Origin of the sequence: Streptomyces corallincola (assembly GCF_019104725.1) — a bacterium.
In the GTDB taxonomy this organism is placed as follows: Bacteria; Actinomycetota; Actinomycetes; order Streptomycetales; family Streptomycetaceae; genus Streptomyces; species Streptomyces corallincola.
The window spans coordinates 1-113,869 of the sequence record NZ_JAHRXF010000001.1; the positions used below are offsets into that span (position 1 = coordinate 1).

Genomic DNA, 113,869 nt, shown 5'->3' on the forward strand with positions numbered 1-113,869 from the left:
GCGTCGGCTCCGGGGCGGCGTACGCCCTCCCCGCGCCCCGCCGGTACGGCGGCGGCCTCCTGCGCGGGAGTCCGCCGCCGTAGCCGTCTGCTCGTGTCCCGGGCCGTGCCCGGGCCGCCGTCGCGCGCGCCGGGGCGCCCCACCGACGCCCCGTGCGTCGCCCGGCCCGGCCGCCCGCGGGCGTCAGCCGACCCGGCCGTACCAGACGCTCTTCGTCCAGATCTTCTGGAGCCGCACCACGTCCCCGGTCTTCGGGGCGTGCCAGATCTTGTCCTTGCCCGCGTAGATACCGACGTGGTAGACGCTGGAACCCGAGTGGAAGAACACCAGGTCGCCCACCTTGCGCCCGCTCGCGGAGACGTGGTGCGTCTTGTTGTACTGCTGGGCGGCCGTGCGCGGCAGTGACTTGCCCGCCTTCTTGAACGAGTAGAGCGTCAGCCCCGAGCAGTCGAAGCGGCGCGGTCCGGTCGCCCCGTAGTGGTACGGAGCGCCCTTCTTGGAGGCCGCGACCTGGAGTGCCTTCGACGCGATCGTCGCGGCGGAGGCTTCGGTGGCCAGCCCCGGCAGCGCGATGGAGCCGCCGACGGCGGCGAGGGTGAGGGCCGAGGCCGTACCGGCTCGGGCCATGAGCGACGGGACACGATTGAGCGCAGTCATGCGCAACCCTTCGTCAGCCGCCTGTGAAGGATGACCTGTCGGATTCGGGCTGGCGAAGTTGCCCGGCCGTGTCACCACGGCTTCACCCCAAGGACCGCTCGGCCCGTCCGCCCGTCGTGCGACGCGCGTCCGTTCCGGCGACCCGTCTTGCCTGGGTCCTCCACTCCTGCCGATCCACTCCTTCGACCGGTCATCCGGGCGGCGGCAGGACTCGGCGTCCGCCCGGATCGCCCCGCCGCTGTGGCGGGGTCTTGTCGTCAGTCAGGGATCTTCACGTACAACAGTCGGAAAATCCCAACGGAACCGGTACTTTGTGGCGTTACTCACGACTCACCCGTTTGGGTGGACGCTACGACATTGGAGTGAACGTCAGTTCCCTTGCGTGGCCCCGGACCTGGGAAGACAGCGGGTGGGGCAGGGGTGGGCCGAGTGTCTCCGGCAACTCGTGGAGCCCGGAGAAAGTCACGGCGTTGAGCCGGGCGGGGGTCCTTCGTTCGGGTCGTTTGAGTCGCGGACGCGGCCGAAGGTGATCTTGGGAATCCGGGCACGGGCGACCTCGCGGAGGTGTGGCGGGACGGCCGCGCGAATCCGGGCGGAGCGATCCTGTCCGGCTCAGTCGGACACCTCCCCCTGCCGGGGCAGCGCCACCCGGCCCGTCCTCCGCTCCCCGTCCAGAACGCGCAGCGCGCGCCCCAGGGTCTCGCCGTGCAGTTCCGCCTCGCCCCGGCCGTGCATCACGGTGACCGCGTCGCGCAGGGCACCGGCCACGCCCACCAGGGCCTGGGCGGCACGCAGCACGCGGTACGTGTCGCCGGACGCGGCCGGATTGATCCGGCCCAGCAGATCCACGGCCTCCAGATAACGGTCGATCAGCTCGCCCTCGGCCCGTGTCAGGGCGGGCAGCGGCGGCAGCTCCGGCAGCATCCCCGGCTCACCCCGCGTCCCGGCCGCCGCCGAGGGTGTCCCGGCGGTTCGGGACCACGCCGTCCACCAGGCCGTACGCCACGGCGCCCGGCGCGTCGAGGACGAGGTCGCGCTCCAGGTCCCGGTGGACCTGCTCCGGCGTGCGCCCGGTGTGCCGGACCAGCATCTCCTCCAGTACCGCGCGGGTGCGGACCAGCTCGTCGGCCTGGACCGCGAGGTCGCTCGGCTGTCCCCGGACGGGCTCCACCAGCGCGGGCTGCTCCAGCACCACCCGCGCACCGGGCAGCGCGAACCGCTTGCCCGGCGTACCGGCCGCGAGCAGGACGGCGCCCACGGACACGGCCTGCCCCAGACAGTAGGTCGCCACGTCGCAGCCGACGTAGCGCATCGTGTCGTAGACCGCCGTCAGTGCGGAGAAGGAGCCGCCGGGACAGTTGACGTACAGCGTGACGTCCTGGTCCGGGGCCGCGTGCTCCAGGTGCATAAGCTGGGTGATCACATCGGTCGCCGCCGTGTCGTCGAGCGGGCTGCCGAGGAAGACGACCCGGTTCTCGAACAGCTTGGAGTACGGGTCGAGCGTGCGCGTCCACCCGGCGCCGGTGCGCTCGGTGAACTCGGGCAGGACGTGACGGGCGGTCGGTCGGCGCATGGGCGTACCCCTCCTCATGACGGGACCACCGGCGATCCCGCATCTGTAAAAAATGTACAGGACGTACTTGACGTTATGATGGGGGTATGGCCTACGAGATTCCGGTGACCCAAGCCAGGGCCGAGCTGGCGGATCTGATCAACCGGGTGGTGTACGGCGGTGAGCGCGTCGTCGTCACCCGGCACGGCAAGCCGCTCGTCGCGCTGGTCTCGGCGGCCGACCTGGAGCGGCTGGCCGCGCTGGACGAGCAGGGCGCGCGGGAGCAGGACGTCCACGGGCAGGGGGAGGAGCCGGTCGCGCGCTCCGTGTCGGTGATCCGGGACGCGGGTCGGGCGGCCCCCGAGCGGCACCGGTTCGGCATCGCGGCGGAGCACCGGCGCCCGGACGCGCCGTAGCCCCCGCCGCCGCGCGCGCTCCGTATACCGGCTCCGCCCGGTCACGCGGGCGGCGAGCGCCGGTTAACGTCCCGGAAACTCCGGCGAACTAGCGTTCCCGATCACGCCATCAGGGGATTCTCCACCCGCGTCGATCGCGCTCGGGCGGGTTTTTCCACGTGCTACATGTGTCCCGTCGTGGTGGCCGCGGCAACCGGACCCCGCACGGTCCGGAGCGAGGACTGTGAGGTGGGACGTGCAACTGACCCCGCACGAACAAGAGAGGCTGCTGATCCATGTGGCGGCCGACGTGGCGGAGAAGCGCCGGGCCAGGGGACTAAAGCTGAACCATCCCGAGGCGGTCGCCCTGATCACCTCGCACGTCCTGGAGGGCGCGCGGGACGGCCGGACCGTCGCGGAGCTGATGGCCTCTGGGCGGGCCGTCCTCGGCCGGGACGACGTGATGGACGGCATCGCGGAGATGATCCACGACGTACAGGTCGAGGCCACCTTCCCGGACGGCACCAAACTCGTCACCGTGCACGAGCCGATCGTCTGAGGGGGCCGCGATGATTCCCGGAGAGGTGCTGTTCGCGGACGGCCCGATCGTCGTTAACGAGGGCCGCGAGGTCACCCGGCTCACCGTGCTCAACGCCGCCGACCGGCCCGTCCAGGTCGGCTCCCACTACCACTTCGCCGAGGCCAACCCCGGCCTGGAGTTCGACCGGGCCGCCGCGCGCGGCAAGCGGCTGAACGTGCCCGCGGGCACCGCCGTGCGCTTCGAGCCCGGCATCCCGGTCGCCGTCGAACTCGTACCGCTCGCCGGTGCCCGGATCGTGCCGGGGCTGCGCGGCGAGACCGGAGGCCCGCTCGATGCCTGAGATCTCCCGCGCCGCCTACGCCGACCTGTTCGGCCCCACCACCGGGGACCGCATCCGGCTCGCGGACACCGATCTGCTGATCGAGATCGAGGAGGACCGCTCCGGCGGGCCCGGACACGCGGGCGACGAGGCGGTGTTCGGCGGCGGCAAGGTCATCCGTGAGTCGATGGGCCAGTCCCGCGCCACCCGCGCCGAGGGCACCCCGGACACGGTGATCACCGGGGCCGTCGTCGTCGATCACTGGGGCGTCGTCAAGGCCGACATCGGCATCCGCGACGGCCGGATCACCGGCATCGGCAAGGCGGGCAACCCCGACACGATGGACGGCGTCCACCCCGACCTCGTCATCGGCCCCGAGACCGAGGTCATCGCGGGCAACGGGCGCATCCTCACGGCCGGTGCCATCGACGCGCACGTCCACTTCATCTGCCCGCAGATCGCGGACGAGGCCCTCGCGTCCGGTGTCACCACCCTCGTCGGCGGCGGTACCGGGCCCGCCGAGGGCTCCAAGGCGACCACCGTCACCCCCGGACCCTGGCACCTCGCCCGGATGCTGGAGGCGATGGAGGGACACCCGCTCAACATCGGGCTGCTCGGCAAGGGCAACACCGTCTCGCACGAGGCGATGCTGTCCCAGATCCGGGGCGGCGCCCTCGGTCTGAAGCTCCACGAGGACTGGGGGTCCACCCCGGCCGTCATCGACGCGGCCCTCACCGTCGCGGACCGGACCGGCATCCAGGTCGCCATCCACACCGACACGCTCAACGAGGCCGGGTTCGTCGGTGACACCCTCGCCGCGATCGGAGGCCGGGGCATCCACGCGTACCACACCGAGGGCGCGGGCGGCGGGCACGCACCGGACATCATCACCGTGGTCTCCGAGCCCCACGTACTGCCCAGTTCCACCAACCCGACCCGCCCGTACACCGTCAACACCGCCGAGGAACACCTCGACATGCTGATGGTGTGCCACCACCTCAACGCGGCGGTGCCGGAGGACCTGGCGTTCGCGGAGTCCCGTATCCGGCCCTCCACCATCGGAGCGGAGGACGTGCTGCACGACCTCGGCGCCATCTCGATCATCTCCTCCGACTCCCAGGCGATGGGCCGCGTCGGGGAGGTGGTGCTGCGCACCTGGCAGACCGCGCACGTGATGAAGCGGCGACGCGGCGCACTGCCCGGCGACGGCCGCGCGGACAACCGGCGAGTGCGTCGCTATGTCGCCAAATACACCATCAACCCCGCGCTCGCCCAGGGACTCTCCCGTGAGATCGGCTCGGTGGAGACCGGCAAGCTCGCGGACCTCGTCCTCTGGGACCCCGCGTTCTTCGGCGTGAAACCGCTGCTCGTCCTCAAGGGCGGCCAGATCGCCTACGCGCAGATGGGCGACGCCAACGCCTCGATCCCCACCCCGCAGCCGATCCTGCCGCGCCCGATGTTCGGTGCCATCGGCCGGGCGCCCGCCGCGAACTCGGTCAACTTCGTGGCACCGCTCGCCGTCGAGGACGGGCTCCCGGAGCGGCTCGGGCTCGGCAAACGGTTCGTCGCCATCGACTCCACGCGCGCGGTGACCAAGGCCGACATGCGGGAGAACGACGCGCGGCCCCGGGTCACCGTCGATCCCGACAGCTTCGCCGTGCACATCGACGGCGAGCTGGTGGAGGCGACACCCGCCGCCGAACTGCCCATGACCCAGCGGTACTTCCTCTTCTGACGGGGTCGGTGACGCACGGATGCCGATGGTCTGTGACGGACCGACACCGCTCGCCGGTGACGGACGGACACCGATGGTCCGCGCCGCCGGGGCGCCGATGAGCCGGGCCGCGCTGCTCGTACTGGCCGACGGCCGCTTCCCCGCCGGAGGGCACGCCCACTCCGGCGGGGCGGAGGCCGCGGTCAAGGCCGGGCGGGTCACCTCCGCCGCCACTCTGGAGGAGTTCTGCCGGGGACGGCTGCACACCGTCGGACGGGTCGCGGCGGCCCTCGCCGCGGCCGCCGCGCTCGGCATCGACCCCGCCGAACTCGACGCGGCCGCCGACGCCCGCACTCCTTCGCCCGCCCTGCGCGCCACCGCCCGCAGACTCGGCCGACAGCTTCTGCGCGCCGCCCGCGCCTGCTGGCCCTCACCCGAACTCGACGCGCTGGCTGCCGCGTTCCCCAAGGGCGCGCATCAGCCGGTGGTGCTCGGCCTCACCGCCCGGTCCGCCGGACTCGGCCCCGAAGACGCCGCCCACTGCGCCGCCTACGAGAGCGTCGGCGGTCCGACGACCGCCACCGTACGGCTGCTCTCCCTCGACCCCTTCGAGGCGACCGCCGTTCTCGCGCGGCTGGCCCCGGAACTGGACGCCGTCGTGGAAGCGGCCGTGGCGGCGGCGCGCCGTGCCGTACTGGACGGCACCGACGCGCTTCCCGCCGCCTCCGGACCGCTGCTGGAGATTGGCGCCGAAGGACACGCCGCCTGGCCGGTCCGCCTGTTCGCCTCATGAACCACCCACAGGAGCCGCACATGCACCTCGACCACACCCACACCGGTCCCGGAGCCGTCAGCGCCGACGCCCACCGCCCCGACGGCACCCGGCGCGCGCTGCGCATCGGTCTCGGCGGCCCCGTGGGCTCCGGCAAGACCGCGACCGTCGCCGCGCTCTGCCGTGCCCTGCGCACCGAACTCTCGCTGGCCGTCGTCACCAACGACATCTACACCCGCGAGGACGCCGACTTCCTGCTCCGCGAGGCCGTGCTGCCGCCCGAGCGGATCGCCGCCGTCGAGACCGGCGCCTGTCCGCACACCGCGATCCGCGACGACATCTCCGCCAACCTCGAAGCCGTGGAGGACCTGGAGGACGCTGTCGGGCCGCTCGACCTGATCCTCGTGGAGTCGGGCGGCGACAACCTCACCGCCACCTTCTCCAAGGGCCTGGTGGACGCCCAGATCTTCGTCATCGACGTCGCGGGCGGCGACGACATCCCCCGCAAGGGCGGCCCCGGCGTCACCACCGCCGACCTCCTCGTCGTCAACAAGACCGACCTCGCGCCCCACGTCGGCTCCGACCTCGCCCGGATGGCCGCCGACGCGAAGGCGCAACGCGCCGAACTTCCCGTCGTGTTCCAGTCGTTGCGCGGCGAGGCCGGGGTCACCGAGGTGGCCGCGTGGGTGCGGGGGAAGCTGGGCGCGTGGCGGGCGTGAGGGTGGCGACCGGGGGAGCGGCGGGCGTGCGAGCGGGGGACGGGGGCGCTGAGGCGGAGGGCACGGACGCTGGCGTCGCGCAGGCCGAGGGGGCGGCGGGCATCACCGACACCGGCACCCCCTCAGTCCCGACCACCGTGTCCGACCGTCCGGCCTCCCCAGCCACCGTGCCCGACCGTCCGGCGTCCTCGGCCACCGCGTCCGGCCGTCAGGCACCCCACGCCACCGCCCCCACCGGCGCCCCCGCCCCCACCGGCGTACGTGCCCGCGCCCGTCTGCACGCCCGCCCCGACGGCCGGGGCGGCACCGCGCTGCCCGTGCTGGAGGGTGAGGGCCCGCTCGCGCCCCGCCGGACGCGGGGGAGCGGGGACGCGGCACGGGTGATGCTCGTCGGCGCCATGAGCGGGCCGCTCGGCGGCGACCGCTTCGGCGTGGAGGTACACGTCGCCGGGGGTGCGCGGCTGCACGTCGGCTCGGTTGCCGCCACCCTCGCGCTGCCCGGGCAGTCGGGCGGCGAGGCGCACTACGACGTACGCCTCGACGTGGCCGACGGTGGCGAACTGCGCTGGCTGCCCGAGCAGTTGATCTCGGTATGCGGCAGCGACCTGCGGGTCGCCACACGGGTCGAGGTGGCCCCCGGTGGCCGCCTGGTGCTGCGTGAGGAGCAGGTGCTCGGCCGGACCGGCGAGAGTCCCGGACGGCTCAGCAGCCGTCTCACCGTCCGCGTCGGCGGACGCCCGCTGCTGGACCAGGAGTTGGCCTGCGGCCCCGGTGCTCCGGGCGGCTGGGACGGGCCCGCCGTGCTCGCCGGACACCGTGCCGTGGGGCAACTCCTCCTTGTGCGACCGGAGTTCGCGGAGCATCCGGCCACCGCCCGGATGCTCGGGGAGTGTGCCGCGCTGATGCCGCTCGCCGGGCCCGCCGTGCTGGTCAGCGCCGTGGCCACCGACGCGCTGCGGCTCCGCGAGGTCCTGGACGAGGCGCTGGCGCTGCTCGGCTGACCGGCGGCGACCGCACCGGCGGACCGGCGCCCGACCCCCGTACCGGTCCTCCTGTCCTGCTCTCCGCCGCCCGTAAGCCGCTCAGCGGGACCCGACCATCCGTTTATCGGATTGGTAAAGAAAACCCCAACCCCCCTGTTCTCAGGCGGCTCACAGCCGGGAGGATCCCCGCTTGACGCACTCGCAGCCATGAATTCGGGGAGGGGCCCCACTTGAGGGACAACAGACCGAAGAGCCGCCTGCTGGCGCTGGGTTCGGCCGGAGCGCTCGTCACCGCGACGCTGATCGCCGGTACCGTCTCGGCGCCCGTCGCCGGTGCCGCGACCAGCCACGGACGCGACGCCGAGGCGCTCGGCGCCGACCTGGCCGCCGCCCGCGCCGCGCGTGCCGGAATCGACTGGCGCGACTGCCCCGCCGACTGGGGCTTCGCCAAGCCGGTCCAGTGCGGCTGGGTCACCGTGCCGGTGGACTACGCCAAGCCCAACGGCAAGAAGATCAAGCTCGCCGTGGACCGGGTCACCAGCACCGGCACCAGGAAGGAGCGCCAGGGCGCCCTCGTCTACAACCCCGGCGGCCCCGGCGGTTCGGGCATGCGCTTCCCGCTCCGCATCGTCAACAAGGCCCCGCTGTGGGTCAACACCGCCAAGGCGTACGACTTCGTGGGCTTCGACCCGCGCGGTGTCGGCCACTCGGCGCCCATCTCCTGCATCGACCCGCAGGAGTTCGTCAAGGCCCCCAAGGCCGACCCGGTGCCGAGCAGCGAGGCCGACAAGCGCGCGCAGCGCAAGCTCGCCGCCGAGTACGCGGACGGCTGCGCCGAGCGCAGCGGCGACATGCTGCCGCACATGACCACCCCCAACACCGCGCGCGACCTCGACGTCATCCGCGCCGCACTGGGCGAGCGCAAGCTCAACTACCTGGGCGTCTCCTACGGCACCTACCTCGGCGCCGTCTACGGCACGCTCTTCCCGGACCACGTCCGCCGGATGATCGTGGACAGCGTCGTCGGCCCGTCGCGCGAGAACATCTGGTACCAGGCCAACCTCAACCAGGACATCGCCTTCGAGCGCCGCTGGGAGGACTGGCAGTACTGGGTCGCCGCCAACGACGCCACCTTCCACCTCGGCACCACGCGCGGCGCCGTCCAGGACAAGTGGCTCAAGCTGCGCGACACCGCCGCCAAGCACCCGCTGGGCGGTGTGGTCGGCCCGGCCGAGCTGATCTCGTTCTTCCAGAGCGCTCCGTACTACGACTCCTCGTGGGTGCCGGTCGCCACGGCGTTCAGCAAGTACGTCGCCGGTGACAGCCAGGCCCTCGTGGACGCCGCCGCCCCGGACATGTCCGACACCGCCGGGAACATCTCCGCGGAGAACGGCAACGCCGTCTACACCGCCGTCGAGTGCGCCGACGCCAAGTGGCCCACCGACTGGCGCACCTGGGACCGGGACAACACCAGGCTCGACAAGCAGTACCCGTTCCTGACCTGGGCCAACGCCTGGATGAACCTGCCGTGCGCCACCTGGCCCGCCAAGCAGCACACCCCGGTCGAGGTCAAGTCCCACCGTGACCTGCCGCCGGTGCTCATCGTGCAGTCCACGCGGGACGCCGCCACGCCGTACGAGGGCGCGGTGGACCTGCACAAGCGCTTCAGGAACTCCCGCATGATCACCGAGGAGGGCGCCGGTTCGCACGGCGTCACCAACCTGGTGAACCCCTGCGTGAACGAGCGGGTGGACACCTACCTGCTCACCGGCAGGCTGGACCGCTCCGACGTGTCCTGCGCGCCGCACGCCACGCCCAAGCCGTAACGGCACGGGCACACGGTGAGAAGGAGGGGGCGGCCGGTCACCGGCCGCCCCCTCCGTCGTACGCCCATCGTCCCGTCGTACGCCGACCGTCGCGTCGTACGCCCGCCGCGTCCCGTACGTCCTACGCCCACCGCCCCCCGTGCGTCCTACGCGTCGTGCTCCGCCAGCCACGCGTCCTCGGCGGCGTAGTCCAGCAGGTCCGGGTAGGCGCCGGCCAGCGTCGGGAAGCACTCCCGCCAGTCCCGGCCGCGTGCCGTGGCGGCCAGCCACTCCACGGTCTCGGCCACGCCCTCCGCGTACGAAGCGAGCGGCCGGTAGCCCAGCTCCCGTTCGGCGGCGGACATGTCGAGCACCGTCGGCAGCGGCACCGACCACGGAGTTCCGCCCACCGATCCGGCGGGCGGCCCGTCGAGCAGCACCGTCTCGGTCTCCACGCCCATCACGGCGTCCACCGCCACACCGATCTCCGCGACCGTCGGCGCGTCCGGATCGACCGCGTTCAGCACCCGCGACCCCGGCCGGGCCGCCGCCAGCCGGACCAGCTCCGCGATGTTCCGCGCGCCCGCCGGATGGAACCGGGAGTCACCCCGGTACGACAGCACCCGGCGCCGACGCCCGTCCAGGTTCCGGCCCACGAACCAGAACTCGCGCGGCAGCGGGCTGTGCGGACCGTGCACGGCACCCGCCCGCAGCAGCGTCGTCGGCAACCGGTCCCCGGCGGCGAGGAGTTCACGCTCCAGCCCCGCCTTGCCCGTGGCGTACGACGCGTCGCCCGGGGCCACCGTCGGCTGGGTCTCCGCCATCGGCACCGGGTAGTGCGGGAAACCGTCCGGCTGCTCCTGGGTGTCGAAACCGCGCCCCGCGTCGTCCTCGTACACCGCCACCGTGGAGATCACCACGGCCGAGCCGACGCGGTCCGCCAGCGCGGTCAGCTGCCGTCCGTGCGCCGCCGTGAAGGCGACCACGTCCACCACCAGATCGCAGCCGTCGCCCACCAGGGCCGCGAGCCCCGCCTCGTCGGACCGGTCCAGTCGCGCGGTCCGCACCCCCTCGCCCCAGGACGCGTCCCGTCCGCCGCCCCGCGAGGCGGCCGTCACCTCCCAGCCGTCCCGCTCCAGAGCCCGCACCGCGGGCCGCCCGATCTGTCCGTTCGCTCCGATCACCACCGCTGTCCTCATGCCGGGAGCGTAGGAGGCACCCGGGACGGGGAAGGAGAGTGTTCCGCTCGGAGCTGAGCCGATCAGCCGAGAGCGGACAACACGCCCGGAGATCAGCCGAGTCGGGCCCTCCTGTGGCCCTGCTCCTTGCGTTCGGCTGCCGCGGCCTCCTTCACCACGGCCGCGTACTCGTCCACGTACTCCTGTTCCGACAGAGAGAGGATCGCGTACATGATCTCGTCGGTGACCGCCCGCAGGATCGCCTTCTCGTTCTCCATGCCCGCGTAGCGCGAGAAGTCCAGGGGGGCGCCGAAGCGGATGTCGATACGGCGCGCACGCGGCAGTTTCCGGCCGGGCGGCTGCGCCTCGAACGTGCCGATCATCGCGCACGGCACCACCGGCACGCCCGCCCGCAGTGCCATCACCGCGACCCCCACCTTGCCCTTGTACAGCCGCCCGTCGTGCGAACGGGTGCCCTCCGGGTAGATGCCCAGCAGCTCGCCCCGGTCCAGTACCCCGAGCCCTTCCCGGATCGCCGCCTGCCCGGCCTCCTTGCCCGAGCGGTCCACCGGGATCTGCCCGGCGTTGCGGAAGAAGAACGCGGTCAACCGGCCCTTGACGCCCGGTCCGGTGAAGTACTCCGCCTTGGCGAGGAACGTGATGCGCCGCTTGAGGATCGCGGGCATCAGGAAGTGGTCCGAGAAGGACAGATGGTTGCCCGCGACGATGGCCGCGCCGGACTCGGGCACATGGTCGAGCCCCTCGATACGCGGCCGGAACACCAGCCGCAGCAGCGGCCCCAGCAGCACGTACTTGAGCAGGTGATAGAACACGGCACCCTCCGTGGGCGGCTCGGGACCGGCGGCTCCGGCCGGGCACATCGTCGTGCCCCTGCCATCATCGATTGCCGCGATCGGCCGGGCTAGTCCCCGGCATCCGGCACCGCCACAGACAAGACCCGGCACCACCACACACAGGACAACGCCACAGCGGGGCCGGTCCGGGCACAAGGGTGGGGCACGGCCACTGACGGCCGTGCCCCACCCCCACCCCCGTTCCCGCAGCCTCACTCCGCCGCGCGCAGCACCTTCTCCAACGAACCCAGCGCGCCCCGCAGTTCGTCCGCCGTGATGGTCAGCGGCGGTGCGATCCGGATCGTGGAGCCGTGTGTGTCCTTGACCAGGACACCTTCGCGCATCAGCAGCTCGCTGATCTCGCGGCCGGTGCCGAGCGCCGGGTCCACGTCCACCCCGGCCCACAGTCCGCGCGCCCGGAACCCGGTCACGCCCCGGCCGACCAGCCCGGTCAGACCGTCGCGCAGCACCTCGCCGAGGTCGGCCGCCCGGCGCTGGAACTCACCGGTCTCCAGCAGTTCCACCACCGCCGTGCCGACGGCCGCCGCGAGCGGGTTGCCGCCGAACGTGGAACCGTGCTCGCCGGGGTGCAGCACCCCCATCACCTCGCGCCGGGCGACCACCGCCGACACCGGCACGATGCCGCCGCCCAGCGCCTTGCCCAGCAGCACCACGTCGGGGACGACCCCCTCGTGGTCCACGGCGAGGGTGCGCCCGGTGCGGCCCAGCCCCGACTGGATCTCGTCCGCGACGAACAGGCACCCGGCCCGCCGGGTCAGCTCCCGCACCCCGGTCAGATAACCGTCGTCGGGGATGACGACCCCGGCCTCGCCCTGGATCGGCTCGATCAGCACGGCCGCCGTCGTCTCGTCCACGGCCGCCTCCAGCGCGGCCAGGTCGTTGTACGGCACGACCTTGAAACCGGGTGTGAACGGGCCGAAGCCCGCCCGCGCCGACTCGTCGGTGGAGAAGCTGACGATCGTGGTCGTCCGCCCGTGGAAGTTGTCCGCCGCGACGACGATCGTGGCCCGGTCGGCGGGGACGCCCTTCACGTCGTACGCCCACTTGCGGGCCAGCTTGATGCCGCTCTCCACCGCCTCGGCGCCGGTGTTCATCGGCAGCACCATGTCGAGGCCGATCAGCGCGGCCAGCCGCTCCGCGAACCCGGCCAGCCGGTCGTTGTGGAAGGCGCGGGAGGTCAGGGTGAGCCGGTCCAGCTGGCGGTGCGCCGCCTCGACCAGCGCGGGGTGGCGGTGGCCGAAGTTGAGCGCCGAGTAACCGGCCAGCAGGTCGAGATAGCGGCGGCCCTCCACGTCCTCGACCCAGGCGCCCTCCGCCTCAGCGACGACTACGGGCAGCGGATGGTAGTTGTGCGCGAGGACCGGCTCCTCGGCCTTGATCAGGTCCTCGGACGTGGCGGGGCGCGCGGGTGCGGTCATCAGCGGATCTCCTGGGTGCAGCACTTGATGCCGCCGCCTGCCTTGTGGAACTCCGACAGATCGACGGGGACGGGGTCGTAACCGTGCTCGGCCAGGCGCTCGGCGAGCACCTCGGCCTGGGGTGCGATGAAGACGTTCCGGCCGTCGGACACCGAGTTCAGGCCGAACGCCATCGCGTCGTCGCGGGTGGCCAGCACCGCGTCCGGGTAGAGCCGCCGCAGCACCTCCCGGCTGCCCGCCGAGAACGCCTCCGGGTAGTACACGATGTTGTCGTCGTCCAGCACGAACAGGGCCGTGTCCAGGTGGTAGAAGTACGGGTCCACCAGGGTCAGCCCGATCACCGGGTGGCCCAGGACCTCCTGGACCTCGCGGTGCGCGTCCCTGGTGGTGCGGAACCCGGTGCCCGCCAGGACGTACCGGCCGGTCCACACCAGGTCGCCCTCGCCCTCGGCGACCGCCAGCGGGCGGTGCACCTCGTATCCGGCCGACGTGAACCACAGGGCGTAGTGCTCGGACTCGGGGCGCCGCTCCTGGGCGTGGAACAGGGAGCCGAACACCCGGCCGCCGACCACGAAGGCGGCGTTCGCGGCGAAGACCATGTCGGGCAGACCGGGCACCGGCTCCACGGTCTCGACACGGTGGCCGTGCTCGCGGTAGGCACGGACGAGCCCCTGCCACTGCTCCCCGGCGAGCCCGGTGTCCACCGGAGATTCGGGACGCATCCACGGATTGATGGCGTACTGCACCGCGAAGTGGCGGGGTTCGCAGACCAGGAAGCGCCGGAGGCGCGGCACACGGGTGGTGGGCACAGAGGGTTTCCTCCGCTTTCCAGTGCGTCACTGAGGTGTGTCACCACGGTAGAAAGCGCGGGGGAGGCTCCACAAGCGCGGAATCTTGCGTGTCGGCGCAGGATCGCTGCGTCCTGAGCAGCCGAAACGCAACAGAAATGCGCCGCTCGGGGTTTACGGCGCGCTCATTCGGGTGCGGCCTGAGTGGCACCGGCCTCGGGGCTGTCGGGGAGCAGATGGGAGAGCACCATGACGCTGACCGTCTTGCGGATGAACGGCTCGGCGCGGAACCGCTCCAGCACCTCCTCGAAGTGCTCCACGTCCCGCGCCCGCACGTGCAGCAGGGCGTCCGCGCCACCGGTGACCGTCATCGCGGCCGTGATCTCCGGATGGTTGCGGACCACCTCCGCGAGCCGCCGGGGCGGGGCGGCGCCCTCGCAGTAGACCTCGACGTACGCCTCGGTGCGCCAGCCCAGCGCGGAGGGCTGCACGGTCGCCGTGAACCCGGTGATCACCCCGGTCTCCCGCAGCCGGTCCACCCGCCGTTTCACCGCGGTCGCCGACAGCCCGACCACGGCGCCGATCTCGGCGAAGCTGGTCCGGGCGTTCGCCATCAGCGCGGTGATGATCTTGCGGTCGAGGTCGTCGAAGGACGCGGCCCTGCTGTTCATGCGGGCACTGTAATCAGCGCCGGGCCGGGTCGGCGCCCGGCCCGCGCGGGAACGTGCCGGAAGGGCCCGCGGACACGGCCTACGGCTTGGTGAGGATCATGGCGACGGTCAGCAGCCCCAGTACGACCCAGCCGAACCACAGCCAGCCGTTGCTGCCGAGCGCGACCGTGTACGCGGAGACGACGACGAGCCCGCCGATGGTCAGCGCGCCCATCGCCTTGGTGGAACCGTTCGTGGAACCGGGCATCGCGGCACCCTCCTCGTCATCGGTCCACCTGCGTGTCCACCTTCATGGTGCCCCGATTCCGGCCCGGAAGGCAGCCCGCACGGGACACGTCGGCCGGTTCCGGCGTCCGGTGGGTCAGCTCCGGCGGCCGTTGAGGGAGGCCAGATACGCGTTGTACGCCTCCAGCTCCTTGTCGCCGTCCCGGTCGGCCGCCCGGTCGGTGCGGCGGGCATGCCGCTGCTCGGAGCGGTACCACTGGAACAGCAGCGCGATCAGCACCAGCACCGACGGGATCTCGCTGAACGCCCAGGCGATACCGCCCGCCGCGTTCTGGTCCGCGAGGGCGTCGATGCCGAGCGAGGCGGACGGATGCTCGAACGTGCGGACCATCGGCGCGGACGCCATCATCAGCGCGATGCCGAAGAACGCGTGGAACGGCATGCCCGCGAACAGCTCCAGCATCCGCATCAGATAACCCGGTCGGTGCGGGCCGGGGTCCACGCCGATGATCGGCCAGAAGAACACCACGCCGACCGCGAGGAAGTGCACCATCATGGCGATGTGCCCGGTGCGCGACCCCATCAGGAAGTCGAAGATCGGCGTGAAGTACAGGGCGTAGAGGCTGGCGATGAACAGCGGGATCGTGAACGCCGGATGCGTGACGATCCGCATGTACCGGCTGTGCAGCAGCGCCAGCAGCAGTTCGCGCGGCCCCTTGCGGCCCCGGCCCGCCACCGGCAGCGCGCGCAGCGCCAGGGTCATCGGGGCGCCGAGCAGCACCAGGATCGGCGACAGCATGCTGATCACCATGTGCTGCACCATGTGCACGCTGAACATGACCATGCCGTAGTCGTTCAGCCGGGTGCACATCATCAGCCCGATGGTCAGCACCCCGAGGGTGAACGACACCGTGCGGCCCACCGGCCACGCGTCGCCGCGCCGGTGGAGCTTCAGCACGCCCCAGCCGTAGAGGCCGAGCCCGAGCAGACAGGCGATCAGGAAGAACGGGTCGGCCGACCAGGCGAGCCCCCGTCCCAGCGTGAACGGCGGCAGATCCATCGTCATGCCGTGCCCGCTGTGATCCATCCGCCGGCTCCTGATTCGTGGGGGTTGTGCGTGTCTGTCCGGCCCCCACACTAGAGGCGCCCCCGGTCACGACCGTGACCGGGGGCGCCTTCGCGTCACCAGGGGTGCTACAGCACGCACTCCGCCTCGGCGTACCGCTCGGCGGGCACCGTCTTCAGGGTCTCCACGGCCTCCGCGAGCGGCACCATCCGGATCTCGGTGCCTTGCAGCGCCGTCATCTTCCCGAACTCGCCCCGGTGCACGGCCTCCACCGCGTGCCAGCCGAACCGGGTGGCCAGCACCCTGTCGTACGGCGTCGGCGTTCCGCCACGCTGCACATGGCCGAGGATGACCGGCCGGGCCTCCTTGCCGAGCCGCTGCTCCAGCTCGACGGAGAGCTGGCGCGCTATGCCCGCGAACCGCTCGTGGCCGTACACGTCCCGGCCGCCCTCGTCGAACTCCATCGACCCCGCACGCGGCTTGGCGCCCTCGGCGGCCACCACGATCGCGGACCGCTTGCCCGCCGCGAACCGGGCGCCGACCCGCTCGGCCAGCTCCTCGATGTCGAAGGGCCGTTCCGGGACGACCACGGCGTGCGCACCGGCGGCCGTGCCGGAGTGCAGCGCGATCCAGCCGGTGTGCCGCCCCATGACCTCGACGATCAGCACCCGCTGGTGCGACTCGGCGGTGGTCTTCAGCCGGTCCAGGGCCTCGGTGGCGACCCCGACCGCGGTGTCGAAACCGAAGGTGACGTCGGTGACCGCGATGTCGTTGTCGATGGTCTTGGGGACGCCCACTATCGGCAGCCCGTTGTCCGACAGCAGCCGGGCCGCCTTGAGCGTGCCCTCACCGCCGATCGGGATGATCGCGTCCAGGCCCAGTTCCTCGACGTGCCCGCGCGCGCGGGCCACTCCGTCCCGCAACTGCTCAGGGCGGACCCGCGACGAACCCAGGATGGTGCCGCCGCGCGCCAGGATGCCGCTGACGGCGTCCAGGTCGAGCTTGGTGTAGTCGCATTCCAGGAGGCCCTTCCAGCCGTCCAGGAAACCGATGACCTCGTCGCCGTGGTCGGCGACGGCACGGTGCACGACGGACCGGATGACGGCGTTCAGACCGGGGCAGTCGCCACCGGAGGTGAGGACACCAATACGCATAGCCCGAATACCTTCTCAACGTGGGCCGGGTGTGACCGGACCACGTCGTCCGGCGGGTTCCCGGCCACCCTACCGGCGGGAGGGGGTGGCTCCACAGCGGGAGTCCGCCTGATGGACGCACCCGCACATGTGAGCGGAGGAGCCGTCAGGCGAACCCTCTGTGCAGGGTGCCCTTCCACGCTGAGACGGTGTTGATACGGCGCTGAGGCGCCGCTTACGCCGAATGCCGCGCGGCAGGTCACGGGGACCGTCACGCGGCATTCGGCATTCGGCATTCGGCGTCCGGCGGACGCGCGGACGTACGGGGTGCGCTCAGGCAGGCTGCTCCTGCGCCGCCGCGATCCGCTCGTCGCGCAGCGCCTCGTACCAGCGGTCGTCGATGGGCGGCAGCGCGTTCACGTCGAGGGCCAGCTTCAGCAGCAGGTCCGCGATCTGCGGGTTGCGGGCCAGCACCGGGCCGTGCATGTAGGTGCCGAACACCGTGCCGTTGTACGCGCCCTCGGTGCCGTCGCCGGTGCCGTTGCCCTTGCCCATGCGGACCTTGGCGAACGGGCGGGCGGTGGCGCCGAGGTGGGTGACGCCCTGGTGGTTCTCGAACCCGGTCAGCGGGGGCAGCCCGAGCCGGGCGTCGATGTCCCCGAGCACGTCACCGACGCACCGCTCGCCCTCGCCGCGCACCGACACCACGTCGAGCAGACCGAGGCCCGGCTCGCGCTGGCCGAGGTCGTTGATGAACTCGTGGCCGAGGATCTGGTACCCGGCGCAGACCGAGAAGACGATCGCGCCGTTCTCCACCGCCCGCTGGAGATGCCCGTCACGGCGCAGCCGCTCGGCCGCCAGCCGCTGCGGCCGGTCCTCGCCGCCGCCGATCAGGTAGATGTCGCCGGAGGTCGGGATCGGCTGGTCGCTGCGCACGTCGAGCCGCGCCACGTCCAGGCCCCGCTGGCGTGCCCGGCGCTCCACGACCAGGGCGTTGCCCTGGTCGCCGTAGGTGCTCAGCAGGTCCGGGTAGATCCACACCAGCCGCAGTTGGTTGTCGCTCATGAGGTGATCGTCCTTCCGATCAGTTGCCGACGCGGCGGCGCAGGTCCTGGAACGCGGTGTAGTTCGCGATGACCTCGATGCGGCCGGGCGGTGCGGCCTGGACGGCCTCGTCGAGGTTCTCGCACACCTGGAAGTGCTGGTTGGCGACCTCCAGGCGGACCGCGAGGTCGAGCTTGCGGTCACCGACGACGAAGATCGGGTGGCCGGTCAGCCGGGTGTAGTCCACGTCCCACAGCCAGGAGGTGTCGGTGCCGTCCGCGCCGCGCGCGTTCACCGACAGCACCACCGGGGTGGGCGGGGGGTCGATCAGGGAGAAGGTCTCCAGCCAGCCCGCCGGGTTCTTCGCCAGCAGCAGTCTGAGGTCGCGGCCCTGGAACTGGACCACGTCGTAGCGGCCCGCGACGGCCTGCACCTGGTACATCCGCTCCAGCGCGACCTGCGGCGGCACCCCGAACACGGCGGCGACGGCGGCCGAGCTGGCCGCGTTGGCCTTGTTGGCGCGGCCCGGCAGCTGGAGGTGGATCGGCCAGGCCGAGCCGTGCGGGTCCAGGACGTGGTCGCCGGAGAGGACCCAGGACGGGGTCGGGCGGCGGAACCCGCACTCGCCGCAGAACCAGTCGTCACCGGGGCGCTGCATCACACCGCCGCAGGACGGGCAGGACCAGGCGTCGTCCTTCCACATCTGCCCGGCGGCGACCCAGACGACGTTGGGGGAGGAGGAGGCGGCCCACACCACCAGCGGGTCGTCGCAGTTGGCGACGACGACCGCCTTCGAACCGGCCAGCCCCTCGCGCCAGTTCTCCGCGAGCATGCGGGTCTCCGCCGCGCGGTCGAGCTGGTCGCGGGAGAGGTTCAGCAGGGCGATGCACTTGGGGCTGGTGTCGCGCGCGACCCCGGCCAGGTACTTCTCGTCCACCTCGATGACGCCGAACTTCGACTCCGAGCCGCCCGCGAGCGCCGAGGTGATACCGGCGGGCATGTTGGCGCCGAGCGCGTTGGAGACGACCGGGCCCGCGGCACGCAGCGCCTCCGCGATGAGCCGGGTGGTGGTGGTCTTGCCGTTGGTCGCCGACACGAGGACGACGTCCAGGTGCTGGGCGAGCCGGGCGAGCAGGTCGGGGTCGAGCCGCAGTGCGACCTTGCCGCCGATCACCGACCCGCTGCCGCGCCCCGCGGCACGGGACGCCGCTGCGACCGCCTTGCCCGCGGTCACGGCCAGCTTGGCCCGCGGCGTGAGCGGGTCCGAGTTGCCTGCCATCAGTTCTCGATCCTCCTTGGTACGCGCCGCGCCTCGCCTGAGCCATCCGGCAACGTGGTGTGGACCTCAGCCTATCGAGATCCATACGCGTGCCCGAATCCCGGCCCCATGCCTCGCGGCGGGCACGGGCCGAACGAACCGTACCCTTGCCGCCATGCGACACGGCTCGATCGCGGGCGCCCACGGGCGCGTCCGGCCCCTCACCCTGCTCCATTCGCCCGTACTGCACCGCCCCTGCGCGGAGGTCACCGACTTCGGTCCGGAACTCGCGGAGCTGGTGGAGGACTTGTTCGCCAGCATGTACGCGGCCCGTGGCGTGGGCCTGGCGGCGAACCAGATCGGGGTGCCGCTGCGGGTCTTCGTGTACGACTGCCCGGACGACGAGGACGTCCGTCACCTCGGGCACATCGTCAATCCGCGCCTGGTGGCGACGGAGGGCGTGGTGCTGCGCGGCCCGGAGGGCTGCCTCTCCCTGCCCGGCCTGGAGGCGGGCACCGAGCGGTACGACGAGGCGGTGGTCGAGGGCTTCACCAGGACCGGCGAACCGGTCACCGTGCGCGGCACGGGCTTCTTCGCCCGCTGTCTCCAGCACGAGTACGACCACCTGGAGGGGACGGTGTACGCCGACCGTCTCGCGGGACGGCGTCGGCGCAAGCTGGAGCGGCGGATCGCCAAGGCACCCTGGCACCGGCCGGTGGGGGAGAACCGGGGAGAGGATCGCGGCGAGAACTGAACGACCGCGTGGCCCGTGTGGTCCGCGTGGCGCTCCGGGCGGGCCGGGTCAGAAGCCGGGGCCGCCCACGCGGTCGCCCGCCGCCGCCAGCCTGCCCCACAGCAGGTCCGCGAGCGAGCGGACCAACTCCGCGCGGGAGCACGGCCGTTCGCCCAGCCACCAGTCCCCGGCCGCGTGCATCATGCCGACGATCCCGTGGCCCCACACCCGCGCCAACTGCCCGCCCGCCGGGCCGAGGTCCACGCGCTCCTCGATGACCTGAGCCAGTTCCTCGCCCATCCGCCGCAGCAGGGGGACGCTGTGCTTGCCGGTGTCGAAGCCGGGGTCCGTGCCCGTGCCGCCCTCGGCGGGGTGCATCAGGAACCGGTACACCTGCGGGCGGGCCTCGATCGCCGCGAGGTAGGTGTCGAGGGTGGCCTCCACCCGCTCGCGCCGGGCGGCCGGGGCGTCCAGCGCGGCCCGCAGGGAGGCGAGCAGGGCGTCGGTGTGGCGCTTGGCGAGGGCCGCGTACAGCCCGCCCTTGTCGCCGAAGTGGCGGTAGAGGATGGGTTTGGTGATCCCGGCCTCGGCGGCGATGGCGTTCATGGAGGCTCCGGGGCCGTCGCGCAGCACCACCCGGTCGGCCGCCTCCAGCAGTTCGCGTCGGCGGCGGTCGGCGGAGCTCTGCTGCTCGGTCCGCTGTGTGGTGTCCATGTACTCTCCCCACCCGTGCTGATTCGGTGACGCCTTCGCAAACTAACACTGCCGATGTTCTCGCAGGTGAACGGGGCGAAGCGGGTCCCGAGCGGAGTTGACTTCCACTACCGGCCAGTAACATACTTTCGTTACCGCTAGTAACTGTGCTTGTTACGCCGCTCTGGAGGGGTCATGGCCGAGTTCATCATGGAGCTCAACGACGAGCAGAAAGAGGTGCGCGACTGGGTCCACGGGTTCGCCGCCGACGTGATCCGTCCGGCCGCCGCCGAGTGGGACGAGCGCGAGGAGACCCCCTGGCCGGTCATCCAGGAGGCCGCCAAGGTCGGCATCTACTCCCTCGACTTCTACGCCCAGCAGTACTTCGACCCCACCGGACTCGGTCTGCCGATGGCGATGGAGGAACTCTTCTGGGGCGACGCGGGCATCGGCCTGTCCATCGTCGGCACCGGCCTCGCCGCCGTCGGCGTCCTCGCCAACGGCACCGAGGAGCAGATCGGCACCTGGATTCCCCAGATGTACGGCGACGCCAACGATGTGAAGGTCGCCGCGTTCTGCTCCTCCGAGCCCGACGCCGGTTCCGACGTCGCCTCCATACGCACCCGCGCGGTCTACGACGAGGCCAAGGACGAGTGGGTGATCAACGGCACCAAGACCTGGGCGACCAACGGCGGCATCGCCAACGTCCATGTCGTGGTCGCCGCCGTCGATCCGGAACTGGGCTCCAAGGGCCACGCCTCCTTCATCGTCCCGCCCGGCACCCCCGGCCTCTCCCAGGGCCAGAAGTTCAAGAAGCACGGCATCCGCGCCTCGCACACCGCCGAGGTCGTCCTCGACGGCGTGCGTGTCCCCGGTTCCTGCCTGCTCGGCGGCAAGGAGAAGCTGGACGAGCGGCTCGCCCGCGCCCGCGAGCGGGCCCGTACCGGCGGCGAGCGCGTGAAGAACGCGGCGATGGCCACCTTCGAGGCGTCCCGCCCGGCCGTCGGCGCGATGGCCGTCGGCACCGCCCGCGCCGCCTACGACTACGCCCTCGACTACGCCAAGAGCCGCGAGCAGTTCGGCCGCCCGATCATCGACAACCAGGGCATCGCCTTCCAGCTCGCCGACATGCGCACCCAGATCGACGCCGCCCGGCTGCTGGTCTGGCGCGCCTCCTGGATGGCCGTCAACGGCAGGCCCTTCACCGCCGCCGAGGGCTCCATGTCCAAGCTGTTCGCCAGCGAGACCGCCAAGAAGGTCACCGCCCAGGCCATCCAGATCCTCGGCGGCAACGGCTACACCCGTGAGTACCCGGTGGAACGCATGCACCGGGACGCTGCCATCTACACGATCTTCGAGGGCACCAGCGAGATCCAGCGCCTCGTCATCGCCCGCACCCTCGCGGGCATGCCGATCCGCTAGGAGTCGCCCACGTCGTCCCTCCGGTGCGGGCCCGCTCGTACTGGTCGCGCAGTTCCCCGCGCCCCTCAGGAGTGGTTGCGGTTGTTCGTTTTGCGCTGGCCTGTGGGGGCGTTCGCGCAGTTCCCCGCGCCCCTGGGTGGGGACCGCCTGCGTTCGTCGGATTGCCGACGCCACACAGCTGACGCGGGCCGCGACTCCCCAGGGGCGCGGGGAACTGCGCGACGAGCCACGACAGGCCCGCACGGGACGGACGGCCGCAGACCCCGAACCGCCGCGCGGCCGACCGGAAGGAGACAGGTCGGCCGCGCGGGGCGCACGCCGCGTCGGTTCAACCGTGCCGCAGCGGCGTCAGCTGCTCGATGTCGTACCGCTTGCGCAGCGCCTCGATGGCGGCGTGGTCCGGGGGACCCCCCGCGGAGAGGATCTCCAGCAGCTCCTCGAAGTAGCGCTCGTGGTCCGGCGGGGGAGACGCCTGGAAGAACATCTTCGCGGGCGTGTCCGTCGGATTGGCGAACGCGTGCGGGCAGCCGGGCGGTACGACGATGACGGTGCCCGGAGTGGCACGCACCACCCTGCTGCCCGAACTCGACTCCCACTTCTGCCAGTTGTCCGGGGTCCGGATGCGCGGCTCGAAGGCGAGTACGTCCAGCTCGCCCTCCAGCACGTAGAACAGCTCCTCGCTGCGCGTGTGGACGTGGGCGCCCACGTCGAACCCCGGCGGGACCTCCACCTCGAAGGCGGAGGCCATCCGCGAGTGGTCGCCGGTGACCTTGAACGTCACCCGCTGGGCCGGGGCGGCGACCACACGGCCGTCACCCGGCGGTACCAGCAGTCCCTCGGTCGCGGTCATCGGCCGCTCACCACGTCACCGGAAGGGCCTCGGGCCCCCGGATCAACGCGCCCTTGCGGAACGGCACCTCGGCGGCCGGAACCGCCAGCCGCAGCCCCGGCACCCGGTCCAGCAGCGCGTCCACCAGCAGCTCCGACTCCAGCTTGGCGAGCTGGCCGCCGGGGCAGTAGTGCGGCCCGAAACCGAACGACACATGCGGGTTGGGGCTGCGCGAGAAGTCGATCCGCTCCGGGTCCGGGAAGACGTCCGGGTCGCGGTTGGCGGCCAGGTAGGACACGTAGACCGGGTCGCCCGCACGGATGCGCGTGCCCCTGATCTCCACGTCCTCCAGCGCGATCCGGGACAGGCCCACCGCGTTGCGGTGCGGGATGTACCGCAGCAGCTCGTCGATGGCCTTCGGCCTGATCTCCGGCTCGGCGCGCAGCCGTTCGCACAGGTCGGGGCGGGTCAGCAGCAGATAGAACATCTGCCCGCTGTTGTTGGTGACCGCCTCGCCGCCGATCTGGAGGAGCACGGCGAGTCCGACCGCCTCCTCCATCGTGATCTCCGCCCGGCCCACGGCGGCGCCGAGCAGCGAGGTCACGTCCTCGGCGGTGCTGTCCGCGCGGCGGCCGATCAGGTCGGAGAAGTAGGCGCTCATCTCGCGCTTGGCCTTCTCGCTGACCTCCTTGCCGTGCGAGGACGACAGGATGAGCTGCGTCCAGGAGTGCATCCCCTGCCGGTCGGCGGCGGGCACCCCCATCAGCTCGCAGATCACCGCGATCGGGAAGGGGCTCAGCACCGCGTCCGTCAGATCGGCCGGGGGGCCCGCCGCGAGGAGTCCCGCCACCAGCTCGTCCAGCATGCCGCGCGCCTTCTCCCGTACGCGCTCCACGCCCTTGGCGGTGAACGCGGCGGCCACCGAGCGGCGCAGCCGGTTGTGGTCGGGCGGGTCGAGGAAGCCGACCGCGCCCCGGTCCGGGATGAAGTGCGGCGCCAGCCGGGTCACCGGCTGGTCCATGACCGCCTCCCGGCCGAACCGGGGGTCGTTGGCCACCATCCGCACGTCGTCGAACCGGGTGACCAGCCACGCCCAGCCCTCGCCGTTGGGCAGTTGGATCCGGGTGACCGGACCCTCGCGCATCAGCTCGGTCAGCACCGGGTCGAAGTCGGTGCCGGTCAGATCGAGGGCCGGCCACTGCCGTACCGGGGGAAGTGTGGGGGTGAGTGTCTCTTCGCTCATCAGTCGCTCTCGCCGTTCTGGACCCAGCGGCCCACGGTCATCTCGGCGGTGATGCCGGGTCCGAACCCGGCGAGCAGCCCGCGGTCACCAGGCCTGGCACCGCCCTCGTCGAACAGTCGGCGCAGCGCGTCCAGGACGACGGCGCTGGCGATGTTGCCGTACTCGGTGAGCGTCGAGCGGCTGAAGCGGAACGCGCCCGGCTCGACCACCAGGAACTTGCTGAGGTCGTCGAGTATTCGGGGACCGCCCGCGTGGATGACGTAGAAGTCCAGCTCGGACGCGTTCCAGCCGTGGTTGCCCGCGAGGTCGTGGAGCGCCGGGGCGAGCGGCTCCATCGTGGTCGGCACCCGCTTGTCCAGCAGGAAGTGGAAGCCGGTCGCCCGGACGTCGTACGCGATCCAGTCCTCGGTCTTGGGGATCAGGTAAGAGCCGTTGCGCTCCAGCTTGACGCCCGTGCCGCCCTGGCCGCGGACCACGGCGGCGGCGATGCCGTCACCGAACAGGCCGTTGGAGAGCAGCGAACCGATGCCGAGGTCGGTGGGCTGGTAGCACAGCGAGCAGAACTCGCAGGCCACGATGAGGGCGTTGGCCTCCGGGTACGCGGTGCAGAAGTCGTGCGCCCGGTTGATGGCCGCCCCGCCCGCCGCGCAGCCGAGCTGGGCGATGGGGAGCTGACGGGTGTTGCTGGGGAAGTCCATCTCGTTGATCAGCCACGCGGTCAGCGACGGCATCATGAAGCCGGTGCACGACACGTAGATGATGACATCGATGTCCGAGGTGAGGAGTTCGGCGTCGTCCAGCGCCCGCTGGATCACCGCCGGGACGCGGGACTTCGCCTCCCGCTCGTACAGCTTGTTGCGGTCCTCGAAACCCGGGTGCTTCAGGGTCTCTTCGATGGGCTGCACGATGTGCCGGGTGCGGACGCCCGTGTTCTCGATCAGCCGGAGGGCCAGGGGGAGCTGCGGGTGGCCCGCGTGGTGCTCGCGCGCCAGCTCCAGCGTCTCCTCCATCGTGATCACGTGTTCGGGTACGGACACCGAGGGTCTGCACAAAGTCGCCATGAGCCGTCCCTGCTTTCGCCGTCCGGCAGGCCGGTGCCCGCCGGTCAGAAGGTGGTCCACCCAGGTTCACCCGTGGGGGCGACGATCTCGCGTCGGATTACTCCGAACCGGGGACGGCGCGACAGAGAACAGCACGTCAGAGGCTTGCCGCCCGGACGGCCGCACCCACTCGGCCCAGCGGGCGGGGGTGCGCGTCCGGCGCGTGCCGGGCGGCCCGGCGGGCACGGTCAACCACCGTGCGGGGAAGGGGAGTTGACGATCGGAGGGTCACGGCGCGCCGCTGCTGTGCGCGATGCAGGCGACGTCGATGCGGTCCGCCAGCTTCGCCAGCTCGATGGTCAGCGCGGCGACCGTGTCCTCGTCGAGCCGCTGCTCCCCGGCCTCGACCAGATGCAGCCACCGCCCGCCCACGGTCCGCAACAACTTACTCACGTCGGCCGCGGCCACCTGCAAGGTACCGCGGTCATCGACGATCAGAGGCAGGGTCACTTCGCGGTTCACAGACGGGATGGTATCCGTGCGCTCCTCACGCACCCTGCCAAACCGTGGTGATGTTGCAGAACTCGCGGATTCCGTGCCCGGACAGCTCACGCCCGTACCCGGACCGCTTCACCCCGCCGAACGGGAACGCCGGGTGCGACGCGGTCATCCCGTTCACGAACACCCCGCCCGCCTCCAGGTCGCGGGCGAACCGCTCCACCTCGGCGTCGTCGCGGGTCCACACGTTCGAACTCAGTCCGAACGGCGAGTCGTTGGCGATGAGGACCGCCTCGTCCAGGTCACCGGCCCGGTACAGCGTGGCGACCGGTCCGAACGTCTCCTCGCGGTGCACACGCATCTCGCGGGTGATCCCGGCCAGCACGGTCGGCGGGTAGTACCAGCCCGGCCCGTCCGGGCGCTCGCCGCCGCACAGCACCTCGGCGCCGGACCGCTTCGCGTCGTCCACCAGCTCCTCCAGATCGGCCCGCCCCTGCTCGGTGGCGAGCGGCCCGACCTCGGTGTCCTCCGCCAGCGGATCGCCCGTCCTCAGCGCCCGCATGGCCGCCGCGAAGCGCTCCGCGAACGCGTCGTAGACATCCGTGTGCACGATGAACCGCTTGGCGGCGATGCAGGACTGGCCGTTGTTCTGCACCCGCGCCGTCACCGCCACCTCCACCGCCCGGTCCAGATCGGCCGAGGGCATCACGATGTACGGATCGCTGCCGCCCAGCTCCAGCACCGTTTTCTTGATCATCTCCCCGGCGGTCGCGGCCACCGCCCGCCCGGCCGGTTCGCTGCCGGTCAGCGTCGCCGCCTTCACCCGGTCGTCGCGCAGGATCTCGTCCACCGCGCCCGACCCGATCAGCAGCGTCTGGAAACAGCCCTCCGGGAAGCCCGCCCGGTGGAACAGGTCCTCCAGATACAGCGCGGTCTGCGGCACGTTGGAGGCGTGCTTCAGCAGCCCGGTGTTGCCCGCCATCAGGGCGGGCGCCGCGAACCGGATCACCTGCCACAGCGGGAAGTTCCACGGCATCACCGCCAGCACCGGACCCAGCGGGCGATACCGCACCACCGCCCGCGAACCCCCGGAGTCCCGCACGTCCGCCTCGTCCGGCTCCTCGTCCGCGAGCAGCGCCTCGGCCCGCTCGGCGTACCAGCGCATCGCCTTCGCGCACTTCGCGGCCTCGGCCCGGGCCTGCTTGACGGGCTTGCCCATCTCGGTGGTCATCACGCGGGCGATCTCGTCGCCGTCCTCGTCCAGCAGATCGGCGGCCCGGTTCATCAGACGGGCGCGCTCGGCGTACGAGGTCGTGCGATAGGTGCGGAACGTCGCCTCGGCGAGCTGGAGCCGCCGTTCCACCTCCTCCTCGCCCAGCGCCTCGAACGTCTTGAGCGTCTCGCCGTTCGCCGGGTTCACCGTCTCGATGGGCATGGCTGACCTCCGTGGGAGCGGGCTTGCTTCGACCTTCGCGCGCGCACCTACCGGCCGCAACGCGTGAGCCGCTGTTCAGAGCGGGTGCTCGGCCAGCCGGTCGAGAAACGCGCCCTGCGCCGGAATGATCACCGCGCGGGCCGCGTCGAGACCCAGCCACGCCACCCGGTCCAGCTCCGGGAACTCCTGGACCCGGCCCGAACCACGCGGCCACTCCATCGTGAAGGTGCCCGGCACGACGGACTCCGGGTCGAGGTCCGCCTCGATCGCCCACGCGGTGACGATCTTGCCGTTCGCCTGCGTGACCTCGCCCAGCGGCAGCGCCTCGCCGTCCGGGGGCGCGAGCCCCAGCTCCTCCTCGAACTCCCGGCGGGCCGCGTCCCACGGCGCCTCGTCGGGTTCGTACTCGCCCTTCGGCACGCCCCAGGCGCCCGCGTCCTTGTGCGCGTAGAAGGGGCCGCCCATGTGCCCCAGCAGCACCTGGAGTTCCCCGCCGGTGCGGCGGAACAGCAGCAGTCCGGCACTTCGTTTCGTCCGTGCGCTCACGCCCCGACCTCCGGGTGGGCCGCCAACAGGGTCTCCACCGTATCGGCCTGCTCCGCCGTCTTGTCCTCGCGGTAGCGGATCACGCGCGCGAACCGCAGGGTGACCCCGGCCGGATAGCGGGTGGAGCGCTGGAGTCCGTCGTAGGCGATCTCCACGACGAGTTCGGGCCGTACGGTGACACCCCAGGGGTGCTCCTCGACCGTGAGCGCGGCCAGCCGGTCGGTCTGCCAGGCGAGCAGCGCGTCCGTCAGGCCCTTGAACGTCTTGCCCAGCATGGCGAACCCGCCGTCCGCGGTACGGGCGCCCAGGTGCAGGTTGGAGAGCCGGCCCGTGCGCCGCCCGTGCCCCCACTCGGCGGCCAGCACCACCAGGTCCAGGGTGTGCACCGGCTTGACCTTCAGCCAGGATGCGCCCCGGCGGCCCGCGCTGTACGGCGCGTCCAGTGCCTTCACCACCACACCCTCGTGCCCGCGTGCCAGCGCGTCCGCGAGGAACGCCTCCGCGGCCCCCGCGTCCGGCGGCCCCGCCACCAGGGTCCGGCGCACCCGCATCGGCTCCGGCACCAGCCGGGCCAGCTCGGCGTGGCGCGCCGCGAACGGCAGGTCCAGCAGATCGGTGCCGTCCACCGACAGGGCGTCGAAGAACACGGGCGAGACCGGGACCTCACCGGCGACCCGTGCCACGTCCGTGCGCGACCCGACCCGCCCGGCCGTCTCCTGGAACGACCGGGGCCGCCCGTCCGCGCCGAACGAGATCACCTCGCCGTCCAGGATGAACCGCTCGCCCGCCAGCCCCAGCGCGGCGGCCCGCACCTCCGGCAGCCGGTCGGTGATGTCGTCCAGCGTCCGCGTGTGCACCCGTACGGTGTCGCCGTCCCGGTGCACCTGTACGCGGATGCCGTCGAGCTTCTCCTCCACCGCGCAGGCGCCCAGCTTCTCCACCGCCTCCGCGACCGACGACGCGCTGTGCGCCAGCATCGGCTGCACCGGGCGGCCCACGGTGAGCCGGAACCGCTCCAGCGCCGCCGGGCCGTCCGCGAGCAGCGCCTCGGCCACCGCCCGGAGCGAGCCCGCGAGCATCACCGCCCGCCGTACGTCACCGGACCCGGCCCCGGTCGCGCGGGCCAGCCCCTCCACGGCGACCGCGTCCAGCGCGCCCTGCCGGACCTCACCGGTGAGCAGCCCGAGCAGAAACCGCTGCTCGCCCTCCGTGGCCGCGCCCATCAGCTCCCCGACCAGACGGCTCCGCTCGGCCTGCGAACCCGGACCCGACACCCCGGCCAGCGCGGTGAGGCGGGCGTCCACCTCGCGCACGGTCAGCGCGGGCTCCCGCGCCGGGGGCACCGGGTGGCCGAGCACCTTCCAGCCGACCCCGATCCGCCCCTGCGGGAGCCGCCCGGCCAGATAGGGGATGACCACCGGCACGTCGTCCGGTTCCGCCTCCCGGAACAGCTCCGCGAGCAACTCGGTCTTCCGGGACCTGGCCGCCGTGGCGGCGACCTCCCGCGACACCTCGGCGAGCCGGGACAGCAGCATGCAGTCATGGTGCACCGGAGGGAGGGTGTCCACACCTGGGGTGGTCCGGGGGTGCGGCGGCGGGGTGTCGGCCGTGGGGCACGGCCTGCGGGTGTGGGCTTCGGGGGCCCGCGCCCGTCGCGCGTCCGGCTGCCGGATTGACAAACGGGCTTGCCGAAACTGCAATGCCCGCATGAGTGACGACAGCTCCACGCCCCACGACGACACCGGCACCGGCACCGACGGCACCGACGAGGTCCTGGCCGGGGTCGGGCCCCGGCTGCGCCGGATGCGGAAGGACCGGGACGTGACGCTCGCGGCCCTGTCCGAAGCCACCGGGATCTCCGTCAGCACGCTGTCCCGGCTGGAGTCCGGGCTGCGCAGGCCCAGCCTGGAACTGCTGCTGCCGATCGCGCGCGCCCACCGGGTGCCGCTGGACGAACTGGTCGGCGCCCCGCCGGTGGACGATCCGCGGGTGCGGGCCCGCCCGGTGGAGCGGCACGGCCGCACCTTCTGGCCGCTGACCCGGCAGCCCGGCGGACTCCAGGCGTTCAAGGTGCTCGAACCCGTGCGCCGCCAGGAACCGGACCCGCGCAGCCACGAGGGGTACGAATGGCTGTACGTCCTCTCCGGGCGGCTCCGGGTCGTCCTCGGGGAGCACGACGTGGTGCTGGGGCCGGGCGAGGTCGCCGAGTTCGACACCCGTGTCCCGCACTGGTTCGGCTCCGCGGGGGAGGGCCCGGCGGAGTTCCTGAGCCTGTTCGGGCCGCAGGGGGAGCGGATGCATGTGCGGGCGCGGCCGAAGGGGCGGTGAGGGGCTCCGTACGGGCCGGGCCGCTCGGGGCGGGCGTGCTCCCGCGGCGCCCCGGACCGACTGTTCCCTCTCGGCAAGCGACCGCTTAGTATGCGAGCGGAACCCGGTCGGACGACACAGCCCGTGGAGGCCCCGCATGCAGGCATGGCAGGTGCACGAGAACGGCGAGCCGAGCGAGGTGATGCGGCTCGCGGAGGTCGAGCCGCCCACGCCGGGCGAGGGCCAGGTGCTGCTGCGGGTCCGGGCCGCCAATGTCAACTTCCCGGACGCGCTGCTCTGCCGGGGGCAGTACCAGATACGGCCGCCGCTGCCGTTCACACCCGGTGTCGAGATCTGCGCCGAGACCGAGGACGGCCGCCGTGTCATCGGCAGTCCCGCGCTGCCGTACGGCGGTTTCGCGGAGTACGCCGTCGCCGACGCCCGCGCGCTGCTGCCCGCACCGGACTCCCTGGACGACGCCGAGGCCGCCGCGCTGCACATCGGCTACCAGACCGGCTGGTTCGGCCTGCACCGCCGGGCCCGGCTGGAGGCGGGCGAGACGCTGCTCGTGCACGCGGCGGCGGGCGGGGTCGGCAGCGCGGCCGTCCAGCTCGGCAAGGCGGCCGGGGCCACCGTCATCGGCGTGGTCGGCGGCGCCGAGAAGGCCGCCGTCGCGCGTGCCCTCGGCTGCGACGTGGTCGTGGACCGCCGCGCCGAGGACGTCGTCGCCCGCGTCAAGGAGGCCACCGGCGGCCGGGGCGCCGATGTGATCTACGACCCGGTGGGCGGCGACGCCTACGCCCAGTCCGCCAAGCTCGTCGCCTTCGAGGGCCGGATCGTCGTCGTCGGCTTCACCAGCGGCACCATCCCGAGCCCCGCGCTCAACCACGCCCTGGTGAAGAACTACTCGATCCTCGGCCTGCACTGGGGCCTCTACCGCACCAAGAACCCCGAGCTGGTCCCGCACTGCCACGAGCGGCTCACCGAGCTGGCCGCGCGCGGCGCGATCAGGCCGCTGGTCAGCGAACGGGTCCCGCTCGGCGGCGCCGCCGACGCCGTGCGACGCGTCGCGGACGGCCGCACCACCGGCCGGATCGCCGTACTGCCCCAGGAAGGAGCAGCCGCATGACCGACGCCGACGAACTGCGCCGCCGCACACAGGAGTTGCTGGCGGACCACCCGCCCGCCGACACCGCGCCGCCGGACTTCCTGCGGGCCCGCTTCGACGCCGGGCTCGCCTGGGTGCACTACCCGCCCGGCCTCGGCGGTCTCGGCACCCCGCGCTCCCTCCAGGCCGTCGTGGACGCCGAACTGGAGGCGGCCGGTGCCCCCGACAACGACCCGCGCCGCATCGGCATCGGGCTCGGCATGGCCGCGCCGACCGTTCTGCGGTACGGCACCGACGAGCAGAAGGCACGCTTCCTGCGCCCCCTGTGGACCGGGGAGGAGGTCTGGTGCCAGCTGTTCAGCGAGCCCGGCGCCGGGTCCGACCTCGCCGCGCTCGGCACCCGCGCCGTCCGGGAGGAGACGTCCGGGGACTGGATCGTGGACGGGCAGAAGGTGTGGACCTCCAGCGCCCACCTCGCCCGCTGGGCCATCCTCATCGCCCGCACCGACCCGGACGTGCCCAAGCACGCGGGCATCACCTACTTCGTCTGCGACATGACCGACCCAGGTGTCGAGGTGCGCCCGCTGCGCCAGATCACCGGCGAGGCCGAGTTCAACGAGGTGTTCCTCACCGGTGTCCGCATCCCCGACGCCCACCGGCTCGGTGAGGTCGGGGACGGCTGGCGGGTCGCGCAGACCACGCTCATGAACGAGCGCGTCTCCATCGGCGGCATGCGGCTGCCCCGCGAGGGCGGCATGATCGGTCCCGCCGCCCGCACCTGGCGCGAACGCCCCGAACTGCGCACCCACGACCTGCATCAGCGGCTGCTCACCCTGTGGGTGGAGGCCGAGGTGTCCCGGCTCGCCGCCGAACGCCTCCGGCAGCAGCTCGCCGCCGGACACCCCGGCCACGAGGGCTCCGCCATGAAGCTCGGCTTCGCCCGGCTCAACCAGGAGATCAGCGGCCTGGAGGTCGAACTGCGGGGTGAGGAAGGGCTGTTGTTCGACGACTGGACCATGCGGCGGCCCGAACTCGTGGACTTCACCGGGCGGGACGCCGGATACCGCTACCTCCGCTCCAAGGGCAACAGCATCGAGGGCGGCACCAGCGAGGTGCTGCTCAACATCGTCGCCGAACGCGTCCTCGGACTGCCCGCCGAGCCGCGCACCGACAAGGACGTCGCCTGGAAGGACCTCGCCCGATGACGGATCTGCTGTACTCCGAGGAGGAGGAGGCGCTCCGCGCGGCCGTCCGCGACCTGCTCTCCGACCACTGCGCCGCCACCGACGTGCTCGCCCGCGTCGAGCGTCCCACCCCCTACGAACCCGCCCTCTGGAAGTCCCTCGCCGAGGACATGGGGCTCGCCGGACTCCTGATCCCCGAGGACCTCGGCGGCCAGGGCGCCTCGCACCGCGAAGCCGCCGTCGTCCTGGAGGAACTGGGACGCGCCGTCGCCCCCGTCCCCTACCTGACCAGCGCCGTCGTCGCCACGGAAGCGGTGCTCGCCTGCGGCGACCCGGATCTGCTCGGGCGGCTCGCGTCCGGACGCGAGCTCGCCGCGCTCGCGGTCGGGCTGCACGTGGCGCCCGGTACGGGGCCGGGGAATGTCGTCGTACGGGACGGTGTGCTGCACGGCGAGGTCTCGGGGGTCGCGGACGCGGTGGGTGTCGGCGTGCTGCTCGTGCCGGGGGACGACGGGGTGCTGTACGAGGTCGAGGCCTCCGGCGCGGGGGTCTCCGTCGTGCCGCAGACCTCGCTCGATCCGACCCGGCCGCTCGGGCGCGTGGTGCTCGACGGGGCGGCCGGGCGTGCCCTCGGGTCCGCCGGTCCCGCCGTCGAGCGCGCGCTGCTCGCCGGGGCGGGGTTGCTCGCCTCCGAGCAACTCGGGCTCTCGGAATGGGCGTTGACCGAGACGGTTCGGTACCTGAAGGAACGGCGGCAGTTCAACCGTCCGGTGGGCGGGTTCCAGGCACTCAAGCACCGGCTCGCCCACCTGTGGCTTCAGGTGGTGAATCTGCGGGCCGCCGCGCGGTCCGCAGCGGGGGCGCTGGCCTCCGGGGAGGACCTGGGCGTCTCCGTCTCCGTCGCGCAGGCGTACGCGGGTGGCGTCGCCGTCCATGTCACCGAGGAGGCGCTTCAACTGCACGGAGGGCTCGGGATGACCTGGGAACACCCTGTGCATCTGTACGTGAAGCGCGCCAAGTCCGACTCCCTCTCCTACGGCACGGCTGGGACGCACCGGGCGCTTCTCTCGGCCCTCGTGGACCTGCCCGCTCCGTGAGGGCGCCGCAGCCACGCACACCGGCCCGCTGAGGTGCCCTGCGCCTCGCGGGGTGCCCTCCCGGTCCCCGTACACCACTCGTTTGGAGGACATGTCACCCCGCTGTCCCCGGAGCGGGCTGCGCCACACTTGCGGCCGGTGACGGCGGCTGTGGTGGAGGAGGGTGTCATGGCGATTTCCATTTCTGTGGTGCTGTTGCTGCTGATCATGGCGGTGATGTTCATGAGGAACGGCAAGCTGAAGGTGAGTCACGCGCTGGTGTGCGTGGTGCTGGGGTTCTATCTGGCGAGCAGCAGCATGGCGCCGACGATCCACAGCGGTCTCACGGCCACGGCCGACCTGGTGGGCAGTCTGCGGCCGTGAGACAGGGCGCCGGGGGTCAGGAGGAGAAGACACCGATGCCGTTGGGGACGGGGCGTTCGGCGCCGTCGCTGGGGTGGTTGCGCACCGAGACGGCAGCGGCGCCCGGCGCACGGGCAACCAACTCCGAGGAGCCGCCCCCGTCGAGGTTGAACGCGTCGTAGGCACCCAGCCCGCGCAGCGTGGCCGCCTCCTCGGCGACGGTCAGCCCGCGCCGGTAGTCCGCACCGCCGTCCAGCGCCAGGAGCAGCAGGCGCCGCCCGTCCGCGCTGAACCCCACCGCCGTACGCACGGCGGACACCGTGTCGTCGAGACCGGCGAGCGGGGTGCCGTCCCGCAGCACGGGGTAGCCGCCCAGGGCGAAGACGTAGGGCACGCGGGCGGCGGCGGCCCGCAGGGTCCCGCGGACTCGGACCCGCTCGCCCGGCGTCAGCTCGCGCAGCCGCCGTGCCCCCTCCTCCCGGCCGACCAGCACGGTCGTACCGGAGGGGATCGGTCCGGCACCCGGAGTCGAGGACACCGACACCACCCGGCCGCCGCGCAGCGTCACCTCGTAGCTGTCCGTCGTGCAGCCCGCCGCGCGGTCGGTGTCCGTGCCGCAGACGGACCGCAGCCGGGACGCGTCACCCCAGCGGGCGTCGTACGCCCCGACCGAACCCTCGGGCAGGGCGTACTGGTTGAGGCCGCCCAGCGGGACGCGCCCGTGGGCGGAGGAGACGGAGCCGGCCAGGGTGAGCCGGTCCAGGCGGGCCCGCCGGTCGAGGCCGACGCCCAGCACCTCCCGCGTGTCGGTGCCGGGCGGCAGCGACGGGCCGAACCGCTGCCCGGTCGGCACCGCCGATTTGAGCACCCGGCCGTGCGCGATCGAGGGGCCCACGTTGGCGCCGGTCGCGGGGACGCCCGGATGCTGGGTCTCGGAGATGTCGAAGAAGTCCCCGTTGATCCCGGCGACCGCGCCCGTCGAGTCGGCCAGCGAGGACACGGTCGCGCGGGCGGCCACCGCGCCGGGGTGCAGCAGGTCCAGCCGTACCCGCGGATCGCGCAGATCGACCGTGAGCAGATGCGCGTGCGCGGTCCCGGCCGCCGCCGCGATGTCGAACTGCCGGTAGCCGACGCCCGGCGCGATCCGCTGGTCCCCGGACACGGCCCTGGCCGGTGCCGCCCCCGTGGTGAGGGCCGCACCGGCCAGGACACCGCACACGGTGAGGACCGTGAGAACCGATCCGCCGGGCCGTCCGCCCGCTCTCTTCTTCCGCTGTACACGCGCCACCCGCGCCCCCTGACGTCTCGTCAACGCTGTACGGACTCAGGGGGAAGTGGACCAGACGCGGGTGGTACGCGAGGTGGCTAGGCGTCCACGAGACGCGAACGGATCAGAAAACGCACTCCCTCGGGCGCTTCGAGGGAGAAGCCGCTGCCCCGTCCGGGTACCACGTCCACGATCAGCCGCGTGTGGCTCCAGACCTCGAACTGGCTCCTGGACATCCAGAACCCGACCGGCTCCTCGACGCCCCGCACCACCAGCTCGGCCAGCAGGACGTCCGAGCCGCCGGTGCGGAACTCGCCCGCCGGATAGCACATGGGTGCGCTGCCGTCGCAGCAGCCGCCGGACTGGTGGAACATCAGCGGTCCGTGTGCGGCCCGCAGCCTGCGCACCAACTCGGCTGCCTCGTCGGTGAGTTCGACACGCGGGACTGTCCTGTCCGCTACCTCGTCCATGACAACCGTCCTTCCGGGCCGGGGTCGTCGGAACGGCTCCAGTCTCGTGCGTCGCGCGGAACCCGTCCAGCGGGCGGGGGCGCCGGGCGACACGGTTCAGCGCCCCGGCTTCGCCGCCTTCCCAGCCGGTCCCGCCGCGGCCACCGACGACTTCAGCACGTCCACGTCACTGGCCCGCACGTACGCCAGCCGGTGCCCGAGCTGGATCTCGTAGTACGCCTCGTTGCCCTTGACGATCTCGGACGGGCTGCTGTCGGAGGAGGCGGGCTCCATGAAGGAACCGAGGACGCGTGACTGGGTGACGTACCGCTGGCCCTCGCGGAGCGTGTAGGGGAGCGGCGACTCGGTCTGCTCGTCCACGCCCTCCGGGTAGGCGGACTCCTCGGGCATGGCGCGGCCGTACACCGGGATCTCCCGCGAGCCCGGCTTCGGGGTGATCATGCGGCCCTTGGCGCCGACCGCGGCCGGGTGCGCGGCGGGGTTGCGGAACCAGCCCCTGCGGCCCTGGTACCAGATCGCCGTCCACTCGCCGCTGCGCCCGGCGACCGCGAAGGTCTGCCCCGCCGACACCCGCGAACCGATGTCGTCGATGTCGTCCGAGGTGTCCTCGCCGTCCGGGTGGCGGCCGGGGTCCTGGATGAAGGGGGCGTCGTCGCGGGGTTCGGTGCGCAGCAGCACCGAACTGGAGCCGTGCGGCGCGCAAGCCACGCCACCGCGCGCACAGCCGGTGAAGGCGGGCTTGTACGACTTGTAGTCCGGCAGGATCATCAGCATGTCGCTGTCCGGTCCGGCGGTGGCCTTCAGCGGGGCGCCGAGCAGGTCGAAGTAGTGGCGCCAGTCCCAGAACGGCCCCGGATCGTCGTGCATGTCCGCGATGGTGTCCTCGGTGGGCGACGGCACGTTGTCGTGCCCGAAGATGTGCTGCCGGTCCAGCGGCACCCGGTACTTGTCGGCCAGGTAGCGCACCAGCCGGGCGGAGGAACGGTACATCTCCTCGGTGAACCAGGCGTCCGGCTGACGCAGGAACCCCTCGTGCTCGATGCCGATGGAGCGGGCGTTGACGAACTGGCTGCCCGAGTGCCAGGCCGCGTCCTTGACCGGGATGTGCTGGGTGATGTGCCCGTCGCTGGAGCGCAGCGAGTAGTGCCAGGAGGCTTCCTCGGGGTCCTGGATCGTCATCAGCATCGAGGCGAGCGGTGCCTCGGTGTCGTGGATGACGATGTAGTCGATGCCCTGGTCGCGGGGCCGGTCGGCGAGCTGGTGGTTGCCGTACTCCTCCTCGTCGATCTGCACCAGCGGCGCGCTCAGCCAGGAGCAGGCCACCTCGGGCGGGCACTCGACCTGCTTGGGGCGGCCGGGGTCCACGGCCACGCTGCGCGGACGGACCGCCGGGTTCGCGGCGAGGGTGACGCGCTGGCCCGCGTCGGTGGTCCGCCGCACCCCCCGGTGGATCAGCTCGAACACGTCGTTGGCGTACGCCGTCGCGGAGGCGCGGTCGCCGGAGCCGGGGAAGCGGGCCACGGCGTCCCACCAGTCCTGCGGGTTCGCGCTGAGCGGCTTGCCGAGCTGCCGCTGGGTCGCCGCGAGCAGGGCCGCTCCGCCGCGCAGGTTCGCCGCGTTGTCCGTGCGCAGCCGCTCGACGGGCAGTCCGGTGAGGCTCGCCGCCCGGTGCAGGTCGGCGGGGAGCCCGGCGGTCGGCGCGGGCTGACCGGCCGTCACCGCGACGGGAGCGTTCCCGCCGGGCCGCTCCGGCGCGGTCTTCGGGGTGCCGCCGTCCACCAGGTGCATCGGCCCGTAGCCGCCGACCACGCTGGGGGAGCCCTGGTGGGAGTCCCACCGCGACTGGAGGTACGACACGCCCAGCAGGATGCTGCGGGGCACGTGGTACTCGTCGGCCGCCGCCGCGTACTCGTCCTGCAGCGGCAGGTCCGTGGGGCCGCCGCCGTCCCCGGTGGCGTCGATGAGCAGCGGCGCCAGGAGGGCCGCCGAAGCGGTCACACAGATGATCCCCCGGTGCCCGCGCAGGGCACCGGGGACGCGGGGGGTGACGCGCTTTTTCATGGAGGAGCCTCCGATGAGGTTCAGCGTGGCCAGGTCGGACGCGGACCGGGCCGGGGGCCCGTCCGGGGGTGGCCCCGCGCGTCACCCCCCGTACGTTTCCGTGCCTCGCGCGCCACGTCGCGCCGAGCGTCACCGTCCTGGACCAGCCTCCGGACACAGGCCACCCGGTCGGCGGCACCGCGGCCCCGGCCGGGCGCTCACTCCTCGACGGGGGCCGTCCGCCAGTCGGGACGCCCCGGCATGGGCGGGGTGTGTGCCCCGTACAGCCACTGCCGGAAGAACGGCGCGAGGTCGCGTCCGGCCAGGTCGGAGGCGAGTCGGACGAAGTCGGCAGTGCCCGCGACACGGCCCCGGTACGTCGTCACCCAGGACCGTTCGATTCGGTCGAACACGGCCTGGCCGACCTCCTCGCGGAGCGCGTAGAGAACCAGCGCGGAGCCGTCGTAGCGCATCTGCCGGAACAGGGTCCCGGCGCGTGGCTCGGCGGGGGCGCCGTCGTCGTGCCGCCACTGGTCGTGCTGTGCGTAGGCGTCCCGCAGGGCGTCCTCCATGTCCGGTCCGCCGTGCTCGTCGGTGTAGAGGCGTTCGTAGTACCGGGCGTGCCCCTCGCTGAGCCACAGGTCCGACCAGCGGGCCAGGGCGACGCTGTCCCCGGTCCAGTGGTGGGCGAGTTCGTGCACGAGGTTCCGCTCGGCGGACACCCGGTCGCCCAGCAGATCCGCGCCCGGTACGACCGACAGCGACTGCGTCTCCAGCGCGACCGGCAGGTCCGGGTCGCCGACCAGCACCCCGTAGCGCCGGAACGGGTACGGCCCGAGCCGCTTCTCCAGCCAGGCCAGATGGTCGGCCGTCAGCGCGCGGTACTCCGCCGTGCCGTCCACCAGCGCGTCCGGCACCACGTCCCGCACCGGCAGCCCGCCCGGCCCCGCGGCGTCCACCAGCGTGAACCGGCCGACCGCGAGCTGCACCAACTGCGCGGCGAGCGGCTGCTCGGAGTCGTAGGTCCACCGGGTCCGCCCGCCGGGCACGGACGTCCGGGCGACCAGCCGCCCGTTGGCGACGGCGGTCAGACCGGGCGGGGTGGTGACGTGGAAGGTGTACGGCGCCCGCACACTGGGGTGGTCGTCGGCCGGGAACACCATCCGCGCCCCGTTCGGCTGGAGCGCGAGCACGGTGCCGTCGGCGGTGGGCATCCAGCCGTAGTCCTGGATGGCGTCGTCGCGGTGCCGGTGCTGGGTGGGGTCGGCCGTGTAGGAGACCCGGACGGTGAAGGTCCGGCCGCGCGGGAGGGGGCGGCCGGGGGTGACGACGAGTTCGTCCCCGTCGCGGACCGCCTTCGCCGGGCGGCCGTCCACGGTGACGGTGTGCAGGGTGTTGCCCGCGAAGTCCAGGTCGAAGCGGGACAGCGCCTGCGTGGCGGTGGCCTTCAGGGTGGCCGTGGCGGGGAACGGGGTGCCCGGCGCCCGCCAGTCGAAGTCCAGCGTGCAGTGGCGCAGGGTGTAGCCGCCGTTGCCGTCCAGCGGCATCAGCGGGTCGCCGAGTCCCGGCGCGCCGGGGGAGGGGCGCTCGGCGGCGGACGTGCGGGGGGAGGCGCCCGGCGCGGGGCGGGACGCGGTGGCCGAGGGCGGCCCGTCGGTCAGGGCGAGGGCCAGGACGGCGGCTCCGGTGAGACCGGCCGCCCCCGTGAGGGCCAGGGCCGCGCGCCGGGTCCGGAAACCGGCAGTCGGAGGATTCATGGCGGCACTATGACAAGCGGGACATCGCATTTGCCGCATTTGACTTCGAGTGCGCTTCAATCCGTAGCGTCTCCCGCATGAGCACTCCACAGCACACCATCGGATCGGGATTCGGCGCCGAGAGCACCGCCGACGAGGTCCTGCGGGGCATCGACCTCACCGGGAAACTCGCCGTCGTCACGGGCGGCTACTCCGGGCTCGGCCTGGAGACCACCCGCGCGCTGAGCGCGGCCGGAGCCCATGTCGTCGTCCCCGCCCGCCGCCCGGACACCGCGCGCGAGGCCCTCGCCGGTATCGGGCGCACCGAGGTGGACGCACTCGACCTCGGAGACCTGGAGAGCGTCCGAGCCTTCGCGGAACGGTTCCTGGCCTCCGGCCGCACCATCGACATCATGATCGACAACGCGGGCATCATGGCCTGCCCGGAGACCCGCGTCGGGCCCGGCTGGGAAGCCCAGTTCGCCACCAACCACCTCGGCCACTTCGCCCTGGTCAACCGGCTCTGGCCGGCCCTCGCCCCCGGCGGCGCCCGCGTGGTCTCCGTCTCCTCGCGCGGCCACCACATCTCCGGCATGCGCTGGGACGACGTGGACTGGACCCGGGACTACGACAAGTGGGCCGCCTACGGCCAGGCCAAGACCGCCAACGCCCTGTTCGCCGTGCACCTGGACCGGCTCGGCAAGGACCAGGGTGTACGGGCCTTCTCGCTGCACCCCGGCGGCATCATGACCCCGCTCCAGCGCCACCTGCCCAAGGAGGAGATGGTCGAGCGCGGCTGGATCGACGAGGACGGCAAGCCGCTCAACCCCGAGGGCTTCAAGTCGCCCGAACAGGGCGCCGCCACCCAGGTCTGGGCCGCCACCTCCCCCCAGCTCGACGGCATGGGCGGGGTCTACCTGGAGGACTGCGACATCGCCGAGCCCGCGCCCGAGGAGGGCGAGCGCACCGGCGTCCGCGCTTGGGCCACCGACCCCGAGCAGGCCGCCCGGCTGTGGGAGCTGTCGGCGGAGCGCACCGGTGTGAACGCCTTCTCCGCGTAACCGTCGTAACGCGGAAACGGCACCGGCGGCACCCCTGTGAAGGGGCGCCGCCGGTGCCGTGACTGCCGGTCAGCCGCTGGGCCGACGGTCCGGTTCGGGGGGTGCGGACTCCCCGCCCGGCGGTGTCGGGGCCATCTGCCCCGTGCCGTCGAGGTCGAGGATCTGCTCCCCGTACAGATCGGTCAGCCAGTTGGTCTGGTAGATCGTGTCGAGGTACCGCTCACCGAGGTCGGGCGCGATGGCGACCGCCGTCATGCCCCGGCTGTCGTGGCGCGCCAGCCAGTCCTTCGCACCGCTGACCACCGTGCCCGTGGAGCCGCCGAACAGGAAGCCGCGCCGGGCCATCCGGTGACAGGTGCGGATGGTGTCCGCCTCCTCGACCCGGATCACCTCGTCCACCAGGGACTCGTCGAGCAGCGGGGGCCGCATGCTCATCCCGAGGCCGGGGATCATCCGGCGGCCGGGAGGGCCGCCGAACGCGACCGAGCCGACACTGTCCACGGCGACGATCCGCACCGGGCGGTGCCACTGCCGGAAGTACCGGGCGCAGCCCATCAGCGTTCCGGCCGTTCCGGTGCCGACGAACAGCACGTCCAGCTCCGGGAAGTGCTCGGCGATCTCCGGGCCGGTGGTCCGGTAGTGCGACCGCCAGTTGCCGGAGTTCGTGTACTGGCTGAGCCACACGTACCGGTCGTCGGACGCGCACAGCGACCGCACGTACTCGATCCGCGTACCGAGGAATCCGCCGTTCGCGTCCAGGTCCGCCACCACGTGCACCTGGCTGCCGAGCGACTCCATCATCAGCCTGGTGGACAGGTTGCAGCGGGAGTCGGTCACGCACAGGAACTGGTAGCCCTTGCTGGCGGCGATCATGCTGAGCGCCACACCGAGGTTGCCGGACGAGGACTCGACGATGACGGAACCCGGCTTGAGGACCCCCTCCCGCTCGGCGCTCTCCACCATCTCGTTCGCGGCCTTCAGCTTGATGGAGCCGGCGAAGTTGAACCCCTCGCACTTCAGATAGAGGGGGCAGTCGAAGATCGATTCCAGATCGACGAAGAGACGGCCTTCGTTGAAGTCATGGGGTGTGGAAACTACGGGCACGGTTGACCTCCTGGTGCCTGGGCTTGCGGGCCGTACCGGCGCAGGTCGTGTCTCAGCCGTACCGGCGCAGGTCGTGGAAGAAGTCGTCGATGACGCGGAGGTCGCCCGACGCGGTCGCCTGGTCGTAGACGTACTTGCCGACGGCGAGGTCGAGGACGCCGAGACCGAACGGCGAGAAGATCACCGGGCGGTCGGTGGGCGGGGTGGAGCGCCGCAGCATCACGTCGTTCAGCGTCCCGTTCAGGAAGTCCCGGTTGCCGGTGCGCTGTTCGACCAGATGCGGCGAGGTGTCCGCCTTGAGGCAGTGCTCGACGTCGTCCACGTAGTTCGCGGACGCCATCAGCACCTCGGGGGAGAGGTCCCGCAGCGACACGTGCAGGACCAGCGGGTTGTGCGCGAACCACGCCGGGTCGGTGACGTGCGGCTCGCCCGCCACGGTGGCGAAGACGACGAGGTCGCTCTCGCGGACCAGGTCCTCCGCCCGCTCGTGCACGGTGATCCGCCCGGCCGCGCCGGACTGCTCCAGGTAGCCGCGGAAGCCCGCGCTGCTCTCCGGGGACAGGTCGTGCACGCCGACCTGGTCAAACGTCCAGCCGCTGCCCGCCAGGAACGTGTGGATGTACCGGGCGATCAGACCGGTGCCGAAGAAGCCGACCCGGGTGGGGCGGGTCCGGTTCCGGCTCAGCCAGTCCGCGGCCAGCGCCGCCGAGGCCGCCGTACGCGCCGCGCTGATGATGGAGCTCTCCAGGCACGCGAACGGGTAGCCCGTCTCCGGGTCGTTGAGGACCAGCACCGCCGACGCGCGGGGCAGCCCGGTGCGCACGTTGTCCGGGAAGCTGGAGATCCACTTCATCCCGTCCACGTGCACCGAGCCGCCCACCGACGCGGGCAGCGCGATGATCCGCGACTTCGGGCGGTCCGGGAAGCGCAGGAAGTACGAGGGGGGGTTGACCGTCTCACCGGCGCCGTGCAGCCGGTACGTCGCCTCCACCAGGTCCACGATCTGCTGCTCGCGCCCGGCCAGCGCGTGCTGGACCTGGGCACCGGAGAGCACCGCGAACGTCGGCACCGGCGCCGGATCGTCCGGGACACCGCTCCGGGTTTCGGGGGAAAGGATCATGTCGGTCATCGCCGGCTCGCTTCCGGGGTCGGGCAGGAATCGGTCAGGCTGCGGGGATCGGCCATGCCGACCACCACCTGCCGCTCGCCGTCGAACGGCTCCCTGCTGTGCGCGGTACGGATGTTGTCGATGAGCATCAGGTCGCCCGCCTGCCACGGCTCGCGCCGGGTGTGCTGCTCATAGGTGGCGTTGAGGAGCTGTACGACGTCCTCCCCGATCGGGGAGCCGTCGCCGTAACGGGTGTTGAACGGCAGGCCGTCCTCCCCGTACACGTCGGTCAGGTACTCGCGGACCTCGGGGGCGAGGGTCCACTCGTTGAGGAACGCGATCTGGTTGAACCAGCAGCGCCGCCCGGTCACCGGGTGCCGCACCACGGCGGCCCGGCGCTGACGGGTGCGCAGCGAACCGTCCGGCTGCCACGCGAACTCGATGGCGTTCTCCCGGCAGTACCGCTCGATCCCGGCGCGGTCCTCGGTGCCGAACGACTCGGCCAGGGACGCCCCGATCTCGTCGTTGTACGACCGGGTGAGCAGCCAGCCCTCGTGCTCGAACCGCTCCGCCAGCGCGGTCGGCAGCGCCTGGAGCACCTGCTCGGCGTCGGCCGTTGCCGTGGCGCCGCCCGAGGCGGGGGCGGTCAGGCAGGCGAACAGCATCAGGCCGGGCACCTGGAGCGCGTAGCTCAGCTCGTGGTGCATGCACATCGGCTGGTTCGCGGGCCACGCCGTCGAGGAGTACACCCCGCCGCCGAGCGTCTCGCGCGGCGCGAACGCCTCGCGCTCCGTCATCAGGGGGCCCGCGAGCCCGGTGAACGCGGCGCCCGCCTGAGCGGGTTCGCGCAGGCCCAGCCCGCGTACCAGCAGCACGCCGTGCTCGGCGACCTGCGCGCGCAGCGCCTCGCGGTGCCGCGCGGCCCACTCGCCAGGATCGGCGGGCGGGTCCACGCGCAGGACCGGAGGTCCGTCCGGCCGCCGCTCGACGTCGAGTGCTGGTGCCAGAGGTGAGGACGACATCTCGGTTTCCCTTCGGTTGCCCGTCGTGCCGTTCTGCGAGGCTTCGGCGGGGCGGTCAGGAGACTTCTGCCGGTCGGTCCGTGGGGTCCGTGGGACGGTCCATCGGTCCATCGGTCCATCGGTCCATCGGTCGCGCGGTGGCCTGGTGCCGTGGCCGGGACCCGGCCCTGGGGCCTTCCGGCCTTCCGGGGTTCAGGGGGAGGTCACGGGTGCCACGGCGGCGACCACCGCGCGGGCCGCCTCGGCCGGGCGGGTGCGGGTGAAGTAGTGCCCGCCGTCGGCCAGTTCGCGCAGGTCCACCCGGTCGGAGACCCGCAGCCAGCCTTGGTGCCCGTCCGGGTCCTGGGCGGTGTGCGGATCGTCGGCGGCGAGCACCACCGACACCGGCGCCGCAAGCTTCACCGCCGGACCCGACTCCAGCGCGGCGAGGAACCAGCGGTGGGCGCCCGCGCAGTCGTGCCGGTAGGCGGCCCCGACCTGTTCGGCGTGCCCGGCGTCGAGTTCGGACAGCTCGGCATACCCGCCGTCGGCGGTGAGCCGGGCCGCGATCCCCGCGTCGCTCAGGTTCTCCAGCTCCGCCAGCCCCGCCTTCCGCCCGGCGGCCGTACCCGGCACCTGCGCGCCGACGAAGACCCGCTCCACGGCCACCCCGCGCTCCTGGAGACGGCGCGCGGTCTCCACGGCGAGCACCGAACCGGAGGACTGGCCCCACAGCATCACCCGCGTCAGACCGTGCGCGCCGATCTCGGCCACGACCCGGTCGGCCACCTCGCCGACGGACGCGAACGGCTCCCGCCGCACCGCCAGATCGTGGCCCGGCAGATCCACCGCGAGCACCCGCACCCCGTGCCCGGCCAGCTCGCTCGCCATCGGCTGGAAGTTCACCGCGTTGCCGCCCGCGTACGGGAAGCAGACCAGCACCCGGTCATCCGCCCCGCCCGCGGGGGTGAGCGGCTGGAGCAGCTCCGGGCGCTGCCGCCCGGTGCCGTCCAGCAGCCCCGCCAGATCGGCCAGCACCGGATGCCGGGTGATGTCCTTCAGGGACACCGCCCGCTCCAGCGCGATCGTCAGCTTCACCGCCGTCAGCGAGGTGCCGCCGCAGTCGAAGAAGTGGTCCCGCCGCCCGATCCGCTCCTCCGGCACCCCCAGCACACCGGCCCAGGCCGCCGCCAGCCGCCGCTCGGTCGGGGTCAGCGGCGCCGCGTCGTCGGCTGCGTTTCCGGCCGGTTCCGGCTCCGCCTCCGCGAGCGCGGTGAGCGCCTTGCGGTCGATCTTCCCGTTCGCGGTCAGCGGCAGCGCGTCCTGCCAGTGCACCGCCGACGGCACCATGTACGCGGGCAGTACGGCGCCCAGCGCGGCCCGCACGTCCTCCACGGGCACCTGCCGTCCCGAGCAGAACGCGATCAGATGCTTGCTGTGCCCGGCACGCTCCGCGACGACCACCGCGCCGTCCCGTACGCCGTCCACACCCAGCAGCGCGTTCTCGATCTCCCCGATCTCGATGCGGAAGCCCCGGATCTTCACCTGGCTGTCCCGGCGCCCCAGGAACTCCAGCTTCCCGCCGGGATGCCAGCGTCCCCAGTCACCGCCCAGGTACAGCCGTTCCTCCGGTGCGAACGGGCTGGTCAGATAGGCCTCACGGGTGCGCTCCGGGTCGTTGACGTACCCCCGGCCGACACAGACACCGGCGAACGCGATCAGACCGGGCGCGCCCAGCGGCACCAGCGCCAGGTCCTCGTCCACCACGTGCACCCGCACGTTGTTCACCGCCCGGCCCAGCAGCACCCGCTCGGGGACGGCGTCCATCACCTCGTGGTTGGTGTCGTCGGACGTCTCGGTCAGCCCGTAGGCGTTCACCAGCTTCACGCCCGGCCGCACCGCGAACCAGCGCTGCACCAGCTCCCGCTTCAGCGCCTCACCGGTCACCGACACACAGCGCAGGTCCGGGAGTTCACGCGGCTGCTGCTCCAGGTAGGAGACCACGACCTCCAGATACGACGGCACCAGCTGCGCCACCGCCACCCGGCCCTCGGCCAGCGTGTCCACGAACCGCTCCACGTCCGTGATCACGTCCTGCGGCACCAGCAGCGTCCGCCCGCCCACCAGCAGCGCCGCGATCATCTGCCACAGGGAGATGTCGAAGCACTGCGGAGCGGTCTGCGCCACCACCGCGCCCTCGCCGATCCCCAGGTCGTCGATCTTGGCGAAGAGATGGTTCAGCATGCCCGCGTGCTCGCACATCGCGCCCTTCGGCGCCCCCGTCGAACCCGACGTGAAGTAGATGTACGCCAGCTGCCCCGGCTCCACCGCCGTACCGAGATCGCCGTCGGCGTGGTCCTCGGCGTACGCCTCCCCGATCAGCAGGCGGGTCGCGCCCGCCACCGACTCCAGCGCACGGTCCAGCGTCGCCGTGCTGTCCGACTCGGTCAGCACCAGGCGGCACTCGGCACGTGACAACGTTGCCGCTATCCGGTCCGCGGGGAAGTGCGGCTCGATGGGAAGATAGACCCCGCCCGCCTTGAACACGGCCAGCGTCGCCGCCATCCAGTCCAGGTTCCGCTCCGTCACCACCGCGACGACGTCCTCGCGGCCCAGACCCCGGGCCCGCAGCGCCCGCGCCAGCCGGTTGGCCCGCGCGTTCAACTCGCCGTACGTCCACCGCTGTTCGCCGCAGACCGCCGCCACCTCGTCGGGGTGGGCGCGCGCCCGCTCCTCGAACAGCTCGTGCGCCCGCGCGTCCGGCAGCGCACGCTCCGGCCCCGCCAGCCCGTCGAGCTGGTCGCGGACCTCCTCGGGGGAGAGCAGGCTCTGCCGGGCGTGCGCGGCGTCGGGGTCGGCGGTCATCAGGGCCAGCGCCGCCAGGTGGTAGCCGCCGACGCGGGCCGCGCTCCCGGCGTCCAGCACCTGCGTGTCGTACCGCAGCCGCAGCACCATGAGGCCGTCCCGCTCGGCGCACTCCACGTGCAGGGCGGTGCCGGGTGCCAGGGAGTCGCCGGACGGGAGCGGCCCGAACGCGGCCTCGGCCGAGGGCTCGTCGGCGGCCAGTTCGCGCCGCAGACCGGCCACCGGGAAGGCACGGTGCGCGAGCACGTCCGCGTCGGCGCGCCGCGCCACCGCGACCAGGTCGCGCCACGACCGCGCGCCGCAGCCCAGACGGCAGGGGAGCGGCTCGCCCCGCACGCCCACCGCACGTCCGGTGACCACCTCGCGCTCACCCGACAGCGCGGCCAGCACCCTGGCGTGCGCGGCCAGCGCGAGCACCTCCACCGGCGCCCCGAGCGACTCCGCCAGCTCGCGGACCGCCCGCGCCGTACCGTCCGGAACCCGGACCTCGCACCCGGCCGTACCCGGCACCGGCCGCGCGGTCCAGCGGGGCAGCGGGGTGCCGCCACCCGCGCCGAGCACCCGGCTCCAGAACTCCCGGTCCTCTTCCACCAGCACTCCCATCGGATCGGCCTCTCAACTCACGGTCGCCGCAGGGGCGTCGGACGCGGACAGGGACGGGGCGCGCACCGCGCCGGGGGAGGGGGCGGCGGCATCGGGCAGGTCCACCGCCGGGTTGCCGCCCCACCGGGTGTGCGCGGAGACCTCCTCGCCCTTCATCAGGAAGGAGTCCGGGGCCAGCACCGCGCCGTCGCCCATCGTCACGCCGTAGTGCACGTGGGACGCGACGCCGAGGGTGCAGCCCGCGCCGAGCACGGTCCCGTCGGACTTGAAGGTGCCGTCCTCCTGCGAGTGGCACTGAATCTTGCTGCCCAGGTTGAGCGTGCACTCGTCGCCGATCGTGGCCAGCGTCCGCTCGGTCAGGTAGCAGCCGTCGTCGAAGACCCGGCGCCCGATCGGTACCCCCAGCAGCCGCCAGACCAGACTCTTGAACGGCGTGCCGTTGAAGATGTTCAGATACTCGGACGGGATCTTCCACAGCCGCTCGTGCCACCAGAACACCGGGTCGTAGATCGAGCACAACTGCGGCGTGAGCGGCCGGAACCTGCGCAGCAGCTGCTCGGCGGCGACGTAGTACAGGGTCGAGAGCGTCAGCGTCAGCGCCAGGTACAGCGCGATCACCACGTGCCCGACCACCCCGTACAGATCCACCGAGGCCAGCGCCAGCAGCGTCAGCCCGAAGGTGTGCGCCCAGCGCACGAACAGCATCAGCACCATCGAGCGCAGGTTGTACCGGTTCTTCGCGGCCAGGCGGCGGCGCAGCGTCTCGCCGGTGCGCAGGTCGTCGAACCGGCTGTCCCGCTCCACCGACCGGGGGATCTCGAAGCAGGGCGAGCCGAGCAGCCCGACCCCTTCCCGGATCTCGCCGTCCAGCGGCACCATCACCTTCGTGGCCAGCAGGCAGTTGTCGCCGGTCCGGCCGCCCGCCGGGTACGCGATGTTGTTGCCGAGGAAGTTGCGCGGCCCGATCTCGGCCCGCGACAGCTTGAACGACGTACTGGAGAAGTCCGCGTTCAGCACGGACAGTCCGTCCGCCACCATCGTGCCGCTACCGACCTTCACCAGCAGCGGACTCTCGTGCTGCACCTCGGTCCCGAAGTTCGACCCGGTCTGCTCCACCCGCGACAGGTCGTACCCGATGCTCTTCAGGTACGGGACGATGTACGAGCTGTCGCCGCACAGCCAGGAGAAGAACTTGATGTTCGTCAGCCGGGACGACGTGCGGTGCAGCGCGTACCGGAATCCGTAGAGCGGGTAGACCCGGTCCGGCTTCAGCGCCAGGCCGAACAGCCGGGGGAGCGTCACCAGGGCGGCGGCGCCGATCACCAGGAACCCGGCGAACAGCACGGCGGACAGGATCAGCGCGTCGTACAGCAGCTCCGAGCGGGACAGCGCGGCCGTCTGCGGATCGAGCCGCTTGCCGATCGCCGGGACCTCGGTGAACACCATGTACAGACCGCCGACGCCCACCGGCACGTACAGCAGGAACAGCTGGGCGAGCGTCATCAGGCCGTAGCGGAAGCGGCGTCCGGTCCCGCAGGGGGCCGGGGCCACCCGCAGGTAGTCCACCTGCGCGGGCTCGGCAGGGCAGCCGTGCCAGCGCGCGCCGTCCGGTACCGCCTGGCCCCGGTGCAGCGCGGAGGAGTGTCCGAGCTGGGCACCGTCGCCCATCGCGGTGTCGATGTCCAGCGCGGTCTTCTCCCCGATGAACACGTCCCGGCCGAGCGTGATCCGCCCGGTCTGGATACGTCCCGCGTGCGCCCGGTAGCCGAGGAGATACGCCTCCTTGCGGACGACGGTACCCTCCCCGATCGTCAGCAGGTCCGTGCAGACCGGGACGGTGCGGGACAGGATCGTCACGTTCTTCCCGATCCGCGCGCCGAGCGCCCGCAGGTACAGCACGTACAGCGGGTTGCCGACCATGAGGGCCATCGGGTTCGCGTGCAGCAGCACCTTCACGACCCAGAAGCGCAGGTACGTCGCGCCCCACACCGGGAACTCGCGCGGCTTCCAGCGCCCGATCAGCAGCCACTTGACGAGCACCGGCACGGCGCAGAGCGTCAGGAAGGCACCGCCGCCGAAGAGGAGGGAGCGCGTGTAGACGGTCAGCAGGCCCTTGCTGCTGGCGATCCACTCGTATCCCCGCGCGGCGACGAAACCGGCGACGAAGGAGTAGGCCAGGAAGAAGAGGGCCTGGAAGGTGCCGCAGAGGAAGTGCGTCAGGGGGCGCACGGGGAGCGGCGCCACGAGATCCGGGGTGCTGAGGGGGGCCTCGACGGCACTGGTGGCGGCCGGAGTTGTGCGGGGCGTGCCGTGCGGCGGAGGCATCACCGCTGCGGATGCGGGGGGTTGGGGCTGGAGCGGGTGGGCTTCGGCGGTGAGGTGGGAGTGGGACTGGGCCTCGGCTGCCTGTGCCTGTGCCTCTGTCTGTGCTTGGGCATCTGCCTGGGCCTGGGCTTGTGCCTCGGCCGTCCGCGCCCGCTCCTGTTCCGCGAAGGCCACCGTGAGGGAGCGGATCGTCGGATTCTTGTAGATGTCCTTCATGGACGGCGACGGCAGGTCCGGCCGCTTGCGCACCCGTGCGCAGAACTGCGCCATGACCAGGGAGTTGGCGCCGAGGTCGGTGAAGAAGTGGGCCTCGGGCAGAACGCTCTCGGTGCCCATCACGTCCGCGAGGGCGGCGGCGAGCTCGCGCTCGGTGCCGTCGGCCGGGGGGCCGGTCTCGGCGGGAGGTTCGGGGGTGACGGCGGCGGGCTCGGGGCCTGTCGCGGGTACCGGGGCGGTGGTGCTGCCACCTGTGCCGCCTGCGTCGGCGGTCGTGTCGGCCGTGCCGTTCGGCCGTATCTCTTCGGCCGTCCGCTGCACCGGCTCGCCGGTCGTCTGTATTCGCTCGGCGGCCGGGGCGGTCGCTTCCGCCGTCCGCTCGGGTCGGGTCATCCACTCGGTCCGGGGATCGCACCCCCTGCCGGGTTCCGCCGCCACCGTGGTACGGCGTCCGGTGAGTGCGCCTGCGTCCGGTCCGGATATGGCGCCATCGTCCGGCCCGGATATATGGATCTTGGAGGACTGCTCCACCATTCGATCTCCTGGAGGACGTCTCGGTCGCCGGTGACCGCCGGTGGCGGGCCCCGGTGCTCGTGGTCCGTCGGGCGGACCGGCGAGCCATCGGAAGCTCACAGCGCGTGCTCTGTTTCTGATCACGAACCGACGAGATCAGTCTCAGTCGGGCACCGATGGGGTGCCACTTCGCGTGGATCACCGATTTCCCCCGGAAACCCCCGTACAGCCCGGCGTTGTGCGGCCGGTCGGACGGCCGGGACCCCTAAGGGATCACTCGAATGGCGGCCGGGGGACACCGTCGGCACGCCGTCGGCGGGGGTCGGCGGAGCGGGTGGACGACTGGTCGGGGAGGGGGCGTGGTGATCACTTACGGTGATCGTCCAGGGGTGCGTCAGGGTGCGTCACGGGGTGCCTCGGGGCGGCCCCAGGTGGGTTTCGGAGCCGGTTCCGGGGTCGGCTTCGGGGCCGGTTCCGGGGTCGGCTCTGGGGTTCGCCCCAGGGTCGGCCCCAGGATTGGCCCCGAGCCTGTCTCAGGGGCGCGCGACGGACCGGCGTGCGGCACACCGCACTCCAACTCGTCTGCTTTCGCGCCTGGTTCACCCTTTCCGGCTAATGAGCCGACCGGCCCGCATATGCGCCGGTCACGGGGACAGCCTCCCTGCGGCCGGGCACCGCCCGGCAGGACGGAGCGGTGGCGGCGGTGTCCGCACGGCCGCTCCGGGCACCAGCAGCGAGAAAGGTGACGGAGTTATGCGCGCAGAGGCCACCCAGCGGGTCGCGCTCGTGTTTTCCCTGTTCGACGCGAACGGCAACGGCGTGCTCGACGCCGAGGACTTCACGCTGATGGGAGACCGTGTCGTCGCCGTGGCGTCCGAGTCCGACCAGGCGGCCAAGGACGCCATGCGGGCGGCCTTCCACCGCTACTGGACGACCCTGCTCACCGAGCTCGACGCGGACGGCGACGGCACGATCAGCTTCGACGAGTTCGCGGCCTGCGTGCTCTCGCCAGAGCGCTTCGACGACACCGTCGCGGAGTTCGCCGTGTCCCTCGCCGCGCTCGGCGATCCGGACGGCGACGGCCGTATCGAACGCCCGCTGTTCGTGGCCCTGATGACCGCCATCGGCTTCGCGCGCGACAACATCGACGACCTCTTCGACGCGTTCGGGCCCGACGTCACCGATCAGGTCCTGGTGACGACCTGGGTGGAGGCCATCAAGGACTACTACGCCCCGCACAAGGCGGGCATCGCCGCCGACCTCCTCGTCCCCGGCCTGGCGACTTCCGCCTGACCCTGCCCGACTTCCGCCTGACGGTCCCGGCCCACCGCGTTGGGGGCGTGCCGCGATGCAGAGGGGGCATCACGGCACACCCCCGGCCCGGCCCGCCTCGGCCCGCCTCGGCCCGCCCCGGTCGGGTCCGAACCGCCCCGGTCCGCTCCGTACCGTCCGGGCCTGCCCCGGCCGGACGTTGCCGCAACTGCGCCGTTCGTGTGAGTCCGTCACGCGTATGGCGGCGTGTCGGCGGTTGCGGCTCCCGCCCCCGCGCGGCACCCCGCGAGGATGGGCGGGATTGCACTGAGCAGGGCGCGTTAGCGGAAGACGGGCGACTTGTGAGTATTGTCAATGAACCTCAGGATGCCGACGCGGCCTCCGAGGAAGCGTACGAGAACGAGCTGATCGTCCGGGGGCGCAAACCCGGCAGTGTGGTGGTCAAGTGGCTGACGACCACCGACCACAAGACGATCGGCACGCTGTATCTGTCCACGTCGTTCGGCTTCTTCCTGCTCGGCGGCATCATGGCGCTGCTGATGCGGGCGGAGCTCGCGCGACCCGGTCTGCAGATCGTCTCGGCCGAGCAGTACAACCAGGCGTTCACGATGCACGGCACCGTGATGCTGCTGATGTTCGCCACCCCGCTGTTCGCGGGCTTCACCAACTGGATCATGCCGCTCCAGATCGGCGCGCCCGACGTGGCGTTCCCCCGGCTGAACATGTTCGCCTACTGGCTCTACCTGTTCGGCTCGCTGATCGCGGTGAGCGCGTTCATCACCCCGCAGGGCGCCGCCGACTTCGGCTGGTTCGCGTACGCGCCGCTGTCCGACGCGATCCGCAGTCCCGGTGTCGGCTCCGACCTCTGGATCATGGGCCTGGCCTTCTCCGGATTCGGCACCATCCTCGGCGCGGTCAACTTCATCACCACGATCATCTGCCTGCGCGCCCCCGGTATGACGATGTTCCGCATGCCGATCTTCGTGTGGAACGTGCTGCTGACCTCGGTCCTGGTCCTGTTCGCGTTCCCGGTGCTCGCCGCCGCGCTGTTCGCGCTGGAGGCCGACCGCAAGTTCGGCGCCCATGTCTACGACGCCGCCAACGGCGGGCCGCTGCTGTGGCAGCACCTCTTCTGGTTCTTCGGGCATCCAGAGGTCTACATCATCGCGCTGCCGTTCTTCGGCATCGTGACCGAGATCATCCCGGTCTTCTCCCGTAAGCCGATCTTCGGTTACATGGGCCTGGTCGCCGCCACCATCGCCATCGCCGGTCTCTCGGTGACGGTGTGGGCGCACCACATGTACGTCACCGGCGCGGTGCTGCTGCCGTACTTCGCCTTCATGACATTCCTCATCGCGGTGCCGACCGGCGTGAAATTCTTCAACTGGATCGGGACGATGTGGAAAGGCTCGGTGTCGTTCGAGACACCGATGCTCTGGGTCACCGGCTTCCTCGTCACGTTCCTCTTCGGCGGTCTCACCGGTGTCATCCTGGCCTCGCCGCCGATGGACTTCCACGTCTCCGACTCGTACTTCGTCGTCGCCCACTTCCACTACGTGGTGTTCGGCACCGTCGTGTTCGCCATGTTCGCGGGCTTCTACTTCTGGTGGCCCAAGTGGACCGGCAAGATGCTCGACGAGCGGCTCGGCAAGCTCAACTTCTGGACGCTGTTCATCGGCTTCCACCTCACCTTCCTCGTCCAGCACTGGCTGGGCACCGAGGGCATGCCGCGCCGGTACGCGGACTACCTGGCGGCCGACGGGTTCACCGGGCTGAACACGCTGTCGTCCATCGGGTCGTTCCTGCTCGGCCTGTCGGTGCTGCCGTTCCTCTACAACGTGTGGAAGACGGCCAAGTACGGCAAGCCGGTCGGCGTGGACGACCCGTGGGGCTACGGCCGTTCGCTGGAGTGGGCGACCTCCTGCCCGCCCCCGCGCCACAACTTCCTGACCCTGCCCCGTATCCGCAGCGAATCCCCGGCGTTCGACCTGCACCACCCCGAGGTGGCCCGGATGGAACACGAGGGCAACCTCGGCAAGCGTGACCTGGCCGAACCCGATGGTGGCCGGCGGTGACCTCGCCGCACCGGCCCGACGGCCCGCTCGTCGGACAGGACGCCGCCCGCCTCGCCAACGAGGCGGAGGGCTTCCTCCTGCTGCACGCCGAGCGCGAGCAGGCCCGGCGGGAGGCGGTGCACCTCTGCGACCGCCTGCCCTGGCTGACCGGAGGACAGGCCGAGGACCTCACCGCCCGCTACTGCGAGCAGCGGCTCGGCCTCACCCGGCAGGCACTCCAGGCCACCGCCGACCGGGCCAAGCGGCTCCGCGGCGAGTACGAGACCCGCTACCGTGATCTGCGCCGGTCCCTGCTGTGCCGTCATGTGGCTCTCGCCTGCGTGTGGCTGGTCGGCTCCACGGTGACGAGCGCGATGGTCTGCCTCACCGCACGCTGAACCGCACGACAGGCGCCCGCCTTCTCCGGCAGTACACCGGAGGCGGGCGCCTGTCGCATGGGCGAGAACCAGCCGTACAAGAGGACATACCACCCGTTCCATCTGATTCTGGAATACGATGGCGTACCAATCGGACGTGTCAAATCTGGGAGGCATGGGGACGGTGGTCTTCGAACTGCGCGACTGGCACACTCCGTTGCCCCCGATGATGCTGGCCATGACCGTATCGACCGGGCTGGTGGACTCCTTCAGTTTCCTCGTCCTCGGCCATGTCTTCGTCGCCAACATGACGGGCAACGTGGTCTTCTCCAGCTTCGCGCTCGCCGGTGCCCCCGGATTCACCCCCGGCGCATCGCTCGCCGCCCTCGCCGCGTTCGTGACGGGCGCGTTCGTCGGGGGAGTCATCGCGCACCGCTCCGGGGCCCAGCGGGGTGTGATTCTGCGCCGTGCGCTCTTCCTGGAGACGATCCTGGTGTTCGCCGCCTATCTGGTCGCCGCGAACACCGACCCGGCACACCAGGACGCCGCCAAGTACGCCCTGATCGCGGTGCTCGGCATCGCGCTCGGCGGGCAGAACGCCACCGCCCGGACCGTGGCCGTACCCGACCTGACGACCACCGTCCTCACCCTCACCATCACCGGCATCGTCTCGGACAGCAGGGCGGCAGGTGGTCACGACCCCCGGCTGCCGCGCCGCCTGCTGGCGACCGCCGCACTGTTCATCGGCGGCCTGGCCGGTGCGTTCTCCATCCTCAACGGCATCCCGTCGCTGCCCCTGCTCCTCGCCACGCTCCTCCTCGCCGGTGTCACCGTCGCCTCCTTCCGCCTCACGAAGTCCGGAGAGGAGTGGGCCCGCCCGGTGTGACGAGCGGCGGGTGTGACGAGCGCCGGGCGCCCGGCCGCTAGTCCTCCCAGTCCCACACGTCGAAGTACGCGGCCACCCCGGTCCGGCGGGCCTCCGCCACAGCACCGAGCCGGGCGAAGTCGCGGGGCGGCATCAGCGCCTCCCACTCCTTGAGCGGCAGTACACGCACCCCGTCGTGCTCGTGCGGATCGAGAACGATGCCCCTGATCCGCTCGGCCGACAGCCGCCCGCCGTCGAACACCAGGCCCACCGTGCTGTACGGCCACGCGGCGCCCGGCAGCCCGAACACCGTGGCCAGCAGACGCGGCGGCCCGGACACCGTGATCCCGGTCTCCTCCACACACTCCCGCACCGCCGTCTCCCACGGCCGCTCACCGGGGTCCATCGTGCCGCCCACCAACTGCCAAGGATGCGAGGGCGAGTACGTCGAGCGAAGCTGGAGCGGCCGATCCTCCTCGTCCGTGAAGTAGACGCAGGCGAAGGCGGTCGCCTTGAGAACGGTCTCGGCATACTGCTCGGGCGGAAGCCAGACCCGTCCGCCGCCAGCGGCGGACGCCCCTTCCTCGCTCGTGCCGGTCACCCGTCCACCGCTCGGGCTGGCCGACCGCCCCGGCGCCCGGCGGTCGAGCGCGTGACGGCGGATCAGGTCGCGCAGGTCGGGGCTCATGCGCAGCCGGTCCAGTGTGTCGGGCGCGAACCACCGCAGCAGCACGCCCTTCCGCAGTTCGACGGAGTCCGGGTCACCGTGCCAGCGGCCCTCGTAGACCTGGATCGGCACCATGAGCCCGTGCGCACCCGGTTCCATCCGCACGCCGTACGGCACCAGTCCGGCGGGCTCCAGACCGGGAGCCTCCTCGGCCAGTTCACGCAGGACCGTGGCCTCCAGCGAGGCGTCACCCGGTTCCCGGCCGCAGCCGAGCAGCGCGAACGCCCCCGGCTGCCGGATGCCCTCGACGTCGTCCCGCAGATGGAGCAGGTAGCGCCCGGTTCCGTCGTGGATCAGGGCGGACGCTTCCCCGGGCTCGGTCCGGCCGTCGATGCCCGAGCCCAGGAGTTCGTCGCGCAGGGGCGCGGCGACCCATGCGGTCGGCTGCCACTCGGCGCCACCCGCCCGGTCCGGCAGCTTCAGCGCCGGGTGGTGGTCGTGGGCGAGATGGAAGGCGAAGTGGAAGTCGTAGTGCCGGTGAGCGGGTTCTCCGGCGGCCGGGTCGGCGGGAACGTCGTACACCTCGATATTGAGGGGCGTGTCGAGAAGCCGCGGGGTAAGACACAGTTCGCTCGCCGTGACACCCGTCCGCTCGCGCAGTTCCCGCAGCGCCGCGCCCAACAGGGTGCGGTCCTCCGCGCGCGCGTGACCGCCCGGTGTACGGAACGTCCCGCCCGCCTCGGGCGCGAGGTGCAGCACGCGGCGGTCGCGGTCCACGACGACCGCCGAGCAGCTGATGTGACCGGGCAGCGTCCTCGGATCGCACGGATCGGTCACACCGTCGAGCGTGGCGAGCAGACCGGCGAGCGTGTCCCGTTCCTCCGGGTGGCGGGTCAGATACGCCTCGGTGGCGCTGCGGATGTCGGAGTGGTGGGGCGGCATGACGTCACCTCGGTCGGCGGGACGGGGAGTCGGCGGGGCATGGGATCTGCGGAGACGTGAGGTCTGCGGGGCATGGGAGGTCTGCCGGGCATCGAAGGTCTGCGGGGGTTGGGGTCGCGGGGCGGGCGGACACGGTTGTCGGGCGGCGCCGGGCAGTCCCCGCATGGGTGCGAGCCGTCGTACCGTTCACGCCGTCTCCTCCGGTACGGCCGGACGCCGGGCCCGAGGTACCAGCCCCGTGCCCGGCGGCTCGGTGACTCCGAACTGGGCCGCCTGGGCGAGGAACATGCCCCGGTACAAGCCGTCCGCGTCGGCCATCAGCTCGGTGTGCGTGCCCTCTTCGACCAGGCGGCCACCGTCGAGGACGTAGATCCGGTCCGCGTTCGCGGTGGCCGCCAGCCGGTGGGTGACGAGGACCACCGCATGGCCCTTTCCGGCCAGCGACCAGAGCCCCTCGAACGCGGCGATCTCCGCGTGCGGGTCGAGGGCCGACGTCGGCTCGTCCACCAGGAGGAACGGCGCGTCGCGGTACAGGCTCCGGGCCGTGCCCAGCTTCTGCCACTGGCCGCCGGAGAGCTGCACACCCCGCTCGTAGCCCTTGAACACGATCGAGTCCCAGCCGTGCGGGAGCCCCTCGACCAGGGACAGCACATCGGCCGCGCGAGCCGCGTCCTCGACCCGTGGCATGTCCCGCGTCCGGTCGCCGACGCCGATGGACACGTTCGCGGCGGCCGTCATCTCCCAGTGCGGGAAGTCCTGTGCCAACACGCCCACCTGCGCGAACACGTCCTGCCGGGCAGCGTCACGCAGTTCGGTCCGCCGACCCGTGCCGTCCTCCCACCACACGCACCCCTCGCTGGGCAGCAGCAGTCCGGCCAGCACCTTGGTGAGCGTCGTCTTGCCCGAGCCGTTGGCGCCCACGAGTGCCGTCACCTCGCCACGTCTCACCGTCACGCTCACCCCGCTCAGCGCGGGGGAGCGGGCACCGGGATACGTGAACGACAGCTCCTCCACGCGGACCCGGTCCACGGCGGCGGGCAGCGCCGTACCGGTGGACGGGATGGCGTTCTCACCGGCCACCCTGATCGCCGTCTCGGTGTCGGTGAGTAGGAGCAACTGCTCGTAGAGCTGGTTCACCTGCTGCACCAGCGAGGTCAGGCGGGCGGTCGAGGTACGGATGGCGATGACCGCCGTACCGCCCACGGCCAGCGGCAGGGAGCCGCTGGCCAGCAGCCACCACAGCATCGCGTAGCAGCCGAGCGAGGCGAGCCCGGCGAACGTCCCCGCGACGAGGTCGGTGGTGGCCTGGGCGCGGGCCAGCCGCCGCTGCTCGGCCTCCGACTGGCGGGACATCTCCTCGTAGCCGGACAGCAGCCTCGCACCGGCCGCGTGGACGCGGATCTCACCCGCCGCGTGCGGCCGGGTCAGACTCGACAGCAGGGAGGCGATGGCGCGGCGGTGATCTAGCCAGGTCTGGCGCGAGGCGTATTCGCGGCGTGCGGAGCGGACCGCGCCCCAGCCCTTGGGCAGCGCGATGGCCAGCAGCATGGGCAGCAACACCCAGTGCAGCGACACCAGTACGACGGCCGCCGCGACCATTCCGATGAGCACGTTTCCCACGCCCACCGACAACTGGAGCATGCGCCGGGCCGAGTCCGTGCCGAACTTCCCTGCCTCCAGGACGCGTTGTACCTCGGGCTGCTCGGTCGCGGCCACCTCGACCCGCGTGACCGCCGTGTAGTACCGCGCCGACACCGCCCGTTCCACCTGCGGCTGCAGCCGACCCGACATCGCCGTGGACCACGCCCACAGCAGGGCGGTGATCACCGACGCGGCACCGAGCACGGCCAGTGAGGGCAGGCTCTCCCGCAGCTTGTGCGCCGTGGGCCCCTCCGCGAACAACTCGGTCAGCACGTTGTTCACCGCGAAGAGTCCCCAGGCCGCCGCCGCGCCCTGCCCCAGCTGGGCGACCACCACACCGGTCAGCGCCCGTGGGTCGGCCGCGCGTCCGGTGCGGAACACCATCGCCACCATGCGGGGCAGCGCGGCGGCCATGCGCCCGAAGGACATCCTGCTCAGCGGGCGTTCATGCCGCAGGTACATCTGGTCGTACCGCAGCCGTCCGCCGTACAGCTCGCGTTCCGCGTCCGAGATGGGGCCGCCGGAGTCGCCGGACTCGCCGGAGTCGTCGGGGCCGCCGGAGTCGTCGGGGTCGGCCGCGTCCGTTCCCGGCTCTGGACGTCCGTCCCGCAGTTGGAGCCCGTCCTGCCGCTCGATCCCGTCGTCGTTCGGTTCCGGTGGACCGCCGACCGGTTTTTTCGTGACCAACGCTGTTTCCCCCCGTCGCGTTGTGCTGCCGTCACGAGGTACAACGAGGGAGTTTCCCTATCGAACACATGTTTTTCGGCCGCGTTGGGCTGGCGGCGCCTCACGGTGCCGGGCCCCCTCGGCAGGGAACCGTCCTTGTCCCACAAGGCGGCCGGGCGCCCGGCGAATGGCTGAAATGTGTGGGTGGGTCGCATGTGCCGGGTGAGTGGCCGGTGAGCCGGGCCGGACCCCGTTCGTGATCAAGAGCGGCCATACTGACCGCCCAGAGCGCCGCACCCCCCCCCGAACCGCAGAGAGGCCCGAGCCCCGATGAACACGTACACCTAGCGTCTTCCGCTGCGCTGGGCCGACGCCGACGCGTACGGGCACGTCAACAACGCCGTCTTCCTGAGGTACATGGAGGAGGCACGGACCCGGATGTTCCACGCGATGCTGCCCACCGATGAGGCCGAGCGCCGACGGCGCGCGTTCGTCGTCGGCCGCTCCGTGGTGGACTACCGCGCGCCCCTCCTCTACCGCGAGGAATCCGTGGACGTGGACGTCCGGGTGGTCCGCTGCCGGGGCGCCCGGCTCGAACTCGGCTACGAGATCCGCGACACCGACCGGGTCTACGCCGAAGCCCTCATCACGATGGCCGCGTACGACCTGGAGACGGGCCGCCCGCGCCGTATCTCGCAGCCGGAACTGGACTTTCTGGCGCGGTACATGACGGACTGAACGGCGGTGTGCGGTGCGGGGCCGTGTGGCGCGGTGCGGTGCGCGGTGCGCAGTGCGGACCGCGCAGCCTGGACGGGATGGCGCGAACGGGGTGGCGCGGACCGGACGGGGGTGAGTTCGCGTGCGGTTGCTCGTGGCTCCGTCACCCCATCACCCCATCCACAGGCTCGATGGTTCGCGTCGAGGCTTGTGTGCGACTGTCAGGTTCCCGCCAGGGCCTGTCCACGGCACACGGCACACGGCACACGGAACCGCGAGGGCTACCAGTGGGCGGGGCGCTCCACCGAGGCCGGGAGTCTGGTCGCCGCGTCGCCTCTGGCCGCGTTCACCTGCGACTGGGTGACGAACAGGGCGTCGGTGAGGTCGGCGCCGCGCAGGTCGGTGTCCCGCAGATCCGCCCCGATCATGTCCGCGCCGCGCAGGTCCGCCCCGCCGAGGTCAGCCGCGATGAGCAGGGCGCCGCGCAGGCTCGCCCCGCGCAGATCGGCGCCGGAGAGCCGCGCGCCGACGAGGTCCGCTCCACGGTGGTTCTTCCTGCGGCCGGGGAAGAGGGCCCGCGCGAGGTCGGAGGCCCGGAGCAGCAGTTCGTTGACCTCACCGCGCAGCGCGTTCACGTCCAGTGCCGTCAGTGCCTCGGCGTCGGTGCGTGTCAGCTTGTCGATACGGTCCAGCGCGCGCCGAAGTTCCTTATGCACGGGGCGCGCGGGGGCGAGTTCGAGCGCCTCGGTGACGTACCAGAGCAGTTCGTGCAGCTGGCGCATCACCGGGAAGACCTCGAACATGACGCGCGCCGTACCGGGCTCCGTACGCCAGTCGGTGCCGCCGAAGGTCAGCCGCGAGACCTTCTGTCCGGCGCCGAAGCAGTCGAACGTGGTGCAGCCCCGGTAGCCCTTCTCACGCAGGTCGGCGTGGATACCGCAGCGGAAGTCGGTCCGCAGGTTCGCACAGGGTGTTCCGGCGGCCTTGTCCGCGGCGAAGTCGGCGGACCGGGCGAAGGGGAGGGCCGCGCAGCACAGGCCGAAGCAGTCCGCGCAGTCGGCGCGCAGGTCGGAGCGGGTGGGGCTGGGGTGGGCGCCGGGGGAGCCCCCTGGACCTGCGGACTCGTGGTGCGGGGAGGGTGGGACGGCCGGGTCGGGCACCGTACGGGCTCCTGTCGGGTGGTGAACGCCACGCTGCGCGACGCTGCGGGAACGCTCCATTTTCCCAGATGGCGGGGGTTTGGTTCGCGCGAGCTGTGGGGGAGGGGCAATTGGCGCGGCGTTCGTCGTCCGCCTGGTGCCAAGGCGCCTGGACAAGGGCTCGGGTGAAGGGGAGGGGGCGACAGGGTTACGTGCGGGGTGCATGTGTCATGGCTTGGCCAAGTGCATGCCGTGCGTTGTGCGCGAGTTCATCGTCCACCCCCTGATGGCGTCCGCCGCCCCGCTGGAGAGTGGCTCGCGGTCCACTACGCGAGCACGCTCAAGAAGGGGAATCAATGGCCGAGTTGACTCGTCGCAGGCTTCTGGGTTCGGCGGCCGGGGCGCTGGGAGGCGCGGCGGCGCTCTCCCTCCTCCCGCCCAGTGTGCAGAAGGCCGTGGCCGCCGAACCGCCGAGACACCGCTCGCTGCGGGACATCGAGCACGTGGTCCTGCTGATGCAGGAAAACCGCTCCTTCGACCACTACTTCGGCACCCTCTCCGGAGTACGCGGCTTCGCCGATCCGCGCGCGCTGAAACTCGACAACGGGCGCAACGTCTTCTACCAGCCGGACTCCGCCAACCCCAAGGGCTATCTGCTCCCCTTCCACCTGGACACCCACACGTCCAGCGCGCAGGCGATCCCGTCCACCAGCCACGCCTGGTCCGTCCAGCACGAGGCGTGGAACGGCGGCAAGATGGACCAGTGGCTGCCGGCCCACCGCAAGGCGGACGGCGTGAACGGCCCATACGTCATGGGCTATTACACGCGCGATGACATCCCGTTCCAGTTCGCCCTCGCGGAGACCTTCACCATCTGCGACAACTACTTCTGCTCGGTCTTTGGGCCCACCTGGCCCAACCGCCTGATGTGGATGACCGGTTCCATCGATCCGGGCGGCACCCTCGGCGGCCCGGTCATCAGCAACAAGGCGCCGAGTCCGTACCGCTGGACCACGTACGCCGAGCGCCTCCAGGACGCGGGCGTCAGCTGGAAGGTCTACCAGCAGGACGACGACTACGGCTGCAACATGCTGGAGCAGTTCGCCGCGTTCAAGGACGCCGCCCCCGGCTCCGACCTCTACGAGCGCGGAGTGCGCCCCCAGCCCGAGGGCACCTTTGAGGACGACGCGCGCAACGACCGCCTCCCCGCGGTCAGCTGGATCATGCCGACCAGCTTCCAGTCGGAGCACCCCGACTACCTCCCCGCCGCCGGTGCGGACTTCGTGGCGTCGAAGATCGAGGCCATCGCGTCCAACCCGAAGGTCTGGCAGAAGACGGCCTTCATCCTCAACTACGACGAGAATGACGGCCTCTTCGACCACGTCGCCCCGCCGACCCCGCCCGCGGGCACCCCCGGTGAGTTCATCGGCGGCCTCCCCATCGGTGGCGGGTTCCGGGTACCCGCGATCATCGTCTCCCCGTGGACCGTCGGGGGCTGGGTCGCCACCGAGGCCTTCGACCACACCTCCGCCCTCCAGTTCCTGGAGCGCTTCACCGGCGTCGAGGCGCCCAACGTCACCGACTGGCGCCGCGACACCTTCGGCGACCTCACCAGCGCCTTCCGCTTCCCCCACGCCCGCCCCCACCCGCCGCGCCTGCCCCACGACACCGCGCAACAGCTCGAAAAGGCCAAGCAAGAGGTGGCCACCCTCCCCAAGCCCATCCTCCCCGGCGCCGACCAGTCCTTCCCCCACCAGGAACCCGGCCACCGCCCCCACCGCTGACCACGGCATGCGGCGCCGGACACCGGGGGCGAACGGTGCCGTGAGCGATGCGTGCGTGCGCGGGCGGGCGGTTCCAGTGTCCTGACCGCTGGGCCGCGTGCGCACATGGTTGATCCAGCTACCGTGCGTCCGCCCGGCAGGCCAGGTGCACTGATGACCTGCCGGGCGAAGGCCGTCACCCGCCGCTTCTCACCTGCACCCGCACCGTGTCGATGATCCAGACATCGCGGCGCCGGTCGATCAGGAAGGCCGAGAGCGCGAGGAGGAGCGCCCCTGCGGCAACGGCGAGGGCGACCAGGAGAGCGCCCTCCAGGCCGTGCCTCTCGGCCAGGCTGCCCGACACGGCCTGCCCCGCAGCAGCGCCGAGGGGCCCGCCCGCGCAGAGGCCACCGATCTCGTTGGCTTAGATGGTGGCGGGTGCGAGCGGGCTGAGCGAGGCGAGCAGCCCGACAAGTGCGGGGCCGACGACGAAACTCAGTTCGTCCACGGACGCCTCGTAGGACAGGGCCGCGGGCAACTGGTTGTCCTGGCCGTGGGACAGCAAACGCGACCAGTGCACTCGTACGAGTGGGCCGACCTGCGGCTGGGTTAGCCCGACGAGCACCGCTGCGGCGAGCATGCTCCCCCGGCTGCCGTGACTGGTGATCAGCAGCAGCGCCCAGGCCGCGATGTTGGCACCCCCAGCCACGATTCCGGTCGTCCGGTGACCGTGGCGGTCGGCGAGGGCACCGACCAATGGGCCGCCGACGGCGATGGCAATGCTCTGGGCCGCGCAGGCGAGACCGGCGAAGCCGTAACTGTGTGTCGATGCCTGGAGGAGAAGGAGACTGGACAGGGCCGAGGCCGCGTACGGCAGGCGGGCGAGGAATCCCAGGGGGAAGAAACCGATGCCTGCGGTACGCAGCAGGGAGCGGTGGGGCACGAGTGTCTCCAGCGGGTGCGTCGAGGAGACGCGCCACCCAGCCACCAACGCGTTGACGAGCCCGATTCTCGGCCCAACGCAGCGGAGGTGGCTGACGGCTGTACAGATTCCTCGGCCTGCCGCACCCGTACACCGGAAATCCAGTGATCACCCACGACCGGGAGTCGCTCGCGCTTCGGTCCCGGTCCCTCTCGCTCAGCTGCAGGTGAGCAACCCCTCGCGCTGCTTCGCCGCCAGGACGCGGTGGACGCTCTGGTCCACCTGGCTGCGGAAGGTGGCGCTCTGAGTCATGCGGGTCTGGACGGCCTTGGTCATGGCGGGGATGAGGTTCGGCTCGACGGTGAGGGCGAGGTCTCCGCCCGCGGCGATGAAGTTGACGGCACGGGTGCCGGGGGCTATGGACTTGACGGCTACGGCGTTGCCCAGGTCGTCGGAGATCACCACGCCCTTGAAGCCCAGGTCCTTGCGGAGCAGTTGCTGGATGACCGTGGAGGAGAAGACGGCCTGGTGCTTGGAGTCGATCTTGCTGTAGGTGGCCAGGGAGATCATCACGAAGGGCGCCCCCGCCTTGATCCCGGAACTGAACGGGGTCAGGCTCGAACTCTTCGTCGTCGTCACCGAATCCACCACGTTGGCGGTCGTGTCGGTGTTGCCGCGCACGTTGCCCAATCCGGGGAAGTGCTTCAGCGTGGCGAGGACGCCCGCCTGCGCGAACCCGGCGGCGAAGGCGTCACTGTGCGGGGTCACGGCGGCGGCCGTGTGTCCGTACTCCCGGTCGTAGCGCCCGATCGGCGCGTTGTTGCGGCCCAGGCTCGCCGGGACGACATCGGCGACCGGTGCGAGGTTGAGATTCACACCGGCGGACTTGAGCTGCTTGGCCCACGCGGTGGCCTCGTCACGCAGCTTCGAGGCCGACCAGGTGCCCTGCGTCACCGCGCTCGGCATGGTCGAGAAACCGGGCCCGGAGAGCACCTGGACCTGGCCGCCCTCCTGGTCGGTGGAGACCAGCAGGCCCACGCGGTGCTTCGACACGGTGTCGGCCTTCGCCTGGAGGCCGTCCACCAGGCTCTTGGTCGCCTTCGTACCTGCCGAGCTGCGCCCGGCCAGGAACACCGAGCCGACGTGGTACTGACGCAGAACATCTATGCGCTTCTGGTCCGGCTTGGACGCGTTCACGCCACCCATGAATAGCTGCCCGACCCGCTGCGCGCTCGACATCGAGCCGTAGACCTTGTCCACGCAGGCCGTCGCCGCGCTCCTGGCCGCCGCTCCCGACGCCGGGGCGCCGGACGCGAACATGGCGGGTTCGGCGTGCGAGGTGTATGCGCCGTGCAGGCCCGCACCGGCGAGCGAGAGCGCCAGCACCGGGACGGGCCAGAGAAGTGCCCGCTTCCCCCTGAACACACGGGACGACGCGTGCTTCGATGCCATGAAAGACCCCTTCGGTTACCCCTGCCGCGAGCCCGATGCCCCATACGGCTCCCTGCGGCGGCCACGCGGCCAACACGGATCAACGTACATCCGTTCGGCGTAATTCTCTCGCCCTGTCCCGAGCCCCCGCAATCGCGTGGAGTGCCCCGCCGGTCACGAGGCGCAGAGGTCCGGCCACGCGGACCGGATGCCGGGCCCGGGGTTCAGGGAGCCAGCACCGCGAGCATCTCCCGCACGGTGACCGCCACGGCCTCGCGGGCCGGGCCGAGATACTTGCGCGGATCCGTCAGCGCGGGCTTCCCGTCCAGCACCTCACGGACGGTACGCGTCAGCGCCACATTCAGCGCCGTCCCTATGTTGATCTTGGCCATGCCCGCGAGCACGGCCGCACGGAGGTCCGTGTCGGGCACGCCGGACGAGCCGTGCAGCACCAACGGCACCGGGACGGCCTCCCGGAGTCGCGCGATCAGCGCGTGGTCCAGGGACGCCGACCGTTCCGTCATGGCGTGACTGCTGCCCACCGCGACCGCGAGCGCGTCCACCCCGGTGTCCGCCACATAGGCCGAGGCTTCCGCCGGATCGGTGCGCACTCCGTCGGCGTGCGCACTCGCGGGGGAGTCCGGCTTGCCTCCGACGTAGCCGAGTTCCGCCTCGATCCAGAGTCCCGCCCCGTGCGCCCAGCGCGCCGCCGAGGCGGTGGCCGCGAGGTTGTCGGCGTGCGACAGCGCACCGGCGTCGAACATCACCGAGGAGAACCCGGCGTCGGCCGCCTGGTGCAGCAGCCCGGTGTCGGTGACGTGGTCGAGGTGCAGGGCCACCTCGACCGCCGCCGACCCGGCCATCGAGGACGCCGCGAGGGCGAGCGGTGCGAGCCGCCCGCCGTGGTAGCGCACGGCGTTCTCGCTGATCTGCAGAATCACCGGCCGCCCGGCCGCCTCGGCGCCCGTCACGATGCCCTCGGCGTGCTCCAGGGTGATGACGTTGAACGCCGCGACACAGCCGCGCTCGGCGGCGGCCCGGCCGACAAGGTCACCGGTGGGGACCAAGGACATGCGTACTCCTCGTACGGGGGAGGCCCGACTTCTGTGCGGGTGGGGGGAGTCTGGTCCCGGCGTGCCCCGGCACCCGGGTCCGGATGGCCGCGCCGGGCAACCGGACCGGGGGCGAGGGCGGGACCTGCGGCGGCCCCGGTCACCGGGAAGCGCGGTTCACGAACCGACGGGTGACGGCTCCGGAGTCTCGGGAGCGTCCTCGCGCTTCTCGTCCGCGTAGACCATCAGCGTCGAACCGCCCAGGGCGAGCACGATGCCGATGGTCGCCCATATCGTCGGCAGCGTCCGGTATACGGCGAGGGACAGCACGATCGTGAGGACCGGCGCCAGCGCGTTGGTGACCGGCGCGACCACACTGGCCTTGCCGCGGCTGAGCGCCATCACCAGGAACAGCGCTCCCACGGCGTTGAGGATCTGCGTGGCGGCGGTGAGCGCCGGAGCCTGCCAGGGGGCGCTCGGCAGGCCGCCCATCATGAAGATGGCGACAGGGACGAGGAGCAGCCCGCTGATCGTCATCCAGCCGAACGTCGTGCCGTCGTTGACGCCCGCCAGCGCGGCCTTGCGCATGAAGAACGCCTGCGCTCCCCAGGCCACGCAGACCAGCACGGCCAGCAGAAGCCAGGTACCGGTGCTCGCGGAGCCGTCGGTGCCGGCGGGGATGCTGAGCAGCACGATGGAGATCAGAGCGGCGATCACCCCGATGACCGCCAGTTTCCCGATCCGCTCCCGGAGCAGGGCCACCGCCATCAGCACGGTGATCACCGGGGAGAGGGAGACCACGGGGAAGATCAGGTACGCCGGGCCGCCGGACAGCGCCTGGAACAGCAGCAGTTGGCCGCCCGCGCCGGTGAGTCCGGCCGCCAGCCCGTATCCCGCGGCGATCGGGCGCCGGTCGAACCGGTCCTTGCGCAGCGCGACAGCGGCCGGGACGAGCATGGTGAACGCCCAGATGACGTAGATCATCTCGTCCGGGTAGTGGTACCGCTCGGTCGGCTGGCTGGAGAACGCTCCCCAGACTCCCCAGAACAGCACCAGCAGGCCCGCCCAGAGGATCCAGGTACTCCTGTCACGCTTCATCGCTGTCCTCCGTGGTGGTGAGAGCCGTGCTGGAACGCAGCGCGGCCAGGGCCTCGGTGCTGAGGGGGGTACCGGCGAGCCTGGCCGCGTAGAGCGCGGCGCCGACCACCGGTTCGAACTGGGGCAGGCGCAGCTCGTACTCCGCCGCACCGCCGGTCAGCGCGCTCGTGAACGCGTCGAGCACGCGCGCCGATCGGAAGACACCGCCGGAGTAGGAGACGGGCACCCGCTCACCGGGGGAGAAACCGAGGCGGTGCCGGGTGCTGTGCACCAGCTCCGCCAGCTCGCCACCGGCCTCCGTGAGGACCGCCGCACAGGCCGTGTCGCCCGCCTCGGCCGCCTCGACGACGAGCGGGGTCAGCGCGGCGATCTCGCTGCGGTGTCCCTGCCAGCGATTGAGCACGACGTCGATCACCTCCAGGTCGGAGGTGAGCCCGAGCCGTTCGCGCAGCAGTGCCGCGAACGGCCCCTCGGGCGTGCGGCCGTCGCTCATCCGGGAGAACACGTTCAGCGCGCGGGCGGCGATCCAGTACGCGGAGCCCTCGTCACCGAACAGCTCGCCCCAGCCGCCAGTGCGGACACCGAGCCCGGCGCGCTCGCCGTACGTCATCGAACCGGTGCCGCTGATGACGTTGATGCCGTCCACGGCGCCCAGCGAACCGGCCCAGCCGCAGATCATGTCGTTGTCGCAGGCATACCGCCGGTGTCCCAGCACCCGGCCGGGGGCCGCGTCCAGAGCGGCGATGTCACCGGGCACCTCCCCGTATCCGGGCAGGCCCAGGAACGCGTGGTCGATGTCCGCGAGCGTGACGCCCGCGGCCCCGGTCACGGCCCGGACGCCGTCCGCCAGGAGCCGTACGACGTGATCGACGCCGCCGTCGGCGTTCTCCGCGAAGTAGTACGCGCCCTCGCCCAGTGCCCGGCCCCGGACCGTGCCGGTACTGTCCACCAGGCAGAAGGCCGTTTTCGTACCTCCGCCGTCCACACCCAGAAACATCGTTGGTCCTCCAACTCGGCTTTCTCGGACGCCGTTACGCGATGCCGCGCTCGGGGAGCGGGTGCACGGTCACGCCCTGCACCACGCGGTTGACCTCTCCCGAGGGGAACGGGTTGTCGGGCGTGATGCCGTGCGCCAGCGAGGAACGCAGCGCGACCAGCTGCGCGGTGATCACGGCGGGCAGGGCGAGGACCGCGTCGTCGGCGCCCGCGAGCCCGGGGAGCGTCCAGGTCCCGTCCTCGGACAGGCCGTCGGGGGACGCGGTGACGGCCACGACGCTGCCCGGCGCGAGCCCCGCGCGCAGTTCCGCGATGATGTCGAGGTCGTAGCGGCGCGTGTACGGGTCGTTCGAGACGTACACCACCACCGTCGTGCGCTCGTTCAGCACCGACTTGGGGCCGTGGCGGAAGCCGAGCGAGGACTCCGAGGACGCCACCAGCGCGCCCCCGGTCAGCTCCAGCAGCTTCAGCGCGGACTCCTGGGCCAGCCCCTTCAGCGCGCTGCTGCTGCCGAGGTAGACGAGCCGCTCGGGCCGACGGGCGAGCAGGGCGTCGATGGCCGGGTCCAGACCGCCCGACGTGAGGTGCTCCGCCGCGACGGCCGCCGCCTCCACGCCCTCGGCGCCGGTCGCGCCGAAGGCGAGCAGCGACGCCAGCAGCATGCTGGTGAAGCTCGACGTCATGGCGAAGCCCTGGTCGTTGGCCGCGGCAGGCATGAGCAGGACGTGGGACGCGGCGTTCTCCCCGTGCGTCCGGGCCAGGTGCCCCGCGCTGTTGCACGTGATGACGAGGTGGTGCACCCGGCCGAGCACCTGCTCGGCGAGGCGGGTGGCCGCCACGCTCTCCGGGCTGTCCCCGGAGCGCGCGAAGGACACGAGCAGCGTTGGGACGTCGTCGGGGAAGGCCGCGCGGGGGTCCGCGACGATGTCGGTGGTGGACACCGCGTCCACCCGCCGTCCCGTCGTCCGCGCCAGCGCGTCCCGGACCACTTCACCGGCGAACGCGGAAGTACCGGCTCCGGTCAGGACAATCCGCAGTTCCCGCTCGGCCAGCAGCGGACCGAGGAAAGCGTCCAGTGCGGTCCGCGCGCCGGTCACGATCGCGCCGACCTCCCGCCATACCGCGGGCTGCTGGACGATCTCCGCGACCGTGTGGTCGGCCCCGCCGCTGCGGGGCGCCGCCTGTTGGGTGGAGGTGGTCACACGTACTCCTTGTCTGGGACACGGCATGCGCGGTCGTAGTCGCGCAGCACGTCTCGGATGTGATCGACGACCAGGGCCCGGGGCGTCGCCTCCAGGGCACCGGCCCGTACCCGCCGGTACTGGTCGGGCAGATGGGCGCTCAGCAGGGGGAGCGGTATGCCGACGGCCACGAGATTGGCGAACAGACGCTCCTGCGCGGCGGTGATCTCGGGATCGGGCCAGTAGTAACGGACGCGGTCGCTGTAGCTGTAGCTGTAGCGCCGTGCCAGCCGCTGCCGGGCGGTGTCACCGTTGTAGTACCCCTGCCACCGGGACGGGTCCTCGCGCATCCGGCGGTCCACCACCTCGACGATGCCGGACCGCTCCTCGGGGCCGAGGAGTTCGTCCTCCACGGCTGCCAGCGCGAACAGGGCCTCGCGCAGCGCGAACGTCAGACCGGGGCCCACCTTGAGCACGGCCCAGTGGTGCGCGACCAGGGCGGCGAGCCCTTCGGCGGTCTGATAGTCGGTCGAGTGGGCCTCGAAGACCATGTGCGGCTCGTCCGCGAGGACTTCCCGCAGTTCGGCGGTGCGCTCGGGCCGGTAGTCGAACACCTGGAGATGGTCGAACTCGACACCCGGCTGCACCACCAGAGCCAGCACGCGCGGCCAGACGTCGTCCACGCGGTGCGCGGCGAAGGCGTCCCGGTGCCGCCTGAGCGTGAGAAGCGCCGCGCCAGGTGTGGTGGCCGCCATGCCCTCCAGCGTCTCGTGGGCCCCGCCCGGCACCGGCACCTCGGTGCCGATGACGTAGCGGAGACCCAGGGCGGCGGGCCCCGCCGTCTCCTCGGCCACGCGTACCAGCCGCGCGGTCCGCTCGGCGACCAGGTCGTCGGTCAGCGGCGCGGGGTCACCGACGCACGGGAAGCTGCAGTCGAGGTGGATCTTCGTGAAACCGGCCCGGACGTAGGCCGCGACCAGCGCGTCCGCCTCCGCCATCGCTTGTTCGGGCGGCAGCGAGCGCCACCGGTTCGGCCCCAGGTGGTCTCCGCCGAGGACGATCCGCTCCTGTGGCAGGCCGTGTTCGGCGGCGATGCCGAGCACCAGCTCGCGGAAGTCCTCCGGCCGCATACCGGTGTAACCGCCGTACTGATCCACCTGGTTGGAGGTCGCCTCCACCAGGAGGAGGCCTCCCGAGGAGAGCGCCTGGCGCACGGCTGCCTCGATGACCAGCGGATGGGCGGAGCACACCGAGGTCACACCGTGCGGGCGGCCCGCCTTCTGGCCTCGCACCACTTCGTCCAGGGGATTCCACATGATCCGCTCCAGGTTCGTGCGTGAACGCGTCCGAAATCGGTACGCATGTCCGCACCGGCAACGTTTCCGGAATGCTATTGGTATGTCTAGCGGCCGTCAATGGCCTGAGACTGGTATTGGACTGGTTTCACTCGATCTGGTATACAACTGGTATGCCATCGGACAACGGTCTCCCGCAGGGCCTGCTGGGTGACGACTCCCTGCCGCTGTACTCCCGCGTCGCCGGACGCCTGTTGGACGACATCTCCGCCGACGGTGCCCGGCCGGGCGACCGCCTGCCGTCCGAGCGTTCACTGGCCGGCCGGTACGGCGTCTCCCGCGTCACGCTGCGCAGCGCCCTGACCGAACTGGCCGAGCGGGACATCATCGAGTCCGCGCCTGCTCGTGGCTGGTTCCTGGCGGCCGGTTACTCGCACGCGGCGCCGGACGCCCCGCCCGCGCCCACCGCCGCGGGCGGACAGTCGGTGCGGGGGTTCGCGGACTACGCCGATCAGTACGGCTTCCGGCTCCGCGACAAGGTGCTCGACTCGACGGTGCGGGCGGCCACCGTCCAGGAATCCGAACTCCTACGGATCGGCCCCGGCGCCGCGCTGTTCGAGATGCGCCGTCTCCGCTTCCTCGACGGCCTCGTCGTCGTCCTGGAGCACAACCGGCTGCCCCTCGGGCTGTGCCCGGAACTGGCGGAGACCGACTTCACCAAGGACACCCTCTTCGCCACCCTCCGCCGCGCCGATCCGCCCCAACTCCCCAAGGTCGCGGACTACTCGGTCGAGGCCCGGCATCCCACGGAGGAGGAGGGCAGACTGCTGGACATCACCGACGCGACCCCCGTCCTGGTCGCCACCCAGCTCGCCTTCAACCAGAAGGCCCAGCCTCTGGAGTACACCGCGGCGGTCTTCCGTGGCGACCGCTATCACTTCCGGGCGTCTATCACGGGGTGAGTCGAATGTGCAGGGTGGTCAGGGTCGGCCCGGAGGCCAACGGTTCACGGCGGCCGGGGCCGGTGCGCCAGCTCGGAGCGCGTAGACGCGCAGGTGTGTGACGTGCGGCTGATTGACGGCTGGGTGCGGGTGCGGGCTCGTGCGCGGTGGGGGAGGGGTGTCCTTGCTGCACCGCTGCGCCATCGTGTGCGTGAACTCCTCCGTCCGAGCGCCCTGTTACCGGCCGAGGATGCGGTCGATGGGCGCGGTCAGTGGGGGTGTGCAAGACGCACTCTCCCGGACCGTTCGCCCGCCATCGGTCAGCGGCCGAGCAGGGGCTACGGACGCTGCCCGATACCTCCTGCCCTCGCGCACTCACCCGCGACTCGTCCTCGTGCCGAATTCCGCCCCGAACTCCCCACGAAGCCATTGACGTGAACCTGCTAACCCCCTAACTTCCCGAGAGGCACGCGCTCAGCTCGGACCTCAACGGCCACCCCGTCGCGCACGGGACGCCCGACGCGCGGAACCTCTCACGCGCCTCCGTATCGGACGTAGACCCGGTTGTCGATCGACAACGTTGTCAGTGCTCGCGCGGCCCGTACCACCCGCTCGCACAGTCCCGTTCCTCCCGCTGCCCGCCGGCCCCTACGACCGGGTGGGCACGAACGCAAGGAGTACGACGGACATGAGACTCACCCCCCGCCCGCCGGCGGCCCTGGGCACGGGGCTGCTCGCCTCGACCGCGCTGGCGGCGGCGCTCCTCGTCGCTCCCGCGCCCGGAGCGGCAGCCGCACCCGCCGCGCTGGTCACCGCGCCCGCCGGGCTCGTCAACCCGTTCATCGGCACCTCGAACCAGGCAAACGACTTCCCCGGCGCGGACGTCCCGTTCGGGATGGTGCAGTGGAGCCCCGACACGCCCTCCCGGCCGCCCGGCGGCGGATACGAGTACAACGACAAGGCGATCACCGGCTTCAGCCTGACGCACATCGCCGGACCCGGCTGCGGCGCGGCCGGGGACATCCCGGTGCTTCCCACCATCGGCGCGGTCAGCACCTCCGCGACCGACAGCTTCTCGCACACGAACGAGAGCGCGTCGGCGGGCACGTACAAGGTGGCGCTGGACAACAAGGTCACCACCGAGCTGACCGCCACCAGCCGCAGCGGCATGGCGCGCTTCAGCTTCCCCTCGACCACGCAGGCGAACCTGGTCTTCAAGCTCACCGGAAGCCAGAACGGCGCGAGCAACACGCAGTTCAACGTGGTCTCGTCAACCGAGGTCAGCGGGCAGGTCACCAGCGGCCGGTTCTGCGGTGCCGGGAATACGTACACGATCTACTTCGACATGGTCTTCGACCAGCCGTTCAAGACCAGCGGCACTCCCTCCGCCGCGCCGACACTGCGGAGTCCTGCCGAGCGGGGCGCCGGTCGGAACGCGGCCGAGAAGCCCAACAAACCGAAGCTGCACGGCGATCCGTCCGTCGCACCGCCCAACGGAAGGGCGCGTTCCGCCGCTACGAAGGCGACTCCCCAGGCCGCCGCGCAGAACGGCTACGTGACCTTCGACGCGACCGCCCATCCCGTCGTCCAGGCCAAGGTGGGCATCAGTTACGTCTCCGTCGCGGGCGCCACCGCCAACCGCGCGGCGGAGAACCCGAACTGGAACTTCGACGCCACCCGCACCGCCGCCCAGAACACCTGGAACGCCGAACTGGGCAAGATCCAGACGGGCGGTGGCACGACCGACCAGCAGAGGATGTTCTACACGGCGCTGTACCACTCGCTGCTGCACCCGAACATCGTCAGCGACACCAACGGCCAGTACGCGGGCTTCGACGGGCGGACGCACACCGTCGATTCCGGCCACCGGGCCGTCTACGGCAACTACTCCGGATGGGACATCTACCGCTCCCAGGCGCAGCTGGAGGCGCTCGTCGATCCGCAGGCCGCGTCCGACACCGCGCAGTCCATGCTGGACGACTACCGGCAGACCGGCATCTTCCCCAAGTGGTCCGAGTACAACGGCGAGTCGTACGTGATGGTCGGTGACCCGGCCGCCGCGATCATCGCGGACTACTACGCCTTCGGTGCCCGAGGTTTCGACGCCGCCGAGACGCTGAGCGCGCTGGTCGCCCAGGCGTCGAAGACCAACAACGACCGCCCCGGTCTCAACTACCTGAACTCACCCGGCTGGATGCCGCACGACGGCAGCTACGGCTGCTGCAACTTCTACGGGCCGGTCGCCACGACCCTGGAGTACAACACCGCCGACTTCGCCCTGTCCGCGCTGGCCGGTGCCCTCGGTGACAGCGCGAACCAGAAGACGTACGCCGCGCGGGCGCAGAACTGGCGGAACGTCGTCAACCCGGCCTCCGGTTTCGCGGAGCCCCGCAACGCGAACGGCTCCTGGCTCGGCGGCTTCGACCCCACCAGCGGCACCGACATGGTCGAGGGCGACTCATGGATCTACACCGGCATGGTCCCCTTCAACGTCGCCGGACTCGCCCGCGCCAAGGGCGGCAACACGGCCATGAACCACTACCTCGACACCGTGCTGCGCAGCTTCAAGGGTGACAACGGCTACGCGTGGGTGGGCAACGAACCCAGCATCGAACTCCCCTGGGAATACGACTACACCGGCGCGCCGTACAAGACGCAGGGCACGGTCCGCGCGATCCAGGACCAGATCTGGTCCAACACCCCCGCCGGACTGGCCGACGGCAACGACGACCTCGGCGCCATGAGTGCCTGGTACGTCTGGTCCGCGCTCGGCATGTTCCCGCAGACCCCGGGCACCGCCGACCTCGCCCTCGGCTCACCGCTCTTCCCTCAGGCCGTCATCGCCCTCTCGTCGGGCGCGACCCTCACCGTCAACGGCAATGGCGCCGCCGACAACGCGCCCTACGTCCAGTCCGCCACCTGGAACGGCGGCTCCTGGAACAACGCCTACGCACCCACCAGCGCCCTCACCTCGGGTGGCACTCTCGGCTACACCCTGGGCACAACCGCCAACACCGACTGGGCCTCGAGTAGTTCCGCCGCACCTCCGTCGTACGGCGGCGGTGTCGCGGCCCCTGCGACACCGCGCGTCGGACCGCTCACCTCGGGCGTGGCGGGCACGAGCGGCAAACTCTGCCTCGATGTCGCCAACTCCGGCACCGGAGACGGCACCCACCTCCAGACCTGGCAGTGCAACCAGTCCTACGCCCAGGATGTGACCATCGCCGCCGACGGCACGCTGCGTGTCCTCGGCAAGTGCGTGGACGTCAGCAACAGCGGCACCGCCAACGGCACTCTCGTCCAGCTCTACCGCTGCAACGGCAGCGGCGCTCAGCAGTGGAGGACCGGCTCCAACGGCTCCCTTACCAATCCGAACTCCGGCAAGTGCCTGGACGACCCCAACTCCTCCACCGCCAACGGCACGCAACTCCAGATCTACACCTGCAACGCGACAGCGGCCCAGAACTGGACCCTCCCGCCCGCCCCGACAGCGGCCACAACCACCGCCACCGCCCGCTCCTGACCGTCGAGCGGCTCAGTGAAAGGCGACTGACCGGGAAGTCTCCAGGTCAGGCACCTTTCGCGTGCCTCTAGAAGAAGCCGAGCTTCTTCGGCGAGTATGACACCAGCAGATTCTTCGTCTGCTGGTAGTGCTCCAGCATCATGCGGTGCGTCTCGCGGCCGATGCCGGACTGCTTGTAGCCGCCGAAGGCCGCGTGGGCGGGGTAGGCGTGGTAGCAGTTGGTCCAGACGCGGCCCGCCTGGATGGTGCGGCCCGCGCGGTAGGCGGTGTTGATGTCGCGGGTCCAGACACCGGCGCCGAGGCCGTACAGGGTGTCGTTGGCGATCTTCATCGCGTCGTCGAAGTCGTCGAACGCCGCGACGGAGACGACGGGACCGAAGATCTCCTCCTGGAAGACCCGCATGCGGTTGTCGCCCTCGAAGATGGTCGGCTGGACGTAGTAGCCGCCCTTCAACTCGCCGTCGTAGTCGATGCGTTCGCCACCGGTCAGGACGCGGGCACCCTCCTGGCGGCCGATGTCCAGGTAGGAGAGGATCTTCTCCAGCTGGTCGTTGGACGCCTGGGCGCCGATCATCGTGTCGGTGTCCAGGGGATGGCCCGGCTTGATCAGCTCGGTGCGGGCGACTGCCGCCTCCAGGAATTCGGAGTAGTTGCCGCGCTGGACGAGGGCGCGCGACGGGCAGGTGCACACCTCGCCCTGGTTGAGCGCGAACATCGTGAAGCCTTCGAGCGCCTTGTCGCGGAAGTCGTCGTCGTGGGCCCACACGTCGTCGAAGAAGATGTTCGGCGACTTGCCGCCCAGCTCCAGGGTGACCGGCTTGATGTTCTCCGAGGCGTACTGCATGATCAGCCGCCCGGTCGTGGTCTCACCGGTGAACGCGATCTTCGCCACGCGCGGGCTGGACGCCAGCGGCTTGCCCGCCTCGACGCCGAAGCCGTTGGCGATGTTGACGACGCCCGGCGGCAGCAGGTCCGCGATCAGGCTCATCCAGAAGTGGATGGACGCGGGAGTCTGCTCGGCGGGCTTCAGCACGACCGCGTTGCCCGCCGCCAGCGCCGGGGCCAGCTTCCACGTGGCCATCAGGATCGGGAAGTTCCACGGGATGATCTGCCCGACCACGCCCAGCGGCTCGTGGAAGTGGTACGCCACTGTGTCGTCGTCGATCTCGCCCAGCGACCCCTCCTGCGCACGGATCGCCCCGGCGAAGTAGCGGAAGTGGTCGATGGCGAGCGGAATGTCGGCGGCCAGTGTTTCCCGGACCGGCTTGCCGTTCTCCCAGCTCTCGGCCACCGCGAGCTGTTCGAGGTTGGCCTCCATCCGGTCGGCGATCTTCAGCAGGATGTCCGCCCGCTCGGTGACCGACCTGCGCCCCCACGCGGGTGCGGCCTCGTGCGCCGCGTCCAGTGCCCGCTCGACGTCCTCCGAGGTGCCGCGCGCGATCTCGGTGAACGGCTGCCCGTTGACCGGCGACGGGTTCTCGAAGTACTGCCCGCGGGCCGGTGGTACGTACTCGCCACCGATCCAGTGGTCGTAACGGGGCTGGTAGGAGACGATCGCGCCCTCGGTGCCGGGCGCCGCGTAACGGGTCATGCTGGTCTGCCTCCCGAGTGAAGCGCTGCCCGCCGTTGGACAGCTCTCGGCGCGAGGCTAACCGGACGAACGTTGCGAGCAGGTTGCGACACGGAGCCCCGCACCGGAGCCCGGAGACCCGGCGGACCCAGCTCCGATTCGAGCGCGGTGAGCCGTGCCAGCGCGGGTGCGGTGGGCCGTACCGCCACCAGGGCCCGCCAGATGTCGAGGTCGTCCTCGCCCCACGGAGTGTGCGCCCAGTCGGCCAGCAGATCGGGGTCGCGGTGAGCGATCAGAGCGGTCCGCAGGCCGTCGGCGAGCCGCTGCCGCAGCCGCACGACAGCGGGCGCCTGCGATCCGGGCAGCAGCGGACCCGCGTACGCCTTCACCGCCGAGGTCAGCGCCCCCGTCTCCAGTCGCCGTTCCACCAGCGTCGCGTCGCACTCCACGGGCGCCGTCAGCCGGTAGGGCCGCGAGGCGAGCAGTGCGGGCTCGAGCAGCCGCCGGAGCCGGGCCAGTTCGGCGCGCAGCGTCACCGGGGTCACCGACTCGTCCGCGTACAGCGCGCACAGCAGCTCGTCCCCGGTCAGCCCCTCCGGATGGCGAGCCAGCAGCACCAGGATCTCGCTGTGCCTGCGGCTCAGCCGGACCCGGTCGCCCCCGCGCCGCAGCTCCGCCTCGTCCCGGCCCAGCGCGCTCAGTACGACCGCGCCATCGGTACGGAGCGGGGGAGCGAGGAGCGCGAGCTGCGACTCGGCCGCCCGCGCCACCGCCTGCACGAAGCCCAGGCTGTGCGGATGCGCCAGGCCATCCCCGCCGGTGATGTCGATGGCGCCCAGTACCCGGCCGGTGTGCGGATCATGGATCGGCGCCGCCGCGCAGGTCCACGGCTGCACCCTCCTTATGAAGTGCTCCGCCGCGAACACCTGCACCGGTCGGTCCAGCGCGACGGCGGTACCGGGCGCGTTCGTCCCCACCGCGCTCTCCGACCAGCGGGCACCCGGCACGAAGTTCATCCCGTCGGCCCGGCGCCGCGTGGCCGGATGCCCCTCCACCCACAGCAGCCTGCCGTGCGCGTCGCACACCGCGAGCAGATGCTCACCGTCGGAGGCGAATGTGCCCATCAGCTCCCGGAACAGCGGCATCACCCGCGCCAGCGGATGCTCCGCCCGGTAGCCGCCGAGATCGTCGTCGGTCAGTTCCACGTCGGCGGTGCCGTCCGGCCCGACCCCGGCCCGCGCGCTGCGCCGCCACGAATCGGCGACCACCTCGCGCACCGGACGCGGCACGGTCCCCGCCGAGGTGAACGTCTCGTGCGCCCGGCGCAGCACCCGGATGCGCTCGGCAGGGTCGGCCCCCGGTTCCAGAGCCACCCACGGATCTGTCACGGCGCCCTCCCCGGACGAAGAAGTAGCTGTACCCATCGTCACGCGACGTGTTGACGCGGACAACCGGTTCGACATGCCCGTCCGGAAAGGGGGTGATCTCCGGCTAGGCGAAATTCACGAGCCTGATGTAGCGGACCCAGTCCCAGTTCGGACCCGGATCGGTGTGGTCGGTGCCCGGTACCTCGGCGTGGGCGAGGATGTGCGCCCTGTCCTTGGGGATGCCGTACCGGTCGCAGACCGACGCCGTCAGCTTGGCGGACTGCTCGAAGAGAGCGTTGGTGAAGTAGGCGGGCTGATCCACCCATCCCTCGTGCTCGATTCCGATGCTGCGCGTGTTGTAGTCCCAGTTCCCCGCGTGCCAGGCGACATCGGCCTCGCGCACGCACTGCGCCACGTGACCGTCGGCCGAGCGGACCAGATAGTGCGCGGACACCTTCTTCGCCGGGTTCTGGAAGATCCCCACGGTGTTCGTGTACGTCTCCTGCGTCACGTGGATGATCACACGGTCGATGGTGTAGCTCGCGGGACGCTTCGACACGGTGTAGTTCCCGGTGACAGCCGGTCTCCACTCCGCCGACGGGTAGTCCACGGTTCCCGCCGCGCTCGCGTGGACCTCGGGAAGCGCTGTGTAGGGGAGGAGGGCGAGGGCAGCGCCCTGGAGGATGCGTCGTCTGCCGAGCCGCGCACCTGGCAGGTTGGAGTCCATGATCGGCCGCCTTTCAGGGATGGATGTGGGGTGTCACATGCCTGAAGCACTGATGCATCGTCACAGGCGTTACCCGCCGGGGCCGGTGTCGTACACGACCACCACGGATTTCGTCACCGGAGTTGCGTAAGGCCTGATGCAGAGAGCCTGTTTCTTCGTCGGTCGCCCGCATGACTTCCCCCGCTCGTTCGGTTTCCGTCCAGCGTCACGGAACGTGTGCACGCCTCGGGCGCTCTCCGGTCCCGGTCGTGACGACCCGTTCGCACCGCGTGTGAATCACCGTACGGTGCCGTCGAGTTGGACAGAAGGGCGTACCCCGGAACAGTGGACAAGTCGATGAATGTGGAGAACTCGATCACCCGATGGAGTGACGCTCAGCCATGAAGCGGGGAGGAGCCCGCCGCACCCCGCACCCCGCACCCCGCACCCCGCACCCCGCACCCGCGCCCCATCGGGGTTCCTGTCCCGCCCACAACCTCCGCAGCCCGCCCCCTACCCGCGCTCCGCCACCCCCGCCGGGTCATCCAGAACGCCCCGCACCACCGAATGCGCCGCCCCCAGCAGAGGCCCCTGCGAGCCGAGCCGCGACACCGAGACCGGACACGCGGGACCGGTCGTACGCCCCCTCAACTCCGCCTCCAGCGAGGGCAGGAGCCACGGCGAGAGCGCGGCGAGCGCGCCGCCCAGCACGACGGTCCGCGGATCGAGCAGATTGACGGCCCCGGTCAGCGCGATCCCCAGAGCGGCCCCCGCGTTCCGGAGCGCCCGCCGCGCCCCTTCGTCGCCCGCCCCGGCACGCTCCCCGAGCAGCGCGACCGCGTCCTCGCGCGTGTCCAGTCCGGCCGCGCGCAGGACCGCTTCCTCACCGGCGTACTGCTCCAGACACCCGCGCCCCCCGCACGCGCACCCCGGGCCGTCCGGATACACCGGCACATGCCCCACCTCGCCCGCGAACCCGCGCGTGCCGCGCCACACCGCGCCGTCCACGACCACCGCCGCGCCGATGCCGATCTCGGCCGAGACGTGCAGGAAGTCGGCCGGGGTGCCGGGGGACAGCCACAGTTCCGCCAGCGCCCCGAAGTTCGCCTCGTTGTCCACGGTCAGCGGTAGCGGCGAGGGCAGCAGACGGCCGAGATCCGTGTCCTGCCAGCCGAGATTGGGCGCCCGGACGACCGTGCGGCCGTCCCGCGCGACGAGACCGGGTACGGCGACGGCGAGCCCGGCGGGCCACAGCTCCTCGCGTTTCGCCTCCGCCGCGACCTTGTGGACCAGCGCCTCCAGTTCCTCGGCGACTGCCTCGGGGGGCCGCCCCCGGTTCGATCCGCGCCGTCCGGCCCGAGCGCGGACGGCGCCGGTCAGATCCACCGCGCAGACCGCCAGATGATCGACCCCGATCTCCGCGCCGATCCCGGCCGGGCCCCGGCCGCTGACCGCCAGTGCCGAGCCGGGCCGACCGACGCGGCCGGGTCGTTCCGGACCCAGTTCCTCCAGCAGTTCCCAGCGGATCAGGTCGTCCACCAGCGTGGACACGGCGGCACGGGTCAGACCGATGTGGGAGGCGACGGCCGCGCGGGACAGCGGTCCCGCCGCACGCACGGCGTGCATCACGCGCGCGAGATTGCGCCGCCGGATGCCCTGCTGGGTGTCCTGTGACGACCGCCCCCTGCCGACGGGACGGCTCTCGTGCGGGGAATCGGTCATCGCGTGGTCGGTCCTCGGTTCGGTGACAGGCGCCTCGGCCCCTGTGTGGTCTCCGCGAAACTCTGGTGCCACCTCGGTGAACAGGGACGATTCAGCGTGGCTCCGGGTTCCGCGCCAGCAGCGGGGCCGCGTCGGAGAGTACCCCGCCGATCCGCCGGAGCGCCGCCTCGTCGCGTTCCACGGCTGGGAGCACCGGACCCGCCGCCGTGTTCCAGCGCCGCGCCACCGCACCCGGATCCTCGCCGGTCAGCAGTGCCGCCGCCTGCGCCGCGGCCCCCAGCGCGACCAGTTCCCGCGCGTCCGGCACCTGCACCGGACGTCCCGACAGGCGCCGTACCGTCTGCTGCCAGGCGGAACCTCGGGCTCCGCCGCCGATCAGCAGCAGCGGAGTGGTGCGGTCCGCGTCGTCCTCCAGTACGAGATCGAGCGCGCCCAGCAGGGCGTGCACGGCGCCGTCGTAGGCGGCCTGGAGGAGCTGGCCGCCGGTCGTGTCGTGCCGCAGCCCGTGCAGGAGACCGGTGGCGTGCGGCAGGTTGGGGGTGCGTTCGCCGTCGAGGTACGGCAGCAGCGTGACGGTGTGGCCCGGTTCCACGGCCTCGCGGTCGAGGCCCAGTAGCGCGGCCACACGGTCCACGGCGAGTGTGCAGTTCAGGGTGCAGGCCAGCGGCAGCCAGTCACCGCGCGCGTCCGCGAAACCCGCGACGGTGCCCGTCGGATCGGTGGGGCGACGCCGGGAGACCGCGTACACCGTGCCCGAGGTGCCCAGGCTCAGCACCGGAGTGCCCGGTCGGAGCCCAAGGCCCAGAGCCGCCGCCGCGTTGTCACCCGTCCCCGGCGCTACGAGCGTCCCCCTGGAGAACGGCAGCTCGTGATGCTCGCGCACGGTACCCGCCACCTCGCCCGGCTTCACCACTCGGGGCAGGAGCGCCGGATCGAGGCCCACGTGCGCGAGGGTCTCCTCGTCGTACGCCTCCGTGGCCGACGCCCACCATCCCGTGCCGGAGGCGTCGCCCCGGTCCGTGGTGCCCTGCCCGGTCAGCCGTTCCGTGAGGTAGTCGTGGGGCAGGCGCACCGCGCGGGTGGCGCGCACCGCCTCCGGTTCGTGCTCGGCCAGCCACGCCCACTTGGTGACCGTGAAGGATGCGCCGGGCACGCTCCCGGTGCGCTCCGCCCAGCCCTGCGCGCCGCCCAGTTCCGCGACCAGCCGTTCGGCCTGCGGCGCGGAACGGACGTCGTTCCAGAGCATCGCCGGACGGACCGGCTCACCCCGGCCGTCCAGGGTCACCAGACCGTGCTGCTGGCCGCCGATCGACACGGCCGCGGCCTCGTGCGCCGGTTCGCCGCACTGACCCAGCGCCTCGGACAGTGCCTCCCACCACTGACGCGGATCGCTCTCCCGCGCCGCGCCGGACGACACCGTGTGCGGTGCCTGTCCCTTGGCCACGACCCGCCCCGTGGCCACGTCCACGACCAGCGCCTTGGTGGACTGGGTGGACGTGTCCACGCCGACGACGAGCGGTCCCTCGGCTGCTGACATCGGGTTCTCCCTCTCACGCGGCTCGGCGGCCTTCCAGGCACACCCTGTCCCTTCCCCCGGACGCGTGCGCATACTAATTTGTAAATGGCCATGACGAAATAGCCGTAGCTGACGAGGAGCCGCCGTATGAACCACCAGCCCACCCCCGAGGACAGGTTCACCTTCGGCCTGTGGACCGTCGGCTGGCAGGGGCGGGACCCCTTCGGCGACGCCACCCGCCGTGCCCTCGATCCGGTCGAGACGGTACGGCGCCTGGCCGAACTCGGCGCTCACGGCGTGACCTTCCACGACGACGACCTCATCCCCTCCGGCGCCACGGAGAGCGAGCGCGACGCCCACGTCAAGCGCTTCCGGCAGGCCCTGGACGACACCGGCATGGCCGTCCCGATGGCCACCACCAACCTCTTCACGCACCCCGTCTTCAAGGACGGCGCGTTCACCGCCAACGACCGTGACGTGCGCCGCTACGCCCTGCGCAAGACCATTCGGAACATCGACCTCGCCGCCGAACTGGGCGCGAAGACCTATGTCGCCTGGGGCGGACGCGAGGGCTCCGAATCCGGTGGTGCCAAGGACGTGCGGGCCGCGCTGGACCGGATGAAGGAGGCGTTCGACCTGCTGGGGGAGTACGTCACCGGTCAGGGGTACGACCTCCGTTTCGCCATCGAGCCCAAGCCGAACGAACCGCGCGGCGACATCCTGCTCCCCACCGTCGGGCACGCCCTCGCCTTCATCGAACGCCTGGAGCGCCCCGAGCTGTTCGGCGTGAACCCCGAGGTCGGCCACGAGCAGATGGCCGGGCTGAACTTCCCGCACGGCATCGCGCAGGCCCTGTGGGCGGGCAAGCTCTTCCACATCGACCTCAACGGCCAGTCCGGCATCAAGTACGACCAGGACCTGCGCTTCGGCGCCGGAGACCTGCGCGCCGCGTTCTGGCTGGTCGATCTGCTGGAGAGCGCCGGGTACGAGGGCCCGCGGCACTTCGACTTCAAGCCGCCGCGCACCGAGGACCTGGACGGGGTGTGGGCCTCGGCGGCCGGCTGCATGCGCAACTACCTGATCCTGAAGGAGCGTTCCGCCGCCTTCCGCGCCGACCCCGAGGTGCGGGACGCTCTGCGCGCCTCCCGCCTGGACCAGCTCGCGCAGCCGACGGCGGCCGACGGACTCCAGGCACTGCTGGCCGACCGCGCGGCCTTCGAGGACTTCGACGTGGAGGCGGCGGGCGCACGGGGCATGGCCTTCGAGCGGCTGGACCAGCTCGCTATGGACCACCTGCTGGCGGCACGCGGCTGAGGAGACCGGCCCTCTCCGTGTGACGGGCATGGCACCTCGCTCCGGGAACTGTGACCATTAGGGGCACGTCTCAGGGGAGTCTCAGGGTTCGGCTGTGGAACCGGCGGAAGTCGGGAGCCGTTCTCAGAACAGAGACGCAATGACGAGAAGGAGGCGACACCTCATGTCCAGCAACGCGAAGATCGCCGTGGGCGGTGTGGCGGTCGGGCTGATCCTGCTGTTGTGGCTGCCCTGGTGGGTGTCGTTCCTGATCGTGGTGGGCGTGCCGGTGGCCGCGTACCTCGCTCTGGACCCCTCCCAGCGGCGCAGGCTGCGCAGAGTCACCCGCAAGGAAATAGGCCGCTGAACCGGCGGGGCGGACGGACAGCTCCTTCCGCCCCGCCGTCGGCGGTGCCCAGGGCCGCCGGGGTGAGGGGTGGTCGAGGGCCGGGTGTGTCCCGGCGCTCTACCGCCAACCGGATCAGTTCGGGCGTACGGCCAGTCTGTCGAGCGCTTCCAGCAGGCCGGGCAGCTCCGGACCCCGGCCCACCGGCAGGACCTCGCGCGGCTTCTCGTCCAGCAGGACGAACGCGATGTCGTCGGTGCGGGCCACGATCGACCAGCCGGGACCGTCCGCGCGCAGGGTACGGGCGTCACCCGGAGCGAATGACGAACGCACCCGGCCGAGCGGCGGTGGCGAGTCGATGTAGGCATGGGCCTCGGCCAGCGCTCGCTTGACGCTGTGGGCGTTGGGGCTGGGGGCGCTCCCCGCAGCGGTTGCCGTAGTGGGGCCCGCCTCGGCGGTCCCGCCCGACGCGGGTTCGGTCTCGGCCGGAGAAGTACCGAACGCCTTGCCCAACTGCTCGCGCCAGACCGCCCACTGGAGCGCGATCTCGTCCGCCCCGAGCCGTCGCTGCGCCGCCCCCCAGGACGTGGCGTCCGGCGGGGTCAGAGCGGGTCCGCCGGAGATCTCGGGCGCGGGATCGTGCGGTGCGGGCACATTGGGGGCGGACACCGCCACGGCGAGCGGCCAGCCGGGCAGCGCGGCGACGACGGACCGCTCGTCCGGGGAGAGGTCGTACTCCATGCCGCAGTCCCACGACGCGATCGCCACGGCCACCAGGGAGACATCGTCGATCACGACGGTCCAGCGCGCTCCTGTGCCGTCCTGGCCGATCACCAGCCCGTATCCGTCGGCGCGCGGCGCGAGTCCCAGGGAGGCGCATGCCTCCGGATAGTCGTCGCCGAGCACGCTCGGGAACTGCGCCGGTGTCAACAGCACCGCCGTGAGCACGTACAGCGCGTCGTCCGCCGCGACGGCCTCCTCGTCCGTCTCGGCCATCCCTGCCTCCCCAGTGGTTTCGTCCGACGGCGCGCACCTTATTGCGGCCGTGAGCCACTTGTCACGACTCCGGGGACCAAGGAGAGCTGCGGTTTTCCACCTGGACCGGGGCGAAATACCCGAGGGAGCATGTGTGGGAGGCGTGCACGTTCGGAAAGCCGGGGGTGTGCTGTCTCGCCGCTCCGCCGTCAGACCTCGCGGACGGCCAAGGCCAGGAAGCGGTCGGCCTCATCGACGTACGAGGTCATGCGCCAGCCGGACCGGGCGAGGAGGGGACGCAGGTTGCCCTCGGCTCGTAGATCCTGGGGAGTCAGTTCGCGTCCCTGACGGGCGGCCAGGGCTGCGCGGCCGATGGGGTGGAAGAGGGCGAGAAGCCCGTTCGGCCGGACCACCCGCGCCAGTTCACGCAGGTTCTCGGCCGGGTCCGGCAGGTGGGCGATCAGACCGGCCGCGAACACGGCGTCCAGGGAGTCGGCGCGGAGCGGCAGCGCCGCGACATCGGCCAGCAGCAAGTCTCCGTCCTGGTCCCGGCCCGCCTCGACGGCCGCCTCCAGCATCGCGGCGGTCAGGTCCATGCCGATGACCACACCCGACGGCCCGACGGCGTCACGCAGGGGCGGAAGTGCCCTCCCGGTGCCGCATCCCGCGTCGAGCACCCGGTCGCCCGTATGCAGGCCCATCCCGGAAACGGCCCGCTCGAAGGCGGGACCGTCGTCCGGGAACTTCCGGTCCCAGTCGGCGGCGCGGGCGGTGAAGAACTCACGGACGTGATGGTGGGCTTCGCTCATGCACCGCATGATCGCGCACCGGGGACTCCTCGGCAGCGGTGCGCACGTGTTTCCGGCGGGTTCGGGCGCGACTGCCACTCGGGGAGCGGTTCGCACGGTGGGGCCGGGCGGTAAAGAACCTCCCGGCCCCAGCCGACCGTGCCGGGTCTCAGGCGGTCATGTCCTTCACGGCGATGACCTTGTCCACGGACACCCGGACCAGGAGTTCGCCCGCGACGCCGTTCCGGGCGCCGAACTCCTCCGCGCGGTCGTCGCCCATGTACCGGGCCGCGATCCTGGTCGCCCAGCGGCGCACCTCGTCCAGGTCTTCCGACACCTGGGCGCGTCCGGACAACACCACGAAATGGAAGGGCGGACGCTCGTCGTCCACACAGAGCGCGACGCGTCCGTCACGGGCGATATTGCGCCCCTTCACGCTGTTGTCGAAGGTGTTGAAGACCACGTCGTCACCGTCCAACAGGAACCAGATCGGGGCGACATGGGGGCTTCCGTCGGCGTTGACGGTGGACAGTTTGCCGGTCCGGGTGCCGTCCGAGACGAACGCCCGCCATTCCTCATCGGTCATCTTCTGTGCCATGCCTCCATCCTGCTTGCCCCGGCGCCGGTCGTGGGGAAGGCTGGCGGACAGATCCTCCAGCCGGGGGGAGACGTCACACGGGGAGACGGAACATGGCTCAGAACCAGGGACTCGGCTGGCTCCTGGACGATCTGACCGAACGAGTGGACCACGTACGGCACGCCCTGGTCCTGTCCAACGACGGCCTGGTCACCGGGGCGAGCACGGGGCTGCGCCGCGAGGACGCGGAACACCTGGCCGCCGTCGCCTCCGGTCTGCACAGCCTCGCCAAGGGCTCCGGCCGCCACTTCGGCGCCGGTCAGGTACGGCAGACGATGATCGAGTACGACGAGGCCGTACTGTTCGTGACCTCCGCCGGGACGAGCAGCAGCCTGTGCGTCCTCAGCGGTGCCCAGGCCGACATCGGCCAGATCGCCTACGAGATGACGCTGCTGGTCAACCGCGTCGGCGAGCACCTCGGAGTGGACGCCCGGCAGCCCGAACGCGCCCCGCTGCCGGACCTCTGAGCTGGACTCGTCTCCACTTCGGGGAAGTTATCCACAGGCCCGACGGGCGGAGTCGCGTGACGGCTACGGTGTGTGCACGGCTGAAGCACACGGCGTCAGCGAACCGCTCCACGGGGGAGTACGACCATGCAGCAGACCACCATCGACGTCCCGGCACACCCCGGTACCCTCACTCCTGCCCACGCGGCACGTGAACTCGGCCTGAAGCGCGAGGAGTTCGACCTCGCCGTCCACCTCGGCGGCATCCGCGTCCTGCCGGACGCCGGAGGGGGCGGAGGGCGCCGTGTGGAACAGGCGGAACTCGACCGGCTACGCGGAGAACCGGGCTTCCCCAGCACGCTCCGTGAGCGCGTACGTATCGTCGGCACGGCTGAGGGCGCGGCCCTGATGGGCATCTCGCCGGGCCGTTTCACCCGGCTCGCCCGCCTCGGATTCCTGATCCCCGTGCGCTTCTACCGCAATCGGTACCGCGCCGTCGTGTGGCTGTATCTCGCCCACGAACTGGCCCAGTTCGCGGCCAGGGCCGACAGCGGCCCGGCGCTCACCGGCCGCACACCGGAGACGCTGCGCGGCCAACTGGAAGCCGGAGTGGATCTGCGCGCCCGGAACTGGCGCGGGAGGCACCTCGGACTTCTCCTCCGGCAGGCGCCCGACGCCTGGGCGAGGGCGGGCGTCGTGGCCGGATTCCTGGCCGCCGTCGAAGTCGCGGACATCGTCCCGGACCCCTACGAGCGCTCCTACGTCAACCGCCTCCGGGTGGCCCCGCCGGGGCATGCCGCGCCCGGATCACCGTCCGCGCACCTCGCGGAGTCCCTCACCACGGCCCAGGACCCGGACGAGATCGGCTGGTTGCGCGGCGAACTGGCCGCCGAGGTCGAACTGGCCCGCACCGAGAAACCCGCCCCTCGCCCGGACGCGAGTACAGGCGCCCGGACCGGCGGAAGGCGGGCCCGGACGGCGGTCGAGCAACCTCCGCCCCCGCGCGGCCCGTCGGGAGAACACCCGCACCCGGCGCCGACGCGCATCCCTCGGAGCGCCGACTCCGGAGGAAGCCGGGTGACACGACCCGGGTTGCCGCGCCGTGACTACGGTGACCGGCTGGCCGTACCCCGGCGGCGGGCGACGCCCCGCGCCCAACAGCCGGACAGCGGAGCCGGTCTGCCCCCGCGCGGCCTCCGGGCCTGGCTCCGCCGCCGGAGCTGCCGTGCGACCGGGCCGGGAGCACGGAGCGAGCAGGCCACTCGTTCCGGCAGGTGAGGCCCACGCGGCTCACAGCGACCGGAACAACCCCTCCTGAACGACGGAGACGAGCAGGCTCCCCTCGCGGTCGTAGATACGCCCGCGAGCGAGCCCCCGGCCGCCCGTGATGATCGGGGACTCCTGGTCGTACAGGAACCACTCGTCCGCCCGGAACGGCCGGTGGAACCACATGGCGTGGTCCAGCGACGCCATGTCGAAACTCCGCGGGCCCCACAGGGGCTCGACCGGGATGCGCACCGCGTCCAGGAGCGTCATGTCGCTGGCGTATGTCAGCGCGCAGGTGTGCACCAGCGGATCGTCACCGAGCGGGCCGACCGCGCGCATCCACACGGCGCTGCGCGGCTCGGCCCCCCGCACCTCGGCGGCGTCCCAGCGCAACCGGTCCACATAGCGGATGTCGAAGGGCTGGCGGCGAGCCATCCGCTCCAGCTGTTCCGGCAGCGCGCCGAGGTGCTCGCGGATCTCCTCGGCCACCGGCGGCAGGTACTCGGGATCCGGCGCCTTGCGCACCGGAGGCAACTGGTGCTCGAACGGACCCTGTTCGGGCAGATGGAAGGAGGCGGTCAGATTGAAGATCGTGCGGCCCTGCTGCACGGCCGTCACCCGGCGCGTGGTGAACGAACGGCCGTCGCGGACCCGTTCCACCTGGTACACGATCGGCATGCCCGGTCGGCCCGGCCGCAGGAAGTACGCGTGCAGGGAGTGCACCGGGCGTTCGCTGTCCGTGGTACGCCCGGCGGCGACGAGCGCCTGTCCGGCCACCTGTCCGCCGAAGACCCGCTGTATCGACTCGTGCGGACTGCGCCCGCGGAAGATGTCCACCTCGATCTGCTCCAGGTCGAGCAGATCGACCAGTTTCTCGGCAGGGTTCGTCATCGGTGCTGATCCCCTCGGGTCAGAGCTGGCCGACATCGGTGACGCGGACGACCGCGCGACCCTCGGCGTCGGAGGCGGTCAGATCGATCTCGGCGCTGATGCCCCAGTCATGATCGTCGTTCGGGTCGTCGAAGATCTGCCGGACCCGCCAGAGCCCGTTCTCCGGCTCCTCCTTGATGATCAGGAGCTTGGGCCCGCGCGCGTCGGGACCGGTGCCCAGGTCCTCGTGCTCGTCCCAGTAGGCGTCGAGGGCCTCGCTCCACGCGTCGGCGTCCCAGCCGGAGTCGCCGTCCAGCTCGCCCAGCGCGTCCACCTGGTCGAGCGCGGCCAGCTCCACCCGGCGGAACATGGCGTTGCGGACCAGCACCCGGAAGGCGCGCGCGTTGGCCGTGACCGGCTTGACCTCGTCCGCCTTCTCCTGCGCCTCCTCGGCGGTCATCGTCTCCGGGTTGGCGAGCTGCTCCCACTCGTCCAGCAGGCTGGAGTCCACCTGGCGCACCATCTCGCCCAGCCACTCGATCAGGTCCTGCAGATCCTCGGACTTCAGGTCGTCCGGGATCGTGTGGTCGAGCGTCTTGTAGGCACCGGCCAGGTAGCGCAGCACGATGCCCTCGGTACGGGCCAGCTCGTAGAGCGAGACCAGTTCGGTGAAGGAGAGCGCCCGCTCGTACATGTCCCGGATGACGGACTTCGGGGACAGCGGGTGGTCGCCGACCCACGGATGGCTCTTGCGGTACGTGTCGTAGGCGTGGAAGAGGAGTTCCTCCAGCGGCTTCGGGTACGTCACGTCCTGGAGGCGCTCCATGCGCTCCTCGTACTCGACGCCGTCGGCCTTCATCAGGGCCACCGCCTCGCCGCGCGCCTTGTTCTGCTGGGCGACGAGGATCTGGCGCGGGTCGTCGAGCGTGGACTCGACCACGGAGACCATGTCCAGCGCGTACGACGGCGATTCGGGGTCGAGGAGTTCGAACGAGGCCAGCGCGAAGGTGGACAGCGGCTGGTTGAGCGCGAAGTCCTGCTGGAGATCGACCGTCAGGCGCACGATGCGGCCCTCGGCGTCCGGCTTGTCGAGCTTCTCCACGATCCCGCCGTCCAGCAGCGAACGGTAGATGGCGATCGCCCGGCGGATGTGCCGGAGCTGCTGCTTGCGCGGCTCGTGGTTGTCCTCCAGGAGATGCCGCATGGCGTCGAAGGCGTTGCCGGGCCGGGCGATCACCGACAGCAGCATGGTGTGCGTCACCCGGAACCGGGAGGTGAGCGGCTCGGGGTCGGACGCGATCAGCTTCTCGAAGGTGCTCTCCGTCCAGCCGACGAAGCCCTCCGGTGCCTTCTTCCGGACCACCTTGCGGCGCTTCTTCGGGTCGTCCCCGGCCTTGGCGAGCGCCTTCTCGTTCTCGATGACATGCTCGGGCGCCTGCGCCACGACCAGGCCCGCCGTGTCGAAACCGGCCCGGCCCGCCCGGCCCGCGATCTGGTGGAACTCGCGCGCCCGCAGCGTCCGCACCCGGTTGCCGTCGTACTTGGTCAGCGCGGTGAACAGCACCGTACGGATGGGCACGTTGACGCCCACGCCGAGTGTGTCGGTGCCGCAGATCACCTTGAGCAGACCGGCCTGGGCCAGCTTCTCCACCAGCCGCCGGTACTTGGGCAGCATGCCCGCGTGGTGCACGCCGATCCCGTGGCGCACGTAACGCGAGAGGTTCTGGCCGAACTTGGTGGTGAAACGGAAGTTGCCGATCAACTCGGCGATCCGGTCCTTCTCCTCGCGCGAGCACATGTTGATGCTCATCAGTGCCTGCGCCCGCTCCACCGCCTGCGCCTGGGTGAAGTGGACGATGTACACGGGCGCCTGCCGGTTCTCCAGCAACTCGGTCAGCGTCTCCGTGAGCGGGGTCAGCTCGTACTCGTAGGAGAGCGGCACCGGGCGGGTCGCGGAACGGACCACGGCCGTGGGGCGGCCGGTGCGGCGGGCGAGGTCCTTCTCGAAGAACGAGACATCGCCCAGCGTCGCCGACATGAGCACGAACTGCGCCTGCGGCAGCTCCAGGATGGGGATCTGCCAGGCCCAGCCGCGATCGCCCTCCGCGTAGAAGTGGAACTCGTCCATGACGACCTGGCCGACGTCCGCGTCCTTGCCGTCGCGCAGCGCGATCGAGGCCAGCACCTCCGCCGTGCAGCAGATCACCGGCGCGTCGGCGTTCACCGAGGCGTCGCCGGTGAGCATGCCGACGTTCTCGGTGCCGAAGATCTTGCACAGCTCGAAGAACTTCTCCGACACCAGCGCCTTGATCGGAGCGGTGTAGAAGGTGACCTCGTCACGGGCGAGCGCCGCGAAGTGCGCACCGGCGGCGATCATGCTCTTGCCGGACCCGGTGGGCGTCGAGACGATCACGTTCGCGCCGGAGACCACCTCGATCAGCGCCTCCTCCTGGTGGGGATAGAGGGTGAGGCCCCGCTCCTGGGCCCACGACTCGAAGGCTTCGTAGAGGGCGTCGGGGTCGGCGGTCGGCGGGAGCTGATCGATGAGGGTCACGCCCCCATCTTGCCTGCCCCGGCGGCCGAGGGGGGAATCGGCTGCGGTCCCGACGATCATGGACGCTACGCTGTGGCGCCGACAGCACGTCAGCGAGCCGGGTCAACTGGGCACCGGCGTACGAGGAATGGGGCGTACAGCGGCCATGATGGGACCAGCACACTCACTGTCGGGGGCCGCGGCCTGGCTCGGCGTCGGAGCGGCGGCGGCCGCCGCCGGGTACCCGATGCCCTGGCCGGTCCTGCTCGTCGGCGCCCTGATCAGCGCCGGTGCCGCGCTCGCCCCGGACCTGGACCACAAGGCGGCCACCATCTCCCGCGCCTTCGGACCGGTGTCCCGGTGGCTCTGCGAGATCGTGGACCGGCTGTCGTACAGCGTCTACAAGGCGACCAGGAAGCAGGGCGACTCCCGCCGCTCCGGTGGGCACCGCACGCTGACCCACACCTGGCTGTGGGCGGTCCTCATCGGCGCGGGCAGCTCGGCGGCGGCGATCTTCGGCGGCCGGTGGGCGGTGCTGGGCATCCTGTTCGTGCACATGGTGCTGGCGATCGAGGGGCTGCTCTGGCGGGCGGCCCGCGGCTCCAGCAGCGACGTCCTGGTCTGGCTGCTGGCCGCGACGAGCGCCTGGATACTCGCCGGCATCCTGGACAAGCCGGGCAACGGCGCCGACTGGCTGTTCGACGCGCCGGGCCAGGAGTACGTGTGGCTGGGACTGCCGATCATCCTGGGCGCACTGGTGCACGACATCGGGGACGCGCTGACCGTGTCCGGCTGCCCGATCCTGTGGCCCATCCCGCTGGGCCGCAAGCGCTGGTACCCGGTCGGTCCGCCGAAGGCCATGCGGTTCCGTGCCGGGAGCTGGGTCGAACTGAAGGTCCTGATGCCCGTGTTCATGGTGCTCGGCGGGATCGGCTGCGCCGCGGCCCTCAACGTGATCTGACCGACGGGTCCGCCCGGTCAGCTCGACGGCCCAGGTCCGGTCCCGCCGTACCGGCGCTCGAACCGGGCGATGCGGCCCTCGGCGTCCACCGTGCGCGCCCTGCCGGTGTAGAAGGGGTGGCTCTCCGAGGAGATCTCCACGTCGATCACCGGGTAGGTCTCGCCGTCGTCCCACTCGACGGTCTCCGCGCTCTGTGCCGTGGACCGGGTCAGGAAGGCGTATCCGGCGGCACGGTCGCGGAAGACCACGGGGTGGTAGTCGGGCTGCTGGTCCTGCTGCATGGCGGCTCCTCGTACGGGACGGTCGTGCGGGGGCGGGGCGAGGTGTCCGGGTCAGCCGAACGCCGAGTCGTCGTCCACCACGTGCATCGCGGCCTCCTCGGCGGAGGCGGCGGCGCCGTCGATGCCGACGTCGGTGGCGATCAGCGCGCTCTCCTCGTCCTCGTGCGCCCCTTCGTCGGGCGCGATCAGGCGGCCGGAGCGGACCGTGCCGACCTCGCTGTCGAGGAGTTCGCCGTCGGTGCCGTCGGCGTCACCGAGACCGTCGCCGTCCAGGACCGCCGTGTCGGGCACTTCCTCGGCCAGCCGCTCGTCCAGGGTTTCCCCGGTGAGCCGTTCCCCCGCCGTCACACCGTTGTGCTCGACCGCCCACGGACGCTCGGGAGGAGACCAGCCGCGGTCCAGGGGATCGCCGACGCCGTCGTAGTCCAGGGTGTCCTCGACGTCCAGCACGCCCGAGTCCTCGCGGATCTCCGAGGAATCGGGCTGGTAGACGTCGTCCCCCCAGCCGTCGTCGCTGCTCACGGGTACCTCCCACTGCTGAGAGCGGCCTCGGGTCCGCGACTGCCCGCGTACCGTCGGCTCGCCCGGTACGGGTTTCGCCCGGCACGGACCGAGGGGCTCCCGGCCGTTCCCGGAGCCTGTGCCGCAGTCCCAGCGTTCCATCTGGTCTCGGCACCGCGCAACGGCACGGCCGGTGGCCGGGAGCCGCACACGAGGGCGCGTCCCGGCCACCGGCCGCTCATCGGTCCACCCGGCCCGGCCGTTCGGGATATCCGGCCCGCGCGGCAAGACCGCTGGTCACCCGTGCCAGGACCGCCACAGCGCCGCGTACGCGCCACCGGCCGCGACCAGCTCGTCGTGGCTGCCCAGCTCGCTGATACGGCCGCTCTCCACCACCGCGATCACATCGGCGTCGTGCGCGGTGTGCAGCCGGTGGGCGATGGCGACGACCGTGCGCCCGTCGAGGACGCTCGCCAGGGACCGTTCCAGATGCCGGGCCGCGCGCGGGTCGAGCAGCGAGGTCGCCTCGTCCAGCACCAGGGTGTGCGGGTCGGCCAGCACCAGCCGGGCCAGCGCGATCTGCTGGGCCTGCGCCGGGGTCAGCGCGAGCCCGCCGGAGCCGACCTCGGTGTCGAGACCGTCGGACAGGCCGCGTGCCCAGCCGTCCGCGTCCACGGCACCGAGCGCCGCCCACAGCTCGGCGTCCTCGGCTCCGGACCGGGCCAGCAGAAGGTTGTCGCGCAGCGAACCCACGAAGACGTGGTGTTCCTGGTTGACCAGCGCCACATGGGAGCGGACCCGCTCGGCGGGCATCCGGGACAGCTCCGCGTTGCCCAGTGTGACCCGGCCCGCGCGGGGCGCGTAGATCCCGGCGAGCAGCCGCCCGAGGGTGGACTTTCCCGCACCGGATGGTCCGACCAGTGCCAGCCGGGTGCCCGGCGCGACCCGCATCGAGATGTCGCGCAGGACATCGACACCCTCGCGGTAGCCGAACCGCACCGCGTCGGCGTGCACGGCACGTCCCTCGGGGACCAGCGCGGCGTCACCCGCTTCCGGCTCGATGTCGCGGACGCCGACCAGTCGGGCCAGCGACACCTGGGCCACCTGGACCTCGTCGTACCAGCGCAGGATCAGGTTCACCGGATCGACCAGCATCTGCGCGATGAGCGCGCCGGTCGTCATCCGGCCCACGTCGATCCAGCCGTTGAGCACGAACACGCCGCCGATCATCAGGACCGAGCCGAGGACGATCACATGGACGGCGTTGATCACGGGGAACAGCACCGACCGCAGCCAGAGCGTGTACCGCTCCCACGCGGTCCACTGTTCGATCCGCAGCTCGGAGAGGGCGACGCGGCGGGCGCCGAGGCGATGGGCCTCGATGGTGTGACCGGCGTCCACGGTCTCCGCGAGGACACCGGCGACGGCGGCGTACCCGGCGGCCTCCGAGCGGTAGCCGGCGGGGGCGCGCCGGAAGTACCAGCGGCAGCCGAGCACCAGGACGGGCACCGCGATCAGTACGGCCGCAGCCAGCGGCGGAGCCGTCACCACCAGGCCGCCGAGCAGCAGCAGCGCCCAGACGACCCCGATCGCCAGCTGGGGTACGGCTTCCCGCATGGCGTTGGCCAGGCGGTCGATGTCGGTGGTGATGCGGGAGAGCAGATCGCCGGTCCCCGCGCGTTCCAGTACCCCGGGCGGCAGGCCGACCGAGCGGACGAGGAAGTCCTCACGCAGGTCCGCGAGCATGCGCTCACCGAGCATCGCCCCGCGCAGCCGTACCTGCTGGACGAAGGACGCCTGCACGACCAGCGCACACGCGAACAGGCCAACGGTCAGGCCCAGCCGGAGCTGCCGCGTACCGTCGGACACCCGCTCGACCAGATCACCGAGCAGGTAGGGGCCCACCATCGAGGCGATCACGGCCACCGTGTTGACGGCGATGAGCAGCAGGAACGCCCGGCGGTGCCTGCGGAACAGTTCCAGCACGTACGCGCGGACCGTCGAGGCCGCGCCGACGGGCAGGGTGGTGGCGGTCGTCGGGGCCGCCGGGTCGTACTGCGGCGGTGCGACGCCGATCATGCGCTCTCCTCGATCTCTTCCAGTTCCGCGAGGGCGCCCAGCAGGGAGTCCTCGGGCTTCGCACGGGTGTCGGCGGCGGCCAGTTCCTCGTCGGTCTCGCGGGTCACGACCGCCCGGTACCGGGGGTCGCCGTCGAGCAGTTCCCGGTGGGTGCCGCTGACGGCGGCCGTGCCCGCGTGGACGAGTACGACCCGGTCGGCGTGGTCCAGCAGCAGGGGCGAGGAGGTGAACAGGACGGTGGTGCGCCCCGCGCGCAACCGCCGCAGTCCGTCCGCGATCCGGGCCTCGGTGTGCGAGTCCACGGCGGACGTGGGCTCGTCCAGCACCAGCACCTCGGGGTCGGTGACCAGCGAGCGGGCGAGGGCGAGCCGCTGCCGCTGCCCGCCGGACAGGGAGCGCCCGCGCTCGGTGATCCGGGCGTCCATCGGGTCCGCGGCGTCCAGGGAGCCCTGCACCAGAGCGTCCAGCACATCGGCGCACTGCGCCGCCGCCAGCGCGTCCTCGGCGGCGACGGAGCCGGAGGAGGGCACGTCGAGGAGTTCGCGCAGGGTGCCCGAGAGCAGCACCGGGTCCTTGTCCTGGACGAGCACCGAGGTGCGGGCACTGTCGAGCGGCAATTCGTCCAGCGGCACCCCGCCGAGCATGACCGGGGCGGACGGCTCGGCCGGGTGTCCGCCCAGCCGCTCCGCCAGCAGCCCGGCCGCGTCCGGATCGCCGCACACCACGGCGGTGAGCAGCCCCGCCGGAGCGAGCAGACCGGTACCGGGGTCGTAGAGGTCACCGGTGGGTGCCTCGGCCGCCCGTACGCCCCCGGCGTCCACCGGCCGCTCCAGTGCGAGCAGTTTCGCGGCCCGTTTGGCGGCGGGGCGCGAGAAGGAGTACGCCATAGCGATCTCCTCGAAGTGGCGCAGCGGATAGGCGAGCACCATGACCGCGCTGTAGACGGTGACGAGATCGCCGACACTGATCCGGCCCTCGCCCGCGAGCGACACGCCGAGCCAGACGACCACGATCATCAGTACACCGGGCAGCAGCACCTGGAAGGCGGCGATCACCGACCACATGCGGGCACTGCGCACGGCCGCGTGCCGTACGTCCTGCGAGGCCCGGCGGTAGCGGTCGAGGAAGAGTTCCTCACCGCCGATGCCGCGCAGCACCCGGAGTCCGGCCACGGTGTCCGACGCCAGCTCGGTGGCCCGTCCCGCCTTCTCCCGCTGGACATCGGCCCGCCGGGTCGCGCGCGGCAGCAGCGGCAGCACGGCGAGCCCCACCAGCGGCACGCCGACGGCGACAATCACGCCGAGCGCGGGCTGGTAGAGGGCGAGCCCGACGCAGACGATCACGACGGTGAGCGCGGCGGCGGTGAACCGCGAGACCGACTCCACGAACCAGCCGACGCGCTCCACGTCACCGGTGGAGACCGCGACGACCTCGCCCTTGGCGACCTGACGGTTCAGCGCGGAACCCAGCAGGGAAGCCTTGCGGGCCAGTAGTTGCTGGACGCGGGCGGCGGCGGTGATCCAGTTGGTGACGGCAGCCCGGTGCAGGAAGGTGTCGCCCACCGCGATGCCCGCACCGCACAGCGCCAGCAGACCGCCCGTCAGGGCGAGCCGGGCGCCGGAGCGTTCGACGACGGACTGCACGCCGAGTCCGACGCAGAACGGCAGCGCGGAGACCGAGACGAAGTGCAACAGCCCCCAGGCGAGCGCCTTGAGCTGACCGCCGCGCTGGTTGCGCCAGAGCCACCACAGGAAGCGGGGACCCGAACGGGCGTCGGGAACGCCGGGGTCCGGATACGGAAGGTCTTGAATGCGCATGGCGTCCCAGTGGCTCGTGTCAGGGGGTGGGGGGAGTGGCAAGCCGTGAAAGGTTCGCCGTACCGAGCGCGGAATTTCAACCAGTTTTCCTGCCGGACGGAGATTGCGCCGCCCTTCCCGCCCGCGCACGCCGACAGCACCGGCAGCGCTTTCCTCTGGCTCCGTCAGCCGTTCGTCCGCCCACCGCGCGACGACCGGGGGCGTACGTGATCATGATCGCGTGCACATCGACAGCGCGCGGCGCGCGGCGGGCGCGGTGGCGGCCCTCGGGATCCTGCTCGGCTCGCTCACCGCGTGCGGAGGCACGGAACCGGGCCCTCCGCCCGCCGCCGGGGCCGGTCCGGCAGCCGGGGAAGCGGTCGGCCGTGACCTGGCCGGACGGGACGCCTCCCGCCGGGGCCCGGTGCCGGAAGCCGGTGGTCCGGCCGGTCCGGCGGAGGCGGGTACGGTCACGATCCCCGGCGTCGGCGGGCTGTTGCAGCGGAGGATTCCCGCCACCACCGGGCAGGTTCTCGTCGTGTACGGCGAGGGCCGCGACTCCGCCGAGTCCACCGTCGTGTTCTACACGCGCCACCGCGACGGCTGGCGCCCCGCGGGTGCCTGGGCCGCCCACAACGGTCGCCAGGGCTGGACGACCGACCATCACGCGGGGGACGAACGCAGCCCCGTAGGCGTCTTCTCCCTCACCGACGCGGGCGGGGCGCTGCCCGATCCGGGTACGAGGCTGCCGTACACCCATGACACCGGGGCCTACGCGCCTCCCTACGCGTGGGACCCGGCGCATCTGCACGACTTCGACTACGTCGTCGCCATCGACTACAACCGGGTCCGGGGCGCTCCACCGCACGACCGGGTCCGGCCCTGGGGCGGTGAACTGGGCGGTGGCATCTGGCTGCACGTGGACCACGGGGACGGTACGGCGGCCTGCGTCAGCGTCGCGGAGGAGGTCATGGAGCATCTGCTGCGCACGCTCGACCCGGCCCGGCACCCCGTAGTGATCATGGGGAACAGGGAGGAGCTGCTGGTCTGAGGGCCGGGGAGGCGGGCCTGCTCCCTCAGTCGTGCCGGGGAGGCGATCCTGCCCCCTCACTCGTGGCGGGGCGGCTCCACCTCGATCAGCGTGTCCAGCAGGACGCCGAGCACCGCGCGTTCCTTCTCGGTCAGCGGGGCGAGGATCTCCTCGGCCGCCGAGCGGCGGGCGCCGCGCAGTTCCCTCAGGGTGTCCCGGCCCTCGTCGGTCAGCTCGATGCGAGTCACCCGCCGGTTCGTGGGGTCCGCGACCCGGCGCACCTTGCCGTGCGCCTCCAAGCCGTCCACCAGCGTCGTCACCGCGCGCGGGACCACTTCCAGGCGCTCCGCGAGGTCGGCCATACGGGGCGGTGACGGGCAGTGCGCGAGGGTGCGCAGCAGCCGGGACTGAGCCGGTGTCACGCCCAGATCGCGCCGCTCGAAGTGGCGCTTCTGGATGCGGTGCACCCGACGGGTGAGCCGGAGCAACTGCTCGGCGAGCAGGCCGTCGGGATCGGGGGTGGTCATGCGGGAACAATATCAGGACGCAATTCATTGTGAGCGTAGGTAACAATGAGCTATGATCCGTAATGCAGGGTCGGTCGCCACGCGCGCCGACCTCCGACGCGTCCTCCGAAGGAGCCCATGCACCCCGAACACGTCACCTCGTGGAAGCCGCCGACCGATGCCGGGGAACAGCCCCGGCAGGTGCGGCGAATCCTCCGACTCTTCCGCCCCTACCGGGGGCGGCTCGCCGTCGTCGGCCTGCTGGTCGGCGCCGCCTCCCTCGTCTCGGTGGCGACGCCGTTCCTGCTGAGGGCGATCCTCGACGTCGCCATCCCCGACCGCCGCACCGGACTGCTGAGCCTGCTCGCGCTCGGCATGATCCTCAGCGCCGTCCTGTCCAGCGTCTTCGGCGTGCTGCAGACGCTGATTTCCACCACCGTCGGCCAGCGCGTCATGCATGACCTGCGCACGGCCGTCTATGACCGGCTCCAGCGCATGTCGCTCGCCTTCTTCACCCGCACCCGCACCGGTGAGGTGCAGTCCCGTATCGCCAACGACATCGGCGGCATGCAGGCGACCGTCACCTCCACCGCCACCTCCCTGGTCTCCAACGTCACCAGCGTCGTCGCCACGATCGTCGCCATGATCGCCCTGGACTGGCGGCTCACCGTGGTCTCGCTCCTACTGCTGCCGGTCTTCTTGTGGATCAGCCGCAGAGTGGGCAACGAGCGCAAGCGCATCACCACGCAACGCCAGAAACAGATGGCCGCGATGGCGGCCACGGTCACCGAGTCGCTGTCGGTCAGCGGCATCCTGCTCGGCCGCACGATGGGCCGTGCCGACTCGCTCAACCGGTCCTTCACGGCGGAGTCCGAGGAGCTGGTCGATCTGGAGGTCAGATCGAACATGGCGGGCCGCTGGCGTATGGCCGTGATCACCATCGTCATGGCCGCGATGCCCGCCGTCATCTACTGGACCGCCGGTGTCGCGCTGCAACTCGGCGGACCGCAGATCTCGCTCGGTACGGTCGTCGCCTTCGTCTCGCTCCAGCAGGGGCTGTTCCGGCCCGCCGTGAGCCTGCTGGCGACCGGTGTGCAGATCCAGAGCTCCCTCGCGCTCTTCCAGCGCATCTTCGAGTACCTCGACCTGCCCATCGACATCACCGAACGCGAACGGCCGACCCGCCTCGACACCGTCAAGGGCGAGGTCCGCTTCGAGAAGGTCGAGTTCCGGTACGACGGCGACGAGCGGTCCCGGCCGGTGCTGGACGGGGTGGACATCACCGTCCCGGCCGGAGGCAGCCTCGCCGTGGTGGGGCCGACGGGCGCCGGCAAGTCCACGCTCGGCTGCCTGGTCCCGCGTCTCTACGACGTCACCGGCGGACGCGTCACCATCGACGGCGTCGATGTCCGCGACCTCGACTTCGACACCCTCGCCCGTGCCGTCGGCGTGGTCTCCCAGGAGACGTACCTCTTCCACGCCTCCGTCGCCGACAACCTGCGCTTCGCCAAGCCCGACGCGACCGACGGGGAGCTGCACGCGGCGGCCCGCGCGGCACAGATCCACGACCACATCGCCGCACTGCCCGACGGGTACGACACGGTGGTCGGTGAGCGCGGGCACCGCTTCTCCGGCGGCGAGAAGCAGCGCCTGGCGATAGCCCGGACCATTCTGCGCGACCCGCCCGTCCTGCTGCTGGACGAGGCGACCAGCGCCCTGGACAACCGCACCGAGGCGGCCGTGCAGGACGCCCTGGACGCGCTGTCGGCCGACCGGACGACCATCACCATCGCCCACCGGCTCTCCACGGTCCGCGACGCCGACCAGATCGTGGTCCTGGACGCAGGCCGGGTCGCCGAACGCGGGACGCACGAGGAACTGCTCGCGCGCGACGGGCGTTACGCGGCGCTGGTGCGGCGGGACGCCCAGTTGGAGCCGACGGGATGACACGCCAGGGCGGCCGACAAGCTGACGATATGTCGGGTTGGAGGCGTTAAGCGTATTACCGTGCCCGCATGCAGATGAACATTCCGCCGCGGGGCACGGTCCGACTGACCCGCAGGGGCAGGCTCGTCCTCGTCGTGGCCGGCACCGCGCTGGCCGGTACCGCCGTGGCGGTACCGCTCCTCAGCATCGCGGGCGGGTCCGACCAGGAGAAGCCCGCCACCCTGGTGATTCCGGAGGGATGGCGCGCCAACCAGGTCTACAGCGCCATCGACAAGGCCCTCGAAGCGCCCACCGGCACCACACGCAAGAGCGTCGCCAAGGCAGGTCTGAAACTGCCCGGCGAGGCCGGGGGAAACCCGGAGGGGTATCTCTTCCCGGCGACGTACCCGTACAAGAAGGGCATGACCCCCGATGCCCTGCTGCGGTCGATGGTCGAGACCGCCAACGACAGGTTCAACGGGGCGCCCGTCGCGGCCGGGGCGCAGCGCAACGCGATGAACGTCTACCAGGCCGTCACCATCGCCAGCATCGTCCAGGCGGAGGCGTCCACCAGGACGGACATGGGCAAGGTGGCCCGCGTCGTCTACAACCGGCTGCAGAGCGGCATGCCGCTCCAGATGGACTCCACCATCAACTACGCGCTGAACCGCAGCACCCTGCGCACCAGCACGGACGACACCCGCACCGACAGCCCGTACAACTCGTACCAGCGCATGGGGCTGCCGCCGACGCCCATCGACAATCCCGGCCAGGACGCGATGCGGGCCGTGGTCAACCCGCCCGCCGGGGACTGGCTGTACTTCGTCACCGTCAAGCCCGGCGACACCCGTTTCACCGCCGACTACTCCGAACACCTGCGCAATGTGGCGGAGTTCAACGCCCACAGCGAACGCTCGGGCCGACCCGAACCGAGCGGCGGCACCGGCAGTCTGCCAGCTTCGCAGCCGCCGCGCTGAGCACGGCGGACCGGCAGGCGGCAGGTACCTCAGGCGGCCGGGACCACCGGCTCACCGGCCAGCAGCCGCCGGATGTCCCGCACGGCGGCGCGACCCGCCCGGTTGGCGCCGACGGTGCTGGCGGACGGGCCGTAGCCGACGAGGTGGACGCGCGGATCGACGACGGCGCGGGTGCCCTCGACGCGGATGCCGCCGCCCGGCTCGCGCAGCCGCAGCGGTGCCAGATGGTCGAGGGCGGCGCGGAAGCCCGTGGCCCAGAGGATCACGTCGGCGTCCACGCGTCGCCCGTCGTCCCACTCGACGCCGTCCGGGGTGATCCGGTCGAACAGGGGCAGCCGGTCCAGCACCCCGTCCGCGAGTCCCCGGCGGACGGCGTCGGTCAGTGGCAGCCCGGTCACCGAGACCACGCTCCTCGGCGGCAGCCCCTGCCGTACCCGCTCCTCCACCAGCGCGACCGCCGCCCGGCCCAGCTCCTCGTTGAACGGACCCTCGCGGTAGACCGGCGGGCGCCGGGTGACCCAGGTGGTGGCCGCCGCGTACGGGGCCAGCTCCAGCAGGTGCTGGGTACCGGAGGCGCCGCCGCCCACGACGACCACCCGGAGCTCGGCGAACTCCTCGGGGCCCCGGTAACCGGCGGTGTGCAACTGCCGTCCGCGGAACGTCTCCTGGCCCGGATAACGCGGCCAGAACGGGCGGTCCCAGGTGCCGGTCGCGTTGATCAGCGCACGGGTGGACCAGTCCCCGTCCGAGGTCTCCACGAGCAGGCGGCCCGACGCGCCCTCGCGTACCGCGTGTACGTCCACGGGGCGCCGTACCCGCAGGTCGAAGGCGTGCTCGTAGCGGTCGAAGTACGCGCCGATCACCTCCGACGAGGGCCGGTCCGGGTCGGCGTCCGTCAGCTCCATGCCCGGCAGCGCGTGCATGCCGTGCACCTTGCCGTACGTCAGCGACGGCCAGCGGAACTGCCAGGCACCGCCCGGCGCGGGGGAGTGGTCCAGGACCACGAAGTCACGGTCCGGCTCGAACCCCGTCCGGCGCAGATGGTGGGCGGCCGACAGCCCGGCCTGTCCGGCGCCGACCACCATGACGTCCACCTCGCGCGCGTCCACCTCGCGTATTTCGTTCACGATTCTACGAACAGTGGGGTGGGCGGGGATCTTCCCCACCGGGCACGCGGCGACCGTCCGCCGTCACCGCGCCCAGCAGGGCGACATGTTGGATCAGACCCCGGTGGGGGAGGCTCAATGGCTGGCTCGCCTGGATGAGTTGGGCATCGGCGCCCCGGATTCCCGCGTACACGTTGAGGCAGAGCGGAAAGGTCACACCGAGGGTGAGGATGGCGATCTTCGGCGCCTCGCCGATGCCGAACCAGATGATGAGCCGAACCTGATGATGAACAGCGGGGGCAGACCGACGAACGGCACTGTGCGCAGTATCTGCACGGGAGTGCCCACCAGATCCTCAGCGGCCCTGAACAGCCAGCGGGGCAACCGGGTTCGGCGCGCGGCGGCGGGGACGAGGAGTTGAGGCGCGGGGCTGCGAAAGCGGGCGCCGACAGCGGTACGCGGGCTGCCCACCGACGCGTCACCTCGTGTGAACCCTGGCCAGTGGGTCAGGATGAAGTCATGTCAGAAGCCTTCACCACCCGGATGCTGAACGTCACCACGGGGTCGCGGGAGCGCGTCGTCGATCTGACGGCCGACTGCGAGGAGTTCCTGCGCGAAGCGGCGGCGGGCCGCGACGGCCTGCTGAACATTTTCGTACCGCACGCGACCGCCGGAGTCGCCGTCATCGAGACGGGTTCCGGCAGCGACGACGATCTCCTGACCACGTTGCACACCCTGCTCCCGGCCGATGACCGCTGGCAGCACCGCCACGGCAGCCCCGGCCACGGCCGTGACCACGTCCTGCCCGCGTTCGTCCCGCCGCACGCGACCCTGCCTGTCATCGGCGGCCACCTCGAACTGGGCACCTGGCAGTCGGTCTGCCTGGTGGACACCAACCGCGACAACCCGGACCGGAAGGTGCGGCTCAGTTTCCTGGGTTGAGCGGGAGCGTTCTCGGGGTGGCCGTCCTACCCGCTGCCTGGCACGCAGCCCGTGAACCGCCTGCCTTCTTCCGTCAAGCCGGAGCAAGGGACTGGGGAGCCGTGAGCTGTCTCAGGGGTCCGCGATGTGCGGGCCGACGACGGTCCGGGGGCACGGGGCTTTTCGGGGCGACGGCTTCGCGGGCTGACCGCTCCGAGGACTTACGTCTCCATGTGCTGAGGAAACGACGCCGGAAAACGGAAGCTTTGTGGGCGGGGGAGGTTCAAACCTCAGTTCTTGCCCGCTTCCTTTTCCTCGCGTTCCCGGCGCAGGTTCTTCACCCGGACCGCCTCCTTGCGGACCTCCGCCTGGGTGGCGCGCTCCTTTTCCAGCCACTCGGGGCGCTGGTTCTTGAGGGCCTCGATCTCGTCGCTGGTCAGGGCGTCCGTGACGCCGCCACGGGTGAGGCCCGCGATGGAGATGCCCAGCTTGGCCGCGACCACCGGGCGGGGGTGGGGGCCGTTCTCCCGCAGCTCGCGCAGCCACTCCGGCGGATTCGCCTGCAACTCGTTCAGCTCGGCGCGCGAGACCACGCCCTCCTGGAAGTCGGCGGGGGTGGCGGGGAGGTACACACCCAGCTTCTTCGCCGCGGTGGCGGGCTTCATCGTCTGGGCGTTCTGCTGCGAACTCATGTGGTCAAGGGTATCGGCCGCCCGCCGGGCGCCCGACCACGGCCATCCGGCGAGCGTCCGACCATGACCGTCCGCCGAGCGCCCGACCACGTCCATCCGCCGGACCCGGCCCATCGACCCCGGCCGACGACCGCCCCGTACAGCGGCCGGTAACCTGGCCCCTGTGACAGATGCGCAGGAAAACCCGCCGTTCCGGCTCGCCTACGTCCCCGGAGCGACCCCCGCCAAGTGGGTGCGGATCTGGAACGAGCGCTTCCCCGAAAGCCCGCTCACCCTGCTCCAGGTCGCCCCGCCCGAGGCGGCGGACCTGATGCGCGCGGGGGAGGCCGACGCCGGTCTGGTGCGGTTGCCCGTGGACCGTACGTTCTTCAGCGCCATCCCGCTCTACGCCGAGACCACGGTCGTGATCGTCCCCAAGGACCACGTGATCACCGCCGCCGACGAGGTGACCCTGGCCGATCTCGCGGACGAGGTGCTGTTCCACCCGCTCGACGACGTCTTCGACTGGGATGCCCCGCCCGGCGAGCCAGCGTTCGAACGGCCCGCCACGACGCCGGACGCGATCGAGTTGGTGGCCGCCGGGGTCGGCCTGCTGATCGTCCCGCAGTCCCTGGCCCGGCTCCACCACCGCCGTGACCTCACCTACCGTCCGGTCATCGACGCTCCCCAGTCCCAGGTCGCCCTGTCCTGGCCCGAGGAGGCCACCACCGACCGGGTGGACGACTTCATCGGCATCGTCCGAGGACGCACGGTCAACAGCACGCGCGGCCGTACCCCGCAGCAGGGCGAGGGCACCCGGCAGGAGAAGCGCCCCGAGCGCGCGGGCGGAACGGCCCGGCAGAAGCAGGGCGCTCCCAAGAGCGGAGGGGGCAAGCAGACGGGTGCGAAGCAGACGGGCGGCAAGTCGTCCGGGCGTCCGGCTCGCGGGCGGGGCGCGTCCGCCGGTGCTGCCAAGCGGGGGAAGCCGCGCCGGAAGTCGTAGAGACGGTGGTTCCGTAGCTGCGGATCAGGGCTTCGGCGCTGTGGGACGGACTCGCATACGGCAGCCGACCGTACGCGGATGCTCCGGAGCGAACCCGCCCCCGCAAGCTCCGTCCCGGCGAGGTCCGCGCCCGCTCCCTCCCGCAAGCTCCGCCCCAGCGAGGTCCGCACCTGCCCCCTCCCGCAAGCTCCGCGCCCGCGAGGACCGCGCCCGCCCCCCCCGCGAGTCGCCCCCCGCCCCCTCAAGACCCCTGCTTCACCGTCTCCCCGGTACCCCCACCCGCCACCGCCCCCGGCCGCCCCGCCGTCTCAGGGCCCGGCTCCGGATGTACCGAACGTTCGCGCAGGTCGGCGACTGCCAGGACCAGCGCGATGAGGATGAGCCCCACGGCGGTGAGCAGGCCGAGCTGGATGGCCGTGGTGGAGCGGCCGTGACCGGTGAGGTGGGCGAAGTAGACGGCGCCGACGATGGCGATGCCCGCCGCCGACCCGACCCGCTGGCCGGTCTGGAGGACACCGCCCGCCGCGCCCGCGCGGCGGACCGGGACGCGGGTCAGAGTCAGCGTCGTGTTGGGCGAGACGGTGAGACCGGAGCCGATGCCTCCGATCAGCATGGGGAGGACGGTTGCCCAGCCGAGCCGGTCGCCGGGCACCAGACGTACGGCCATGATCACGCCCAGCAGGCCGACGGCCACGCCGCTGAGGCCGATGACGACGAGCTTGCGCCCGTGCCGTACGACCATCTTGCCGCCCATCGCGGCCCCGACCGCCGACGCGGCGGCGAAGGGCAGCACGGTGACACCGGCGGCCAGCGCGCTGTATCCGAGGGTGTTCTGCAGGAACAGGGTGAAGACGAAGAAGACGGTCGTGAACCCCGCGAAGTAGGTCAGGCTGATCAGCGCGCCCAGCGTGAAGGACCGCAACGAGAACAGCCTGAGGTCCAGCAGCGGGGCCCGGCCCAGCCGCCCCTGGCGCCGCTCCCAGACCCAGAACGCGCCCAGCAGCAGCGCGGCCACCGGGAACAGCGCCCACTTGGCCCGGCCGGTCCACTGCTGCTCCTGCACCAGCGGCAGCATCAGCGCGAGTACACCGGCGCCGAGCAGCAGCACGCCGAACAGGTCGAACTCCTCGCGCCGGGAGTTGGTCGCGGGCAGACGCGGCAGGAGGCGGAAACCGGCGATCAGGGCGGCCACACCGATCGGGAGGTTCACGAAGAACACCCAGCGCCAGCCGTCGTCCGTGCCGACCGCGTGGATCAGCAGGCCGCCCGCGAGCGGGCCGACCGCCGTCGAGATGCCGATGACACTGCCGAGCAGCCCGAACGCCTTCGCCCGCTCCGCGCCCTGGAACATCTGCTGGATCAGCCCCGAGGTCTGCGGCGCGACCATGCCCGCCGCCGTGCCCTGGATCAGCCGGAACAGCACCAGCCAGGACGCGCCGGGCGCCAGCCCGCAGGCCAGCGAGGCCACCGTGAACAGCGCGAGCCCGATCAGGAACGCCTGACGGCGGCCCCGCATGTCCCCGAGCCGCCCGGCGGGTACCAGCGCGAGACCGAAGGTGAGGGCATACCCGGAGACCACCCACGACTGGGCGGCCTCCGAGGCGCCGAGCCCGCGTTCCATCGAGGGCAGCGCCACATTCACGATCGAGGTGTCGAGCAGCGAGATGAAACCCGCCGTCAGACAGACCCCGAGCGCCTTCCACCGCCGGTCGTCGGGGATGGGCCGGGCCTGGGCTGTGGTCATGTGGTCACGCTAAGCAGCCACCGCCCCCGGCGCGCGCAACCACGGACGCCCCGCGCGCCGCCCGGCACCCGCAGGGACGGACACGGCCCGGCATCCGGGGGACCCCCGCCTCGGCCGCGCCCCGTGCCGATTCGTCGGCCGGGCATGCGCCGAACGGGCGACAGCCCCAGCCAGACCGCCGCTCACCCGCAGCCCTCGCTCTCAGGGCCGCCCCGCCCGCCCCAAGGACTCCACCAGGGGCAGCAGCCGGTATGGAACCCGCTCGCGCATCGCCACCTCTGTGCGCGTGCGGACGACCCCCGGTACCCGGATCAGCTTCTGGATGACGTCCTCCAGATGCGCGTTGTCCCGCCCCACCACGCGGGCCAGCAGATCCCCGCCGCCCGTGATGGAGAACGCCTCGACGATCTCGGGTACGGCGGCCAGCGCGTCGCCCACGTCGTCCAGGTGGCCCTGGGTGACCTCGATGTGCACGAAGGCCAGCACCGTGTGGCCGAGGGCGGCGGGGGAGAGCGAGGGGCCCGTGCCGGTGATGACACCGTCCCGTTCCATGCGGTCCAGGCGGGCCTGGAGGGTGCCGCGCGCGATCCCGAGGACACGGGCGTACTCGCGCACGCTGGTACGCGGCTGCTCCAGCAGGAGCCGGAGGATGCGGGTGTCGAGTTCGTCCACGCTCATGGAGCCGGACTGTACCAATGGCCCAGCCGCCATGACGGCCGGAGACGCGGCTGACCTGGGCCGTTGGCATCCGGTATGGCAGCCGGAGTGCTCGTCGATTGAGCCAATGGCCCACTCCTCGAAGTCCGATTTGAGCCATCAGTCCTCCAGGTGCTCTCATGGAGAGGTCGATGGCGCTGCGGAGTCTTCCGTGGCGCCTTTTCCGTGCCGGTGGACCGCCCGAGGGGCGTACCGGCGGCCATCCCAGGGGAGGGACTTCGGTGCTCAAGCGGGTGTTCACGGCTCCGGACCCAGGACGGACACGGCTGCGGTTCGCCGCGCGGGCCGTCCTGGGCATCGGTCTGGCGGTCGTCGCGTGCGGGCTGGCCGGGCAGTCGCTGCCGGGCGCGGTCACCGGCGGGCTCGCCGCGCTGCTCGCCCTCTTCACCGTCACCGACGCCACCGTGCGCCAGCAGGCGGTCACCACCGCGCTGCTGCCCGCCGTCGGCGTCCCGGTGCTGGCGCTCGCGGCCGTGCTGCACGGCGTCCCGGTCGCCCGTGACCTGGCGTTCCTCGCCGTCGTCGGCATCGGCGTCTACGCCCGGCGCTGGGGACCGCGCGGCCACAGCCTCGGTGTGTTCGCGTTCATGATGTTCTTCGTCGCCCAGTTCGTGCATGCCACCCCCGGTCAACTGCCCACGCTGTACGTCGCGTTGCTCCTGTCGCTGCTCTGCGCGGCCGTCGTCCGCTTCGGCCTGTGGTGCTACGAACGCCGCCGTCCCCAGGCCGTACCGCCCGCCCTGCTCAGCGGGACCGGGCTCGCGCGGGCCACCACCCGGCAGGCCGCGCAGGCGGTCGCGGGCGCCGGGTTCGCGCTGGCCGTCGGCCAGGTGGTGTCCGGCCAGCGCTGGTACTGGGCGGTGGGCGCCACCTGGTGGGTCTTCGTGAACACCGCCTCGCGCGGCGAGACCCTGGTACGGGGTTTCCGCCGGGTCCTCGGCACCCTGATCGGCGTCGCCCTCGGCCTGCTGCTCGCGGCGCCCGTGCACGGCGCGCCGGTGCCGACCGCCGTGATCGTCACCGTGGCCGTCTTCGGCATCTTCTACACGGCCGCCGTGTCGTACACGTGGATGATGCTCTGCGTCACCGTCATGGCGTCCATGCTCTACGGGCTCCTCGGCGTCCTCAGCCCCGCCCTGCTGGTGCTGCGGCTGGCGGAGACCGCCGTGGGGGCGTTCGGCGCGATGCTCGCCGTACTGGTCGTGCTGCCCGTCACCACGCACGCCACCACCGACGCCTGGATACACCGCGCGCTGCACGCCGTGCGCGCCTGCACCGCCGAGGCCGCCGCCCGGCTGGCCGGGGCGGTCACCGCCGACCCGGCGCCGCACGTCGCGGAGCTGGAGCAACTGCTGGGCCGGGTACGGCTCGCGGTCGCGCCGCTGACCCACCCGCTGAACCCGCTGCTGGGCCGCAAGCGGCGCGCCCGCCGCGTGCTGGGCCTGCTGGACGACTGCGCCCGCGAGGTGCGCGGCCTGGTCGCGGTGGCCGCCGACCCCGTGGCCTCGCACGACACCCGCCTCACCGACGCCTGCCGACGGGTGGAGACGGCGGTGGAGGCGCTCACCGGGCGGGGTGCCGAGCACGCTCCGCAGCGCACCGACACGCCGTCCGAGCCCGTCCTCGCCCACCTGCACGGCCTGGAACGCGCGCTGGCGGAGCTGGCCGAGCCGCTGCGCGTCCCGCCGGAATCGTCGCTGGTGAGGGCCTGACCGGACGGTACTGCCGTGCCGGACGGGAGCTCCGGGCCCCGCGCGCACCGATCCCCCCTGTGGTCTAGACCGAACGTGATCGACTGCTACCGTCGGCACTGGCTCGACCCAGGAACACGCGACGGAGTTTCGGCGGATTCGGCGGAGAGGGACAGCGGTGGCAGCAGGCAGCCGGCGGCACAGGGCGTTCATCGGTTCGTTCACGGCGGCGGGCGGCCCGGGAATCGCCGTCGCCGACGTCGATCCCGGCACCGGGGCGCTGACCGTCACCGGCGGCCTCGGCCAGCTGCCCGACCCCTCCTACCTGGCCCTGTCCCCGGACGGCGGCATGCTCTACGCGGTCAGCGAGACCGCCGAGGGCGCGGTCGCCGCGTTCCGCGTCGGCCGGGACAAGCCGGAACCCGCGGGTCCGCCCGTGCCGGTCGAGGGCAGCGGTCCCACCCACCTCGCCGTGTACGACGGGCATGTGCTGACCGCCAACTACGGCTCCGGCAGCGTCACCGCCGTACCGCTGCGCCCGGACGGCACCCTCGCCGCACGGCCCTCCGGTGTCCTCCGGCACATCGGCGCGGGCCCGCACGACCGGCGCCAGCGCGGCCCCCACGCCCATCAGGTGCAGGCCGACCCCACCGGGCGCTGGGCGGTGAGCATCGATCTCGGCACCGACTCGGTCCGGGTCTGCGAGCTGGACGCCGGTGTCCCGGTGCTGCACCGCGAGGTCGCGCTGCGGCCGGGTTCGGGGCCCCGGCACCTGGTGTTCCACCCTGACGGGGAGCACGCGTACGTCGTCAACGAACTCACCCCCACGGTCACCGTCTGCCGCTGGGACGCGGGCTCCGGCAACCTCAAGCCGGTCGCGGAGGTCGCCCTGCTGCCCGGCGCCCCGGCGGGCGACGCGTACGCCTCGGGCATCGTCGTCTCGCCCGACGGCCGTTTCGTGTGGGCCGCGACGCGCGGCGAGGACGTGCTGTCCGTCCTCGCCGTCCAGGACGACACCCTCCGCCTCGTCGGCACGGTCCCCTGCGGCGGCCACTGGCCGCGCGCGCTCGCCCACCACGAGGGGTTCCTCTACGTCGCCAACGAGCGCTCGGGCGACGTCAGCTGGTTCGCCGTGGACGAGGCGGCCGGGCTGCCGCGCCGGGACGGCTCGGTGGAGCTGGCGGCGGCCTCCTGCGTCGTCTTCGGCTGAGGCGCCGGGACGGCGGGGCCGCCGAGCAACGGGGCGCGGCCGGGGTCCGAGGCCCGGCGACGGGACAGAGAGAAGGGTCCGCCCAGATGTTCTGGAGCGGACCCTTCCGGGATACGGGGGTACGGGTACGTGCCTCGCGGCTTCAGTGGCTCGGCATGCTCTGGGCCTGCGCCGGGGCGATTCCCAGCGCGGTCGTGTACTTGGCGAGGGCGAGCTTGCCGATCGCCGGGTAGGCGCCCAGCGACTCGGCCACGGAGCAGCCCGCCTCCTCGGCGGCGGCGGCCAGCAGCGCCTGGTCCACCTCGGGGCCGATCAGGTACGGCGCGAGGGCGAGCTGCTGCGAACCGGAGGCGCGGAGCTGTTCGGCGATGGAGGTGATCGCCCCGTCGTCGTCCAGCGCGGCGGCCATCACCGGCACCGCGAGCCGCGCGGCGAGCAGCATGCCGGTGATCCCGGCGGCCTGCACGGCGTCGTCGCCGCCCACCGAGGCGAGGATGATGCCGTCGGCGGCCGTGGCCACGGTGAACAGCCGGGCACGGTCGGCGCGGGCGAGCCCGGCCTCGGACAGCCGCACGTGCAGCGCCTCCGCCAGTAGCGGGTGCGGCCCGAGGACGTCGGTCAGGTCTGCGGCGGCCCTGCTGTCCATGACGGCCTGCCGGATACGGCGCAGCAGGGAGTTGTCGGGACCGGCGAGCAGCGGGACGACGACCGCGACGGGCCCGTCCGGCTCCTTGACGTCGAGTCCGGCGGCGACCGCCTGCTCGAAGCGGGCGGTGCGCTCCTCGGCGGCACGCGCCAGCACGGACTTCAGGCTCGGGAACTCGGCGTCGTCCCCGTCCAGGTAGCCGATGCGGGCGTCCAGGCCGGGAAGCTCGGAGCGGGCGATGCTCACGACCTCCTCGGCCAGGCCGCGCGTACCGGCGCTGGGCGCACCGGGCACCGCGAGGACGAGCGCGGGCGCGCCCTCGGGAGCGACCAGCGGTTCCGGTCGGCGGTGCCTTCCGGGCTGACGGGGTCGCGGCATTCGTACTGGCAGGCCGGACGCGGGCCCAGTGGGGGAGCTCATGGCGCCGCATGTTACTGGCTCACCGGGCCTCCCTGTTCGGGGAGGGTGCGGGTGAGCGTCATCCGTCCGGTTTTGTCTGGTGCGGTGCGCTTGACGAGGAGGTTCTTACTGTCATGTGCCGGACGCGGAACGGCTTTGAGTGCTACGAGGGGTACGTGTCGCCGGGAAACGGGCGCACAGGACAAGGGGGTTGAAAGCGGGGGGTCAGCCCGCCGGTGCGGTGACCACATGGAGGTACGACGGCTCGCGCGGCAGGGCGCAGTTCCAGACGGCCAGTTCGGACGCGATCCGCACCGAGCCGTCCAACGGATCACCCTCGGCCGTCACTTGCCGCGCCTGCGGCAGCCGCCGTGCCAACTCCTCCCGCAACGGGCCGAGAAGCGGCTCACCCATCTTGAACACCCCGCCGGTCAAGGACACTTCGGGTCTGCCGGTCGCCGGGCAGACGGCGGCCATCGACTCCGCCATGCCACGGGCGGCCTCCCGGAGGATGTCCGCGCCCACCGGGTCGTACGGGGCGCAGGCGGCCACGTCCGGCGCGAAGGACGCCAGCACGGCGGCCCGGTCGGTGCGGGGGTAGAGGCGGGCGGGCAACCCCGGCATCGGCCCGAACCGCTCCTCCGCGCGGGCCAGCAGCGCCCCGGAGCCGCCGTCCCGGCCGTCGTGGGCGCGCAACGCCGCCTCCAGCCCCGCCCGGCCGATCCAGGCACCGCTGCCGCAGTCGCCCAGGAGGTGCCCCCAGCCGTCCGCGCGCCGCCAGCCGGTCAGATCGGTGCCGACGGCGATGAGCCCCGTACCGGCGGCGACCACCGCGCCCGGCCGTGAGCCGAGGGCGCCCGCGTACGCGGTCACCGCGTCGGCGGCCAGCGCCACCGTCCGCACCCCCAGTTCGCGGGCGAGCTTGCCGGGCAGTTCGGCGCGCAGCGCGTCGCCCAGGGTGGCGAACCCGGCGGCGCCCACCACGGCCGTCACCAGCCCGTCCACCCCGGACCGTGCCGTCAAGTCGCGTGCCAGAGGCGCGAGTTGGGCCATCAGGTGGGCGGGGTCGATGCCCCGTGGGCCGGTGCGGACGGGCTCCGCGCTCTCCCCGCGCGCCGCCGGTTCCCGGCCCGGTACGCCGACCGCGACCCGCAGGCCGGAGCCGCCGGAGTCCACGGCCAGATAACCGGGCGGGGTCACGGCAGACGCCAGTCCACGGGCTGCCCGCCCTGCTCGGTCAGCAGGTCGTTGGCCCGGCTGAACGGGCGCGAGCCGAAGAAGCCCCGGTCCGCCGACATGGGGGAGGGGTGCGCCGACTCCACGGCGGGCAACCGGCCGAGCAGCGGACGCAGATTGCGGGCGTCCCGGCCCCACAGGATGGAGACCAGCGGCTTGCCCCGCGCGGCCAGCGCCCGGATCGCCTGCTCGGTGACCTCCTCCCAGCCCTTGCCCCGGTGGGCCGCCGGACTGCGCGGAGCCGTGGTCAGCGCCCTGTTCAGCAGCAGCACGCCCTGCCGCGTCCACGGCGTCAGATCGCCGTTGGACGGCTGGGGCAGGCCCAGGTCGGTGCCCAGCTCGCGGTAGATGTTGATCAGGCTGCCCGGCAGCGGTCGTACCTCGGGCGCGACCGAGAAGGACAGGCCCACCGCGTGGCCGGGGGTCGGATAGGGGTCCTGACCGACGATCAGGACGCGGACGTCGTCGAAGGGCTGCTGGAACGCGCGCAGGACATGGGGTCCCGCCGGGAGGTACGTGCGTCCGGCCGCGATCTCCGCGCGCAGGAAGTCGCCCATCTCGGCGACCTTCCCCGCCACGGGTTCCAGGGCCTCGGCCCAGCCGGGTTCGACGATCTCGTGCAAAGGTCGTGGTGCCACGGGATTCACCCTACTGCCGTACACCGACAGGTGATCAAGCAGCGAGCGCGGGTGACCGCGGACGACCGGTCGGTTCGCGGATGTGATCGTTTCCGGTCGGCGGGGTCGGGCCCCGGCCTCGGCGTTCTCGCGGGACCGCCGCCGTGGCACGACCCCGTCCGCGCACGGCCGCCCGGACCCGCTTCCGCCGCTGCCACCCGGCCTGCCCGCCTCACCCGGTCACCGCCGCCCGCACGCACAGTACGTCCGGCAGGTGGGCCCCGATCTGCTCCCAGCTGTCCCCGTCGTCCGCGGACGCGAACACCTCGCCGTTGCGGTTGCCGAAGTACACGCCCGCCGGATCGGCGTCGTCGGTGCACAGCGCGTCGCGCAGCACCGTGCCGTAGTGGTCGCCGGTGGGCAGGCCGCGCGACAGCGGCTCCCAGGTCCCGCCCGCGTCGGTCGTACGGAACACCCGGCAGCGGTGTCCGGCGGGGACCCGGTCGGCGTCGGCGTTGATCGGGAAGACGTAGGCCGTGCCGCCCCGGTGCGGATGTGCGGCCACCGCGAACCCGAACGTCGAGGGCAGCCCCGCGCCGATGTCCCGCCACCGCCGGCCCGCGTCGTCGCTGCGGTACACACCCCAGTGGTTCTGCAGATACAGCCGGTCCGGGTCCTCCGCGTCCCGCGAGACCTTGTGCACGCACTGGCCGAACTCCGGGTCGGGATCGGGCAGGAACACGGCCTGCACACCGGAGTTGGACGGCTCCCAGCTCGCCCCGCCGTCCGTCGTGCGGAACACCCCGGCCGTGGACACCGCCACGGTGACCGTCTTAGGGTCGCGGGCGTCCGTCAGCACCGTGTGCAGCCCCTCGCCGCCCCCGCCCGGCACCCATCGGGACCGCGTCGGATGCTCCCACAGCGGGCGGACCAGCTCGAAGCTCTCGCCCCGGTCCTCCGAGCGGTACAGCGCCGCCGGTTCCGTCCCCGCGAACACCACGTCCGGTTCGGCGGCGGACGGGTGCAACTGCCAGACCCGCTCCAGTGAGGCCCCGGTGTCCTTCGGGAACCTGACGGCCGGGCGCGCGGGTTCGCTCCACGTACGGCCCAAGTCGTCGGAGTGGAAGACCGACGGACCCCAGTGCGCGCTGTCCCCGGCCGCGAGCAGCCGGGGCCGGGGGCTCCGGGTGTCCACCGCGACCGCGTACACCGCCTGCGCGTTGAAGTACGGGCTGTCGTCGAACTCCCAGGCGCCGCCGCGCCGTCGCCCGATGAACAGACCCTTGCGGGTGCCCACGGCGAGCAGTACCTCGGTCATGCCGATCACCTCCGGGACGCCGTCGTCCGGGTAAACCCTCGGATGTCGGCCAGTGTG

The 113,869-nt window shown here is 71.9% G+C and carries 100 protein-coding genes and 1 pseudogene; 36 read left to right on the plus strand and 65 right to left on the minus strand.

Annotated elements, in window-relative coordinates:
• Nucleotides 1-183 precede the first annotated feature (183 nt).
• The 3 genes from KUM39_RS00005 to KUM39_RS00015 form a co-directional block, all read right to left on the minus strand.
• Nucleotides 184-657, minus strand: a complete 474-nt coding sequence (locus KUM39_RS00005) for a C40 family peptidase (RefSeq protein ID WP_217783193.1) — start codon at nt 655-657, stop codon at nt 184-186.
• A 612-nt stretch (nt 658-1,269) separates the two neighbouring features.
• On the minus strand, nt 1,270-1,581 hold the full coding sequence (locus tag KUM39_RS00010) for a hypothetical protein (protein ID WP_217783194.1): 312 nt from the start codon (nt 1,579-1,581) through the stop codon (nt 1,270-1,272).
• A 7-nt stretch (nt 1,582-1,588) separates the two neighbouring features.
• Complete coding sequence (locus KUM39_RS00015) at nt 1,589-2,230, minus strand: ATP-dependent Clp protease proteolytic subunit (RefSeq protein WP_217783195.1); 642 nt, start codon at nt 2,228-2,230, stop codon at nt 1,589-1,591.
• Between the two features lie 86 nt (nt 2,231-2,316).
• On the opposite strand from KUM39_RS00015, the gene KUM39_RS00020 reads away from it, so the two are divergent.
• The 8 genes from KUM39_RS00020 (at nt 2,317) to KUM39_RS00055 (ending at nt 9,478) form a co-directional block, all read left to right on the plus strand.
• Complete coding sequence (locus KUM39_RS00020) at nt 2,317-2,625, plus strand: type II toxin-antitoxin system Phd/YefM family antitoxin (RefSeq protein WP_217783196.1); 309 nt, start codon at nt 2,317-2,319, stop codon at nt 2,623-2,625.
• Between the two features lie 235 nt (nt 2,626-2,860).
• Nucleotides 2,861-3,163 carry an urease subunit gamma gene (locus KUM39_RS00025; RefSeq protein ID WP_217783197.1) on the plus strand — a complete coding sequence of 101 codons (303 nt, stop codon included), beginning with the start codon at nt 2,861-2,863 and terminating at the stop codon, nt 3,161-3,163.
• Nucleotides 3,164-3,173: 10 nt separating this feature from the next.
• Nucleotides 3,174-3,485, plus strand: a complete 312-nt coding sequence (locus KUM39_RS00030; protein WP_217783198.1) for an urease subunit beta — start codon at nt 3,174-3,176, stop codon at nt 3,483-3,485.
• Entirely contained in the window at nt 3,478-5,199 is a 1,722-nt protein-coding gene (locus KUM39_RS00035; protein ID WP_217783199.1) for an urease subunit alpha, read from the plus strand. The genes KUM39_RS00030 and KUM39_RS00035 overlap by 8 nt, the downstream gene beginning before the upstream one ends.
• 97 nt (nt 5,200-5,296) lie before the next feature.
• On the plus strand, nt 5,297-5,971 hold the full coding sequence (locus KUM39_RS00040) for an urease accessory protein UreF (RefSeq protein ID WP_217783465.1): 675 nt from the start codon (nt 5,297-5,299) through the stop codon (nt 5,969-5,971).
• A gap of 20 nt (nt 5,972-5,991) precedes the next feature.
• Nucleotides 5,992-6,669, plus strand: coding sequence for an urease accessory protein UreG (gene ureG, locus KUM39_RS00045; RefSeq protein WP_217783200.1), 678 nt, complete (start codon nt 5,992-5,994; stop codon nt 6,667-6,669).
• 275 nt (nt 6,670-6,944) lie between these two features.
• The gene (locus KUM39_RS00050; RefSeq protein ID WP_246619373.1) at nt 6,945-7,670 is read left to right on the plus strand and encodes an urease accessory protein UreD; all 726 of its coding nucleotides are present in this window, start codon (nt 6,945-6,947) and stop codon (nt 7,668-7,670) included.
• 212 nt (nt 7,671-7,882) lie between these two features.
• Nucleotides 7,883-9,478 (plus strand): alpha/beta hydrolase, encoded by a 1,596-nt coding sequence (locus tag KUM39_RS00055; RefSeq protein ID WP_217783201.1) that lies wholly within the window; start codon nt 7,883-7,885, stop codon nt 9,476-9,478.
• A gap of 146 nt (nt 9,479-9,624) precedes the next feature.
• Here the strand turns inward: KUM39_RS00055 and KUM39_RS00060 are convergent, their stop codons facing one another.
• From KUM39_RS00060 to KUM39_RS00105, 10 genes are all read right to left on the minus strand, one after another.
• Nucleotides 9,625-10,656: an NAD-dependent epimerase/dehydratase family protein gene (locus KUM39_RS00060; RefSeq protein ID WP_246619354.1), complete on the minus strand. Its 1,032-nt coding sequence runs from the start codon at nt 10,654-10,656 to the stop codon at nt 9,625-9,627.
• Nucleotides 10,657-10,748: 92 nt separating this feature from the next.
• The gene (locus KUM39_RS00065) at nt 10,749-11,468 is read right to left on the minus strand and encodes a lysophospholipid acyltransferase family protein (protein WP_217783202.1); all 720 of its coding nucleotides are present in this window, start codon (nt 11,466-11,468) and stop codon (nt 10,749-10,751) included.
• Between the two features lie 233 nt (nt 11,469-11,701).
• A complete protein-coding gene (gene rocD, locus KUM39_RS00070) occupies nt 11,702-12,928 on the minus strand; it encodes an ornithine--oxo-acid transaminase (protein ID WP_217783203.1) in 1,227 nt (408 codons plus the stop codon).
• A complete protein-coding gene (gene ddaH / locus KUM39_RS00075; RefSeq protein WP_217783204.1) occupies nt 12,928-13,737 on the minus strand; it encodes a dimethylargininase in 810 nt (269 codons plus the stop codon). The genes rocD and ddaH overlap by 1 nt, the downstream gene beginning before the upstream one ends.
• A gap of 164 nt (nt 13,738-13,901) precedes the next feature.
• The gene (locus tag KUM39_RS00080) at nt 13,902-14,387 is read right to left on the minus strand and encodes an Lrp/AsnC family transcriptional regulator (protein WP_217783205.1); all 486 of its coding nucleotides are present in this window, start codon (nt 14,385-14,387) and stop codon (nt 13,902-13,904) included.
• Between the two features lie 79 nt (nt 14,388-14,466).
• The gene (locus KUM39_RS00085; protein ID WP_217783206.1) at nt 14,467-14,634 is read right to left on the minus strand and encodes a hypothetical protein; all 168 of its coding nucleotides are present in this window, start codon (nt 14,632-14,634) and stop codon (nt 14,467-14,469) included.
• Between the two features lie 114 nt (nt 14,635-14,748).
• A complete protein-coding gene (locus KUM39_RS00090) occupies nt 14,749-15,699 on the minus strand; it encodes a cytochrome c oxidase assembly protein (RefSeq protein ID WP_217783207.1) in 951 nt (316 codons plus the stop codon).
• 107 nt (nt 15,700-15,806) lie between these two features.
• The gene (locus KUM39_RS00095; RefSeq protein WP_217783208.1) at nt 15,807-16,832 is read right to left on the minus strand and encodes a 6-phosphofructokinase; all 1,026 of its coding nucleotides are present in this window, start codon (nt 16,830-16,832) and stop codon (nt 15,807-15,809) included.
• A gap of 312 nt (nt 16,833-17,144) precedes the next feature.
• The gene (locus KUM39_RS00100) at nt 17,145-17,876 is read right to left on the minus strand and encodes a type 1 glutamine amidotransferase (protein WP_217783209.1); all 732 of its coding nucleotides are present in this window, start codon (nt 17,874-17,876) and stop codon (nt 17,145-17,147) included.
• A 19-nt stretch (nt 17,877-17,895) separates the two neighbouring features.
• Complete coding sequence (locus KUM39_RS00105) at nt 17,896-19,134, minus strand: MurT ligase domain-containing protein (protein ID WP_217783210.1); 1,239 nt, start codon at nt 19,132-19,134, stop codon at nt 17,896-17,898.
• Between the two features lie 154 nt (nt 19,135-19,288).
• On the opposite strand from KUM39_RS00105, the gene def reads away from it, so the two are divergent.
• The gene (gene def, locus KUM39_RS00110) at nt 19,289-19,867 is read left to right on the plus strand and encodes a peptide deformylase (RefSeq protein WP_217783211.1); all 579 of its coding nucleotides are present in this window, start codon (nt 19,289-19,291) and stop codon (nt 19,865-19,867) included.
• A 48-nt stretch (nt 19,868-19,915) separates the two neighbouring features.
• On the opposite strand, the gene KUM39_RS00115 is transcribed toward def, so the two are convergent.
• On the minus strand, nt 19,916-20,560 hold the full coding sequence (locus KUM39_RS00115) for a TetR/AcrR family transcriptional regulator (protein ID WP_217783212.1): 645 nt from the start codon (nt 20,558-20,560) through the stop codon (nt 19,916-19,918).
• Between the two features lie 174 nt (nt 20,561-20,734).
• Between KUM39_RS00115 and KUM39_RS00120 the strand changes: the two genes are divergently transcribed.
• Nucleotides 20,735-21,961, plus strand: a complete 1,227-nt coding sequence (locus KUM39_RS00120) for an acyl-CoA dehydrogenase family protein (RefSeq protein WP_217783213.1) — start codon at nt 20,735-20,737, stop codon at nt 21,959-21,961.
• Between the two features lie 328 nt (nt 21,962-22,289).
• Here the strand turns inward: KUM39_RS00120 and KUM39_RS00125 are convergent, their stop codons facing one another.
• The 7 genes from KUM39_RS00125 to KUM39_RS00155 all read right to left on the minus strand — a co-directional run bounded on the left by KUM39_RS00125 (nt 22,290) and on the right by KUM39_RS00155 (nt 29,087).
• Complete coding sequence (locus tag KUM39_RS00125) at nt 22,290-22,811, minus strand: cupin domain-containing protein (RefSeq protein WP_217783214.1); 522 nt, start codon at nt 22,809-22,811, stop codon at nt 22,290-22,292.
• Between the two features lie 7 nt (nt 22,812-22,818).
• Entirely contained in the window at nt 22,819-24,033 is a 1,215-nt protein-coding gene (locus KUM39_RS00130) for a cytochrome P450 (protein WP_217783215.1), read from the minus strand.
• Nucleotides 24,033-25,094, minus strand: coding sequence for a type III polyketide synthase (locus tag KUM39_RS00135; RefSeq protein ID WP_217783216.1), 1,062 nt, complete (start codon nt 25,092-25,094; stop codon nt 24,033-24,035). Before KUM39_RS00135 ends, KUM39_RS00130 begins: the two co-directional genes overlap by 1 nt.
• Before the next feature lie 267 nt (nt 25,095-25,361).
• Nucleotides 25,362-25,595, minus strand: coding sequence for a DUF6213 family protein (locus KUM39_RS00140; RefSeq protein ID WP_217783217.1), 234 nt, complete (start codon nt 25,593-25,595; stop codon nt 25,362-25,364).
• 25 nt (nt 25,596-25,620) lie between these two features.
• Entirely contained in the window at nt 25,621-27,006 is a 1,386-nt protein-coding gene (locus tag KUM39_RS00145) for an NADP-dependent succinic semialdehyde dehydrogenase (RefSeq protein WP_217783218.1), read from the minus strand.
• 75 nt (nt 27,007-27,081) lie between these two features.
• Nucleotides 27,082-27,552: an NUDIX hydrolase gene (locus KUM39_RS00150; RefSeq protein ID WP_217783219.1), complete on the minus strand. Its 471-nt coding sequence runs from the start codon at nt 27,550-27,552 to the stop codon at nt 27,082-27,084.
• Nucleotides 27,549-29,087, minus strand: a complete 1,539-nt coding sequence (locus KUM39_RS00155) for an ATP-dependent DNA ligase (RefSeq protein ID WP_217783468.1) — start codon at nt 29,085-29,087, stop codon at nt 27,549-27,551. The genes KUM39_RS00150 and KUM39_RS00155 overlap by 4 nt, the downstream gene beginning before the upstream one ends.
• A 172-nt stretch (nt 29,088-29,259) precedes the next feature.
• Between KUM39_RS00155 and KUM39_RS00160 the strand changes: the two genes are divergently transcribed.
• From KUM39_RS00160 to KUM39_RS00180, 5 genes are all read left to right on the plus strand, one after another.
• Entirely contained in the window at nt 29,260-29,880 is a 621-nt protein-coding gene (locus KUM39_RS00160) for a helix-turn-helix domain-containing protein (protein ID WP_217783220.1), read from the plus strand.
• A 136-nt stretch (nt 29,881-30,016) separates the two neighbouring features.
• Nucleotides 30,017-30,988, plus strand: coding sequence for an NADPH:quinone oxidoreductase family protein (locus KUM39_RS00165; RefSeq protein ID WP_217783221.1), 972 nt, complete (start codon nt 30,017-30,019; stop codon nt 30,986-30,988).
• A complete protein-coding gene (locus KUM39_RS00170) occupies nt 30,985-32,172 on the plus strand; it encodes an acyl-CoA dehydrogenase family protein (protein ID WP_217783222.1) in 1,188 nt (395 codons plus the stop codon). Before KUM39_RS00165 ends, KUM39_RS00170 begins: the two co-directional genes overlap by 4 nt.
• Nucleotides 32,169-33,248, plus strand: coding sequence for an acyl-CoA dehydrogenase family protein (locus tag KUM39_RS00175; protein ID WP_217783223.1), 1,080 nt, complete (start codon nt 32,169-32,171; stop codon nt 33,246-33,248). Before KUM39_RS00170 ends, KUM39_RS00175 begins: the two co-directional genes overlap by 4 nt.
• A gap of 168 nt (nt 33,249-33,416) precedes the next feature.
• Complete coding sequence (locus KUM39_RS00180; RefSeq protein ID WP_217783224.1) at nt 33,417-33,611, plus strand: hypothetical protein; 195 nt, start codon at nt 33,417-33,419, stop codon at nt 33,609-33,611.
• Between the two features lie 16 nt (nt 33,612-33,627).
• On the opposite strand, the gene KUM39_RS00185 is transcribed toward KUM39_RS00180, so the two are convergent.
• The 4 genes from KUM39_RS00185 to KUM39_RS00200 form a co-directional block, all read right to left on the minus strand.
• On the minus strand, nt 33,628-34,809 hold the full coding sequence (locus KUM39_RS00185; protein ID WP_308288008.1) for a phosphodiester glycosidase family protein: 1,182 nt from the start codon (nt 34,807-34,809) through the stop codon (nt 33,628-33,630).
• 146 nt (nt 34,810-34,955) lie between these two features.
• Nucleotides 34,956-35,327: a DUF779 domain-containing protein gene (locus KUM39_RS00190; protein WP_217783226.1), complete on the minus strand. Its 372-nt coding sequence runs from the start codon at nt 35,325-35,327 to the stop codon at nt 34,956-34,958.
• A gap of 96 nt (nt 35,328-35,423) precedes the next feature.
• Nucleotides 35,424-37,388, minus strand: a complete 1,965-nt coding sequence (locus tag KUM39_RS00195; RefSeq protein ID WP_217783227.1) for an N-acetylmuramoyl-L-alanine amidase — start codon at nt 37,386-37,388, stop codon at nt 35,424-35,426.
• Between the two features lie 197 nt (nt 37,389-37,585).
• Entirely contained in the window at nt 37,586-39,124 is a 1,539-nt protein-coding gene (locus tag KUM39_RS00200) for a M1 family metallopeptidase (RefSeq protein WP_246619355.1), read from the minus strand.
• Nucleotides 39,125-39,201: 77 nt separating this feature from the next.
• On the opposite strand from KUM39_RS00200, the gene KUM39_RS00205 reads away from it, so the two are divergent.
• Nucleotides 39,202-40,164 (plus strand): SDR family NAD(P)-dependent oxidoreductase, encoded by a 963-nt coding sequence (locus tag KUM39_RS00205; protein WP_217783228.1) that lies wholly within the window; start codon nt 39,202-39,204, stop codon nt 40,162-40,164.
• Nucleotides 40,165-40,233: 69 nt separating this feature from the next.
• Here KUM39_RS00205 and sbnA read toward each other — a convergent pair whose 3' ends face one another.
• From sbnA to KUM39_RS00230, 5 genes are all read right to left on the minus strand, one after another.
• On the minus strand, nt 40,234-41,268 hold the full coding sequence (sbnA, locus tag KUM39_RS00210) for a 2,3-diaminopropionate biosynthesis protein SbnA (protein ID WP_217783229.1): 1,035 nt from the start codon (nt 41,266-41,268) through the stop codon (nt 40,234-40,236).
• A 52-nt stretch (nt 41,269-41,320) separates the two neighbouring features.
• Nucleotides 41,321-42,397: a 2,3-diaminopropionate biosynthesis protein SbnB gene (sbnB, locus tag KUM39_RS00215; RefSeq protein ID WP_217783230.1), complete on the minus strand. Its 1,077-nt coding sequence runs from the start codon at nt 42,395-42,397 to the stop codon at nt 41,321-41,323.
• Complete coding sequence (locus tag KUM39_RS00220) at nt 42,394-43,398, minus strand: TauD/TfdA family dioxygenase (RefSeq protein ID WP_217783231.1); 1,005 nt, start codon at nt 43,396-43,398, stop codon at nt 42,394-42,396. The genes sbnB and KUM39_RS00220 overlap by 4 nt, the downstream gene beginning before the upstream one ends.
• A 192-nt stretch (nt 43,399-43,590) precedes the next feature.
• On the minus strand, nt 43,591-46,845 hold the full coding sequence (locus KUM39_RS00225) for a non-ribosomal peptide synthetase (protein ID WP_217783232.1): 3,255 nt from the start codon (nt 46,843-46,845) through the stop codon (nt 43,591-43,593).
• Nucleotides 46,846-46,857: 12 nt separating this feature from the next.
• Nucleotides 46,858-49,506, minus strand: coding sequence for a Pls/PosA family non-ribosomal peptide synthetase (locus KUM39_RS00230; protein ID WP_246619381.1), 2,649 nt, complete (start codon nt 49,504-49,506; stop codon nt 46,858-46,860).
• Nucleotides 49,507-50,652: 1,146 nt separating this feature from the next.
• On the opposite strand from KUM39_RS00230, the gene KUM39_RS00235 reads away from it, so the two are divergent.
• From KUM39_RS00235 to KUM39_RS00250, 4 genes are all read left to right on the plus strand, one after another.
• Complete coding sequence (locus tag KUM39_RS00235; RefSeq protein WP_217783233.1) at nt 50,653-51,192, plus strand: EF-hand domain-containing protein; 540 nt, start codon at nt 50,653-50,655, stop codon at nt 51,190-51,192.
• Nucleotides 51,193-51,512: 320 nt separating this feature from the next.
• Entirely contained in the window at nt 51,513-53,246 is a 1,734-nt protein-coding gene (ctaD, locus tag KUM39_RS00240) for an aa3-type cytochrome oxidase subunit I (protein ID WP_217783234.1), read from the plus strand.
• Entirely contained in the window at nt 53,243-53,623 is a 381-nt protein-coding gene (locus KUM39_RS00245; RefSeq protein WP_217783235.1) for a hypothetical protein, read from the plus strand. The genes ctaD and KUM39_RS00245 overlap by 4 nt, the downstream gene beginning before the upstream one ends.
• 136 nt (nt 53,624-53,759) lie before the next feature.
• A complete protein-coding gene (locus tag KUM39_RS00250; RefSeq protein ID WP_308288009.1) occupies nt 53,760-54,488 on the plus strand; it encodes a YoaK family protein in 729 nt (242 codons plus the stop codon).
• Nucleotides 54,489-54,525: 37 nt separating this feature from the next.
• Here the strand turns inward: KUM39_RS00250 and KUM39_RS28010 are convergent, their stop codons facing one another.
• Together KUM39_RS28010 and KUM39_RS00260 are read right to left on the minus strand one after the other, a co-directional pair.
• Nucleotides 54,526-56,076, minus strand: coding sequence for an NUDIX domain-containing protein (locus tag KUM39_RS28010; RefSeq protein ID WP_246619356.1), 1,551 nt, complete (start codon nt 56,074-56,076; stop codon nt 54,526-54,528).
• A 186-nt stretch (nt 56,077-56,262) separates the two neighbouring features.
• Nucleotides 56,263-58,179, minus strand: coding sequence for an ABC transporter ATP-binding protein (locus KUM39_RS00260; protein WP_217783472.1), 1,917 nt, complete (start codon nt 58,177-58,179; stop codon nt 56,263-56,265).
• Between the two features lie 561 nt (nt 58,180-58,740).
• Between KUM39_RS00260 and KUM39_RS00265 the strand changes: the two genes are divergently transcribed.
• Nucleotides 58,741-59,121: an acyl-CoA thioesterase gene (locus tag KUM39_RS00265; RefSeq protein ID WP_217783473.1), complete on the plus strand. Its 381-nt coding sequence runs from the start codon at nt 58,741-58,743 to the stop codon at nt 59,119-59,121.
• Nucleotides 59,122-59,381: 260 nt separating this feature from the next.
• Here the strand turns inward: KUM39_RS00265 and KUM39_RS00270 are convergent, their stop codons facing one another.
• The gene (locus KUM39_RS00270; protein WP_246619384.1) at nt 59,382-60,167 is read right to left on the minus strand and encodes a pentapeptide repeat-containing protein; all 786 of its coding nucleotides are present in this window, start codon (nt 60,165-60,167) and stop codon (nt 59,382-59,384) included.
• A 428-nt stretch (nt 60,168-60,595) separates the two neighbouring features.
• Here KUM39_RS00270 and KUM39_RS00275 point away from each other — a divergent pair, with 428 nt between their 5' ends.
• The gene (locus tag KUM39_RS00275) at nt 60,596-62,023 is read left to right on the plus strand and encodes an alkaline phosphatase family protein (protein WP_217783237.1); all 1,428 of its coding nucleotides are present in this window, start codon (nt 60,596-60,598) and stop codon (nt 62,021-62,023) included.
• Between the two features lie 175 nt (nt 62,024-62,198).
• Here the strand turns inward: KUM39_RS00275 and KUM39_RS00280 are convergent, their stop codons facing one another.
• From KUM39_RS00280 to KUM39_RS00315, 8 genes are all read right to left on the minus strand, one after another.
• A complete protein-coding gene (locus KUM39_RS00280; RefSeq protein WP_217783238.1) occupies nt 62,199-62,366 on the minus strand; it encodes a hypothetical protein in 168 nt (55 codons plus the stop codon).
• Nucleotides 62,367-62,426: 60 nt separating this feature from the next.
• Nucleotides 62,427-62,945 (minus strand): MFS transporter, encoded by a 519-nt coding sequence (locus tag KUM39_RS00285; protein WP_217783239.1) that lies wholly within the window; start codon nt 62,943-62,945, stop codon nt 62,427-62,429.
• 195 nt (nt 62,946-63,140) lie between these two features.
• Complete coding sequence (locus tag KUM39_RS00290; protein WP_217783240.1) at nt 63,141-64,376, minus strand: glycoside hydrolase family 3 N-terminal domain-containing protein; 1,236 nt, start codon at nt 64,374-64,376, stop codon at nt 63,141-63,143.
• 203 nt (nt 64,377-64,579) lie between these two features.
• Nucleotides 64,580-65,428, minus strand: coding sequence for a class II fructose-bisphosphate aldolase (locus KUM39_RS00295; RefSeq protein ID WP_217783241.1), 849 nt, complete (start codon nt 65,426-65,428; stop codon nt 64,580-64,582).
• A 156-nt stretch (nt 65,429-65,584) separates the two neighbouring features.
• Nucleotides 65,585-66,505, minus strand: a complete 921-nt coding sequence (locus tag KUM39_RS00300) for a DMT family transporter (protein WP_217783242.1) — start codon at nt 66,503-66,505, stop codon at nt 65,585-65,587.
• A complete protein-coding gene (locus KUM39_RS00305) occupies nt 66,495-67,502 on the minus strand; it encodes an N-acetylglucosamine kinase (RefSeq protein ID WP_217783243.1) in 1,008 nt (335 codons plus the stop codon). Before KUM39_RS00305 ends, KUM39_RS00300 begins: the two co-directional genes overlap by 11 nt.
• 34 nt (nt 67,503-67,536) lie before the next feature.
• Nucleotides 67,537-68,703 carry an SIS domain-containing protein gene (locus KUM39_RS00310; protein ID WP_308288010.1) on the minus strand — a complete coding sequence of 389 codons (1,167 nt, stop codon included), beginning with the start codon at nt 68,701-68,703 and terminating at the stop codon, nt 67,537-67,539.
• A complete protein-coding gene (locus KUM39_RS00315; RefSeq protein ID WP_217783245.1) occupies nt 68,700-69,998 on the minus strand; it encodes a D-tagatose-bisphosphate aldolase, class II, non-catalytic subunit in 1,299 nt (432 codons plus the stop codon). Before KUM39_RS00315 ends, KUM39_RS00310 begins: the two co-directional genes overlap by 4 nt.
• Before the next feature lie 152 nt (nt 69,999-70,150).
• Here KUM39_RS00315 and KUM39_RS00320 point away from each other — a divergent pair, with 152 nt between their 5' ends.
• Nucleotides 70,151-70,939 (plus strand): GntR family transcriptional regulator, encoded by a 789-nt coding sequence (locus KUM39_RS00320; RefSeq protein WP_217783246.1) that lies wholly within the window; start codon nt 70,151-70,153, stop codon nt 70,937-70,939.
• A gap of 667 nt (nt 70,940-71,606) precedes the next feature.
• A complete protein-coding gene (locus tag KUM39_RS00325) occupies nt 71,607-74,441 on the plus strand; it encodes a lectin (RefSeq protein ID WP_217783247.1) in 2,835 nt (944 codons plus the stop codon).
• Between the two features lie 67 nt (nt 74,442-74,508).
• Here KUM39_RS00325 and exaC read toward each other — a convergent pair whose 3' ends face one another.
• The 5 genes from exaC to xylB form a co-directional block, all read right to left on the minus strand.
• A complete protein-coding gene (gene exaC / locus KUM39_RS00330) occupies nt 74,509-76,032 on the minus strand; it encodes an acetaldehyde dehydrogenase ExaC (RefSeq protein WP_217783248.1) in 1,524 nt (507 codons plus the stop codon).
• Entirely contained in the window at nt 76,029-77,399 is a 1,371-nt protein-coding gene (locus KUM39_RS00335) for a GAF domain-containing protein (protein WP_217783249.1), read from the minus strand. The genes exaC and KUM39_RS00335 overlap by 4 nt, the downstream gene beginning before the upstream one ends.
• Before the next feature lie 103 nt (nt 77,400-77,502).
• The gene (locus KUM39_RS00340) at nt 77,503-78,105 is read right to left on the minus strand and encodes an N-acetylmuramoyl-L-alanine amidase (RefSeq protein WP_217783250.1); all 603 of its coding nucleotides are present in this window, start codon (nt 78,103-78,105) and stop codon (nt 77,503-77,505) included.
• Nucleotides 78,106-78,597: 492 nt separating this feature from the next.
• Nucleotides 78,598-79,806 (minus strand): ROK family transcriptional regulator, encoded by a 1,209-nt coding sequence (locus tag KUM39_RS00345; protein WP_217783251.1) that lies wholly within the window; start codon nt 79,804-79,806, stop codon nt 78,598-78,600.
• Between the two features lie 91 nt (nt 79,807-79,897).
• The gene (gene xylB / locus KUM39_RS00350) at nt 79,898-81,343 is read right to left on the minus strand and encodes a xylulokinase (protein ID WP_217783252.1); all 1,446 of its coding nucleotides are present in this window, start codon (nt 81,341-81,343) and stop codon (nt 79,898-79,900) included.
• Between the two features lie 126 nt (nt 81,344-81,469).
• On the opposite strand from xylB, the gene xylA reads away from it, so the two are divergent.
• Complete coding sequence (gene xylA / locus KUM39_RS00355) at nt 81,470-82,636, plus strand: xylose isomerase (protein ID WP_217783253.1); 1,167 nt, start codon at nt 81,470-81,472, stop codon at nt 82,634-82,636.
• A 163-nt stretch (nt 82,637-82,799) separates the two neighbouring features.
• Nucleotides 82,800-82,982 carry a tail-anchor membrane protein gene (locus KUM39_RS00360; RefSeq protein ID WP_217783254.1) on the plus strand — a complete coding sequence of 61 codons (183 nt, stop codon included), beginning with the start codon at nt 82,800-82,802 and terminating at the stop codon, nt 82,980-82,982.
• A gap of 114 nt (nt 82,983-83,096) precedes the next feature.
• Here KUM39_RS00360 and KUM39_RS00365 read toward each other — a convergent pair whose 3' ends face one another.
• From KUM39_RS00365 to KUM39_RS00375, 3 genes are all read right to left on the minus strand, one after another.
• Complete coding sequence (locus tag KUM39_RS00365) at nt 83,097-83,957, minus strand: hypothetical protein (protein ID WP_217783255.1); 861 nt, start codon at nt 83,955-83,957, stop codon at nt 83,097-83,099.
• A 188-nt stretch (nt 83,958-84,145) separates the two neighbouring features.
• A complete protein-coding gene (locus tag KUM39_RS00370) occupies nt 84,146-84,745 on the minus strand; it encodes a class I SAM-dependent methyltransferase (RefSeq protein WP_217783256.1) in 600 nt (199 codons plus the stop codon).
• A 148-nt stretch (nt 84,746-84,893) separates the two neighbouring features.
• On the minus strand, nt 84,894-85,322 hold the full coding sequence (locus KUM39_RS00375) for a PPOX class F420-dependent oxidoreductase (RefSeq protein WP_217783257.1): 429 nt from the start codon (nt 85,320-85,322) through the stop codon (nt 84,894-84,896).
• Nucleotides 85,323-85,414: 92 nt separating this feature from the next.
• Between KUM39_RS00375 and KUM39_RS00380 the strand changes: the two genes are divergently transcribed.
• Nucleotides 85,415-85,828 (plus strand): roadblock/LC7 domain-containing protein, encoded by a 414-nt coding sequence (locus tag KUM39_RS00380; RefSeq protein WP_217783258.1) that lies wholly within the window; start codon nt 85,415-85,417, stop codon nt 85,826-85,828.
• A gap of 126 nt (nt 85,829-85,954) precedes the next feature.
• A complete protein-coding gene (locus tag KUM39_RS00385; protein ID WP_217783259.1) occupies nt 85,955-87,085 on the plus strand; it encodes a DUF6397 family protein in 1,131 nt (376 codons plus the stop codon).
• 12 nt (nt 87,086-87,097) lie between these two features.
• Here the strand turns inward: KUM39_RS00385 and KUM39_RS00390 are convergent, their stop codons facing one another.
• The gene (locus KUM39_RS00390) at nt 87,098-87,964 is read right to left on the minus strand and encodes an acyl-CoA thioesterase (RefSeq protein ID WP_217783260.1); all 867 of its coding nucleotides are present in this window, start codon (nt 87,962-87,964) and stop codon (nt 87,098-87,100) included.
• 19 nt (nt 87,965-87,983) lie between these two features.
• On the minus strand, nt 87,984-90,497 hold the full coding sequence (locus KUM39_RS00395; RefSeq protein WP_217783261.1) for a DEAD/DEAH box helicase: 2,514 nt from the start codon (nt 90,495-90,497) through the stop codon (nt 87,984-87,986).
• Nucleotides 90,498-90,642: 145 nt separating this feature from the next.
• On the opposite strand from KUM39_RS00395, the gene KUM39_RS00400 reads away from it, so the two are divergent.
• Nucleotides 90,643-91,437 carry a metal-dependent hydrolase gene (locus tag KUM39_RS00400; RefSeq protein WP_217783474.1) on the plus strand — a complete coding sequence of 265 codons (795 nt, stop codon included), beginning with the start codon at nt 90,643-90,645 and terminating at the stop codon, nt 91,435-91,437.
• A gap of 17 nt (nt 91,438-91,454) precedes the next feature.
• On the opposite strand, the gene KUM39_RS00405 is transcribed toward KUM39_RS00400, so the two are convergent.
• The 4 genes from KUM39_RS00405 to KUM39_RS00420 all read right to left on the minus strand — a co-directional run bounded on the left by KUM39_RS00405 (nt 91,455) and on the right by KUM39_RS00420 (nt 96,115).
• Nucleotides 91,455-91,718: a type B 50S ribosomal protein L31 gene (locus KUM39_RS00405; protein ID WP_217783262.1), complete on the minus strand. Its 264-nt coding sequence runs from the start codon at nt 91,716-91,718 to the stop codon at nt 91,455-91,457.
• A 51-nt stretch (nt 91,719-91,769) separates the two neighbouring features.
• On the minus strand, nt 91,770-92,240 hold the full coding sequence (locus KUM39_RS00410) for a DUF5709 domain-containing protein (RefSeq protein WP_217783263.1): 471 nt from the start codon (nt 92,238-92,240) through the stop codon (nt 91,770-91,772).
• Between the two features lie 276 nt (nt 92,241-92,516).
• Nucleotides 92,517-94,298 carry an ABC transporter ATP-binding protein gene (locus KUM39_RS00415; RefSeq protein ID WP_217783264.1) on the minus strand — a complete coding sequence of 594 codons (1,782 nt, stop codon included), beginning with the start codon at nt 94,296-94,298 and terminating at the stop codon, nt 92,517-92,519.
• Nucleotides 94,295-96,115 (minus strand): ABC transporter transmembrane domain-containing protein, encoded by a 1,821-nt coding sequence (locus KUM39_RS00420; RefSeq protein WP_217783265.1) that lies wholly within the window; start codon nt 96,113-96,115, stop codon nt 94,295-94,297. Before KUM39_RS00420 ends, KUM39_RS00415 begins: the two co-directional genes overlap by 4 nt.
• A gap of 220 nt (nt 96,116-96,335) precedes the next feature.
• On the opposite strand from KUM39_RS00420, the gene KUM39_RS00425 reads away from it, so the two are divergent.
• Nucleotides 96,336-97,145 (plus strand): L,D-transpeptidase family protein, encoded by an 810-nt coding sequence (locus KUM39_RS00425; protein ID WP_217783266.1) that lies wholly within the window; start codon nt 96,336-96,338, stop codon nt 97,143-97,145.
• Between the two features lie 56 nt (nt 97,146-97,201).
• Here KUM39_RS00425 and KUM39_RS00430 read toward each other — a convergent pair whose 3' ends face one another.
• Nucleotides 97,202-97,651: a MarR family winged helix-turn-helix transcriptional regulator gene (locus KUM39_RS00430; protein WP_217783267.1), complete on the minus strand. Its 450-nt coding sequence runs from the start codon at nt 97,649-97,651 to the stop codon at nt 97,202-97,204.
• Nucleotides 97,652-97,768: 117 nt separating this feature from the next.
• Here KUM39_RS00430 and KUM39_RS00435 point away from each other — a divergent pair, with 117 nt between their 5' ends.
• On the plus strand, nt 97,769-99,577 hold the full coding sequence (locus KUM39_RS00435; protein WP_217783268.1) for an ABC transporter ATP-binding protein: 1,809 nt from the start codon (nt 97,769-97,771) through the stop codon (nt 99,575-99,577).
• A gap of 68 nt (nt 99,578-99,645) precedes the next feature.
• A complete protein-coding gene (gene mltG / locus KUM39_RS00440) occupies nt 99,646-100,533 on the plus strand; it encodes an endolytic transglycosylase MltG (protein ID WP_217783269.1) in 888 nt (295 codons plus the stop codon).
• 29 nt (nt 100,534-100,562) lie between these two features.
• Here the strand turns inward: mltG and KUM39_RS00445 are convergent, their stop codons facing one another.
• Nucleotides 100,563-101,618, minus strand: coding sequence for an NAD(P)-binding domain-containing protein (locus tag KUM39_RS00445; protein WP_217783475.1), 1,056 nt, complete (start codon nt 101,616-101,618; stop codon nt 100,563-100,565).
• A gap of 106 nt (nt 101,619-101,724) precedes the next feature.
• Nucleotides 101,725-102,011, minus strand: a pseudogene (locus KUM39_RS28015) (ABC transporter permease subunit); the annotation flags it as partial.
• Between the two features lie 147 nt (nt 102,012-102,158).
• Here KUM39_RS28015 and KUM39_RS00450 point away from each other — a divergent pair.
• On the plus strand, nt 102,159-102,581 hold the full coding sequence (locus KUM39_RS00450; RefSeq protein WP_217783270.1) for a YjbQ family protein: 423 nt from the start codon (nt 102,159-102,161) through the stop codon (nt 102,579-102,581).
• 269 nt (nt 102,582-102,850) lie between these two features.
• Here KUM39_RS00450 and KUM39_RS00455 read toward each other — a convergent pair whose 3' ends face one another.
• Nucleotides 102,851-103,252 carry a DUF5997 family protein gene (locus KUM39_RS00455; protein WP_217783271.1) on the minus strand — a complete coding sequence of 134 codons (402 nt, stop codon included), beginning with the start codon at nt 103,250-103,252 and terminating at the stop codon, nt 102,851-102,853.
• Nucleotides 103,253-103,415: 163 nt separating this feature from the next.
• Between KUM39_RS00455 and KUM39_RS00460 the strand changes: the two genes are divergently transcribed.
• Nucleotides 103,416-104,234, plus strand: a complete 819-nt coding sequence (locus KUM39_RS00460; protein ID WP_217783272.1) for a LysR substrate-binding domain-containing protein — start codon at nt 103,416-103,418, stop codon at nt 104,232-104,234.
• A gap of 241 nt (nt 104,235-104,475) precedes the next feature.
• Here KUM39_RS00460 and KUM39_RS00465 read toward each other — a convergent pair whose 3' ends face one another.
• Nucleotides 104,476-105,978 (minus strand): MFS transporter, encoded by a 1,503-nt coding sequence (locus tag KUM39_RS00465; protein WP_217783273.1) that lies wholly within the window; start codon nt 105,976-105,978, stop codon nt 104,476-104,478.
• A gap of 201 nt (nt 105,979-106,179) precedes the next feature.
• Nucleotides 106,180-106,656: an Lrp/AsnC family transcriptional regulator gene (locus KUM39_RS00470; RefSeq protein WP_217783274.1), complete on the minus strand. Its 477-nt coding sequence runs from the start codon at nt 106,654-106,656 to the stop codon at nt 106,180-106,182.
• Nucleotides 106,657-106,916: 260 nt separating this feature from the next.
• Between KUM39_RS00470 and KUM39_RS00475 the strand changes: the two genes are divergently transcribed.
• Both KUM39_RS00475 and KUM39_RS00480 read left to right on the plus strand, forming a co-directional pair.
• The gene (locus KUM39_RS00475) at nt 106,917-108,407 is read left to right on the plus strand and encodes an FUSC family protein (protein ID WP_217783275.1); all 1,491 of its coding nucleotides are present in this window, start codon (nt 106,917-106,919) and stop codon (nt 108,405-108,407) included.
• A gap of 157 nt (nt 108,408-108,564) precedes the next feature.
• Nucleotides 108,565-109,596, plus strand: a complete 1,032-nt coding sequence (locus tag KUM39_RS00480; protein WP_217783276.1) for a lactonase family protein — start codon at nt 108,565-108,567, stop codon at nt 109,594-109,596.
• A 142-nt stretch (nt 109,597-109,738) separates the two neighbouring features.
• Here KUM39_RS00480 and KUM39_RS00485 read toward each other — a convergent pair whose 3' ends face one another.
• From KUM39_RS00485 to KUM39_RS00500, 4 genes are all read right to left on the minus strand, one after another.
• Entirely contained in the window at nt 109,739-110,662 is a 924-nt protein-coding gene (locus tag KUM39_RS00485; RefSeq protein ID WP_217783277.1) for a sirohydrochlorin chelatase, read from the minus strand.
• 204 nt (nt 110,663-110,866) lie between these two features.
• A complete protein-coding gene (locus KUM39_RS00490) occupies nt 110,867-111,841 on the minus strand; it encodes an N-acetylglucosamine kinase (RefSeq protein ID WP_217783278.1) in 975 nt (324 codons plus the stop codon).
• On the minus strand, nt 111,838-112,515 hold the full coding sequence (locus KUM39_RS00495) for a uracil-DNA glycosylase (RefSeq protein ID WP_217783279.1): 678 nt from the start codon (nt 112,513-112,515) through the stop codon (nt 111,838-111,840). Before KUM39_RS00495 ends, KUM39_RS00490 begins: the two co-directional genes overlap by 4 nt.
• 211 nt (nt 112,516-112,726) lie before the next feature.
• Nucleotides 112,727-113,812, minus strand: a complete 1,086-nt coding sequence (locus KUM39_RS00500; RefSeq protein WP_217783280.1) for a WD40/YVTN/BNR-like repeat-containing protein — start codon at nt 113,810-113,812, stop codon at nt 112,727-112,729.
• Nucleotides 113,813-113,869: the final 57 nt, after the last annotated feature.

What these genes read in the sequence shown, in the direction of transcription:
- KUM39_RS00120 (WP_217783213.1), top strand. Translation starts at nt 20,735, where the DNA reads ATGGCCGAGTTCATCATGGAGCTCAACGACGAGCAGAAAGAGGTGCGC.
- KUM39_RS00375 (WP_217783257.1), bottom strand. Translation starts at nt 85,322, where the DNA reads ATGGCACAGAAGATGACCGATGAGGAATGGCGGGCGTTCGTCTCGGAC.
- exaC (WP_217783248.1), bottom strand. Translation starts at nt 76,032, where the DNA reads ATGACCCGTTACGCGGCGCCCGGCACCGAGGGCGCGATCGTCTCCTAC.
- KUM39_RS00100 (WP_217783209.1), bottom strand. Translation starts at nt 17,876, where the DNA reads ATGAGCGACAACCAACTGCGGCTGGTGTGGATCTACCCGGACCTGCTG.
- KUM39_RS00030 (WP_217783198.1), top strand. Translation starts at nt 3,174, where the DNA reads ATGATTCCCGGAGAGGTGCTGTTCGCGGACGGCCCGATCGTCGTTAAC.
- KUM39_RS00295 (WP_217783241.1), bottom strand. Translation starts at nt 65,428, where the DNA reads ATGTCCTTGGTCCCCACCGGTGACCTTGTCGGCCGGGCCGCCGCCGAG.
- KUM39_RS00145 (WP_217783218.1), bottom strand. Translation starts at nt 27,006, where the DNA reads ATGCCCATCGAGACGGTGAACCCGGCGAACGGCGAGACGCTCAAGACG.
- KUM39_RS00135 (WP_217783216.1), bottom strand. Translation starts at nt 25,094, where the DNA reads ATGGCGACTTTGTGCAGACCCTCGGTGTCCGTACCCGAACACGTGATC.
- KUM39_RS00190 (WP_217783226.1), bottom strand. Translation starts at nt 35,327, where the DNA reads ATGGACGAGGTAGCGGACAGGACAGTCCCGCGTGTCGAACTCACCGAC.
- KUM39_RS00200 (WP_246619355.1), bottom strand. Translation starts at nt 39,124, where the DNA reads ATGAATCCTCCGACTGCCGGTTTCCGGACCCGGCGCGCGGCCCTGGCC.
- KUM39_RS00005 (WP_217783193.1), bottom strand. Translation starts at nt 657, where the DNA reads ATGACTGCGCTCAATCGTGTCCCGTCGCTCATGGCCCGAGCCGGTACG.
- KUM39_RS00015 (WP_217783195.1), bottom strand. Translation starts at nt 2,230, where the DNA reads ATGCGCCGACCGACCGCCCGTCACGTCCTGCCCGAGTTCACCGAGCGC.
- def (WP_217783211.1), top strand. Translation starts at nt 19,289, where the DNA reads ATGCGACACGGCTCGATCGCGGGCGCCCACGGGCGCGTCCGGCCCCTC.
- sbnB (WP_217783230.1), bottom strand. Translation starts at nt 42,397, where the DNA reads ATGACCGACATGATCCTTTCCCCCGAAACCCGGAGCGGTGTCCCGGAC.
- KUM39_RS00040 (WP_217783465.1), top strand. Translation starts at nt 5,297, where the DNA reads ATGAGCCGGGCCGCGCTGCTCGTACTGGCCGACGGCCGCTTCCCCGCC.
- KUM39_RS00085 (WP_217783206.1), bottom strand. Translation starts at nt 14,634, where the DNA reads ATGCCCGGTTCCACGAACGGTTCCACCAAGGCGATGGGCGCGCTGACC.
- KUM39_RS00225 (WP_217783232.1), bottom strand. Translation starts at nt 46,845, where the DNA reads ATGGGAGTGCTGGTGGAAGAGGACCGGGAGTTCTGGAGCCGGGTGCTC.
- xylA (WP_217783253.1), top strand. Translation starts at nt 81,470, where the DNA reads ATGAACCACCAGCCCACCCCCGAGGACAGGTTCACCTTCGGCCTGTGG.
- KUM39_RS00220 (WP_217783231.1), bottom strand. Translation starts at nt 43,398, where the DNA reads ATGTCGTCCTCACCTCTGGCACCAGCACTCGACGTCGAGCGGCGGCCG.
- KUM39_RS00115 (WP_217783212.1), bottom strand. Translation starts at nt 20,560, where the DNA reads ATGGACACCACACAGCGGACCGAGCAGCAGAGCTCCGCCGACCGCCGC.
- KUM39_RS00305 (WP_217783243.1), bottom strand. Translation starts at nt 67,502, where the DNA reads ATGTTTCTGGGTGTGGACGGCGGAGGTACGAAAACGGCCTTCTGCCTG.
- KUM39_RS00230 (WP_246619381.1), bottom strand. Translation starts at nt 49,506, where the DNA reads ATGGGCACCGAGAGCGTTCTGCCCGAGGCCCACTTCTTCACCGACCTC.
- KUM39_RS00455 (WP_217783271.1), bottom strand. Translation starts at nt 103,252, where the DNA reads ATGAGTTCGCAGCAGAACGCCCAGACGATGAAGCCCGCCACCGCGGCG.
- KUM39_RS00415 (WP_217783264.1), bottom strand. Translation starts at nt 94,298, where the DNA reads ATGATCGGCGTCGCACCGCCGCAGTACGACCCGGCGGCCCCGACGACC.
- mltG (WP_217783269.1), top strand. Translation starts at nt 99,646, where the DNA reads ATGCAGATGAACATTCCGCCGCGGGGCACGGTCCGACTGACCCGCAGG.
- KUM39_RS00465 (WP_217783273.1), bottom strand. Translation starts at nt 105,978, where the DNA reads ATGACCACAGCCCAGGCCCGGCCCATCCCCGACGACCGGCGGTGGAAG.
- KUM39_RS00450 (WP_217783270.1), top strand. Translation starts at nt 102,159, where the DNA reads ATGTCAGAAGCCTTCACCACCCGGATGCTGAACGTCACCACGGGGTCG.
- KUM39_RS00470 (WP_217783274.1), bottom strand. Translation starts at nt 106,656, where the DNA reads ATGAGCGTGGACGAACTCGACACCCGCATCCTCCGGCTCCTGCTGGAG.
- KUM39_RS00315 (WP_217783245.1), bottom strand. Translation starts at nt 69,998, where the DNA reads ATGTGGAATCCCCTGGACGAAGTGGTGCGAGGCCAGAAGGCGGGCCGC.
- KUM39_RS00390 (WP_217783260.1), bottom strand. Translation starts at nt 87,964, where the DNA reads ATGACGAACCCTGCCGAGAAACTGGTCGATCTGCTCGACCTGGAGCAG.
- KUM39_RS00385 (WP_217783259.1), top strand. Translation starts at nt 85,955, where the DNA reads ATGCAGCAGACCACCATCGACGTCCCGGCACACCCCGGTACCCTCACT.
- KUM39_RS00365 (WP_217783255.1), bottom strand. Translation starts at nt 83,957, where the DNA reads ATGGCCGAGACGGACGAGGAGGCCGTCGCGGCGGACGACGCGCTGTAC.
- KUM39_RS00260 (WP_217783472.1), bottom strand. Translation starts at nt 58,179, where the DNA reads ATGTACCTGCGGCATGAACGCCCGCTGAGCAGGATGTCCTTCGGGCGC.
- KUM39_RS00435 (WP_217783268.1), top strand. Translation starts at nt 97,769, where the DNA reads ATGCACCCCGAACACGTCACCTCGTGGAAGCCGCCGACCGATGCCGGG.
- KUM39_RS00320 (WP_217783246.1), top strand. Translation starts at nt 70,151, where the DNA reads ATGCCATCGGACAACGGTCTCCCGCAGGGCCTGCTGGGTGACGACTCC.
- KUM39_RS00020 (WP_217783196.1), top strand. Translation starts at nt 2,317, where the DNA reads ATGGCCTACGAGATTCCGGTGACCCAAGCCAGGGCCGAGCTGGCGGAT.
- KUM39_RS00345 (WP_217783251.1), bottom strand. Translation starts at nt 79,806, where the DNA reads ATGACCGATTCCCCGCACGAGAGCCGTCCCGTCGGCAGGGGGCGGTCG.
- KUM39_RS00125 (WP_217783214.1), bottom strand. Translation starts at nt 22,811, where the DNA reads ATGACCGCGACCGAGGGACTGCTGGTACCGCCGGGTGACGGCCGTGTG.
- KUM39_RS00275 (WP_217783237.1), top strand. Translation starts at nt 60,596, where the DNA reads ATGGCCGAGTTGACTCGTCGCAGGCTTCTGGGTTCGGCGGCCGGGGCG.
- xylB (WP_217783252.1), bottom strand. Translation starts at nt 81,343, where the DNA reads ATGTCAGCAGCCGAGGGACCGCTCGTCGTCGGCGTGGACACGTCCACC.
- KUM39_RS00175 (WP_217783223.1), top strand. Translation starts at nt 32,169, where the DNA reads ATGACGGATCTGCTGTACTCCGAGGAGGAGGAGGCGCTCCGCGCGGCC.
- KUM39_RS00130 (WP_217783215.1), bottom strand. Translation starts at nt 24,033, where the DNA reads ATGAGCGAAGAGACACTCACCCCCACACTTCCCCCGGTACGGCAGTGG.
- KUM39_RS00195 (WP_217783227.1), bottom strand. Translation starts at nt 37,388, where the DNA reads ATGAAAAAGCGCGTCACCCCCCGCGTCCCCGGTGCCCTGCGCGGGCAC.
- KUM39_RS00290 (WP_217783240.1), bottom strand. Translation starts at nt 64,376, where the DNA reads ATGGCATCGAAGCACGCGTCGTCCCGTGTGTTCAGGGGGAAGCGGGCA.
- KUM39_RS00370 (WP_217783256.1), bottom strand. Translation starts at nt 84,745, where the DNA reads ATGAGCGAAGCCCACCATCACGTCCGTGAGTTCTTCACCGCCCGCGCC.
- KUM39_RS00010 (WP_217783194.1), bottom strand. Translation starts at nt 1,581, where the DNA reads ATGCTGCCGGAGCTGCCGCCGCTGCCCGCCCTGACACGGGCCGAGGGC.
- KUM39_RS00035 (WP_217783199.1), top strand. Translation starts at nt 3,478, where the DNA reads ATGCCTGAGATCTCCCGCGCCGCCTACGCCGACCTGTTCGGCCCCACC.
- KUM39_RS00165 (WP_217783221.1), top strand. Translation starts at nt 30,017, where the DNA reads ATGCAGGCATGGCAGGTGCACGAGAACGGCGAGCCGAGCGAGGTGATG.
- KUM39_RS00430 (WP_217783267.1), bottom strand. Translation starts at nt 97,651, where the DNA reads ATGACCACCCCCGATCCCGACGGCCTGCTCGCCGAGCAGTTGCTCCGG.
- KUM39_RS28010 (WP_246619356.1), bottom strand. Translation starts at nt 56,076, where the DNA reads ATGCCGCCCCACCACTCCGACATCCGCAGCGCCACCGAGGCGTATCTG.
- KUM39_RS00060 (WP_246619354.1), bottom strand. Translation starts at nt 10,656, where the DNA reads ATGAGGACAGCGGTGGTGATCGGAGCGAACGGACAGATCGGGCGGCCC.
- KUM39_RS00325 (WP_217783247.1), top strand. Translation starts at nt 71,607, where the DNA reads ATGAGACTCACCCCCCGCCCGCCGGCGGCCCTGGGCACGGGGCTGCTC.
- KUM39_RS00420 (WP_217783265.1), bottom strand. Translation starts at nt 96,115, where the DNA reads ATGCGCATTCAAGACCTTCCGTATCCGGACCCCGGCGTTCCCGACGCC.
- KUM39_RS00300 (WP_217783242.1), bottom strand. Translation starts at nt 66,505, where the DNA reads ATGAAGCGTGACAGGAGTACCTGGATCCTCTGGGCGGGCCTGCTGGTG.
- KUM39_RS00170 (WP_217783222.1), top strand. Translation starts at nt 30,985, where the DNA reads ATGACCGACGCCGACGAACTGCGCCGCCGCACACAGGAGTTGCTGGCG.
- KUM39_RS00090 (WP_217783207.1), bottom strand. Translation starts at nt 15,699, where the DNA reads ATGGATCACAGCGGGCACGGCATGACGATGGATCTGCCGCCGTTCACG.
- KUM39_RS00105 (WP_217783210.1), bottom strand. Translation starts at nt 19,134, where the DNA reads ATGGCAGGCAACTCGGACCCGCTCACGCCGCGGGCCAAGCTGGCCGTG.
- KUM39_RS00340 (WP_217783250.1), bottom strand. Translation starts at nt 78,105, where the DNA reads ATGGACTCCAACCTGCCAGGTGCGCGGCTCGGCAGACGACGCATCCTC.
- KUM39_RS00205 (WP_217783228.1), top strand. Translation starts at nt 39,202, where the DNA reads ATGAGCACTCCACAGCACACCATCGGATCGGGATTCGGCGCCGAGAGC.
- KUM39_RS00155 (WP_217783468.1), bottom strand. Translation starts at nt 29,087, where the DNA reads ATGCTGCTGTCCCGGCTCGCCGAGGTGTCGCGGGAGGTCGCCGCCACG.
- ureG (WP_217783200.1), top strand. Translation starts at nt 5,992, where the DNA reads ATGCACCTCGACCACACCCACACCGGTCCCGGAGCCGTCAGCGCCGAC.
- KUM39_RS00380 (WP_217783258.1), top strand. Translation starts at nt 85,415, where the DNA reads ATGGCTCAGAACCAGGGACTCGGCTGGCTCCTGGACGATCTGACCGAA.
- KUM39_RS00405 (WP_217783262.1), bottom strand. Translation starts at nt 91,718, where the DNA reads ATGCAGCAGGACCAGCAGCCCGACTACCACCCCGTGGTCTTCCGCGAC.
- KUM39_RS00485 (WP_217783277.1), bottom strand. Translation starts at nt 110,662, where the DNA reads ATGAGCTCCCCCACTGGGCCCGCGTCCGGCCTGCCAGTACGAATGCCG.
- KUM39_RS00160 (WP_217783220.1), top strand. Translation starts at nt 29,260, where the DNA reads ATGAGTGACGACAGCTCCACGCCCCACGACGACACCGGCACCGGCACC.
- KUM39_RS00095 (WP_217783208.1), bottom strand. Translation starts at nt 16,832, where the DNA reads ATGCGTATTGGTGTCCTCACCTCCGGTGGCGACTGCCCCGGTCTGAAC.
- KUM39_RS00445 (WP_217783475.1), bottom strand. Translation starts at nt 101,618, where the DNA reads ATGGTGGTCGGCGCCGGACAGGCCGGGCTGTCGGCCGCCCACCATCTG.
- KUM39_RS00235 (WP_217783233.1), top strand. Translation starts at nt 50,653, where the DNA reads ATGCGCGCAGAGGCCACCCAGCGGGTCGCGCTCGTGTTTTCCCTGTTC.
- KUM39_RS00500 (WP_217783280.1), bottom strand. Translation starts at nt 113,812, where the DNA reads ATGACCGAGGTACTGCTCGCCGTGGGCACCCGCAAGGGTCTGTTCATC.
- rocD (WP_217783203.1), bottom strand. Translation starts at nt 12,928, where the DNA reads ATGACCGCACCCGCGCGCCCCGCCACGTCCGAGGACCTGATCAAGGCC.
- KUM39_RS00360 (WP_217783254.1), top strand. Translation starts at nt 82,800, where the DNA reads ATGTCCAGCAACGCGAAGATCGCCGTGGGCGGTGTGGCGGTCGGGCTG.
- KUM39_RS00080 (WP_217783205.1), bottom strand. Translation starts at nt 14,387, where the DNA reads ATGAACAGCAGGGCCGCGTCCTTCGACGACCTCGACCGCAAGATCATC.
- KUM39_RS00400 (WP_217783474.1), top strand. Translation starts at nt 90,643, where the DNA reads ATGATGGGACCAGCACACTCACTGTCGGGGGCCGCGGCCTGGCTCGGC.
- KUM39_RS00180 (WP_217783224.1), top strand. Translation starts at nt 33,417, where the DNA reads ATGGCGATTTCCATTTCTGTGGTGCTGTTGCTGCTGATCATGGCGGTG.